General features: G+C 64.7%; 113 protein-coding genes, 1 tRNA gene, 2 pseudogenes and 1 riboswitch (1 of these 117 cut by a window edge). Of the genes and pseudogenes, 42 read left to right on the top strand and 74 right to left on the bottom strand.

What is annotated here, in order from left to right; all coding sequences use genetic code 11:
* The 3 genes in view from E3T35_RS04535 to E3T35_RS04525 are tightly spaced (each overlapping or abutting the next) and all read left to right on the top strand, a layout consistent with a single transcriptional unit that may run on beyond the window.
* Positions 1-776 carry the final stretch of a hypothetical protein gene (locus tag E3T35_RS04535; RefSeq protein ID WP_241988730.1) on the top strand. The gene continues 799 nt to the left of window position 1, outside the view, so the window shows 776 of its 1,575 coding nt (coding positions 800-1,575); its start codon lies beyond the left edge, outside the window; its stop codon occupies positions 774-776.
* Positions 733-1,464, top strand: a complete 732-nt coding sequence (locus tag E3T35_RS04530; RefSeq protein WP_134345113.1) for an ABC transporter ATP-binding protein — start codon at positions 733-735, stop codon at positions 1,462-1,464. The genes E3T35_RS04535 and E3T35_RS04530 overlap by 44 nt, the downstream gene beginning before the upstream one ends.
* Positions 1,464-2,804: an ABC transporter permease gene (locus E3T35_RS04525; protein WP_370449140.1), complete on the top strand. Its 1,341-nt coding sequence runs from the start codon at positions 1,464-1,466 to the stop codon at positions 2,802-2,804. Before E3T35_RS04530 ends, E3T35_RS04525 begins: the two co-directional genes overlap by 1 nt.
* Before the next feature lie 54 nt (positions 2,805-2,858).
* Here the strand turns inward: E3T35_RS04525 and E3T35_RS04520 are convergent, their stop codons facing one another.
* On the bottom strand, positions 2,859-4,181 hold the full coding sequence (locus E3T35_RS04520) for a class I SAM-dependent methyltransferase (protein ID WP_134345112.1): 1,323 nt from the start codon (positions 4,179-4,181) through the stop codon (positions 2,859-2,861).
* Complete coding sequence (locus E3T35_RS04515; protein ID WP_241988729.1) at positions 4,178-5,503, bottom strand: FAD-binding oxidoreductase; 1,326 nt, start codon at positions 5,501-5,503, stop codon at positions 4,178-4,180. The genes E3T35_RS04520 and E3T35_RS04515 overlap by 4 nt, the downstream gene beginning before the upstream one ends.
* 9 nt (positions 5,504-5,512) lie before the next feature.
* On the opposite strand from E3T35_RS04515, the gene E3T35_RS19145 reads away from it, so the two are divergent.
* Entirely contained in the window at positions 5,513-5,653 is a 141-nt protein-coding gene (locus E3T35_RS19145) for a hypothetical protein (protein WP_166789821.1), read from the top strand.
* 19 nt (positions 5,654-5,672) lie between these two features.
* Here the strand turns inward: E3T35_RS19145 and E3T35_RS04510 are convergent, their stop codons facing one another.
* A complete protein-coding gene (locus tag E3T35_RS04510) occupies positions 5,673-6,188 on the bottom strand; it encodes a bifunctional nuclease family protein (RefSeq protein ID WP_134345110.1) in 516 nt (171 codons plus the stop codon).
* A 117-nt stretch (positions 6,189-6,305) separates the two neighbouring features.
* On the opposite strand from E3T35_RS04510, the gene E3T35_RS04505 reads away from it, so the two are divergent.
* Both E3T35_RS04505 and E3T35_RS04500 read left to right on the top strand, forming a co-directional pair.
* A complete protein-coding gene (locus tag E3T35_RS04505) occupies positions 6,306-6,806 on the top strand; it encodes a helix-turn-helix domain-containing protein (RefSeq protein ID WP_134377974.1) in 501 nt (166 codons plus the stop codon).
* The gene (locus tag E3T35_RS04500) at positions 6,803-7,135 is read left to right on the top strand and encodes a DUF86 domain-containing protein (RefSeq protein WP_134345108.1); all 333 of its coding nucleotides are present in this window, start codon (positions 6,803-6,805) and stop codon (positions 7,133-7,135) included. The genes E3T35_RS04505 and E3T35_RS04500 overlap by 4 nt, the downstream gene beginning before the upstream one ends.
* Before the next feature lie 667 nt (positions 7,136-7,802).
* Here E3T35_RS04500 and nrdF read toward each other — a convergent pair.
* The 13 genes from nrdF to galT all read right to left on the bottom strand — a co-directional run bounded on the left by nrdF (position 7,803) and on the right by galT (position 23,782).
* Complete coding sequence (gene nrdF / locus E3T35_RS04495) at positions 7,803-8,780, bottom strand: class 1b ribonucleoside-diphosphate reductase subunit beta (protein WP_134345107.1); 978 nt, start codon at positions 8,778-8,780, stop codon at positions 7,803-7,805.
* Between the two features lie 37 nt (positions 8,781-8,817).
* Entirely contained in the window at positions 8,818-10,923 is a 2,106-nt protein-coding gene (gene nrdE / locus E3T35_RS04490; protein ID WP_134345165.1) for a class 1b ribonucleoside-diphosphate reductase subunit alpha, read from the bottom strand.
* 29 nt (positions 10,924-10,952) lie between these two features.
* Positions 10,953-11,357 (bottom strand): class Ib ribonucleoside-diphosphate reductase assembly flavoprotein NrdI, encoded by a 405-nt coding sequence (gene nrdI, locus E3T35_RS04485; protein ID WP_092340388.1) that lies wholly within the window; start codon positions 11,355-11,357, stop codon positions 10,953-10,955.
* 56 nt (positions 11,358-11,413) lie between these two features.
* Positions 11,414-11,647 carry a glutaredoxin-like protein NrdH gene (nrdH, locus tag E3T35_RS04480; protein ID WP_134345106.1) on the bottom strand — a complete coding sequence of 78 codons (234 nt, stop codon included), beginning with the start codon at positions 11,645-11,647 and terminating at the stop codon, positions 11,414-11,416.
* A gap of 432 nt (positions 11,648-12,079) precedes the next feature.
* Positions 12,080-13,261: a multiple monosaccharide ABC transporter permease gene (gene mmsB / locus E3T35_RS04475; protein WP_092340389.1), complete on the bottom strand. Its 1,182-nt coding sequence runs from the start codon at positions 13,259-13,261 to the stop codon at positions 12,080-12,082.
* On the bottom strand, positions 13,261-14,799 hold the full coding sequence (mmsA, locus tag E3T35_RS04470) for a multiple monosaccharide ABC transporter ATP-binding protein (RefSeq protein ID WP_092340390.1): 1,539 nt from the start codon (positions 14,797-14,799) through the stop codon (positions 13,261-13,263). The genes mmsB and mmsA overlap by 1 nt, the downstream gene beginning before the upstream one ends.
* A gap of 78 nt (positions 14,800-14,877) precedes the next feature.
* The gene (gene chvE, locus E3T35_RS04465; RefSeq protein WP_134377973.1) at positions 14,878-16,002 is read right to left on the bottom strand and encodes a multiple monosaccharide ABC transporter substrate-binding protein; all 1,125 of its coding nucleotides are present in this window, start codon (positions 16,000-16,002) and stop codon (positions 14,878-14,880) included.
* A gap of 80 nt (positions 16,003-16,082) precedes the next feature.
* Positions 16,083-17,600: an L-arabinose isomerase gene (gene araA / locus E3T35_RS04460; protein WP_092340392.1), complete on the bottom strand. Its 1,518-nt coding sequence runs from the start codon at positions 17,598-17,600 to the stop codon at positions 16,083-16,085.
* Positions 17,600-18,310 (bottom strand): L-ribulose-5-phosphate 4-epimerase, encoded by a 711-nt coding sequence (locus E3T35_RS04455; protein ID WP_092340393.1) that lies wholly within the window; start codon positions 18,308-18,310, stop codon positions 17,600-17,602. The genes araA and E3T35_RS04455 overlap by 1 nt, the downstream gene beginning before the upstream one ends.
* Complete coding sequence (araB, locus tag E3T35_RS04450) at positions 18,307-20,001, bottom strand: ribulokinase (protein WP_198420994.1); 1,695 nt, start codon at positions 19,999-20,001, stop codon at positions 18,307-18,309. The genes E3T35_RS04455 and araB overlap by 4 nt, the downstream gene beginning before the upstream one ends.
* Positions 20,002-20,264: 263 nt before the next feature.
* Positions 20,265-21,290, bottom strand: coding sequence for a LacI family DNA-binding transcriptional regulator (locus E3T35_RS04445; RefSeq protein ID WP_134378068.1), 1,026 nt, complete (start codon positions 21,288-21,290; stop codon positions 20,265-20,267).
* Positions 21,291-21,423: 133 nt separating this feature from the next.
* Positions 21,424-22,584: a galactokinase gene (gene galK / locus E3T35_RS04440; protein ID WP_134377972.1), complete on the bottom strand. Its 1,161-nt coding sequence runs from the start codon at positions 22,582-22,584 to the stop codon at positions 21,424-21,426.
* Positions 22,577-23,782 (bottom strand): galactose-1-phosphate uridylyltransferase, encoded by a 1,206-nt coding sequence (gene galT / locus E3T35_RS04435; protein WP_134377971.1) that lies wholly within the window; start codon positions 23,780-23,782, stop codon positions 22,577-22,579. The genes galK and galT overlap by 8 nt, the downstream gene beginning before the upstream one ends.
* A gap of 86 nt (positions 23,783-23,868) precedes the next feature.
* Between galT and E3T35_RS04430 the strand changes: the two genes are divergently transcribed.
* Together E3T35_RS04430 and E3T35_RS04425 are read left to right on the top strand one after the other, a co-directional pair.
* Positions 23,869-24,735, top strand: a complete 867-nt coding sequence (locus tag E3T35_RS04430) for a DeoR/GlpR family DNA-binding transcription regulator (RefSeq protein ID WP_134377970.1) — start codon at positions 23,869-23,871, stop codon at positions 24,733-24,735.
* Positions 24,736-24,893: 158 nt separating this feature from the next.
* Positions 24,894-25,712, top strand: coding sequence for a shikimate 5-dehydrogenase (locus tag E3T35_RS04425; protein ID WP_134377969.1), 819 nt, complete (start codon positions 24,894-24,896; stop codon positions 25,710-25,712).
* A gap of 48 nt (positions 25,713-25,760) precedes the next feature.
* On the opposite strand, the gene E3T35_RS04420 is transcribed toward E3T35_RS04425, so the two are convergent.
* A complete protein-coding gene (locus E3T35_RS04420) occupies positions 25,761-26,900 on the bottom strand; it encodes a cystathionine gamma-synthase (RefSeq protein WP_134377968.1) in 1,140 nt (379 codons plus the stop codon).
* 20 nt (positions 26,901-26,920) lie between these two features.
* On the bottom strand, positions 26,921-28,285 hold the full coding sequence (locus E3T35_RS04415) for a cystathionine beta-synthase (protein WP_134377967.1): 1,365 nt from the start codon (positions 28,283-28,285) through the stop codon (positions 26,921-26,923).
* Positions 28,286-28,555: 270 nt separating this feature from the next.
* Between E3T35_RS04415 and E3T35_RS04410 the strand changes: the two genes are divergently transcribed.
* Positions 28,556-29,236, top strand: coding sequence for a DUF3105 domain-containing protein (locus E3T35_RS04410; RefSeq protein ID WP_134377966.1), 681 nt, complete (start codon positions 28,556-28,558; stop codon positions 29,234-29,236).
* 13 nt (positions 29,237-29,249) lie between these two features.
* Positions 29,250-29,954 (top strand): DUF305 domain-containing protein, encoded by a 705-nt coding sequence (locus E3T35_RS04405; protein WP_241988728.1) that lies wholly within the window; start codon positions 29,250-29,252, stop codon positions 29,952-29,954.
* Positions 29,955-30,048: 94 nt separating this feature from the next.
* On the opposite strand, the gene E3T35_RS04400 is transcribed toward E3T35_RS04405, so the two are convergent.
* The 4 genes from E3T35_RS04400 to E3T35_RS04385 all read right to left on the bottom strand — a co-directional run bounded on the left by E3T35_RS04400 (position 30,049) and on the right by E3T35_RS04385 (position 35,625).
* Positions 30,049-31,956: an ABC transporter ATP-binding protein gene (locus E3T35_RS04400; RefSeq protein ID WP_370449137.1), complete on the bottom strand. Its 1,908-nt coding sequence runs from the start codon at positions 31,954-31,956 to the stop codon at positions 30,049-30,051.
* A 91-nt stretch (positions 31,957-32,047) separates the two neighbouring features.
* Positions 32,048-33,022, bottom strand: coding sequence for a carbohydrate ABC transporter permease (locus tag E3T35_RS04395; RefSeq protein ID WP_092340405.1), 975 nt, complete (start codon positions 33,020-33,022; stop codon positions 32,048-32,050).
* Complete coding sequence (locus E3T35_RS04390; protein ID WP_134377965.1) at positions 33,019-34,152, bottom strand: carbohydrate ABC transporter permease; 1,134 nt, start codon at positions 34,150-34,152, stop codon at positions 33,019-33,021. The genes E3T35_RS04395 and E3T35_RS04390 overlap by 4 nt, the downstream gene beginning before the upstream one ends.
* A gap of 153 nt (positions 34,153-34,305) precedes the next feature.
* Positions 34,306-35,625 carry an ABC transporter substrate-binding protein gene (locus E3T35_RS04385; protein WP_134377964.1) on the bottom strand — a complete coding sequence of 440 codons (1,320 nt, stop codon included), beginning with the start codon at positions 35,623-35,625 and terminating at the stop codon, positions 34,306-34,308.
* Positions 35,626-35,949: 324 nt separating this feature from the next.
* Between E3T35_RS04385 and E3T35_RS04380 the strand changes: the two genes are divergently transcribed.
* Positions 35,950-37,032: a LacI family DNA-binding transcriptional regulator gene (locus E3T35_RS04380; protein WP_134377963.1), complete on the top strand. Its 1,083-nt coding sequence runs from the start codon at positions 35,950-35,952 to the stop codon at positions 37,030-37,032.
* 33 nt (positions 37,033-37,065) lie between these two features.
* Here E3T35_RS04380 and E3T35_RS04375 read toward each other — a convergent pair whose 3' ends face one another.
* From E3T35_RS04375 to rplJ, 5 genes are all read right to left on the bottom strand, one after another.
* Entirely contained in the window at positions 37,066-37,926 is an 861-nt protein-coding gene (locus E3T35_RS04375) for a carbohydrate ABC transporter permease (RefSeq protein ID WP_276326798.1), read from the bottom strand.
* Between the two features lie 17 nt (positions 37,927-37,943).
* Positions 37,944-39,305 carry an ABC transporter permease subunit gene (locus tag E3T35_RS04370; protein ID WP_134378066.1) on the bottom strand — a complete coding sequence of 454 codons (1,362 nt, stop codon included), beginning with the start codon at positions 39,303-39,305 and terminating at the stop codon, positions 37,944-37,946.
* Positions 39,306-39,346: 41 nt separating this feature from the next.
* Positions 39,347-40,654, bottom strand: coding sequence for an ABC transporter substrate-binding protein (locus tag E3T35_RS04365; protein WP_134345093.1), 1,308 nt, complete (start codon positions 40,652-40,654; stop codon positions 39,347-39,349).
* 276 nt (positions 40,655-40,930) lie between these two features.
* Entirely contained in the window at positions 40,931-41,314 is a 384-nt protein-coding gene (gene rplL / locus E3T35_RS04360; protein ID WP_092340409.1) for a 50S ribosomal protein L7/L12, read from the bottom strand.
* Positions 41,315-41,366: 52 nt separating this feature from the next.
* Positions 41,367-41,882: a 50S ribosomal protein L10 gene (gene rplJ / locus E3T35_RS04355; RefSeq protein WP_092340410.1), complete on the bottom strand. Its 516-nt coding sequence runs from the start codon at positions 41,880-41,882 to the stop codon at positions 41,367-41,369.
* 330 nt (positions 41,883-42,212) lie between these two features.
* Between rplJ and E3T35_RS04350 the strand changes: the two genes are divergently transcribed.
* Positions 42,213-43,949 carry an MDR family MFS transporter gene (locus E3T35_RS04350; RefSeq protein WP_233197468.1) on the top strand — a complete coding sequence of 579 codons (1,737 nt, stop codon included), beginning with the start codon at positions 42,213-42,215 and terminating at the stop codon, positions 43,947-43,949.
* Positions 43,942-44,403 (top strand): MarR family winged helix-turn-helix transcriptional regulator, encoded by a 462-nt coding sequence (locus tag E3T35_RS04345; protein ID WP_104088964.1) that lies wholly within the window; start codon positions 43,942-43,944, stop codon positions 44,401-44,403. The genes E3T35_RS04350 and E3T35_RS04345 overlap by 8 nt, the downstream gene beginning before the upstream one ends.
* Before the next feature lie 181 nt (positions 44,404-44,584).
* On the opposite strand, the gene E3T35_RS04340 is transcribed toward E3T35_RS04345, so the two are convergent.
* From E3T35_RS04340 to E3T35_RS04330, 3 genes are all read right to left on the bottom strand, one after another.
* A complete protein-coding gene (locus E3T35_RS04340) occupies positions 44,585-46,117 on the bottom strand; it encodes a HAMP domain-containing sensor histidine kinase (RefSeq protein WP_241988727.1) in 1,533 nt (510 codons plus the stop codon).
* A complete protein-coding gene (locus E3T35_RS04335) occupies positions 46,117-46,863 on the bottom strand; it encodes a response regulator transcription factor (RefSeq protein WP_092340412.1) in 747 nt (248 codons plus the stop codon). The genes E3T35_RS04340 and E3T35_RS04335 overlap by 1 nt, the downstream gene beginning before the upstream one ends.
* Before the next feature lie 68 nt (positions 46,864-46,931).
* A complete protein-coding gene (locus E3T35_RS04330) occupies positions 46,932-48,044 on the bottom strand; it encodes a hypothetical protein (RefSeq protein WP_134377962.1) in 1,113 nt (370 codons plus the stop codon).
* Between the two features lie 178 nt (positions 48,045-48,222).
* Between E3T35_RS04330 and E3T35_RS04325 the strand changes: the two genes are divergently transcribed.
* A complete protein-coding gene (locus E3T35_RS04325; protein ID WP_369831310.1) occupies positions 48,223-48,879 on the top strand; it encodes a YqaJ viral recombinase family protein in 657 nt (218 codons plus the stop codon).
* Positions 48,880-48,954: 75 nt separating this feature from the next.
* A complete protein-coding gene (locus E3T35_RS04320) occupies positions 48,955-49,932 on the top strand; it encodes an NADP-dependent oxidoreductase (protein ID WP_241988726.1) in 978 nt (325 codons plus the stop codon).
* 42 nt (positions 49,933-49,974) lie between these two features.
* Here E3T35_RS04320 and E3T35_RS04315 read toward each other — a convergent pair whose 3' ends face one another.
* From E3T35_RS04315 to E3T35_RS04295, 5 genes are all read right to left on the bottom strand, one after another.
* Positions 49,975-50,784: an LPXTG cell wall anchor domain-containing protein gene (locus E3T35_RS04315; RefSeq protein WP_134377961.1), complete on the bottom strand. Its 810-nt coding sequence runs from the start codon at positions 50,782-50,784 to the stop codon at positions 49,975-49,977.
* A 3-nt stretch (positions 50,785-50,787) separates the two neighbouring features.
* Positions 50,788-51,366 (bottom strand): signal peptidase I, encoded by a 579-nt coding sequence (locus E3T35_RS04310; RefSeq protein ID WP_134377960.1) that lies wholly within the window; start codon positions 51,364-51,366, stop codon positions 50,788-50,790.
* Positions 51,366-52,667 carry an RICIN domain-containing protein gene (locus tag E3T35_RS04305; protein WP_134345088.1) on the bottom strand — a complete coding sequence of 434 codons (1,302 nt, stop codon included), beginning with the start codon at positions 52,665-52,667 and terminating at the stop codon, positions 51,366-51,368. The genes E3T35_RS04310 and E3T35_RS04305 overlap by 1 nt, the downstream gene beginning before the upstream one ends.
* A 3-nt stretch (positions 52,668-52,670) precedes the next feature.
* Positions 52,671-53,279 carry a hypothetical protein gene (locus tag E3T35_RS04300; RefSeq protein WP_134377959.1) on the bottom strand — a complete coding sequence of 203 codons (609 nt, stop codon included), beginning with the start codon at positions 53,277-53,279 and terminating at the stop codon, positions 52,671-52,673.
* Between the two features lie 113 nt (positions 53,280-53,392).
* On the bottom strand, positions 53,393-53,965 hold the full coding sequence (locus E3T35_RS04295) for an alternate-type signal peptide domain-containing protein (protein WP_134377958.1): 573 nt from the start codon (positions 53,963-53,965) through the stop codon (positions 53,393-53,395).
* Between the two features lie 306 nt (positions 53,966-54,271).
* Here E3T35_RS04295 and E3T35_RS04290 point away from each other — a divergent pair, with 306 nt between their 5' ends.
* Positions 54,272-55,693: a deoxyribodipyrimidine photo-lyase gene (locus E3T35_RS04290; protein WP_134377957.1), complete on the top strand. Its 1,422-nt coding sequence runs from the start codon at positions 54,272-54,274 to the stop codon at positions 55,691-55,693.
* Here the strand turns inward: E3T35_RS04290 and E3T35_RS04285 are convergent.
* The 3 genes from E3T35_RS04285 to aceB form a co-directional block, all read right to left on the bottom strand.
* Positions 55,690-56,199 (bottom strand): signal peptidase I, encoded by a 510-nt coding sequence (locus tag E3T35_RS04285; protein WP_134377956.1) that lies wholly within the window; start codon positions 56,197-56,199, stop codon positions 55,690-55,692. The two genes, E3T35_RS04290 and E3T35_RS04285, sit on opposite strands and share 4 nt — an antisense overlap.
* A gap of 84 nt (positions 56,200-56,283) precedes the next feature.
* Positions 56,284-56,964: a hypothetical protein gene (locus E3T35_RS04280; RefSeq protein WP_134345083.1), complete on the bottom strand. Its 681-nt coding sequence runs from the start codon at positions 56,962-56,964 to the stop codon at positions 56,284-56,286.
* Between the two features lie 260 nt (positions 56,965-57,224).
* Positions 57,225-58,898 carry a malate synthase A gene (gene aceB / locus E3T35_RS04275; protein WP_134377955.1) on the bottom strand — a complete coding sequence of 558 codons (1,674 nt, stop codon included), beginning with the start codon at positions 58,896-58,898 and terminating at the stop codon, positions 57,225-57,227.
* 266 nt (positions 58,899-59,164) lie between these two features.
* On the opposite strand from aceB, the gene E3T35_RS04270 reads away from it, so the two are divergent.
* From E3T35_RS04270 to E3T35_RS04245, 6 genes are all read left to right on the top strand, one after another.
* Positions 59,165-60,646 carry a helix-turn-helix transcriptional regulator gene (locus E3T35_RS04270; protein WP_134377954.1) on the top strand — a complete coding sequence of 494 codons (1,482 nt, stop codon included), beginning with the start codon at positions 59,165-59,167 and terminating at the stop codon, positions 60,644-60,646.
* Between the two features lie 286 nt (positions 60,647-60,932).
* The gene (locus tag E3T35_RS04265) at positions 60,933-61,817 is read left to right on the top strand and encodes an ATP-binding cassette domain-containing protein (protein ID WP_166789829.1); all 885 of its coding nucleotides are present in this window, start codon (positions 60,933-60,935) and stop codon (positions 61,815-61,817) included.
* A gap of 9 nt (positions 61,818-61,826) precedes the next feature.
* The gene (locus tag E3T35_RS04260; RefSeq protein WP_134345080.1) at positions 61,827-62,585 is read left to right on the top strand and encodes a FadR/GntR family transcriptional regulator; all 759 of its coding nucleotides are present in this window, start codon (positions 61,827-61,829) and stop codon (positions 62,583-62,585) included.
* Positions 62,578-63,318, top strand: a complete 741-nt coding sequence (locus tag E3T35_RS04255) for a cache domain-containing protein (protein WP_134345079.1) — start codon at positions 62,578-62,580, stop codon at positions 63,316-63,318. Before E3T35_RS04260 ends, E3T35_RS04255 begins: the two co-directional genes overlap by 8 nt.
* Positions 63,319-63,401: 83 nt before the next feature.
* A complete protein-coding gene (locus E3T35_RS04250) occupies positions 63,402-64,766 on the top strand; it encodes an NAD-dependent succinate-semialdehyde dehydrogenase (RefSeq protein WP_134345078.1) in 1,365 nt (454 codons plus the stop codon).
* Between the two features lie 230 nt (positions 64,767-64,996).
* Positions 64,997-66,499 (top strand): APC family permease, encoded by a 1,503-nt coding sequence (locus E3T35_RS04245; protein WP_134377953.1) that lies wholly within the window; start codon positions 64,997-64,999, stop codon positions 66,497-66,499.
* A gap of 139 nt (positions 66,500-66,638) precedes the next feature.
* Here E3T35_RS04245 and rplA read toward each other — a convergent pair whose 3' ends face one another.
* From rplA to E3T35_RS04210, 7 genes are all read right to left on the bottom strand, one after another.
* Positions 66,639-67,328 (bottom strand): 50S ribosomal protein L1, encoded by a 690-nt coding sequence (gene rplA / locus E3T35_RS04240; RefSeq protein ID WP_092106323.1) that lies wholly within the window; start codon positions 67,326-67,328, stop codon positions 66,639-66,641.
* A 107-nt stretch (positions 67,329-67,435) separates the two neighbouring features.
* Positions 67,436-67,867: a 50S ribosomal protein L11 gene (gene rplK / locus E3T35_RS04235; RefSeq protein ID WP_092106326.1), complete on the bottom strand. Its 432-nt coding sequence runs from the start codon at positions 67,865-67,867 to the stop codon at positions 67,436-67,438.
* Positions 67,868-67,989: 122 nt separating this feature from the next.
* The gene (gene nusG, locus E3T35_RS04230) at positions 67,990-68,955 is read right to left on the bottom strand and encodes a transcription termination/antitermination protein NusG (RefSeq protein ID WP_134377952.1); all 966 of its coding nucleotides are present in this window, start codon (positions 68,953-68,955) and stop codon (positions 67,990-67,992) included.
* A gap of 100 nt (positions 68,956-69,055) precedes the next feature.
* Positions 69,056-69,328, bottom strand: a complete 273-nt coding sequence (gene secE, locus E3T35_RS04225) for a preprotein translocase subunit SecE (RefSeq protein ID WP_092340430.1) — start codon at positions 69,326-69,328, stop codon at positions 69,056-69,058.
* Between the two features lie 40 nt (positions 69,329-69,368).
* Positions 69,369-69,441: transfer RNA gene (locus tag E3T35_RS04220), tRNA-Trp, on the bottom strand.
* A gap of 216 nt (positions 69,442-69,657) precedes the next feature.
* Positions 69,658-71,112, bottom strand: coding sequence for an NAD(P)/FAD-dependent oxidoreductase (locus E3T35_RS04215; protein ID WP_134377951.1), 1,455 nt, complete (start codon positions 71,110-71,112; stop codon positions 69,658-69,660).
* Entirely contained in the window at positions 71,109-71,951 is an 843-nt protein-coding gene (locus E3T35_RS04210; RefSeq protein ID WP_104088940.1) for a UbiA family prenyltransferase, read from the bottom strand. Before E3T35_RS04210 ends, E3T35_RS04215 begins: the two co-directional genes overlap by 4 nt.
* A gap of 175 nt (positions 71,952-72,126) precedes the next feature.
* On the opposite strand from E3T35_RS04210, the gene E3T35_RS04205 reads away from it, so the two are divergent.
* The 5 genes from E3T35_RS04205 to E3T35_RS04185 all read left to right on the top strand — a co-directional run bounded on the left by E3T35_RS04205 (position 72,127) and on the right by E3T35_RS04185 (position 77,093).
* Entirely contained in the window at positions 72,127-73,329 is a 1,203-nt protein-coding gene (locus E3T35_RS04205; RefSeq protein ID WP_134377950.1) for a pyridoxal phosphate-dependent aminotransferase, read from the top strand.
* Between the two features lie 114 nt (positions 73,330-73,443).
* Positions 73,444-74,367 carry an ABC transporter ATP-binding protein gene (locus E3T35_RS04200; protein WP_134377949.1) on the top strand — a complete coding sequence of 308 codons (924 nt, stop codon included), beginning with the start codon at positions 73,444-73,446 and terminating at the stop codon, positions 74,365-74,367.
* The gene (locus tag E3T35_RS04195; protein ID WP_134377948.1) at positions 74,364-75,218 is read left to right on the top strand and encodes an ABC transporter permease; all 855 of its coding nucleotides are present in this window, start codon (positions 74,364-74,366) and stop codon (positions 75,216-75,218) included. The genes E3T35_RS04200 and E3T35_RS04195 overlap by 4 nt, the downstream gene beginning before the upstream one ends.
* A gap of 37 nt (positions 75,219-75,255) precedes the next feature.
* The gene (locus E3T35_RS04190; RefSeq protein WP_134377947.1) at positions 75,256-76,479 is read left to right on the top strand and encodes a sensor histidine kinase; all 1,224 of its coding nucleotides are present in this window, start codon (positions 75,256-75,258) and stop codon (positions 76,477-76,479) included.
* Positions 76,476-77,093: a response regulator transcription factor gene (locus E3T35_RS04185; protein WP_134377946.1), complete on the top strand. Its 618-nt coding sequence runs from the start codon at positions 76,476-76,478 to the stop codon at positions 77,091-77,093. Before E3T35_RS04190 ends, E3T35_RS04185 begins: the two co-directional genes overlap by 4 nt.
* 19 nt (positions 77,094-77,112) lie before the next feature.
* Here E3T35_RS04185 and E3T35_RS04180 read toward each other — a convergent pair whose 3' ends face one another.
* Together E3T35_RS04180 and E3T35_RS04175 are read right to left on the bottom strand one after the other, a co-directional pair.
* Positions 77,113-77,817 (bottom strand): response regulator transcription factor, encoded by a 705-nt coding sequence (locus E3T35_RS04180; RefSeq protein WP_134377945.1) that lies wholly within the window; start codon positions 77,815-77,817, stop codon positions 77,113-77,115.
* Positions 77,814-79,181, bottom strand: coding sequence for an ATP-binding protein (locus E3T35_RS04175; protein WP_134377944.1), 1,368 nt, complete (start codon positions 79,179-79,181; stop codon positions 77,814-77,816). Before E3T35_RS04175 ends, E3T35_RS04180 begins: the two co-directional genes overlap by 4 nt.
* Before the next feature lie 113 nt (positions 79,182-79,294).
* On the opposite strand from E3T35_RS04175, the gene E3T35_RS04170 reads away from it, so the two are divergent.
* Positions 79,295-80,806, top strand: coding sequence for a PspC domain-containing protein (locus E3T35_RS04170; RefSeq protein ID WP_166789828.1), 1,512 nt, complete (start codon positions 79,295-79,297; stop codon positions 80,804-80,806).
* A gap of 9 nt (positions 80,807-80,815) precedes the next feature.
* On the top strand, positions 80,816-81,223 hold the full coding sequence (locus E3T35_RS04165) for a hypothetical protein (RefSeq protein ID WP_134377942.1): 408 nt from the start codon (positions 80,816-80,818) through the stop codon (positions 81,221-81,223).
* Positions 81,224-81,242: 19 nt separating this feature from the next.
* Here the strand turns inward: E3T35_RS04165 and E3T35_RS04160 are convergent, their stop codons facing one another.
* From E3T35_RS04160 to E3T35_RS04150, 3 genes are read right to left on the bottom strand one after another with little or no spacing between them, the layout of a single operon-like run.
* Complete coding sequence (locus E3T35_RS04160; protein WP_134377941.1) at positions 81,243-82,436, bottom strand: UDP-N-acetylmuramate dehydrogenase; 1,194 nt, start codon at positions 82,434-82,436, stop codon at positions 81,243-81,245.
* A 2-nt stretch (positions 82,437-82,438) separates the two neighbouring features.
* A complete protein-coding gene (locus tag E3T35_RS04155; RefSeq protein WP_134377940.1) occupies positions 82,439-82,876 on the bottom strand; it encodes a MaoC family dehydratase in 438 nt (145 codons plus the stop codon).
* Positions 82,873-83,319, bottom strand: a complete 447-nt coding sequence (locus E3T35_RS04150) for a MaoC family dehydratase N-terminal domain-containing protein (protein WP_092340442.1) — start codon at positions 83,317-83,319, stop codon at positions 82,873-82,875. The genes E3T35_RS04155 and E3T35_RS04150 overlap by 4 nt, the downstream gene beginning before the upstream one ends.
* 59 nt (positions 83,320-83,378) lie before the next feature.
* Here E3T35_RS04150 and E3T35_RS04145 point away from each other — a divergent pair, with 59 nt between their 5' ends.
* Positions 83,379-83,825 carry a GNAT family N-acetyltransferase gene (locus tag E3T35_RS04145; protein WP_166789827.1) on the top strand — a complete coding sequence of 149 codons (447 nt, stop codon included), beginning with the start codon at positions 83,379-83,381 and terminating at the stop codon, positions 83,823-83,825.
* A gap of 167 nt (positions 83,826-83,992) precedes the next feature.
* Entirely contained in the window at positions 83,993-84,616 is a 624-nt protein-coding gene (locus E3T35_RS04140; protein ID WP_092340443.1) for a HEAT repeat domain-containing protein, read from the top strand.
* An 18-nt stretch (positions 84,617-84,634) separates the two neighbouring features.
* Here E3T35_RS04140 and E3T35_RS04135 read toward each other — a convergent pair whose 3' ends face one another.
* Positions 84,635-85,531 carry a carbohydrate kinase family protein gene (locus E3T35_RS04135; protein WP_134377938.1) on the bottom strand — a complete coding sequence of 299 codons (897 nt, stop codon included), beginning with the start codon at positions 85,529-85,531 and terminating at the stop codon, positions 84,635-84,637.
* A gap of 179 nt (positions 85,532-85,710) precedes the next feature.
* Positions 85,711-85,875: a DUF2207 domain-containing protein gene (locus E3T35_RS19140; RefSeq protein ID WP_139165815.1), complete on the bottom strand. Its 165-nt coding sequence runs from the start codon at positions 85,873-85,875 to the stop codon at positions 85,711-85,713.
* 220 nt (positions 85,876-86,095) lie between these two features.
* On the opposite strand from E3T35_RS19140, the gene E3T35_RS04130 reads away from it, so the two are divergent.
* The 4 genes from E3T35_RS04130 (at position 86,096) to E3T35_RS04115 (ending at position 91,458) form a co-directional block, all read left to right on the top strand.
* The gene (locus E3T35_RS04130; RefSeq protein WP_134345064.1) at positions 86,096-87,010 is read left to right on the top strand and encodes a LysR family transcriptional regulator; all 915 of its coding nucleotides are present in this window, start codon (positions 86,096-86,098) and stop codon (positions 87,008-87,010) included.
* A gap of 292 nt (positions 87,011-87,302) precedes the next feature.
* Positions 87,303-88,634, top strand: a complete 1,332-nt coding sequence (locus E3T35_RS04125; protein ID WP_134345063.1) for an MFS transporter — start codon at positions 87,303-87,305, stop codon at positions 88,632-88,634.
* Between the two features lie 50 nt (positions 88,635-88,684).
* Positions 88,685-89,974, top strand: coding sequence for a M20 family metallo-hydrolase (locus tag E3T35_RS04120; protein ID WP_134345062.1), 1,290 nt, complete (start codon positions 88,685-88,687; stop codon positions 89,972-89,974).
* Between the two features lie 11 nt (positions 89,975-89,985).
* On the top strand, positions 89,986-91,458 hold the full coding sequence (locus E3T35_RS04115; protein WP_370449300.1) for an amidase: 1,473 nt from the start codon (positions 89,986-89,988) through the stop codon (positions 91,456-91,458).
* Between the two features lie 83 nt (positions 91,459-91,541).
* Here the strand turns inward: E3T35_RS04115 and moeB are convergent, their stop codons facing one another.
* Genes moeB through thiO form a run of 4 tightly spaced genes read right to left on the bottom strand, consistent with a single transcriptional unit; the run spans position 91,542 to position 94,922 of the window.
* Positions 91,542-92,690, bottom strand: coding sequence for a molybdopterin-synthase adenylyltransferase MoeB (gene moeB / locus E3T35_RS04110; RefSeq protein ID WP_134377937.1), 1,149 nt, complete (start codon positions 92,688-92,690; stop codon positions 91,542-91,544).
* Entirely contained in the window at positions 92,687-93,466 is a 780-nt protein-coding gene (locus E3T35_RS04105; protein ID WP_370449299.1) for a thiazole synthase, read from the bottom strand. Before E3T35_RS04105 ends, moeB begins: the two co-directional genes overlap by 4 nt.
* A gap of 2 nt (positions 93,467-93,468) precedes the next feature.
* Complete coding sequence (gene thiS, locus E3T35_RS04100; protein ID WP_134377935.1) at positions 93,469-93,711, bottom strand: sulfur carrier protein ThiS; 243 nt, start codon at positions 93,709-93,711, stop codon at positions 93,469-93,471.
* A complete protein-coding gene (thiO, locus tag E3T35_RS04095; protein WP_134345059.1) occupies positions 93,708-94,922 on the bottom strand; it encodes a glycine oxidase ThiO in 1,215 nt (404 codons plus the stop codon). Before thiO ends, thiS begins: the two co-directional genes overlap by 4 nt.
* 43 nt (positions 94,923-94,965) lie before the next feature.
* On the opposite strand from thiO, the gene thiE reads away from it, so the two are divergent.
* Entirely contained in the window at positions 94,966-95,610 is a 645-nt protein-coding gene (gene thiE, locus E3T35_RS04090; RefSeq protein WP_194088291.1) for a thiamine phosphate synthase, read from the top strand.
* A gap of 65 nt (positions 95,611-95,675) precedes the next feature.
* On the opposite strand, the pseudogene thiD reads toward thiE, so the two are convergent.
* The 11 genes and pseudogenes from thiD to E3T35_RS04025 all read right to left on the bottom strand — a co-directional run.
* Positions 95,676-96,518, bottom strand: a pseudogene (thiD, locus tag E3T35_RS04085) (bifunctional hydroxymethylpyrimidine kinase/phosphomethylpyrimidine kinase); the annotation flags it as partial.
* Positions 96,501-96,600, bottom strand: a riboswitch (TPP riboswitch). Its footprint overlaps the pseudogene before it by 18 nt.
* Positions 96,601-96,675: 75 nt before the next feature.
* Positions 96,676-96,924 (bottom strand): ABC transporter permease, encoded by a 249-nt coding sequence (locus E3T35_RS04080; RefSeq protein ID WP_134377933.1) that lies wholly within the window; start codon positions 96,922-96,924, stop codon positions 96,676-96,678.
* A gap of 107 nt (positions 96,925-97,031) precedes the next feature.
* The gene (locus tag E3T35_RS19450; protein WP_174777077.1) at positions 97,032-97,196 is read right to left on the bottom strand and encodes a hypothetical protein; all 165 of its coding nucleotides are present in this window, start codon (positions 97,194-97,196) and stop codon (positions 97,032-97,034) included.
* A gap of 153 nt (positions 97,197-97,349) precedes the next feature.
* Positions 97,350-97,643, bottom strand: a complete 294-nt coding sequence (locus E3T35_RS19445) for a hypothetical protein (protein ID WP_174777076.1) — start codon at positions 97,641-97,643, stop codon at positions 97,350-97,352.
* 74 nt (positions 97,644-97,717) lie between these two features.
* Entirely contained in the window at positions 97,718-98,044 is a 327-nt protein-coding gene (locus tag E3T35_RS04060; protein WP_166789825.1) for a transcriptional regulator, read from the bottom strand.
* The gene (locus E3T35_RS04055) at positions 98,034-98,285 is read right to left on the bottom strand and encodes a hypothetical protein (RefSeq protein WP_134345054.1); all 252 of its coding nucleotides are present in this window, start codon (positions 98,283-98,285) and stop codon (positions 98,034-98,036) included. The genes E3T35_RS04060 and E3T35_RS04055 overlap by 11 nt, the downstream gene beginning before the upstream one ends.
* A 67-nt stretch (positions 98,286-98,352) precedes the next feature.
* Positions 98,353-98,709, bottom strand: coding sequence for a DUF2834 domain-containing protein (locus E3T35_RS04050; RefSeq protein ID WP_134345053.1), 357 nt, complete (start codon positions 98,707-98,709; stop codon positions 98,353-98,355).
* A 172-nt stretch (positions 98,710-98,881) separates the two neighbouring features.
* Positions 98,882-99,865 carry a hypothetical protein gene (locus E3T35_RS04045; RefSeq protein ID WP_134345052.1) on the bottom strand — a complete coding sequence of 328 codons (984 nt, stop codon included), beginning with the start codon at positions 99,863-99,865 and terminating at the stop codon, positions 98,882-98,884.
* On the bottom strand, positions 99,862-100,218 hold the full coding sequence (locus E3T35_RS04040) for a GntR family transcriptional regulator (RefSeq protein ID WP_134377932.1): 357 nt from the start codon (positions 100,216-100,218) through the stop codon (positions 99,862-99,864). The genes E3T35_RS04045 and E3T35_RS04040 overlap by 4 nt, the downstream gene beginning before the upstream one ends.
* A 77-nt stretch (positions 100,219-100,295) precedes the next feature.
* Entirely contained in the window at positions 100,296-100,562 is a 267-nt protein-coding gene (locus tag E3T35_RS04035; RefSeq protein ID WP_134345050.1) for a type II toxin-antitoxin system RelE/ParE family toxin, read from the bottom strand.
* Positions 100,563-100,944: 382 nt separating this feature from the next.
* Positions 100,945-102,492 (bottom strand): esterase family protein, encoded by a 1,548-nt coding sequence (locus E3T35_RS04025; protein WP_241988725.1) that lies wholly within the window; start codon positions 102,490-102,492, stop codon positions 100,945-100,947.
* 401 nt (positions 102,493-102,893) lie between these two features.
* Between E3T35_RS04025 and E3T35_RS04020 the strand changes: the two genes are divergently transcribed.
* Positions 102,894-103,379: a site-specific integrase gene (locus E3T35_RS04020; RefSeq protein ID WP_166789824.1), complete on the top strand. Its 486-nt coding sequence runs from the start codon at positions 102,894-102,896 to the stop codon at positions 103,377-103,379.
* A 275-nt stretch (positions 103,380-103,654) separates the two neighbouring features.
* On the opposite strand, the gene E3T35_RS20005 is transcribed toward E3T35_RS04020, so the two are convergent.
* Both E3T35_RS20005 and E3T35_RS04015 read right to left on the bottom strand, forming a co-directional pair.
* Complete coding sequence (locus E3T35_RS20005) at positions 103,655-103,783, bottom strand: hypothetical protein (protein WP_255575151.1); 129 nt, start codon at positions 103,781-103,783, stop codon at positions 103,655-103,657.
* A gap of 36 nt (positions 103,784-103,819) precedes the next feature.
* Positions 103,820-104,596, bottom strand: a pseudogene (locus E3T35_RS04015) (Abi family protein); the annotation flags it as partial.
* 437 nt (positions 104,597-105,033) lie between these two features.
* On the opposite strand from E3T35_RS04015, the gene E3T35_RS20000 reads away from it, so the two are divergent.
* Positions 105,034-105,162, top strand: a complete 129-nt coding sequence (locus E3T35_RS20000) for a hypothetical protein (RefSeq protein ID WP_255575149.1) — start codon at positions 105,034-105,036, stop codon at positions 105,160-105,162.
* A gap of 68 nt (positions 105,163-105,230) precedes the next feature.
* On the opposite strand, the gene E3T35_RS04010 is transcribed toward E3T35_RS20000, so the two are convergent.
* Together E3T35_RS04010 and E3T35_RS04005 are read right to left on the bottom strand one after the other, a co-directional pair.
* The gene (locus E3T35_RS04010; RefSeq protein ID WP_134345048.1) at positions 105,231-106,133 is read right to left on the bottom strand and encodes a hypothetical protein; all 903 of its coding nucleotides are present in this window, start codon (positions 106,131-106,133) and stop codon (positions 105,231-105,233) included.
* Positions 106,134-106,447: 314 nt separating this feature from the next.
* On the bottom strand, positions 106,448-106,915 hold the full coding sequence (locus E3T35_RS04005) for a VOC family protein (RefSeq protein WP_134377930.1): 468 nt from the start codon (positions 106,913-106,915) through the stop codon (positions 106,448-106,450).
* Here E3T35_RS04005 and E3T35_RS04000 point away from each other — a divergent pair.
* Entirely contained in the window at positions 106,836-107,318 is a 483-nt protein-coding gene (locus tag E3T35_RS04000) for a MerR family transcriptional regulator (RefSeq protein ID WP_370449135.1), read from the top strand. The two genes, E3T35_RS04005 and E3T35_RS04000, sit on opposite strands and share 80 nt — an antisense overlap.
* A 96-nt stretch (positions 107,319-107,414) precedes the next feature.
* On the opposite strand, the gene E3T35_RS19135 is transcribed toward E3T35_RS04000, so the two are convergent.
* On the bottom strand, positions 107,415-107,558 hold the full coding sequence (locus tag E3T35_RS19135; protein ID WP_166789823.1) for a hypothetical protein: 144 nt from the start codon (positions 107,556-107,558) through the stop codon (positions 107,415-107,417).
* Positions 107,559-107,804: 246 nt separating this feature from the next.
* Here E3T35_RS19135 and E3T35_RS03995 point away from each other — a divergent pair, with 246 nt between their 5' ends.
* Together E3T35_RS03995 and E3T35_RS03990 are read left to right on the top strand one after the other, a co-directional pair.
* On the top strand, positions 107,805-109,598 hold the full coding sequence (locus tag E3T35_RS03995; RefSeq protein ID WP_166789822.1) for a histidine kinase: 1,794 nt from the start codon (positions 107,805-107,807) through the stop codon (positions 109,596-109,598).
* A gap of 56 nt (positions 109,599-109,654) precedes the next feature.
* Positions 109,655-110,305, top strand: a complete 651-nt coding sequence (locus tag E3T35_RS03990; RefSeq protein WP_241987712.1) for a response regulator transcription factor — start codon at positions 109,655-109,657, stop codon at positions 110,303-110,305.
* A gap of 161 nt (positions 110,306-110,466) precedes the next feature.
* Here the strand turns inward: E3T35_RS03990 and E3T35_RS03985 are convergent, their stop codons facing one another.
* Together E3T35_RS03985 and E3T35_RS03980 are read right to left on the bottom strand one after the other, a co-directional pair.
* Positions 110,467-111,054, bottom strand: coding sequence for a Type 1 glutamine amidotransferase-like domain-containing protein (locus E3T35_RS03985; protein WP_255575146.1), 588 nt, complete (start codon positions 111,052-111,054; stop codon positions 110,467-110,469).
* Between the two features lie 433 nt (positions 111,055-111,487).
* Positions 111,488-111,931 (bottom strand): rhodanese-like domain-containing protein, encoded by a 444-nt coding sequence (locus E3T35_RS03980; RefSeq protein WP_174777075.1) that lies wholly within the window; start codon positions 111,929-111,931, stop codon positions 111,488-111,490.
* A gap of 94 nt (positions 111,932-112,025) precedes the next feature.
* On the opposite strand from E3T35_RS03980, the gene E3T35_RS03975 reads away from it, so the two are divergent.
* Complete coding sequence (locus E3T35_RS03975) at positions 112,026-112,502, top strand: Lrp/AsnC family transcriptional regulator (RefSeq protein WP_104129425.1); 477 nt, start codon at positions 112,026-112,028, stop codon at positions 112,500-112,502.
* The last annotated feature ends 197 nt before the right edge of the window (positions 112,503-112,699 follow it).

Here is a 112,699-nt window from a genome sequence, read left to right as displayed (position 1 = left end):
CTCAGCGCGCCCTCGCCGACCTGCAGGCCGCGGGCACTCCGACCCAGATAGCGGATGCCGAGGACGCCGTCACCCTGGCCCTCGCACGGCAGGCCCAAGCCCTCGCTCCCCGCGACGCGAGCGCCGAGAAGGCCGCCGTCACCGCGGCCAAGGCCGACTTGACCCGCGCCGGCGAAACCCTGAGCGACGCCCGTGACGGCGCGCTCGCCTACCTGCCGGCCGGCGAAGTGCTCTACCTGCCCGGCCTGCCCCGCCGCGTCGACGAGATCAGCGTGAAACGCGGATCGAGCATCACCGGACCGGTCATGCGCGTCTCCGGCGCGACCCTGGTCATCTCCGGCTCGGCCACGGCGAGCGACGCCGCACTGCTCGAAGTCGGCGCCCCGGCCATGCTTGCCATGCCCGACGGCGACCAGCCCGCCACGATCAGCTCGATCCTGCCGGCCGAACCGGCCAGCGGCGAGACGGCTAGCGGCCGGTTCACCGTGCTGTTCGCACCCGACGCGCTCACCGACGAACAGATCCAAGCCGTGCAGGGCAGCAACGTGCGCGTGCGCATCCCGGTCAGCTCGACCGAGGGCGAAGTGCTCGCTGTTCCACTCGCCGCGCTGACCGCCGGGCCTGGCGGCGAATCCCGGGTCGAGTTCGACCCCGGCGACAACGCCGAGACCGTGCTGGTCGAGGTGACGACCGGGCTCGCCGCCGAAGGGTTCGTCGAGATCACCGCCGTCGATGGCTCACTCACGGCCGGCGACCTCGTCGTGGTGGGCCGGTGATGGGCCGGTGCTGACAGCCCCGGTCGTCGAACTGGTCAACGTCACGCGGTCGTTCCCCGGTCCGCCCGAGGTGCAGGCGCTCAAATCGGTCAACCTGCGGGTGGAGCGCGGCGACTACCTGTCGATCGTCGGCCCCAGCGGCTCGGGTAAGTCGACCATGCTCAACCTGCTCGGCCTGCTCGACCGGCCGAGCGTGGGCGAATACCACCTCGACGGCCGGGACACGAGCCTGCTCGACGAGAAGCAGCGCGCCATCGTGCGCGGCGGCACCATCGGCTTCGTCTTTCAGGCCTTTCACCTGCTGCCGCACCGCACCGTGCTCGACAACGTGCTGCTCGCCACCCTGTACAGCGGCGTGCCGCGCGCCGAACGCGAGGACCGCGCCCGTGCCGCCCTTGACCGGGTGAAGCTCAACCACCGCCTCGACTTTCTGCCCGGCACCCTCTCCGGCGGTGAACGCCAGCGCGTGGCGGTGGCCCGCGCCGTCGTCGCCTCGCCCGAGCTGCTGCTCGCCGACGAACCCACCGGAAATCTCGACGAGACCACCGGCGGCGAGGTCATGGATCTCTTCGAGGAACTGCACGCCGACGGCCTCACCCTCATCGTCATCACCCACGACCAGGCGGTGAGCGATCGGGCCGGGCGGCGCGTGCGCATCACCGACGGTCGCCTGAGCGAGTTGTCGTGATGTTTTCCTTCAAGCGGATGCTGCGCCGCCGTTCCCGCGTCGCCGCCGTTCCCGAGACTGTCTCGGGGGTGGAGCTGGCGGCATCCGCTGACCTGGCCAGCATCGATCCAGTCATTCGCCGTGCCGACCGGTTCTCGGTTCAGGACCTGCTGGTGGAGGCGAGCTACGGCGTCGGGGCACGTCCCAGCCGACTCATCATGACAACCCTCGGAACCGTGCTCGGCATCGCCTCGCTCGTCGTCACGATCGGGTTCGCGCAAACCGCCGCCGGGCAGATTTCCAGCCAGTTCGACGCCGTTTCGGCGACCCAGGTCATGATCGAACCGGCCACGACCCGCAACTCGAGCGGCGCCGAGCAGGCCACCAGTCGGCTGCCGTGGGATGCCCCGGAGCGGCTCGATCGCCTGGCTGGGGTGGAACGCGCGGGTCTGGTGGCCGATATCGACGTGGCCGGCCAGCTCATCACGTCTGTTCCGGTGAACGATCCCTCGGCCGCGCAGACTCTGAGTCCCGCCGTCATCGCCACCTCGCCGGGCCTGCTCGCGGCAGTGCGCGGCAACATCGTCACCGGGCGCTACTTCGATGCCGGCCATGACGAGCGTGCCGATCGGGTGGTCGTGCTCGGCGCGCGGGCCGCCGAGACGCTTGGCATAAACCGGGTCGACTCGCAGCCGTCGATCTTCATCGGCGACGTTCCGTACACCGTCATCGGTATCATCGACGGCGTCGAACGCCGCGCCAACCTGCTCGACGCTGTGATTCTGCCGATGGGCACCGCCCGCGCCGACTTCGCCCTGACCGCTCCGGCCGAACTGCACGTGCAAATCGCTGTCGGCGCCGGCACACTCGTAGCGCGGCAGGCACCGATCGCGCTCGACCCGAATGCTCCCGAGAACTTCACGGTGCAGGCGCCAGCTACCGCCTCGTCACTGCAAGACAACATTCAGTCCGACATCAACGTGGTCTTTCTCACGCTCGGCGTTCTCGCCCTGCTCGCTGGCGGTCTCGGCATCGCCAACGTCACCCTGCTCTCGGTGATGGAACGGGTCGGCGAGATCGGCCTGCGGCGGGCCTTGGGTGCCACCAAGCGAGACATCGCCCGGCAGTTCATCGTGGAGTCGGCGGTGATCGGGCTGCTCGGCGGCCTGATCGGCTCGGCTCTCGGGGTGTTCGCGGTGGTCGTCGTGTCGCTGCTGCAGGGTTGGACGCCCATCCTCGATCCCGTCGTCGCCATCGGCGCGGCCCTGCTCGGAACCGTCGTCGGCCTGGCCGCCGGCGCCTACCCGGCGGTGCGCGCCTCCAACATCGAGCCGATCACGGCCCTGCGCGGCGGCACCTGAGGGGCTCTCCGGCCGCCGCGCGTTGAACCGTTTTCTCACCGAGCCGGGCTACGGTTACGGCGTCCACCACGACCGCAACGGCAGTTCGCCGACACCGCCACGTTCGTCGGGCCTGGTCATCAGCACCTGGTGCAGTTGGATCCCATTGCTCTCGAACCCGAGCCTCGAGCCCGCCATGTACAGCCCCCACACCTTTGCGGTGGGCAGCCCGACCTCCTCGACCGCCTCGTCCCAATGCTCGACCAGGTTGGCGCACCAATCGCGCAGCGTCAGCGCGTAGTGCTGACGCAGGTTCTCCTCGTGCAGCACCTCCAGACCCACATCCTGCGCCTCGCTGATGATCCGGCCCGAGCCGGTGAGCTCTCCGTCGGGAAAGACATAGCGTTCGATGAAGCCGCGGGTCGCCGGCTCGGTGCGGTTTTCCGGACGGGTGATGCAGTGATTGAGCAACAAGCCTCCGGGGCGCAGCCTGGCCTGCAGAAAGCCGAAGTACGACGGATAGTTGCGCACACCGATGTGCTCGAGCAGCCCGATGGATGACACGGCGTCAAAGCCGGTTTCGGTGATGTCGCGGTAGTCACCGAATCGAACCTCCGCCAGATCGCTCAGGCCCTCGTCGGCGATGGCCCGCTGCGCCCACTCAGCCTGCTCTCTCGACAACGTCACACCGGTGGAGCGGATGCCGCGGCGTGCGGCGTAGCGCACCATGCCGCCCCAGCCGCAGCCGACATCGAGCAAGCGGTCGCTGGGGTTCAACCGCAACTTCTCGAACACGAGCCGGTACTTGTTCTCCTGTGCTTGGTCGAGGGGGGCGTCGCTGTCTGGGTAGCAGGCGCAGGTGTACGTCATCGATGGCCCGAGCACCCACTCGTAAAACCGGTTCGACACGTCGTAGTGGTGGTGGATCGCTTCGGCGTCACGTGTCTTGCTGTGCCGCAGCCCGCTGGCGACGCGGCGCCATCGAGCCTGCGCTTCTTCCGGCGGCGGACTGATCGGGCGCAACTGCCTCACACCGATAGAGCGGATGATGTCCACCATCATCCGCGCGGGTGGCCGGGTGAACTCGAGGCTGATGGCGAGCGCCTTGAGCAGCTCATAGGGGTCACCGGGGTGCACACCGTGGATGTCGAGGTCGCCGGCGATATAGGCGCGGGCCAGTCCGAGGTCGCCGCGGCCGGTAGCGAGGTAGGTCGTGCCGCGCGGGGCCAGAAGGTCCAGCCCGAACGGCGCATCCGGCGGTCCCGCCGTGCTCCCGTCGTAAGCGGTGAAGCTCACCGGGAGGCGACCGCCGGCCAGAATCTCCAGAACCTGCGCGAGGGTGAACTTGCCGGCCGGGGCATCCGTCGTCTGTGTCGCCTGATCCTTGAACGTGGTCATTGTCGTTGCACCGCCTTCGCATAGAGGTCGAGGAGACGGGAATCGGGGTCGTACCGCTCCTTCGCGGCCCGATAGGCATCTCCGCCGTAGAGTTCGTCGAACTCCTCCCGTGAGTAATAGGAGTCAGAGTAGAGCGATTTGTGCCCGTGAAGGTCGCCGATCTTTCGTTCGATCAGCCGGTTCGTCTCCCCCTCGGCGCGCCCAACCGGCACCGTCGACCAGAACCCGACGTTCACGTAACTCTGTCGCGGTCGAATCGGGTAGAGCGGCCAGCGGTCGTCGGCTCTCAAGCGCAGCGGGCACAGCCAAATCGGAGCGATCGGTACGGTCTCGAGGAACCAATCCAGAAATTCCGTGCACCGCTCCAGGGGCAGCTCAACGTCTTGCACGACTCGCTCGCGGGGCGGCTTGCCGTGCAATTTCTCAAGTCGATCGCCAAGGTGGAATCGCTGTTCGATCCGCATCAGCGTGGCGTAGAAGCTGCTGCGGCGGTAGCGCGCGGGCCAGAACCGGCGAAGCAGCGGATGCTGCGCGCCAAACGCCTCAGAGCACCAGAACCAGTCCGTGTCCCAGCGCCACAGGTAGTCGTAGATCGTGAGGCGATCATGGGTCTTGTGCCGGATGGAGCGGTAGTAGATCTGTTGGCCGGTGTAGTCGCTGACCGGGCCGGGCGCGCCAGTCTGTCTACCCACGCAGAGGTAGCTTTCGTCGGCGCTGAACACCACGCCGTCGAGATAGTCAACGGCGACGCCGTCGAGGCTGCCGGTGGCCATGATGCCGTCTATAGCGGCGACCAGATCGACGAGCGAGTGGAACCGCACGTGCGCGAGAGCGACGAAGGGTTTGACGGGTTCGAGTTCGATGCGCAGGCGCACCGCGTAGCCCAGAGTTCCGTAGGAGTTGGGGAATGCGCGGTACAGCACGATGTTCTCGCTCGATGATACGGTGAGCACTTCTCCGGCGCCGGTGAGGACGTCCAGTTCGAGCACCGACTCGTGGGGCAGGCCGTTGCGGAACGAGGTGGACTCAATGCCGAGGCCGGTGACCGCGCCGCCGAGGGTGATGGTTTTCAACTGTGGCACGACGAGCGGCGCCAGTCCGAAGCGCAGCGTCTCGGCGACCAGGTCTTCGTAGGTGCACATGCCGGCCACGTCGGCCGTTCGCGCCGCCACATCGACCGCGATGACGGCCGTCAACCCCGACGTGTCGAGGCCTGAAGCACGGGTCTTCGTTCGGGTTCGGAACAGATTCGAGGTGCGCTTGGCCAGTCGAATCGGAGCCGTGACCGGGACGGCCAGGTAGCTCTCCAGAAGGCGCTGCACGCCGGCGGCGTGAGCGCTTCGGGCGTCAACCACAGCAGCGGGCACGCCCTCACGTTAGTCCCGGTCGGAGCCATCGCACCAGTGCTCTTTGTCACCGCCATCGTGCGCGCGTTCTGGCAGACTCAGGCCATGACCACGACGATCGGCTGAGCGTGCGGGCGCCGCGGCGTCAGCTCTGAAAGTCCTCCGGGTCGACGTGCTCCAGAAAATCCTTGAATTCGTCGAGCGACTGCTCCCGGACAGGCGCCTCCTCCACGTTGCGTCCAGATTCAACCATCGCGGCGGGAATGCCCTCGGCCTGCAAGACGTCCTCGGCGACGAAGATCGGTGCTCCGGCGCGCAGAGCGAGTGCGACGGAATCCGAGGGCCGGGCATCGAGCACGAATGAGCCGGTCGCAATGCGAAGAGTGATCTCGGCGTAGAAGATTCCCTGGTCGATGCGGGTGACGTCGACTCGCTCGAAGTGGGCGCCGACGGTGTCGATCAGCGTCTTCATCAGATCGTGTGACAACGGTCGTGGCGGCTCCTCACCGCTGAGGGCGATCAGCGTCGAAGTCGCCTCCGCTTCCCCGACCACAATCGCCAGCACGGTTCCAACGGCCTGCGGCTCTCCGACCGGTTTCAGGAGGATGATGTGCTGGCCCTCGCTGTCGATCGCAACCCCGAGAACGCGTACCTCTACCATGGCGACCCTCTCGAATCATCGTGCCTGACACCGCCATCGTACGTCCGCTCTCCGGTCATCGACCGTCGAATCCGCCCGGCTATTCCGTTGATATCGACAAAACGCTATACTTTGCCCATGTCGACATCCGCTGCATCCATTCTGATGCAGGCCCGACGACGGGCCGGTCTTACGCAAGCTCAGTTGGGTGCAAGCGCCGGAGTCACGCAGAGCGTAATCAGTGCATACGAGGCCGGCAAGCGAGAACCCGCCCTGGCCACCCTCCAACGTCTCGTACGGGCCAGCGGGTTCCAGCTCGATCTGGCACTCACCCCCTTTGCACCCACGTCGCCGCACCAGCGATTGCTCGCCAGCCACCGCGATGAACTGGTGGCCCGACTCGAAGAGCTTGGAGCCAGCAACGTTCGCATGTTCGGTAGCGTCGCCCGCGGCGATGACACTGCCTCCAGCGACGTCGACCTGCTCGTCGACCTCGACGCAGGCGTCGGGCTGTTCGGCCTGGCCCGGCTCCAAAGCGAGTCCGAGCGCATCTTGGGCGTGCCGGTCGACATCGTCCCGGCGGATAGCCTCAAGCCCCGCATGGCGCAGAGAGTGCTTACCGAGTCGAGACCCTTGTGAGTCGTTCCGATCGAGAACGCGTCGATGACATCCGCGCGGCCTGCCTGGCAATCGCGGACTATCTGAGCCGCGCGGATGCCGCCGAGGACCTGATCTTCGATGCCATTCGCATGCGGCTGATCGAGATCGGGGAGGCGACGAAGGATCTGACCTTTCAAACCCGGGAGCTTGAACCCAGCATCCCCTGGAGCGAGATCGCCCGACTGCGAGATCACCTAGCGCACCGCTACTTCGACACCACGCACTCGATCCTGAGCAACACCGCCAGAAATGACATTCCCGCCCTGCTCGAAGCCACGGAACGCCTCGTAGCTCGGCTGGCATCCTGAGCTATTCGACCGAAGTGCGAGATGTCAGCAGCCTATGTTCTGGCGGGCATTTTCGAAAAATCGCGCAGCAGCACAGGAACCTGTCGCCACACAGTCGGGGTGGCAGCCGGTGATGACGAGGAGCCCAAACTCGGATCTAACTAAATTTGGGTTCCTCGTCAGTTTCTGAATCTACTTTCCGGACTTCTTTTTCGTTTGCGCAAGGGCACTGGCAGCGACAGTTTTGGCTGCAGCGCTGTACCGTGCGTCCTTCATGACTGTGCTTGCCACTCTTGCGACCTTGATGCTTGTCTGTTTGGCGTTTTGGGCCACGGCAGACCTCCAATCGATTGCGTTCGGGATGTGAGTCTTGCGATTGGACCCGAGCCGTCCAAGTACAAGAGTCACACGAAGCACTTAGCGCTTCTTGGGCTGAATACGAATGGTCCGCGTGATGCGAATCCGAACGATGCGTTTTGCCATCATTCTTCCTTTCTGGCCCTGCCAACCCCCTGCAATCGCTGGTCTTGTCAGTACTAGTTTTGACAAGACCAAATACTTTCTCGTAAGCTGAATGGGTTCATGAGGAACAATCCCGCTTGCGGGGGCTCTGCGAGCGCAGTCTTTCTGCGCTCGACAGGGCTATTTTTTGTGCTCTGACCGAATAGTCAGAATTCTTAAGTGGCGTCTAGAAGTCCCAGTCGTCGTCTTCGGTCACGACAGCCTTGCCGATGACATACGACGAACCCGAACCCGAGAAGAAGTCGTGGTTCTCGTCGCCGTTCGGTGAGAGCGCCGAGAGAATCGCCGGGTTCACGTCGCAGACGTCCTTCGGGAAGATCGCCTCGTAGCCGAGGTTCATCAGCGCCTTGTTGGCGTTGTAGTGCAGAAACATCTTCACGTCTTCGGTCAGGCCGACCTCGTCGTACAGGTCCTGCGTGTACTGCACCTCGTTCTCGTACAGCTCGAACACGAGGTTGAAGGCGTAGTCCTTGATCTCGTCGCGACGCTCCTGCGTCTCTTTTTCAAGGCCCTTCTGGAACTTGTAGCCGATGTAGTAGCCGTGCACCGCTTCGTCACGAATGATCAAGCGGATGAGGTCGGCCGTGTTGGTGAGGCGGGCCCGGCTGGAGAAATACATGGGCAGGTAAAAGCCCGAGTAGAACAGGAAGGACTCGAGCAGAACCGAGGCCACCTTGCGCTTCAGCGGGTCGTCGCCCTGGTAGTAGTCCATCACGATCGAGGCCTTGCGCTGCAGGTTCTCGTTCTCGGTCGACCAGCGGAACGCCTCGTCGATGTCCTTGGTGTTGCTCAGGGTCGAGAAGATCGACGAGTAGCTTTTGGCATGCACGGATTCCATGAACGCGATGTTCGTGTACACGGCTTCCTCGTGCGGCGTGATCGCATCGGGGATGAGCGAGACGGCGCCGACGGTGCCCTGGATCGTGTCGAGCAGGGTCAGCCCGGTGAACACGCGCAGGGTGAGCTGCTGCTCCACCGGGGTGAGCTGGTTCCACGACTGGATGTCGTTGCTCAGCGGGATCTTCTCGGGCAGCCAGAAGTTGTTGGTGAGGCGGTTCCACACCTCGACATCTTTCTCATCTTCGATCTTGTTCCAGTTGATCGCATCAACATGCGACACCAACTTGACCTTGGGGCTACTCATGATTCGTCCTTCATAGACATTCCGGTGTTCAGAAAAGTTACAGCGCGCACGAGACGCAACCCTCAACCTCAGTGCCCTCAAGGGCCATCTGACGCAGACGGATGTAGTAGATGGTCTTGATGCCCTTTTTCCACGCGTAGATCTGGGCGCGGTTGATGTCGCGGGTGGTGGCGGTGTCCTTGAAGAACAGCGTCAGCGAGAGGCCCTGGTCCACGTGCTGCGTCGCCGCCGCGTACACGTCGATGACCTTCTCGTAGCCGATCTCGTAGGCGTCCTGGTAGTAGTCCAGGTTGTCGTTCGTCATGAACGGCGCCGGGTAGTACACGCGGCCCAGCTTGCCTTCCTTGCGGATCTCGATCTTCGCTGCGATCGGGTGGATCGACGCGGTGGAGTTGTTGATGTACGAGATCGACCCGGTGGGCGGCACGGCCTGCAGGTTCTGGTTGTAGATACCGTGCTTCACAACGGATGCCTTGAGCTCGGCCCAATCCGCCTGCGTGGGAATCGACACCCCGGCCTGGCTGAACAGCTCGGCGCCGCGGGCGGTGGTCGGCTCCCAGACCTGGTCGGTGTACTTGTCGAAGAACGAACCGGAGGCGTAGGTGGAGTTCTCGAAGCCCTCGAAGGTGCCACCGCGCTCGATGGCGATGGCGTTGGAGGCCGTCAACGCGTGGAACAACACCGTGTAGAAGTAGATGTTGGTGAAGTCGATGCTCTCTTCGCTGCCATAGTAGATGCGCTCGCGGGCCAGGTAGCCGTGCAGGTTCATCTGGCCAAGGCCGATGGCGTGCGAACGGTCGTTACCGTCTTCGATGGAGCGAACCGAGCTGATGTGGCTCTGCTCGGACACCGCGTTCAGGCCACGGATGGCCGCGTTCACGGTGCGACCGAGGTTGCCGGAGTCCATCGCCAGGGCGATGTTCATCGAGCCGAGGTTGCAGGAGATGTCCTTGCCGATCTCGTTGTACGAGAGGTCCTCGTTGTACGTGGTCGGGGTGTTCACCTGCAGAATCTCGGAGCAGAGGTTCGACATGTTGATACGACCCTCGATCGGGTTCGCCTTGTTGACGGTGTCCTCGAACATGATGTACGGGTAGCCCGACTCGAACTGGATCTCCGCGAGGGTCTGGAAGAACTCGCGCGCCTTCATCTTGGACTTCTTGATGCGGGGGTTGTCGACCATCTCGTGATATTTCTCGGTCACGGAGATGTCGGCGAAGGGCACGCCATAGACCTTTTCCACGTCGTACGGCGAGAAGAGGTACATCCACTCGTCGTTCTTGGCGAGCTCGAAGGTGATGTCGGGAATGACGACGCCGAGCGAGAGGGTCTTGATGCGAATCTTCTCATCAGCGTTCTCCCGCTTGGTGTCGAGAAAACGCATGATGTCGGGGTGGTGCGCCTGCAGGTACACCGCGCCCGCGCCCTGGCGGGCGCCGAGCTGGTTGGCGTAGCTGAAGGAGTCTTCGAGCAGCTTCATCACGGGAATGATGCCGCTGGACTGGTTCTCGATCTGCTTGATCGGCGCGCCGGCCTCACGAATGTTGCTCAGCAGCAGCGCCACGCCGCCGCCACGCTTGGAGAGCTGCAACGAGGAGTTGATGCCGCGGGAGATCGACTCCATGTTGTCTTCGATGCGCAGCAGGAAGCACGAGACGAGCTCGCCGCGCTGAGCCTTGCCAGAGTTCAAAAAGGTGGGGGTCGCGGGCTGGAAGCGTCCGGCGATGATCTCTTCGACCAGGGCGACGGCGAGCTTCTCATCACCGGAGGCGAGACCCAGCGCGGTCATGACGACGCGGTCTTCGAAACGCTCGAGGTAACGCTTGCCATCGAAGGTCTTCAGCGTGTACGAGGTGTAGTACTTGAAGGCACCGAGGAAGCTCTGAAAACGGAACTTCTTGGAGTACGCGAGGTCGTTCAGGCTCGTGATGAACTCGAACGAGTACTGGTCGAGTACGGCCTGCTCGTAGTATTCCTTCTCGACCAGGTAGTCGAGGCGCTCGCGCAGCGAGTGAAAGAACACCGTGTTCTGGTTGACGTGCTGCAGGAAGAACTCACGGGCCGCCTCGCGGTCCTTGTCGAACTGGATCTCCCCGTTCGGGCCGTACAGGTTGAGCATCGCGTTGAGCGAGTGGTAGTCCATGCCCGAGGGTGCATCGATGGGCGTGATCTTCACGGCTGTTGTTTCCAAAATTCTTCCAATCCGTCGTGAACGATGCGCACATCATCCGGTGTTCCAAATACTTCGAAGCGATAGAGGTGGGGCACCTTGCACTTGGCGGCGATGATGTCGCCAGCCAGGCAGTATGCCGTACCGAAATTCATGTTGCCGGCGCCGATGACGCCGCGAATCAACGACCGATTGGTCTCGTTGTTCAAAAACTTGATGACCTGCTTGGGCACCGCCCCGCCCACACTGCCGCCACCATAGGTGGGCACGCAGAGCACGAACGGCTCCTGGGCAACGAGCGGCTCCTCACGCGCATGAAGCGGGATTCGCGCTGCCGTTCGACCGAGTTTCTCGACAAACCGGGCAGTGTTGCCCGAGGTGCTCGAGAAGTACACGATGTCAGTCATCTAGTGTGGCGATTCTGATCGGGCGGCGCGTTGAGACGGGGGTGTGCTGGTGGTGGCTACGCGAGGCGAGCGGCAAGTGCGTTGATCTTGTCTGGACGAAAGCCCGACCAGTGCTCTTCGTCGGTGATCACGACGGGCGCCTGCAGGTAGCCCAATGCCTTGACAGCTTCGAGGGCGTTTTCGTCGACCGAGAGGTCGAGCACCTCATACTCGAGACCCTTGTTGTCGAGGGCCCGGTAGGTGGCCGTGCACTGCACACAGGAGGGCTTCGTGTAAACGGTGATTGCCATGGTTATGGCCTTTCTTCTTGGCTGGTGAAGTCTAAAACTGTTCGACATACTTCGCAAGTATGTTCGATGAAACTCTTCGATTTCCGGCGAGTATTCGTCAGAAATCGTCGTTCAAAGTGAGCAAGTGTACTGTCGGGCTGTAGTGCCTGACTAGAGTTTCAATACTACATCTAGTGATCGCTACGCTCAATAGCCACTACATGCAGTAATTACATTTGTGTAGTTATCCACCGACATTCCACACGTTGCCCACAGTCCCCCGGCGCAAAACCGCCGAGATTCCGCGGAACTGCACCAAGTTATCCACAGTCACCGCCCGGAACATTATTTTGCCTGTGGAATCTCGGGCGGCGTGTCGTATCGGCCGGCCCCAGGCACACGAAAGCCCCGACGTCCAAAGACAGTCGGGGCTCTATCGTGAGTCGAATTCGGTCAGTGACTGCCGGAACGACGCTTGTTGTAGACGTCGAAAGCCACGGCGCCCAACAGCACGAGCCCCTTGATGAGCTGTTGGAACTCTGTTCCCACACCGAGAATCGACATACCGTTGTTCAGGATCCCAATGATCAGGCCACCGATGATGGCACCGGTCACCGTGCCGATACCGCCCGTAACCGCCGCGCCACCGATGAATACGGCCGCAATTGCATCAAGTTCGAAGCCATCACCGGCCTTGGGATTGGCGAGGTTCAGCTGTGCGGTGAAGACCAGGCCGGCGAGGGCCGCGATAACGCCCATGTTAACGAAGAGCAAGAACGTGACCCGCTTGGTCTTTACACCCGAGAGGGCCGCCGCGAGCCTGTTCCCGCCAAGCGCGTACACATGTCGCCCGAAGACGCTTCGAGACATCACTGCGGAATATCCCACAGTGAGAATGCCGAGCACGACGAGCACGATCGGAGTGCCACGGTAGCTGGCGAGCAGGAACGTTATCAATAGGATCAGTCCAGCGGTGAACACGAGCTTGACCAGGAACCACGCTAGCGGTTCATCTTCCACGTCGTACTTCCTGCGCGCCATGCGAGATCTCACGCCCTGAGCCACCAGCAGGACGGTTGCGAGTAATCCCAGCCCCACTGTCAGCGGTTCAAGCAGACTCGTTCCGCCCCCGAGGTCCGGCAGGAACCCACTGCCAAGCGCACGGAACTCGTCGGGGAACGGCGAGATTTGCTGGTTTTGCAGAGCAATCTGAGTGAGACCACGGAATGTGAGCATGCCGGCCAAGGTGACGATGAAGGCCGGTATGCCAAAGTAGGCGATCCAGAACCCCTGCCACATTCCCACGAGCGCACCCAGGATCAGGCAGAGAATGATGGCCCCCCACCACGGAATATGCCATTGGGTGATCATGACCCCCGACATCGCGCCAACGAAGGCCACAACCGAGCCCACCGACAAATCGATATGGCCCGCGATGATCACCATGACCATACCGACCGCGAGGATAAGGATGTAGCTGTTCTGCACGATCAGGTTCGACACGTTGATCGGCTTCAGCGTAATTCCTGAAGTCGCCACTTGGAAGAAAATGATGATGGCAATCAGAGCGATGAACAGGCCAATCTGGCGGAGTTGTCCGGCGAGATAGTCGAGTGAGGATCTGAAGACAGTCATCAGCTTTCCTTGTCCCTTTCCTGGGTCATTCGTTGCATGAGATATTCGGCTGTGGCCTGGCTGCGTGGCACATCCGCGGTGATACGCCCCTCCGCCAGAGTGTAAATACGATCGCAGATACCGAGTAGCTCCGGCAGCTCGGAAGAAATGACGATGACCCCCTTCCCCTCATCGGCGAGCCGATTGATGATTCCATAGATTTCGTACTTGGCACCCACATCGATACCACGGGTGGGCTCGTCCAGGATGAGCACGTCGGGGTCTGAGAACATCCACTTCGAGAGCACGACCTTTTGCTGATTCCCGCCAGAGAGCTTGCCGGTAATTGCTTCCACGCTCGGTGCCTTGATGTTCATGCTTTTGAGAAAGCCTTCCGCGACGGTGGACTCGCGGTTCGCATCGACCCAACCGCTCCGTGCCAGCTTCTGCAGCGCGGCCAGCGAGATATTGCGCTGGATATTTTCGATCAGGTTGAGACCGAAGTGTTTGCGGTCCTCAGTGGCATAGGCAAGGCCGTGGCCGATGGCCGCCGAGACCGTGTTGGTCTTGATCAGCACCCCATTCTTGAACACTCGCCCCGAGATTTTGGCCCCGTAACTGTGGCCGAAGACGCTCATCGCCAGCTCGGTGCGCCCGGCCCCCATGAGGCCAGCGATGCCTACAATCTCGCCCGCTTTCACGTGGATATTGGCGTCCTTGACGACCATACGATCATGGTGCAGTGGATGGTAGACAGTCCAGTCCTCTACGCGCAGGATCTCTTCGCCGATGTGCGGCGTGTGGTCCGGATACCGACTCCCCAGGTCTCGGCCAACCATCCCCTTGATGATGCGCTCCTCCGAAATCTCATCCTTGTGCATGTCGAGGGTCTCAATGGTCTTGCCATCTCGGATGATCGTGACCTTGTCGGCGATTGCCTTAATCTCATTCAGCTTGTGGCTGATCATGATCGAGGTGATCCCTTGGCCTTTCAGGTGCTTGATCAGATCAAGCAGGTGCGCTGAGTCCTCGTCATTGAGAGCGGCGGTCGGCTCATCCAGGATGAGCAGCTTCACCTCCTTGGAGAGCGCCTTCGCGATCTCCACGAGTTGCTGCTTGCCGACGCCGATGTCGGTTACTTTCGTGATGGGGTTGTCTTTCAGCCCCACTCTGGCGAGGAGTTTGGCCGCCTCGCGGTTGGTCTTATTCCAGTCGATCCAGCCATTCGTCTGCTGCTCGTTGCCGAGGTAGATGTTCTCGGCGATCGACAGGTAGGGACTCAGCGCGAGCTCCTGGTGGATGATAACGATGCCCGTGGCCTCGGACTCGTTGATGGTCTTGAACTCGACGGTCTCGTTCTCGAAAACGATCTCGCCGTCGTAACTGCCGTGCGCGTAAACGCCACTCAGCACCTTCATCAAGGTGGACTTTCCCGCACCGTTCTCACCACAAATAGCATGAATCTGGCCGCGTTCGACCGCGAGGGAGACATCCTGGAGCGCCTTGACACCTGGGAAGGTCTTCGTGATGCCGCGCATCTCGAGAATGTTGGTTGTCACCGTTGCTCCTTCTTTCATGCCTGAGGGGTAGTCGTGGCGGCGGTTCCCCACCGCCACGACCTGTTGGGGAGGGGGGACTTACTTCAGGTCGGCTTCGGTGTAGTACCCGCTATCGACGAGAACCTCCTTGTAGTTGTCGATGGTGACCACGGTGGGCTGGAACAGGAAGGTCGGGACGTCCTTGACCTTGTTGTTATAACTCTTCGTGTCGTTGACCTCCGGGGTCTTGCCGTTCAGGATGTCATCGGCCATCTTCACGGCTTCCTTGCCCAGTTGGCGAGTGTCCTTGTAGATCGTTGAATACTGCTGGCCCGAGATGATCGACTTGACCGACGCAGCTTCAGCGTCCTGGCCGGTGATGACCGGCAGGGCGTCCGCGGAGTAACCCGAGCTAGTCAGCGCCGAGATGATGCCGATGGAGAGGCCGTCATACGGGGACAGCACACCGTCAACCTTGCTGCCGTCCGAGTATGTGCTGGCGATGAGGTTCTGCATCCGTTTCTGTGCTGTCGAGGGGTCCCAACGCAACGTGGCGACCTGCGTGAAACCAGTCTGGCCACTCTTGACGTTGAGAACGCCCTTGTCGATGTAAGGCTGCAGGGTCTCCATCGCGCCGTTGAAGAAGAACGTCGCGTTGTTGTCGTCGGGGCTTCCGGCGAACAGCTCAACATTGAACGGGCCGGCCTCGCTGGTGTCCTTACCGGAAGCATCGAGGATGCCCAGGCCGGTGAGCAGGCTGGATGCCTGGTCGACACCAACCTTGAAGTTGTCGAACGTGGTGTAGTAGTCGACGTTTTTGTTGCCGTTAATCAGGCGGTCGTATGCGATGACCTTGACGCCCGACTTGCCGGCCTGGTCAAGCTGGTCGCTCAGCGCTGTTCCGTCGATTGAGGCGATAATGAGGATCTTCGCGCCCTTAGTGAGCATGTTGCTGATCTGCTGCACTTGCGTGGGGATCTTGTCATCCGCGTACTCAAGGTCGACCTTGTAACCGAGCGCCTCCAGGTCGGCTTTGACGGCGTCGCCGTCTTTGATCCACCGCTCGGAGGTCTTGGTTGGCATGGCCACCCCGACGAGCGCACCCTTGTTGGCTCCCGCAGCGTCAGTCGTGGTGGTCGAACCACCACGGGTTCCCGAGCAGGCCGCGAGCGTGAGTGCGAGTCCAATGGCAGCAATGCCGATAAGGACCTTTCGTGTCTTCACTGTGTTTCCCTTCGAATTTCTATATTTTCGACGATGATGTCAAGGCGGTGATTGAGATAGTGCTGGTAATGTTGGTCCCGCTACAGGCCTTGCGCCAGTCGGTAGTAGGCCTGGTTCCAACGCACCTCACGCGTGAAATCCCGCTGGGTGGTGGTCTTATCGATCACAAGAAGCTCGGTTCGAGCTATCTCGGCGAAATCGTGGAAAACCTCGATGCCGACGGCGGTCGACATCACGGTGTGGTGGGCGGCGCCGGCGGTGAGCCAGGCAGCGGCCGAGGTGGCGAAGTCGGGTTCGGGGCGCCAGACGGCGCGTCCCACCGGCAGGTTCGGCAGCGCGGCTGTCGGCTCGACAACCTCGACCACATTCGCCACCAGGCGGAATCGATCGCGCATGTCGCTCATCGCCACAACCACGGCGGGGCCGGGGTCGGTGTTGAAGACCAGGCGCACGGGGTCTTCGCGGCCGCCGATACCGAGCGGATGGATCTCGAGCGTCGGCCGTTCGCTGGTGAGCGAGGGGCTCACCTCGAGCATGTGAGCACCGAGAATCAACTCGGCGCCGGGGGTGAGGTCGTAGGTGTAGTCCTCCATCAGGCTCGCGCCGCCCGGAAGGCCGGAACCCATCACATTGGCAACACGCACCAAAACGGATGTCTTCCAGTCGCCCTCTGCGCCGAAGCCGTAGCCCTGGGCCATCAGGCGCTGAACGGCAAGGCCGGGCAGTTGGCGCAGGGCGCCTAAGTCTTCGAAGCTCGTGGTGAACGCGGCGAAGTCGCCGGCCTCGAGGAAGCTCTTCAGCCCCAGCTCGATCGCGGCGCCGTAGCGCAGCGACTCGTGCCGTTCGCCCCCCTTGCGCAGTTCGGGAACCACGTCGTACAGGTCGTCATATTCGGCGACCAAGACGTCGATGGCGGCATCCGTTGCGGAGTGCACGGCCTCGGCCAACTCGTTCACAGGCCAGGTGTTGACCTGCACGCCGAAGCGCAGTTCGGCCTCGGTTTTGTCGCCCTCGGTCACGGCCACGTAGCGCATGTTGTCTCCGAAGCGGGCGAGCTTCATGCTGCGGCTGGCTGCCCAGCCAGCCGCGGCGCGGGTCCAAGAGCCGATGCTGCCGGACACGGCCGGGTTGGACACGTGGCCGACCACGGTCTTGCGGGTCACGCCGAGACGAGTCTGGATGTAGCCGAACTCACGGTCGCCGTGCGCGGCCTGGTTGAGGTTCATGAAATCAAAATCGATCTCGGCCCAGGGCAACTCGACATTCGCCTGCGTGTGCAGGTGCAGCAGGGGCTTGGTGAGCGCGTCGAGGCCGGCGATCCACATCTTGGCCGGGGAAAACGTATGCATCCAGGCGATCAGGCCGATAACGCGGTCGTCGGCATTGGCATCAAGGGCTGCACGGCGGATGGACTCGGAGTCTTTTAGCACCGGCTTCCAGACCACATTGACCGGGACGGCGGTCGATGAGTGGAGCGCCCGAGCGATTTGCTGGGATTGCTCGGCCACCTGGCGCAGGGTTTCTTCGCCGTACAGGTTCTGGCTTCCGGTGAGGAACCAAACCTCGTATTGGTCGAGGGTCGTGGTGAGAGATGCCATTACTTCAGTGCTCCCTGCGGTGCTTGTCCGTAGACGTTCTGGTATCGGGCAAATAGGGAATCGATGGAATCCTGCGAAATGGGAACGAGGTCGCCGCCCGCTCGGGCGAGCTGCACCGTGCGGGCCACGTCTTCCACCATCACGGCGGCCTTCACTGCGTCCCGGGCGTCCTTACCAATCGTGAACGGCCCGTGGTTAGCCATCAACACGGCCCGCGAACGGTGGCCGGCGAGGGTCTCGACGATGCCGCGGCCGATCGAATCATCACCGATAATCGCGAACGGTCCCACCGGAATCGGGCCACCGAATTCATCGGCCATGGCCGTGATCACACACGGGATGGCTTCGTTACGGGCGGCCCAGGCCGTGGCGTAAGTGGAATGCGTGTGCACGACGCCCCCAACGTCAGGCATGTTCCGATAGACGTATGCGTGCGCCGCGGTGTCACTCGACGGCGAACGGTCGGCGCCGGGCGTGCCCGGGATGACATTTCCCTGGAGGTCGCAGAGAATCATGTTCTCGGGAGCCAGGTCGGCATAGTCGACTCCGCTGGGCTTGATCACGAAGAGCTCCGCGCCCGGCACACGGCCGGAAACGTTGCCACCGGTCCAGACCACGAGTCCATTGCGGAACAGCTCGGCGTGCAGGCGGGTGATCTCGGCGCGAACGCGGGCGATCGCTACTTCGATCTGGGGTCCGTAGGTACTCATACCGACACCAGCGCTTCCCGTGCGGTGACCGTAGCCCGACGCTTGAGGGCCTTGAGGCGGTGCATAACGTCGTTTTCGCCGCGACCAAAATAATCGTGCAGCCGCGTGTATTCCGCGAATAGCTCGTCATACGCCGCCGAAGACGCCTCGTTGGGCACATAGACGTTTTTGTTGAGCTTGCCCATCTTCTCGCCGGCCGCGCGCACGTCGGGGTATGCGCCGGCAGCAACGGCGGCGTGAATAGCCGCGCCAAGCGCGGGGCCCTGATCGCTCGCGATAGTGCTGATGGGCATGCGGAGAATATCGCTGTAAATCTGCATTAGGAACGCGTTTTTCAACAGGCCGCCGGCCACGATGAACTCGGTCACCGGCACGTGGCTGTCGTTGAATGTTTCCACGATGGCGCGGGTGCCAAAGGCCGTTGCTTCCAGCAGTGCACGGTAAATCTCTTCGGGCCGGGTAGTGAGGGTCATGCCGATGACTAGCCCGGAGAGTTCGTGGTCGACGAGTACTGAGCGGTTACCGCTGTGCCAGTCGAGCGCCACGAGCCCGTGCCCGCCAACGGGCTGGTCTTTGATGAGCTCGGTGAGGTACTCATGCACGCTGCGGCCGAGCGCGCGGGCCTCTTCCACGTATGCCGCCGGTACCTGGTTATTGACGTACCATGCGAAAATGTCGCCAACGCCGGATTGGCCGGCCTCGTAGCCGTAAAGCCCGGAGATGATGCCGCCGTCGACGACGCCGCACATCCCCGGCACCTCGGCGAGACGGTCGGAGTTCATCACTTGGCAGGTGCTGGTACCCATGATGGCCACCATTTGGCCGGGATTCACAGCCTGCGCGGCCGGGGCTGTCACGTGGGCGTCCACGTTGCCGACTGCCACGTGAATGCCTTCGGGGAGCCCCGTCCAGGCTGCGGCCTCGGCCGACAGCGAGCCAGCGGATGCGCCGAGCTGACCGATCTCGTGCGCCACTTTGTCGAGGGCAAAGCGTGAAAAGGCCGGATTGAGCGTGCCGAGGAAGGCCTCGCTCGGGTACTCGCCGTCCTGCAGGATGCCTTTGTATCCAGCAGTGCAGGCATTGCGCAGGTAACGCCCGGTCAGCTGCCAGACGATCCAGTCGGCGGCCTCGACCCAGTGGTCCATACGGTTGTAGAGCTCGGGGTCTTCCTCGAGAAGCTGGAGTCCCTTGGCGAATTCCCATTCGCTCGAGATCAGCCCGCCGTAACGCGGCAGCCAGCTCTCACCGCGCGAGGTCGCGAGGTCATTGATGCGATCGGCCTGGCCCTGTGCCGCGTGGTGGCGCCAGAGTTTCACATACGCGTGCGGGCGGCCCGCGTATTCGGCGAGCTCGTTGAGTGGCGTACCGTCGGCGAGTACGGGAACCATCGTGCATGCAGTGAAGTCGGTCCCGATTCCGATGACGCGAGATGGGTCGATGCCAGCGCTTGCGACGGCGGCCGGAACCGCACTCTGCAACACAGCCACGTAGTCCGCGGGTACTTGAAGTGCCCACTCGGGCGGAAGCGCCTCACCAGTCGCGGCGAGGGTCGTGTCCATGACCGCGTGGGGATAATCCAGGACGGCGGAGCCAAGCTCGACACCATCGGAGACGCGTACGACCACGGCCCGGCCGGAGAGAGTTCCGAAGTCGACGCCGATGACGTAAGACTCGGCGTCAGCCACCGCCACAGCGCTTGCTGCAGGGTCGACCGATTCTCCGGCAGATGGGCGGGGCGCGGTGGTCACGAAATTGACTCCTTTGTCGGTTCTGGTGCGAACGCAAGGCGACGTCCCGTCGCGATGGATTACCACAGGTCATCATCGAAATGTGAACGGTCACATTGATGAGTTCACTTTGGCCCAGACTCGATTCGCCTGTCAATACCCTTTTATCTCGTTTGGATAACGACGCCGAAACGAGGCTGGTTAGCGCAGGGAAGTCCGACTGGCCGCTACCACGCGGGCGGGGCCGTAGACGACCGCACCACGAGCTCGGGGATGAGCGGGCTCGACGAAGCTTCGTTCGCGCCACCGGTGATGTTGGCCAGGAGCAGGGCGATGCAGCGACGTCCGAGCTCGGCGAAGTCCTGGCGCACGGTGGTCAGTGGCGGCCAGAAGTGTGCAGCCTCAGGAATGTCGTCGAATCCAACGATGCTGACGTCGCGCGGAATATCGAGCCCGGCGTCGCGGATGGCGTGCATGAGCCCGAGCGCCATCTGGTCGTTGGACGAGAAAATTGCAGTGAAATCGCGCACCCGGAGCAGCTCGCGCCCGGCATGGTATCCGAAGCCGGCGGTCCAGTCGCCCAGGATTGGCGCGGTAGTTGGGACGTCATTCGCCCCCATTTCCTCGAGGAATCCGCGCATGCGCGCCTCAGCCTCGATCCAGTCCTGCGGTCCAGCGAGGTGATAGATGTTGCGGTGTCCGAGGTCGATGAGATGTCGAGTGGCGAGGCGGGCGCCAGCTATCTGGTCAACAGAGAGGGCGTGCTTGTCTGCAACACCGGTGGACTGCAGCGTCACATACGGCACGGCGATGGACAGCTTTTCGATGGCTTCAATGACCCGTACCTGGGGTGCGATGACGACGATGCCCTCCACCGACTGGTCCATCAGGTGGTCAACGGCAGCCTGGATCGACGAGGGTTCCCCCCGAGAGATATTGGCTGTGTTCACGAAATATCCAGCCTCCCTGGCAGCATCCTGGATCGCCGCAATACTGCTCGCCGGACCGTATTCCGCGCTCATTGCCGACAGCACGCCGATCGTGCGGGACTGCCCCTTGACCAGAGCCCGTGCGGCGCTGTTCGGTCGGTATTGCAGGTCGTCGATGACCTGCTGAACGCGCAGTTTGGTCGATTCCCGGATGCTGGGGTGGGCGTTGAGTACGCGCGACACAGTCTGGTGCGAGACCCCGGCTAGGCGTGCCACGTCGCGAATGCTCGGGGCGCGTCCCGTGGGCAGGTTCTCGGACACCATCACCCCCGTTGGAATGTGCACGGTCACAATTGCGACCCACCCTATTATGCCCCGGCGCACGACAGATGTGACAGTCACATGCTGGCCAGCTGGCGGCCGACGTCTCTATCCGGAAGGTGGCTCGATCCGCCAGCTACTCCACTTTGTGCGCTCCATCCGCTGCCCGAACCACGAACATGACCGGGGCGACGTAGCCCCGCGCGGTGAACGCGGCGCCGACCGCGGCTTCGATGACGGGGCGCAGTCCGCTGGGAATGAGCGCGATCGCGGCCCCGCCAAACCCGCCGCCGGTCATTCGGGCGCCGATCGCACCGGCCGCGCGCGCGGTCTCCACGGCGAGGTCGAGTTCGGGAACCGAGATTTCAAAGTCGTCCCGCATCGACAGGTGCGAGGCATCCAGCAACGCACCGATCGCGGTCGGCCCCTGCTCACGGAGCGTCTGCACTGTTTCCAGAACGCGCTGATTCTCGGTCACGATGTGACGCACCCGGCGAAAGGTCTCGTCATCGAGCAACTCGGCCGCCCTGGCGAGGTCACTGACCCCCAAATCACGAAGGGCCGGCACGCCCATCAGTCGCGCGCCCAGCTCGCAGGATGCTCGGCGTGAGGCATAGCCGCCGGTTGAGTGGGCGTGGCTCACCTGGCTGTCGATGATCAGCAGGTCGAGACCGGCCGGGTCACAACCCAACGGAATGACCTCGGCGTGCAGACTCCGACAGTCCAAAAACACGACGGCGTCGACGCGGCCGAGCAGCGACGCAGACTGGTCCATGATGCCCGTGGGTGCGCCAACTACCTGGTTTTCGGCGAACTGCCCGGCCAGTGCGAGGGTGCGCAGCTCGAGACCGAGCTGCCAGAGGTCATTCAGGGCAACCGCCACGGCACACTCGATCGCGGCGGACGATGACAGGCCGGCACCGACCGGTACGTCGGAGACGATGTACGCGTCGAAGCCGGTCACCGCGCCGAGATCGGCGCCGAATTGCCCGAGCGCCCAGGCGATGCCGAGCGGGTACGCCGACCAGTCGGCCAGATTCTCCGGGATGAGGTCGTCCAGTCCAAGCTCGACGGTCCGTTCAGCGAAGGAACTCGCGACTCGCATCAGCCGGTCGTCGCGCGGAGCGAGAGCAACAATCGTGCGCCGGTCGATCGCAAGAGGCAGCACGAATCCCTCGTTGTAGTCGGTGTGCTCGCCGATCAGGTTGACCCGACCGGGGGCCGACCAGAGTCCATCAGGCGCACGCCCGAACCGGGCTGCAAATCCTGCTCTCGCACTGCTGCACAGGTTAGTCATGGTGGGGCTTCTCCGGGGTCGCTGTGCGGGCGGGCGGAGTAGCGGCAGCGGATGCCGCGGCATCCGCTGCGTCGGCCCGCTCGATCGCCTCGCGAATCGTCATCGCGGCCTGTTCGGGGGTGACGTCGCCGATCCAGGCCCCCATCGCGGCTTCCGACCCGGCGAGGTACTTGAGCTTGTCCTCGGCTCGACGCGGGCTCGTCACCTGCAGCATCAGTCGAATCTCCGAGCGTCGGACGTGCACGGGCGCCTGGTGCCAGGCCCCGATGTACGGGGTCGGCGTCGAGTAGATGGCGTCGATTCCACGCAGGAGGCGCCGGTAGAGCACCGCCAGTTCGTCGCGCTCTGCGAGGGTGGTGGCGGCGAAGTCAGGCACGTGCCGGTTCGGGAGCATATGCACTTCGATCGGCCAACGAGCCGCGAAGGGAACAAAAGCAGTCCAATACGCCCCCTGCAGAACGACACGGTCACCGGCCTGCTCAAGAGTCAGGATATCCGCGAACAACGTCGGCCCATAGACGTCGAGCGACTCGATCAGCTGCCGCGTGCGCGGGGTCACGTAGGGATATGCATAGATCTGGCCGTGCGGATGCCGTAGCGTCACGCCGATCGCCTCGCCGCGATTCTCGAACGGAAAGACCTGCTCGATGCCGGGCAGGCTCGACAGTGCATACGTGCGCTCAGCCCACGCCTCAATCACCGTGCGAGCACGAGTGGCCGAGAGGCTCGCGAACGATCCCTCGTTTTCCGGGCTGAAGCAGACGACCTCACAGCGTCCAACGGACGTGCGGGTGCGCCCCAGACCGATCGTGGCGAGATCCGCGAGACCGGCCGGGGCGTCGGCATCCGTTAGTAGCGGGCCGAAAGACGGGGTCTTGTTCTCGAAGACTGCCACGTCATAGTTGCTCGGCACCTCGGACGGATTGTCCGGGGTTGACGGTGCCAGCGGATCAAGGTGCGCCGGCGGCAGGAACACCCGGTTTTGCCGGGCGGCAGCGATCGACACCCATTCCGCGCTCAGTGGGTCCTGCCGCATGCTGGCAGTGGCGGGGCGCTGATCAAGTTCGCGCACATCGGCGGCCCGATCCGGCGACAGCGTGGTGTCAGGATCGTCGAAGTAGAAGAGGTCTCGACCGTCGGCCAGGGTGTGCTGCTGTCGAGCGATGCCGGCGTCGGCGATGAAGTCTGCGTGTCTCATGGCAGTTTCTACAGTATCTGATTTTACTTTCCGAAACCAGAGACTTTCGAATTGAAAGAAATGACGAAGTAAGTAAAGATGGAGGCATGGCTTCCCTCGACCCCTTGCAGAGCCCGACGACCGCACCGTCGACGTCACCCGACCGCGACGGGCTACCGGGGCCCGTCAGGCGCGAGCAGATCCACAGGCTCATCGACGAACGCGGTTTCGTGCAGGTTCGCGAATTGCGGGAGACCTTTGGCGTGTCCGGTGTCACGGCCAGAGCGGATCTCGATGCGCTCGAAACTGCAGGAGCGGTCCAACGCGTACACGGCGGGGCAGTGCTCGCCCGAGGCTCTTCCGGGCAGCCAATGATCGAGTCCTCCTTCGAACAGGCGCTCGCTTCGTCCGTCATACCCAAACAACAAATTGGCTCGCTCGCGGCCGGCCTCGTCTCAACCGGGCAGAGCGTCATCCTCGACGTTGGCTCGACCACCCTCGCGATCGCCCGTGCCCTCGTGGCCCGCCAAGAATTGACCGACGTAGTGATTATCACGAACGGGCTGAGCATCGCACTCGAGCTGGAGCCAGCCATCCCCCGCTTCACCGTGATCGTGACCGGCGGTTCCTTGCGCCCGCGTCAGCACTCGCTCGTGGAACCACTCGCCTCCTCCGTGCTCAGCCAGGTACACGCCGACCTAGCCTTCATCGGCTGCAACGGTGTAGATGCCGAGCACGGCGTCACGAACATCAACCTGCCCGAGGCGGGCACCAAGAAGCTCATGCTCGCGGCGACGACCCGCTCCATCATCGTGGCCGACGCGTCCAAGCTCGGCCAGGTACACCTCGGCCAGGTCGGGCCACTTCGTTCCTTTGACACCCTGATCACGGATACCGCGGCGGACAGCGCTGCGCTCGCGCCTTTTCGTGAGGCCGGCCTCGCCGTGTTGCAACCGCAACACACACCTTCCTGACGTGGCTGCGCCCAGCGGGGAGTTTTCTCACGGGGCCGGCTTCTGCTGACGCCCGCCCTATAAGTAGTCCCTGAAGCCTGGCGGACAGGCCGTTGGATTGTTGCGACCGGGCAAGGACACCGATCCGGCGCGGTCCGCAAACAGGTCACACTGGAGTCATGCCAATTCTGAACAAGGACATGACCCTATGCATCTCGCTGTCGGCCCGGCCGAGTAACCTGGGCACCCGGTTTCACAACTACCTCTATGAGGAGCTGGGCCTGAACTTCATCTACAAGGCCTTCGCTCCAACCAACCTGGCCGATGCTATCGCTGGTGTGCGGGGGCTCGGCATTCGGGGCTGTGCGGTGTCGATGCCCTACAAGGAAGACGTCATCGCCCTCGTCGACGACATGGATGCCTCGGCGTCAGCCATCGACTCGGTCAACACCATCGTGAACGATGGCGGCCACCTGACCGCATACAACACCGACTATTCCGCCGTGCAGCGGCTGCTGGCCGAGCACGAGGTGCCGCGCGAATACTCCGTCATTCTGCGCGGAAGCGGCGGCATGGCGAAGGCCGTCGCAGCGGCATTGCACGATGCCGGCTTCGACCGGGGAACCATCGTGGCGCGTAACGAGGTCACCGGCCGCGCCCTAGCCGCGCTGTACAGCTATGAGTGGGCATCCGAGGTGGGCGTGCTCACCGCCGACCTGATCGTCAATGTGACGCCGGTCGGCATGGCCGGCGGCGCCGACGCCGATCACACGTCCTTCCCAGCCGCCGCGATCGACGCAGCGAGCGTGGTCTTCGACGTGGTGGCCTCCCCCGCTGAAACGCCACTCATCGTGGGGGCGCGAAAGCTCGGCAAACCGGTCATCACCGGCGCCGAGGTGGTGGCGTTGCAGGCCGAGGAGCAGTTTTACCTGTACACCGGCATCCGCCCCACCCCCGACCAGGTGCGTCGAGCCTCCGCCTTCTCCCGCCAACCCTGACCCCCGTTTTCGGGACGGGCCCGGGCCCCGTCCCAAAAGCAGGCGGGGTCAGGCGCGCGGCAGGGCGGCCTCGAGGTCGGCGATGAGGTCGGCGACGTCCTCGATGCCGACCGAGAGGCGCACGATGTTGTCGGGCACCTCCAGCTCGGTGCCGCGCACCGAGGCGTGCGTCATTTCCGAGGGATAGTTCACGAGGGACTCAACGCCGCCGAGCGATTCGGCCAGCTGGAACAGGTGCATCGACTCGGCGAATAGGCGCGCGGCTGCCGCGCCACCGACGAACGCAACGGAAATCATGCCGCCGAAGCCGGACATCTGCTTCTTGGCCAGCTCGTGACCGGGGTGGCCGGGCAGTCCCGGGTAATAGACGGCAGCGATCGCGGGGTGGCCGTCGAGGTATTCGGCGATGGCCTGGGCGTTCTTGCAGTGCCGTTCCATGCGCACCGAGAGCGTCTTGATGCCGCGCACGGTGAGCCAGGAGTCCAGCGGTGCTGAGACGGGGCCGGCCGCGAACTGCAGAAACTGGGCTTTCGCGTAGAGCTCGTCGTCGTTGATGATGAGGGCGCCGCCGAGCACGTCGGAGTGACCGCCGAGATATTTCGTGGTCGAGTGCACCACCACGTCAGCGCCGAATTCAAGCGGATGCTGCAGCGCCGGTGACGCAAAGGTGTTGTCGACGATCGCGACCACGCCGTGTCGATGCGCGATCTCGGCGAGCGCCGCAATGTCGCTGATCTTCATGAGCGGGTTGCTCGGGGTCTCCACCCAGAGGATCTTCGTTTCGGGGCGGATGGCCGCCTCGACCGCCGCGAGGTCGCTCATCTCGACGGTGGTGTTGAGCACCCCCCAGGCACCGTGCACCTTGCTGATGAGGCGGTGGGTTCCGCCGTAGACGTCATTGCCGAGCACCACGTGGTCGCCAGGTGCCAGGATGGCACGCAGGATGGTGTCTTCGGCGGCGAGTCCGCTGGCAAAGGACAGTCCGTGCTTGCCGCCTTCCAGCGCTGCGAGGAGCGATTCGAGCACGGTGCGCGTGGGGTTGCCGCCGCGGCTGTACTCGTAGCCGCCGCGCAGGTTGCCGATGCCGTCCTGCACGTAGGTGGAGGTCTGGTAGATCGGCGGAATGACGGCGCCGGTGGTCGGGTCGAATTCCTGACCGGCGTGGATGGCGATCGTGTCGAAGTTCATGATTGCTCCCTCTGTAGAAATTAGACGCTCAGGTAGCTGAGCAGGTCGTGCCGGGTGATGACGCCGAGCGGCTTGCCGCCGTCGGTGACGAGCAGCGCATCGTGCTCGGCGAAGGCGGCGCGCGCGGCGGCGACCGGCTCGTTGACGCCGATCAGCGGCAGCGCGTCGCCGACGATGGAGCCAACCCGATCGGTGAGTTTCGCGTCGCCGGAGAAGACCAGGCCCATCAGGGCGCGTTCGTCGACCGCTCCGAGTACCTCGCCCATCACGACGGGCGGCTTGGCGCTCAGCACGAGCAGCTGCGACACACCCTGGCTGGTCATGGTTTCGATCGCATCGTGCACGGTGTCGCTCGGGTGCACATAGACCAGGTCCGGCAGCCTCCCGGTCTTCGATTCGAGCAAATTCGCGACGGTGTGACCGGCGGGGGCGTTGCTGAAACCGTAGCTGCGCATCCACCCGTCGTTGAAGATTTTGCCGAGGTAGCCGCGACCGCCGTCGGGCAGCAGCACCACGATGGTGTCGCCTTGGCCGAGCTTCTCGGCGGCGCGTAGGGCGGCCACGACGGCCATTCCGCTTGAACCGCCGACGAGGATTCCCTCTTCGAGGGCGAGCCTGCGGGTCATGGCGAAGGAGTCGGCGTCGGAGACGGCGATCACCTCGTGCACGACCGTGGGGTCGTAGGCGCCCGGCCAGAAGTCTTCACCGACACCCTCGACCAGGTAGGGGCGGCCGGTGCCGCCGGAGTAAACCGAGCCCTCAGGGTCGGCGCCGATGATGCGTACGGCGTCATTCGACACCTCGCGCAGGTAGCGACCGGTTCCGGTGATGGTGCCGCCGGTGCCGACGCCGGCGACGAAGTGGGTGACCGTGCCGTCGGTGTCACGCCAGATCTCAGGGCCGGTCGTCTCGTAGTGACTGAGCGGGCCGTTCGGGTTGAAGTACTGATTGGGCTTGAACGCGCCCGGAATATCCCGGGCCAGCCGGTCGGAGACGCTGTAGTACGACTCGGGGTCTTCAGGGGCAACGGATGTCGGCGTCACCACGATCTCGGCGCCGTACGCCGTGAGCACGTTGCGTTTGTCCTCGCCGACCTTATCGGGCAGCACGAACACGCACTTGTAGCCGCGCTGCTGAGCCACCAGGGCCAGGCCTACGCCGGTGTTGCCCGAGGTGGGTTCGACGATCGTGCCGCCGGGTTTCAGAAGGCCCTCGCGCTCGGCGGCGTCGATGATGCGCACAGCGATGCGGTCTTTGGCCGAGCCGCCCGGGTTCAGGTATTCGAGTTTCACGAGCACCGTCGCGGTCAGTCCGGCGGTGACCTTGTGGAGTTTAACCAACGGGGTGTCACCGATGAGGTCAAGGACGGTGTCTGCGATTTTCATGGGGAATTCCTTTGGTCAAGCAGCAGGGTCGAGCCGCGCGCGTTCAAACAGGCGCGGCATCAGGGTTGCACACCGAACGGCGGCCGAACGGGTTCGTGGAGGGTCGGCTAGCGACAGCAACAACACGGCGAATGAACGGACACCCACCCAGTCTATCGGGCGCCGAGAGCCGCCGACCAGCCTGAGAAAGAACTGTGAGAGCGGCATCGGGGGAAGCCACAGGGGCGACTGTTACGTTCGAATGGAAGTAGCTCCAACAGAGAGGCCCTCGTGACCCCCCAGCCCGGTTCCCCCGTCAACCAAGCGTCGCTCAAGCAGGAACGCGCCGCAAAGCGCACGAAAAAGCTGGAGGAGTATCACCGCCAGCAAAAGCGCGGCAAGCGTAACCGTCTGATTGGCATCGTCGGCGGCGCGGTGGCCGTGGTCGCGATCATCGCACTCATCGTCACTGCCTTCGTGCTCACCCCGAAGGCCGCCAACTATGCGGGCGGCGGCGCGGGGGACGCGTCGACGATCGACGGCGTCGAGACGTTCAGCAACACGGCCAGCCACGTCGAGACCGCCGTCACCTACGAGCAGACGCCGCCGGCTGGCGGCGAGCACAACCTGGCCTGGCTCAACTGCGGAGTCTACGAGCAGGCCGTTCCCAACGAGAACGCCGTGCACTCACTCGAGCACGGCGCCATTTGGGTCACCTACGACCCGTCGATCTCCGATGCCGAGCTCGCCACGCTGAAGGCCGAACTGCCCTCGACCTACGTCGTGCTCTCTCCCTTCGAAGGAATTCCGGCACCGATCGTGCTCAGCGGCTGGAACGCACAGCTTCAGGTGGACAGCGCCGGCGACCCCCGCATCGGCGAGTTCTTCACCGAATTCTGGAAGAGCGTCAACGTGCCCGAAAACACCGCACCGTGCACGGGCGCGATCGACGCCCCCGGCAAGGTCTCCTAGAACGCACGACCCCGTGACCGCTGACAATCCGCCGTCCGCCAGCACAGCGGATGTTCATCCCTCACGCCGGCGTCGCACACTTTTCATGGTCGTCACGGTGGTCGTCACAGCGCTCGTCGTGGGCGCCGCAGCCTTCTCGGCGGGGCGGCTCAGCACAATCGCGGACGCCACGCCGGACACGACGAGCGCCGAGGCGGGCTTCGCCCGGGACATGCAGGTGCATCACGACCAGGGCGTCGAACTCGCCCTGATCATTCGCGATCGCACCGAGGATGCACCGGTGCGGCTGCTGGCCTACGACATCGCCACGACGCAGGCCAAGCAGAGTGGGCAGATGGCCGGGTGGCTCGCTGTCTGGGGCCTGCCGCAGTTCTCCCCCGAACCCTCGATGACCTGGATGACACGGCCGACCCTGGCTGGGGAGTCGCACGACGGATCCCATACTGCTGGATCCGACGCCGCGCACGTGGCGGGAGAACCGATGCCGGGGCTGGCGACGCCGGCGCAGATTGCGGCGCTCACCGCGGCATCCGGTGTGGAAGCGGAGCGACAGTTTCTGGTCATCATGATCGCCCACCACCGTGGTGCCATCGAGATGGCCGACGCGGTGCTCGACCGAAACACCAACGCGACGGTGCGGGCGTTTGCGACCGCCGTGGTCCTGAGCCAGAAGTCCGAGATCGACCTGATGACCGGCATGCTCGCCGACCGTTCGTAGCCTGTCCGCTGGGCATTTTCGCGCCGGGCCCACCTTATGGCCACGGGCCCAGTTTATAAACTGGGCCAGTGGACGGGGCCCGGGCCCCGTCCGGTTAGAGGACGGGGCTCGACGTGATTTGGCGGGCGTAGAGGGAGGCGTAGACCGCGCCTTGGGCCAGGAGTTCGGCGTGGGTGCCGCGCTCCACGATTCGGCCGGCATCGACGACGAAGATCACGTCGGCATCGACGATGGTCGACAGGCGGTGGGCGATCGCGATGGTCGTGCGGCCGTGGCTGGCCGTGTCGAGGGCAGCCTGCACCACGCTCTCGGAGATGGAGTCGAGCGCGCTCGTGGCCTCGTCGAGGATGAGCACGGGCGGGTCCTTCAGCAGCACCCGGGCAATAGCGATGCGCTGTTTCTCACCGCCGGAGAGTCGATAGCCGCGCTCCCCCACCATGGTGTCGTACTTCTCGGGGAACGAGTCGATCGTGTCGTGGATGTTCGCGGCACGCGCGGCCGCGACCAGCTCGGCATCCGTCGCCTCCGGCTTGGCGTAGCGCAGGTTCTCGGCGATCGTCGCGTGGAACAGGTAGGTCTCCTGGCTCACGATGCCGATGTGCGAGACGAGCGATTGCTGCTGCAGGTCGCGCACGTCGAGGCCGGAGAACAGCACCCGGCCGGCCGACACCTCATAGAAGCGCGGAATCAGGTAGGACACCGTGGTCTTGCCGGCGCCGGACGGTCCGACGAAGGCGGCGAACTGCCCCGGCTCGATCGTGAGGGACACGTCGTCGAGGGTCGGGCGGGCGTCACGACCGGCATCCGGATAGTTGAAGCGCACCCGGTCGAACTCGACCCGCCCGCGCTCAGAACCGACAGACGGCACCAGCGCTGCATCCGGCTTGTCGCTGATCGCCGGCTTCAGGTCGAGGTATTCAAAGATGCGCGCGAACAGCGCCGACGAGGTCTGCAGGTCGAGCGCAACGCGCATCAGGCCGAGTAGCGGAAAAATGAGCCGAGCCTGCACTGTGGTGAACGCCACGATCGTGCCCGGCGTGACGTCCGTCGTGCCGTTGAACATGAGGGCACCGGCCACAAGGTACACGATCGCCGGAATCGCCGACAGGAACACGCTCACCGTGGCGAAGAACCACTGGCCGCTCATCTGCTGGCTCACCTGCAGCCGCACCTGGTTGCGGTTCTCTTCGGCATACCGATCGATCTCGTTCTGCTGCCGGGTGAAACTTTTCGACAGTAGAATGCCCGACACGCTCAGGGTCTCCTGCGTGATGGCGGTCATGTCCGACAGCGATTCCTGCGTCTTGCCGGCGATGCGCGCGCGCACCTGGCCGACGCGGCGCTGGGCGAATACCAGAATCGGCATGAGCACGACGGCCACGATGGTCAGCTGCCAGTTGAGCAGCAGCATCGCCACGAAGGCCGCGATAACCGTGACCGTGTTACCCAGGATGCTGGAAATTGTGTTGGTCAGTACCGTCGCGACACCGCCGACGTCGTTCTGCAGCCGAGACTGAATCACGCCGGTCTTGGTCTTCGTGAAGAAGCTCAGCTCCATCGCCTGCAGGTGCGTGAACAGCCGCACGCGCAGGGCGCCCATGACCTTGTTGCCGACGCTCGCGGTGAGCCAGGTCTGCCAGACGCCAAGCAGCGCATTGACCAGAAAAACACCGAGCATGAGGGCCACGAGAACCCCGAGCACCGACAGGTTGGGGGGGCCGGCGGGCGGAAACAGCCCGTCGTCGAAGGCGCGCTGCGTGAGCAACGGCGGCACGACCGACAGCGCGGCACTGACCAGAACCAGCACGACGGTGACGATGAGCGTGCTGCGGTGCGGGGCGAACAGTGCGCCGATTCGAGCGAGCAGGTGCGGGATGCGCGGGGCGAGCGCGTTCTCTGCGCGCTGCGCCGCAGCATCCGCTCCGCTGACCCGTTTGCGCGGGCGTTCGACGCCCGCCTGCTGCCGCGGGCCGTGGCCAGGGGCGCCGTGCATTCCACTCATGCATTCACTCTAAACGTCGCCGCTGACCCGGCAGAACGGATGCCCGTGGTCGGGCCGGCCACGAGCATCCGTTCTCTCGAAAATCCGCCTGCTAACCCTTCGTAGAACCGGCGAGCAGGCCGCGCACGAAGAAGCGTTGCAGCGAGAAGAACACGATCAGCGGCACCAGAATCGAGAGGAACGCGCCGGCCGTGAGCAGATGCCAGTCCTGCCCGCGGGCACCGGAGAGTTCGGCGAGCAGCTTGGTCATGGGAGCGACCGCGCCGTCGGCGAAGATCAGCGCCACCAGGAGGTCGTTCCAGACCCAGAGAAACTGGAAGATGGCGATCGACGCGATGGCGGGCATGGTCAGCGGCAACACGATGCGAAAGAAGATCTGCCCGTGGCCGGCGCCGTCAACCCTGGCCGCTTCAATGACCTCGCTCGGTATCTCCGAGACGAAGTTGTGCAGCAGGTAGATGGCCAGGGGAAGAGCGAACATGGTGTGCGCGATCCATACCTGCGAATAGCCACTGCCGGGGTTGAGTGCCGCGACGACCGGGAAGCCAAAAACAGTGCCGCCGGAGAAGAATTGCAGCAGCGGCACGAGGGCCATCTGAATCGGCACGATCTGCAACGCAAAAACACCAATGAACATGGCATTCTTGCCCCGAAAGTCAATCCAGGCGAAGGCGTAGGCGGCGAGGCTGGCAATCATCAACGGGATGAGCGTGGCCGGCAGGGTGATCGCGATCGAGTTAATGAATGCCCCGGCCAGGTTCAGCTGGCTGTTGCCCGCGGCCAGAGCCGTCGTGTAGTTGTCGAAGGTGACCCCGGTGTTGGTGAAAATGGTCCACCAACCGGTGGTGCGCACCTGCTGCGCCGGCCGGAAGGACGACACCAGCAGGCCCAGGGTGGGGATCGACCACAGCACCGCGATGATGAGCGCCCCAATGGTCGCTCCGCGGCTGGTCAGCCGTTTCTTGGTGTTGCGGGCGATGGGCGACTCCATCCGGCGAACGCCGCGTCGGAGTCGCCGTGTGGTCTGGGCGTCCACGGGAAGTCTTACGGGCATGACGGAGCTCATCGGATTTCCCTCTGCTTCTTGATCTGGCGGGCGTTGTAGACGACGATCGGCAGTACCAGCAGGAACAGCACCAGGGCGAAGGCGGCTGAGCGGCCCTGCTCGAAATTCTTGAACTGGGTGTACATTTCGTTGGCGACGACGCTGGTCTCGTTGGACCCGGCGGTGGTGGTGCGCACAATGTCGAAGACCTTGAGCGACACGATGGAGATAGTCGTCAGAACGACCACGAGGGCGCTGCGGATGCCGGGGACGGTCACGTTCACGAACTGCTCCCAGGCGTTGGTGCCGTCGAGTTCGGCCGCCTCCATCTGCTCGGTCGGCACACCCTTGATGGCGGCTGAGAGCACGACCATGGCGAATCCGGTCTGCACCCAGATGAGGATCACGATCAAAAACAGGGTATTGAACGGGGAGACGGAGAGAAAGTCCACCGGCTGGCCGCCGAACAGAACGACGAGCTGGTTGAGCAGGCCGATCTGGTCCTGGTCGGCTGGCCGAGCGGTGTAAACGAACCGCCAGATAATGGATGCTCCCACCAGCGAAATAGCCATCGGCATGAAGACCAGAATCTTGAAGTATTTCTCACCGCGACTCTTGTCGATGAACACCGCGTAGGCCAGGCCGGCGATGGTGGAGATGGTCGGAACGATGAGCACCCAGACGATGGTGTTGAGCACGATGCGCACGTTCTCGGGCTGGGTGAAGATCCAGGCGAAGTTGTCGAGGCCCACGAACCGGTCTCCGCGCGCGCTCATGAAGGCCTGCACCGTGGTTTGAATGGTGGGGATGACCAGGCCGATCGCGAGCAGGAGCACGGCCGGGGCGAGAAAGCCGACGAGCTGAAACAGGTAGCCAGCACCCTTGCGCGCGCGGTAGTCGGTGTAGAAGAAGCCGAGGCCGAGCACACCGGCGCCGATGATCGCCCAGGTATACGAGTTGGCAATGAGCAGGATCAGCAATGGTGCGAGCACGCAGACGGCGAGGCGGATGATCGTGTACAGGCGGCCGGAGCGTGGGGCAATCTCGACGAAGAAGAGGATGGCGCCGACCACGACGCCGAAAGCCAGGATGACGATGGGGACTTGCGCCAGTGCGGGTAACTGCGCCAACCAGGAGAAGAAAGCGGACATCTGAAACCTTTCGAGTACGACAGTGGACCCTGGTGTTCGCCCGAGAGGCGGTGAAAAACGTATCGATAACGTACACCGGTAGCGCACGGTGTACCGCCCGTTTCGTGAGTCGGGCGGCACACCGTGGTTATGCCTGGGTACAGACGACTTTCACTAGTTGCTCGGCCAGCCCGCTTCGATGCTCGTGAGCACTTCGTCGGTCGGCGTGCCGTTGATCCAGGCGACCATGCCCTTCCAGAAGGTTCCCGATCCCACAGCACCCGGCATCAGGTCGGAGCCGTCGAAGCGGAACGTGGTGTCCGGGTCCTGGAGGATCTTGATGGCTTGCTGCAGGATGGGGCTCGATGCACTCGCGGGGTCGAGGCCCGTGTTGGCGCTGATCACGCCACCGAGCTTGACCCGGCTGTTGGCCCAGTCCGCGCTGGAGAGGTACTCGAGTACCTTCTGGGTGTCGGCGTCATCGGAGAAGGCTCCGACGATCTCGCCACCACCGACCACCGCTTTGCCGCCGGCTTCGACTGAGGGCGTAACGAAAGCCCAGACGTCGGCGTCCGGGCCGACCGTTCCGCCGGCATCCGTGATGAAACCGTCGAAGAAGGAGGCCTGGTGGGTCAGGGCGCAGGTGCCGTCGGAGATCGGGGTGGCAACATCACCGAACGGGGTGCTGTTGATCGACTTGACGTCACCGAATCCGGCGTTCACGTAGTCCGGGTTGAGCAGGATCTGTCCGAGGGAATCGAAAGCACTCTTGATGGCAGGATCGGTGAAGGGGATCTCGTTGGCCACCCATTTGTCGTAGGTGTCAGCGCCGGCCTGGCGCAACACCAGGTCTTCAATCCAGTCAGTGCCGGGCCAGCCGGTCGCGTCGCCGGAGCCGAAGCCCGCGCACCAGGGCGCCTTGCCGGTCTTCTCCTGAATGGTCTTGGTGAGAGCGAGCAGTTCGTCCCAGGTAGTGGGAACGTCAACGCCCCACTCCTTGAACTTCGCCGGCGAATACCAGACGAAGCCCTTGACGCTCGCCATGAGCGGAGCCCCATAGAGGGTGCCGTCGGACGTGCCGTACGCCTTCCAGTCGGCCGACCAGTTCTTGTCGACGTTGGCCGCAACCGCGTCGGGTGCCGCCTTGAGGAAGTTGCGCGAGGCGAGGTCCTTCATAAGCCCGGGCTGCGGGAAGATTGCGATGTCGGGAGCGTTACCACCCTGCGCGCGAATGGAGATCTGCGATTCGAATTCCTTCGACGATTCGTATTGAATGTCGATCTTATTGTCTTTCTCCCACCCGGCCCAGGACTCTTCGAGCAGCTGGGCTTCTTTGTCGGCGATCGTGCCGTAGACGGTGACGACGCCGTCGCCCTTAGCTCCCGACGTGGAGGCTGTAGTACCGGGACCGCCGGAACAACCGGCCAGGGCTAGACCAGCAATCGCCGCCATGGCGATCGGTGCTGTAAATCGACGGTGCAGGGAAGGCCGCATTTTGTTTCTCCTCATTGAGTGGTGCCGGGTCGTGTGGTGCCGGGTCGTGTGGTGCTAAACGGTGGTGAACTCGGTGGATCAGCTACCCGTAACGTTCCCGTAGCCACAGATCGGGAACCGGTTCCAGACCATAAAGTACGTCACCCGTTTGGGGATAGCAAGCCCGCAAATGTAACGGAATGGCAAAGATATCGAAGCCTCCGTCACCGGGTACGAGATTCTAATGACGAATTGACCACAAAATCAAGAGGCTTCATGGAACCGGTTCCATGTTGCTCCAGAGCAGGCTAGTCTGAACGCATAGTCCCCAAGGATGGAGGCCCCATGAGTGCAATCGGCGATGTCGCGCGCCTCGCCGGCGTGGCCAAAGCCACGGCCAGCCGAGCGCTCAGCGGCCGGGGTTACGTGTCGACCGAGACCCGCGCCAAGGTCGTTGCGGCCGCGCAGGAGATTGGTTACGTCGCTTCACCCAACGCGGCCAGCCTGGTAACCGGCCGCACTCAAAGCGTCGGCGTGATCATCCCCTTCATCAGCCGGTGGTTCTTCGGCGAGGTGCTCGAAAGCGTGGAGCAGGCTCTGCTCGACCAGGGCTACGACATGACGTTGTACAACCTGCCGCCCGAGTCCCTCGAGCGCGACCGAGTATTCGACTTCTTTCTGGCCCGCAAGCGCTTCGATGGCATCATCTCGGTCGGCGTCGCCCTCAGCGAGCACGAGGTTGAGCACCTGCACCGGCTCGGCCGGCCGCTGGTCGGCATCGGCGGGCCGATCCGCGGCACCACCACGATCGAGATCGACGACGTTGCGGCTGCCCGTCTGGCCACCGAACACCTGCTCAGCCTGGGCCACCGTGACATCGTGCACGTGGGCGGCAGCCAGGTCGATGAGATGGACTTTCACGTGCACAGCAATCGCCTGCGCGGATTCCAGGCGGCGATGATGGCCGCCGGGCTATCGGTGAGCGGATGCTTCTACTCGGCCGAGTTCACCATGCCGGGCGGCTACGAGCGCGGCCTGGCCATTCTCGGCGATCCGCGCCGTCGCCCCACCGCGATCTTCGCGGCGAGTGACGAGATTGCCTTCGGGCTCATTCTGGCGGCGCGCGAGTTGGGCATCCGGGTGCCCACCGAGCTCAGCGTCATCGGGATCGACGGCCACCCGTATGCCGAGATGTTCCGCCTGACCACCCTCGCGCAGCATCCGCGCGCCCAGGGTGGACTCGCCGTGCGCACCCTCCTCGCCGAACTCGCCACCAAGGACGGCACGAAACTCCATACCCGCCGAGAGAGCACAGCCCCCGACCAGACTGACACCGACGGTACGAGCGACTCCATCGTTCTGGCGACCAACCTGGTCATTCGATCCAGCACGAGCGCGCCGCGGGCCAGGGTGACGCACGGGTCCTAGGCCGGGCGGCGGCATCCGCCCGGCGGTGGAGTATTACTTTTGCGAGCCGGCCAGAAGGGCCTGCACGAAGAAGCGCTGGAACGCGAAGAACACTATGAGCGGCACGATCATCGATAGAAAGGCTCCGGCCGACAGCACGTCGATGTTCGATCCGAACTGGCGCAATTGACTCTGAATCGCCACGGTCAGAGGTTGCGATCCGGAGTCAGTGAAAATGAGGGCTACGAGCATGTCGTTCCAGGTCCACAGAAACTGGAAGATGGCCAGCGAGGCGATAGCCGGGCCGCCGAGCGGCAGAATGACCTGCACGAAGATTCGCCAGTCACTCGCACCGTCGATGCGAGCGGCTTCGAGCAGTTCGGCCGGAATCTGGGTGAAGAAGTTGCGCAACAGAAAAATGGCGAACGGCAGCCCGAAGGCCACGTGGAACAGGATCACGCCAAAGATAGAACCGAAAATTCCCAGGGTTCCGAACATGCGGGCCAACGGAATCAGCGCGACCTGCAGGGGCACGGCGAGCAGCACGATCACCACGATGAGCAGCCAGTCCCGGCCCGGAAACGTGAGCCAGGCGAAAGCGTAGCCGGCCAGGGCACCGAAGATGACCACGAAGATCGTCGTGGGAACGGCGATCAAAATGGTGTTCCAGAACGACCCGGTGATGGTCGGGTTGGCGAGCAGGTTCGCGTAGTTCTCAATGGTCAGCTGCGCCGGGGTGGTGAATATTGTCCACCAGCCGCTCGACGCGCTGTCGCCGACCGTGCGCAGGCTCGACAGGAACAGGCCGAGGGTCGGCACCAGCCAGAAAATCGCGACGATCACGAGAACAGCGTTGACCACGCCCTTGTCGACGAAGCCGAGGATAGTGCGGGCGAGGGTTTTTTTGCCGCGCACGTGCGTTGCGGCGCCGCTCACGATTTTCTCTCCTGACGGAACTTGCGCACGTTGATGATCATCGAGGGCAGCACGAGGATCAGCAGCAGAATGGCCAGAGCGCTGCCGAGGCCCTGATTACTGCCGCCGCCAAACGACACGGTCCACATCTCCACCGCGATCACGTTCGCCGCGGGCTTCGAGGCGCCGGGCGGAATCACGTAGACCAGGTCGAAGATCTTCAGCACGTTGATGATGAGGGTGACGAACACGACGATCAGCACCGGAGACAACAGGGGCGCCGTGATGCGGGAGAACACCTTCCACTCGTTGGCGCCGTCCATCCGGGCGGCTTCCTGCAGGGAGCGGTCGATCGCGCTCAGACCGGAGGCGATCATGACCATGGCGAAGCCGGCCCAGATCCAGATATAGGAGAGGATGATCACGGCGGTGATCAGGCCCGAGCTCAGCCACGACACCCCCTGGTAGCCCTCGTCGAAGTTCGACGCCGGCAGGGCGATGCGGTAGGTCTCGGTGCCGAGGCCGGCGAGAACGTAGCGACCGGCGGCATCCGTTTCGGTCGTGGCGGCGATCGTACCGGAGGCGTCGACCGCGTCGACACGGATGCCGGGGAGCCCCGTTTTGCCGTCGTCTATCTGCCCGTTCGTACCACCGCCGCCGATGACCACGTCGAGCCAGACCGTGCCGGTGATCTGGTCGGCAGACGCGGTGTCGGCGCTCTCGGCCTGCGCGGCACTGGCCGGAACGTTGTCGGCGCGCACGCCGACGAGGGGGAAGTTCACCTCGGTGCCGGCCCCAACGGCGGCTTCGCTCGCGATGACACCGCCGTCGTTGATCAGACCGACGTCGGTGCGCGGATTCGCTCCCGGATAGGCCGCGTCACCGCCGCCGAACGCGCTGTTCACAGCCACAACGGCCGCGTTCACAACCCCGAGGTTCGGGCTCTCCTGGAACATGCCGCGAAAGATGACGCCCGCGGCGAGCATCGAGATGGCCATGGGCATGAAGATGATGAGCTTGAACGCCGTTGACCACTTGATTTTTTCGAGCAGTACCGCGAACAACAGGCCGAGCACGGTGCAGGCGACCGGGGCCACGAGTACCCAGATGACGTTGTTGCGAATCGCCGTGAAGGTTGAGTCGTTCGTGAACATGGTGACGTAGTTGTCCCAGCCCACGAACGCCCCGCCGTCGGCGCTGAAGAACGAGCGCACCACCGTGTACAGAATGGGGTAGAGCACCAGCCCGGCCAGCAGCACGAGCGCCGGCGCGAGAAAACCGAGGGCGATCAGGAACATGCGTCGGCGGCTCGCACCCATCCGGGGACGGCGACTCCCGGATGGTGCGTTACGGCGTGCGGGTACGGCCTTGGAACTCATGGTGCTGGTCACGGTGACGGTGGTGATTCGACTTATTGGGGTTAGTCGACGTAGGCCGCGGCGGCGGCGTCCTCGAGGGCCTGCTGGGTACCGGCGACGTCGCTCGGGTCCTGCAGGAATTGGATCATGATCTGCCAGAAGCCCTGGCCGGGAGTGCCGCCGAATGCACTCGGGGTGAGGTCGGACATGTCGAAGCGGAACGTTTCAGCACCGGTGAGGGCTTCGGCGATCTGACGGCTGGTCTCGTCGGGATAGAGCGCGGTGTCGACGTTGTTGTTCGGCGATGTGAGGCCGCCCTCTGGCACCCAAACCTCGGCCGCTTCGGGCGAGGCGAGGAACTGCATGAGAGCGTCGGTGGCGGCGTCATCGGTGAAGGAGACGGCCACGTCGCCGCCGCCGACGACGGCGGGTGCCGAGCCGTTCACGGAGGGGAAGTCGAAGAACAAGGCGTTCTCGCCGACGACCGAGTTGCCGTCATCGGTGATGTTGCCGGCTACGAAGTCACCCTCGTAGATGGTGGCGGCCTGCGGGGCGGCACCGAAGACCTCGGTGACCGACTCCGGGAAGGTGCGCTGCGCGGCTCCGGACTGCACGAGTGCGTCGTTGCCCCACAGGGTCGCGAGGGCGTCCAGCGCCACTGTGACGGAGGGGTCGGTCCAGGGAATTTCGTGGTTGGTGAGCTGGTCGTACATCTCGCCGCCGGCGGTCTGCAGGTAGACGTTCTCGAACCAGTCGGTCAACGGCCAGCCGACATCCGCTCCGATGGAGATTCCGGCATAGCCGGAGTCGGCCACGAGCTGCAGTTGCACCAGAAAGTCGTCCCAGTCTGCGGGAGCGGCCGCTCCGGCGGAGTCATAGAGATCGGCGTTGTACCACATGGTCGATTTGTTCGAGGCCTTGAACCAGACGCCGTACTGGGTGCCGTCGCTCGTGCCGAGGTCGACCCAGCTCTGGGAGTAGTTCTCGGCGACGGCGGCACTGGCCGCCTCGGACAGCGGCTGCAGGTTGCCATCGGCGGCGAGCTGGTCCATCAGGGCGGGCTGCGCGAGCATCGCGACGTTGGGCGGGCTGCCACCCTCGATCTGGGTGCCGAGCGTGGTCGCGGCATTGTCGCCGAAGCTGGTGTAGTTCACCGTGGCACCGGACTGCTCCTCGAAGGCGGCCAGGACGGCCTCGAAGTTGGCCTGCTCGGCGCCGGACCAGGCAGCGGAGACCTCAAGGGTGTCGCCGGTGAATTCGCCGGAACCGGCGGCATCCGTTGTGCCTGACGAGCACCCGGCGAGGGTCAGAGCCAGGATTCCGGCGCCGGCCAGCGGCGTGAACAGTCTGTGGTGTGTGGTGGAGCGCAAGAGAGCCTCTTCGTCGAGTCAGGGGTCGCGCTCCCGAAAAATCGGCCGGTTAAGTGGTCTGGGTCAGCACTTCCTCTTTCAAACCTAGAGTCGCTCTTCGTTCACACCAAATTCACGACAAAGCTTCAGCTTTGCGAAGACCCCAGTACTGGGGTTGTACACGTGCGGGCACGACAATAGGGGCGCCGTCTCCTTACGGAAACGACGCCCCTTGCGCAGGATGAGTTTGAAAACCGCATCGGCTACGCCTCAATCAGATCCCCTTGCGGGGAGAGACTACTTGAGGGTAACGGTTGCGCCGGCCTCTTCGAGGGAAGCCTTGGCCTTCTCGGCAGCGTCCTTGGCAACGCCCTCGAGGACGGCCTTCGGCGCGCCATCGACAACGGCCTTGGCCTCGCCGAGGCCCAGGCTGGTGAGCTCGCGCACGACCTTGATGACCTGGATCTTCTTGTCGCCAACGGCGTCAAGGATGACGTCGAACGCGGTCTGCTCTTCGACCTCTTCAGCAGCAGCGGCGGGGCCAGCGGCTCCGGCAGCGGCGACGGGAGCGGCTGCGGTGACCTCGAAGGTCTCCTCGAACGCCTTGACGAACTCGGAGAGCTCGATGAGGGTCAGGCCCTTGAACTGCTCAAGCAGGTCTTCAGTGGAAAGCTTTGCCATGATGTACTCCTATAGTTTCTAAAAAATCGTGAACCGTGAATCAGGCAGGTGCCTAGTTCGCGGACTCCTGCTTCTCACGCAGCGCGTCGATGGTGCGAACAGCCTTCGACAGCGGTGCCTGGAAGAGATAAGCGGCTCCGAACAGCGATGCCTTGAAGGCGCCGGCCAGCTTGGCCAGCAGCACCTCGCGGGACTCGAGGTCGGCAAGCTTGCCAACCTCCGCTGCGGTGAGCGGGTTACCGTCAAAGTAACCGCCCTTTACCACCAGGAGAGGGTTTGCCTTGGTAAAGGCACGCAGGGTCTTCGCGACGGCGACGGGGTCTCCGTGCACGAAGGCGATAGCGGACGGACCGACAAGTTCCTCGTCGAACGAGGTGATGCCGGCCTTGTTGGCCGCAATCTTGGTGAGCGTGTTCTTTACCACGGCGTACGTGGCGTCCTCACTGATGGACTTACGCAGGCTCTTGAGCTGCGCAACAGTGAGACCGCGGTACTCGGTGAGCAGAACGGCGGTCGAGCTTTCGAATTTCTCCGTAAGCTCGGCGACCGTTGCTTCCTTGTTCGCCATGGTGCTCCTCATTAATAATCATGTGCCGGGTAGCCCGGGGCGCAGACATGAAAAAAGCTCCAGCGCAGGGCGCCGGAGCTTGGGGAACAATCCAAAAGACTGTAACAAAACTACGAACACCTGCGCGGGCCGTTCACGTGAATGAACCTTCGTCTGCACTTCTGTCTATCGACATAGCGCAGCAACCGGCGGTCTGTGGCTGAAATTTACTGTACGGCACGATTCGGGCGCGTGCAAATCGGCGGCGGAGCGACATCCGCTGATCGAGATGGTTGACATCCGTCAACTACCCACCTATCGTTGATAGCTGTCAATCACTTAGGGAGTCGCATGGGCCGCGCCAGCCGCACCGTTTCCGAACCGGTCACCGAGGGTTCAATGAGCCACCGCCAGGTACTCGAAGCGCTGTCGGGACTACTGCTGGGCATGTTCGTGTCGATCCTGGCCAACACCGTGGTGAGCACGTCGCTGCCACTCATTCTCAGCGACCTCAAGGGCTCGCAATCGGCCTACACCTGGGTGGTCACGGCCACACTGCTGGCGACCACGGTGAGTACGCCGATCTGGGGCAAATTCGCCGACCTGTTCAATCGCAAACTGCTCATTCAGCTCGCCCTGGCCGTGTTCGTGATCGGCAGCGCGCTCGCCGGGTTCTCGCAGGACGCGGGAACGCTCATCGCCTTCCGGGTGCTGCAGGGCCTCGGCGCCGGCGGCCTGGTCGCCCTCAGCCAGATCATCATGGCCGACATCATCAGCCCGCGTGAGCGCGGCCGCTACGCCGGCCTGTTCGGCGCGGTCATGGCCCTCGGCACGATCGGCGGCCCGCTGCTCGGCGGTGTCGTGACGGATGCCTTCGGCTGGCGCTGGAATTTCTTCATCGCGCTTCCGGTGGCAATCGTGGCCATCGTGCTGCTGCAGCGCACCCTGCACCTGCCGGCACGGGTGAAGCGGGTCGTGCGCATCGACTACCTCGGGGCCGCGCTGATCACGTGCGGCGTCTCGCTGCTGCTGATCTGGGTAACCCTGGCCGGCACCCAGTTCGAGTGGCTGTCACTGACCTCGTGGGCCATGGTGATAGGTGCCGTCGTTTTGCTGGCTCTGGCGATCATCGTGGAATTTCGCGCCGCCGAACCGATAATTCCGCTCAGCCTGTTTCGCAACCGCACCTTCGGCCTCGGGGCGATTGCGAGCCTCGCGGTGGGTGTCTCCCTGTTTGGCACCTCGGTCTTTCTCAGCCAGTACATGCAGCTCGCCCGCGGCGCCACGCCCACCCAGTCGGGCCTGCTGACCATCCCGATGATGGGCGGCCTGCTCATCTCGTCGACCCTGTTCGGAACAGTAATCAGCCGGCGCGGCACGTGGAAGTCCATCATGGTCTCCGGCTCCGTGCTCATGCTCGTCGGCACCACACTGCTCGGTACCCTCGATGTGCACACGAGCCTCGTCTTCGTCGGCGTCTACATGTTCATCCTCGGCGCCGGCGTGGGCATGGTCATGCAGAACCTCGTTCTGGTCGTGCAGAACACCGTTGAGGTGCGGCACCTCGGCGTCGCCACGAGCTCGGTGACCTTCTTCCGCAGCCTCGGCGGCGCGGTCGGGGTCTCGGTGATGGGGTCCATCCTGGGCAGTGTTGTCGCGGCCCAAATCACCACCGGCGTGGGCGGGCTCAGCCCGACCAATCAAGCGGATGCCGGCCGCCTGCTCGGTGACGGCGTCATTCCGCAGGTCAACCAACTGCCCGACGTGCTGCGCATCATCGTCGAAGCCGCCTACGGTTCCGGTGTCGGCACGATCTTTCTGATCAGCGCGCCGCTGGCCCTTGTGACCCTGCTCACGGTGTCGCTGCTGCCGAATCATCCGCTCGGCACGGAGACCGGAATCGACCGGGCCCGCGATACGGCCCTGGTGCCGGCAGCTGTGCCGGCTATCGTTGCGGCAGACTTGGCCTTTCACCGGGAGGGGGACGACGTGCAGGAGATTCTCGTGGAGGTGAGTGCGGCATCCGCTGGCCTGCCGCCGGCCGGGCTGGCCCAAACACCCGCAACCCGCGGACCTCGTGATGAATGAGCTGGTCGAACGACCCAGCGTGGATGGCGACACCCTCGAGCTCGCCCGCGTCGAGGCGCAGATGGCCATGCTGGCCGCCAATATTCGAGCCAGCACACGGTCGACCGCGGCCGTGATCGATCCGACCCTCGAACCGTTCGGACTCGCGCTCTTGCGCGTACTCGCGCGGCGGGGCGAATCCCATGCCAGCGTTGTCGCGGATGTGCTCGCGGTGGACCGCAGCATGATCAGCCGCCAGGCCAAGCTGCTCTGCTCGCTTGGGCTCGTGGAGACCCGGGTTGACCCGCTCGATGGGAGGGCACGATTTCTGGCCCTGACGCCTCTCGCCACGGAGAAACTGGCCGAGGTGCGCCGCAACCGCACGGCCCTGGTGCATCGGCGACTCAGCCGGTGGACTCCCGCCGAACTCGACCAGTTCGCCACCCTGCTGGAACGGCTGAACGAGCCCGACTAGGTCTACCGCTTCTGACCCCGCGCCGAGCCGCGAGTTTCGTCCCCGGCTCATCGTCGTGCCGTGAGTTTCACCCCCATTTTCACCCTGGTACGAGTCGAGACTCACAGCTCGGCGAACAGAAATCACGGCTCGATGGATGAGGGGGCGCGAGGTCGATCCGGCGCCGCCCTGGCCGATACGTCTAGTCCGTGGCGAGGGGCAGTTCGACCCGAAACTGGGTGCGGCCGGGGACGCTCTCGACCGACACAGCGCCGTGGTGCGCGGCGACGACCGCGGCCACGATCGCCAGCCCCAGGCCGGTGCTGCCGGTTCCGCGAAAGCGTGAGCTGTCGCCGCGGGCGAACCGTTCGAACAGGGTGCTGGTGAGGTCTTCCGGGACGCCCGGACCGTTGTCGGTGACGGTGATGACGGCCCGGTCGCCGACGGCGGCGAGGGCGACGACCACCGTGGTGCCGGCATCCGTGTGCAGTCGCGCGTTGGCGAGCAGGTTGGTGATGACCTGGCGCAGACGCGGTTCGTCGCCGATCGCCTCGATCGGTTCCTCGGGCAGGTCGAGGTCCCAAATATGATCACGGCCAGCCGCGTGGGCGTCACTCACGGCGTCGACGAGCAGCATGGTGAGGTCGACCGGTTCCATTTCGAGTTCGCGGCCCTCGTCGAGACGGGCGAGCAGCAGCAGGTCTTCCACCAGTCCGGTCATGCGCACGGACTCGCTTTCAATGCGGCCAAGCGCGTGGATGGCGTCGGGCGGCAGCTGCTGGCCGCTGCGCCGGGTGAGTTCGGAGTAGCCCCGGATGGACGCGAGCGGCGTGCGCAGTTCGTGGCTCGCGTCGGCGACGAACTGGCGCACCTTGCGTTCGCTTTGCTGTCGCGCTTCGAGGGCGAGGTCGACGTGGTCGAGCATGCGGTTGAGCGCCGCACCGACGCGGCCTACCTCGGTGCGCGGGTCGGCATCCCCGGTCGGAACCCGATCGTCGAGGGAGACTTCGCCCTGGTCGAGGGGAAGTTGCGCAACCCGGGTGGCGGTCGCGGTCACGCGTTGCAGCGGGCGCAGGGCGAGGCGAACTACCCAGGCCGCGATAATGGCCACCACAATGAGCCCGGCGAGTGAGACGAACGTGATGATCAGGGCCAGCTGAGCCGCCGTGGCCTCGACGCCCGACAGCGGCAATCCGACCAGATACAGGGTGCCACTGCCAGACGTTTCGGCTTGCACTCGGTATTCGCCGAGTTCGCCACCGAGGTTTACCGTGACGGCGGCCGACTGGTTGACGTGGTCGGCGAGCTGCTGCACCTGCTGCGCGGAGAGTTCTTCGATGGCGCCGCTCTGGTCGTCGGTATAGCCGGTGGTGATGCTCGATCCGTCATAGACCAGGGCGAGCAGCCCGGGTGGTTGGGCCGGGCCGCTGAGAATGCTGTTGGCGGTGGGGGTGCCGAAATAGGTGCTGCCGGGGGTATCGCCGAGGCGGTCCCCGTCGTTGTCTCCGCCGCCGCCGAGCACGGCGCCGGAGCGGTCGGCGGCGGATGCGAGTTGCACGTCCAGGCGATCGAGCAGCGAGGCGCGTAGGATGACCACGCTCACCACGCCGATCGTGATGCTGACGAGGGCGAGAAGCCCGACCACGGTGAGCACGAGGCGCCGCTGCAGGGTCCAGGGCGAGCGGGGTCGGCCGCGGCGGCGCGGCATCCGTTCGCGCTTCTTGAGATGCGCCATCAGGCAGTTTTCAGCATGTAGCCGGCGCCGCGCACCGTGTGAATCATAGGCTCCCGGCCAGCGTCGATCTTCTTGCGCAGGTAGGAGATGTAGATCTCGACAACGCTCGACTTGCCGCCGAAGTCGTAGCTCCAGACCCGGTCGAGGATCTGCGCTTTGCTGAGCACGCGGCGCGGGTTGCGCATGAGAAAGCGCAGCAGCTCGAACTCGGTGGCGGTCAGTTCGATGGCCGTTCCGTCGCGGAAGACCTCGTAGCTGTCTTCGTCGAGGGTGAGGTCTCCCACTGTGATGCGCGGGTCGATCGAGTCGGCCACGGCGAGGGTGGAGCGGCGGATAAGGCCGCGGAGGCGCGCGACGACCTCCTCGAGGCTGAACGGCTTGGTGACGTAGTCGTCGCCGCCCGCGGTGAGCCCGGCGATGCGGTCGTCCAGCGAGTCCTTGGCGGTGAGAAAGAGCACGGGTGTCTCGTAGCCGTCGGCGCGCACCCGCTGCAACACCTGCAGGCCGTCGATGTCGGGCAGCATGATGTCGAGCACGATGGCGTCCGGCCGAAATTCGCGGGCGATGGTGAGCGCCTGGCGGCCTTCACCGGCGGTGCGCACCTCCCAGCCCTCGTAGCGCAGGGCCATGGAGAGCAGATCGGTGAGGGTGGGTTCGTCGTCGACGACCAGAACCCTAATGGCGCTGCCGTCGGCCTTGGTCAGGCGCGGGCCATGGCCGGTGCGGGTGCTCTCACGTGTGCTCATTCTGATGAGTATCCGGCAGTTGTCTATGAACGCCCTATGAGTGCGCCCTCGGATGCCTGTGGCCGGCCTTAGCCGATCAGGGCAGCCAGTAGGGCCGGCGCGGGCACGAGCGGGTTGCTGGCCGGAACGAAGAGTCGCTGGCAGCCGTTCAGTTCGACCTGGATCGGGGTGTCGAGCCCGGTGCCAGCCCGCTCGGGCCAGAGCACCGCGAACCGGGTGGGCTCAATCGCGCACGCGGGCGCTTGCAGAGCGGATGCTGCGGAGGGCAGCAGCGCTGCGGCATCCGCTTCAAGGGTGGTCGCGCTGGTGAAGGTGCCCGACCTGAGGGTCAGCATCGAGCCGAGCATGTCGTCGTCGAAACCCTCGATGGATTCGAGTTCGCTGAGGTCGGGTTCGGTGACCGGGTCAACCGTGTAGATACAGACGCTCGCGCCGTCGACGCCGGCGTAGGAGGGGATTTCGGCGGGCGGCACCGGAATCGGTTCAGGGTCCTGCCCGATCTGGGTGGTGTAGGTCTGCAGGCCGGTCGTGCCGAACAGCAGCGACTGTTCGGGGGTTCCGGTGCTCATGGCGCAGCCGGCGTCGAGAGCGGGGCGGGCGATCTGCAGCACGAGCGGCAGTTTCACTGTGTCGGTCAGCTCAAGCTTCTCGAGCGCTTTGCTCGTGGCCGGCTTGGTTTTACCGCAGGAGGTGCGCGGCCAGGCTGCCCGCATGGCTTCGCCTGCGGCGTTTTCGAGCCAGAGTTCGGGCACGATCTCCATGTCGGCGGTGCAGGCCTGGTTGAGCCCGGCTTGGTCGTTGGGCTGGGCGAGCGCAGCGAGCAGGGCGCTGAAGTCGCCCTCGCGGGTCTCGATCGTCACGGCCGACCAGCGGCCCTCGTCGTCGTCGATGCTGCCGGAGAAGGTACAGAGGGAGGCGACGACGGGTTCGAAGCCGTCGGGGACCATGCCAGGCGCCGGGGCGTCCGGGTGGGTTGCGGTCAGATCCGTTTGGGCCGGGACGCCGTCCTGAACAGGGATCCAGTTGTTGAGGTTGGGCGCCTGGCAGTCGACACCGGCGACGAGCTGTGCCACCGGCGTGTCGGTGGCGGCCGGGTAGCCGGGTAGGCCGGCGCATCCGCTGAGCAGCAGGGCCAGCGTGGCGGCCCCGGCGAGCGCGAATCGAGCTGGGTACTGCATCATGCGTTCCCCCGATTGGTTGACGTTCCTTCAGGCTAGCGAAGCCAGGTCTCTTCGCGATAACGATTCTCACAGCGAGCGGATGCGCGACCTCGGCCCGGCAGGCGAGTGGCGGCCTCCAATCCCGCGGCTTCCCGTGGCGGTGGCGCGCCGACCGGGCGCGCGGGCACACAATAGAGGAGTGCCGAATTCCACGCTGTCCCTCTTCGATCTGGACCAGCCTTCGGCGCACCCCGCGGCATCCGCTCTGGTACCGCCGCCCGCACCGCACACGCTGCGCATCGTCGCCGACTCGAACGACCGCGTCGCGTGGCTGCGGGCCCGCAACCAGGGCATCACCGCAACGGATGTCGCCAAACTGTCGACCCCCAAGTCGATCCTGAACGCGGCGCACGACAAAATGCACGGCACGAGCTTCTCCGGCAACAGCTACACCGACCATGGACGGGCCCGGGAACCGGTCATTGCCGCGTGGGTGCTGGAGAACTACGGCATCGAACCGAGCACGAACTTGTTTCGGTCGCTCGGGCATCCGCGGCATCTGGCCACGCCCGACGGGGTGGGCGTGATCGGTGCAGATTTGCACCTGGCCGAGATCAAGACCACGAGCAAGCCGTGGCGCAGCGTTCCGCGCAGCTACCTGCGGCAGGTGTGGTGGCAGCAGTACGTGCTCGGCGCCGATCGCACGCTGCTGGTCTGGGAAGAGCACCTCGATTTCGTGCCGGTCGCCGCGGTGCCCGAATGTCGCTGGATCGAACGTGACGAAGACCAGATCGCGATTCTGGTGGGCCTGGCCAATGCCCTGATCGACAATCTCGACCAGCAGGCCCGCCGCTAGCCTGCTCTCGCTTCGTGGACGGGGCCCAGGCCCCGTCCGCAATGCACCGAGGCGGGATGCAGCAGAATGAGGGGCATGGCTCCTGACTTCGAACTTCCGCTGACCATGCGCGCCCTCGTCATCGACCAGACCGGCGACCCCGACGTCTTGCACCTGGCCGAGAGGCCACTACCACGCCAGATTTCCGACGAGGTTCTCGTGAAGGTCGTCGCCGCCGGGCTGAACCCGATCGACGCCAAGACGCGCTCCGGCAAGGGCGTCGCCGCCGCGATCGAAAGCTACCCGGCCATTCTCGGCAACGATTTCAGCGGCATGGTTGTGCGCGCGGCGTTCGAGGCCTCTCCGCTGCAGCCCGGGGATGCTGTCTACGGCATGGGCCGCGTGCCGCGCACCGGCGGCAGCTTCGCCGAGTACGTCTCGGTGTCGAGCATGAGCGTCGCGCACAAGCCGGCCAAGCTCAGCCATGCCGAGGCTGCCGCAGTGCCGGTCGCCGCCCTCACCGCGTGGGGAATGGTCAAGCTCGCCGGGGCGGCCCCCGGGCAGCGGATGCTCGTGCACGCCGCCAGCGGCGGCGTCGGTCACTTCGCGGTACAGTTCGCCCGCGTTCTGGGCGCCCACGTCATCGCCACCGGATCCACCCGCAACCTCGACTTTCTGCGCGAGCTTGGTGCCGACGAGGTCATCGACTACACGACCACGCGCTTCGAAGACGAGGCCCACGACCTCGACTCGGTCATCGACCTCATCGGCAATGTGCACGATGACACCGGCACCCGTTCCCTCGCCGCGCTGCGCCCAGGCGGCCTGCTCGTGAACGCGCCGACCGGCAGCTGGCCCTCCATGGCAGCGGATGCCGCTGCCGCCGGCCGCCGCGCGACCGGTTTCAAGGTGTCCCCCGACGCCCGAGCCCTCGACGAGATTTCGAAGCTCCTCGACGCGGGTACCGTGCGCGTGCACGTCGACGCCGTGTTCGAACTCGCCGACGGTGCTGCGGCACACCGAGCGATCGAAGAGGGTCACACTCGCGGCAAGATCGTGCTGCGCGTCTCGTAGCGGGCATCGGCATCCGCTGCCCGCCGGCAGTGCCGGTGGGATCTAGTTCTCGTTCCGTTCGCGGCGACGGCGGAACGTCAACAGCACGCCCAGTCCCAGCAGAAGAACGCCCCCGACGATGGCGGGAACGGGCAGGTCAACCCCGGTGCGGGATAGGGCGGCCGGCCGCGCCGCCGCTGACGAAGCCCCCAGAACTGCGACGAACACACCCGTGTCGGCGCAGGCCGACGACGAAACCGGCCCAGCGACCGCGTCGCGCAGGGACACCACGAGGCCCAGATTCGCCGTCTCGTTCTGCCCGGTCAGCCCGGTCACGTTCCTCATGTCGATCCTGACCTCGGCTCTCAGCGTCGCGCCGGCGGCGAGCGGCTGAACCGGCGCAAGCACCGCACAATCCGCATCGCCCGCGAACGTCACGGTGGGCGCGGTGGGGTCGGCAGGGGTCGTGACGCCCAGGGTGAGGTACTGATTCAGCCCAGCGGATGCCCCCTCCGCACTACGCAGACTCACCCGCACGACCGCGGGCTGGTCGCTCGGGTTGTGGATCCACAGGGACGCCCGCATCGACCCATTCGGAATCAACGTCCCATACGCGTCGAACAAATCGGTCGGCAGACTGCTCGCGAAGTGCACACCGTCCAAGCTGACCTGCACGTCGCCGAGCCGGGCGTTGCTGGCCTGGGCAGCACTGGACAGAGATTTGGGCGCCGCAGCCGATGCCGGCCCGGCCGCACCGGCAAGTATCGGGAGCGCCAGCAACAGCGCCGAGGCCACGGCACCGAGCAGGCGCCCGCGACGAAAGGCACGTGCGCGGAATTCGCAAATAGGGGGCTGGGTATAACGCGGCTGCATCGATCAGACCACCGGGTGGCTATGGGCGCCGCGAGGACGACGGCGGCCGGCACGGACTCCAGCGACGAGCATCACAGCCGAGTATCCGAGCAGGGCCACGGCCACTGCCGGAATGATCAGCGCTCGGCTCGCCCCGTTGACGAAATTATTGGCATAGCCGATCAGCGGAACGGAATACCACAGTCGCCCCTGAATCTGGGCGGAGAGCACGAGGTCGGGATCGGGAAGACTGTTGTTGTCTCCCTGAAACTGAAAACTCCGGGTACCGTCCGTGGAGGAGCTGATCGCGGTGATGCGGTGGGTGATCACTGCCGGCTCGCCCGAGTGAATCTGATAGGTGGCGATATCCCCGATTACGAGGTCGTCGGTGTTGACCGGGCCGACCACGATCAGGGTGCCGGGCGGCAGGTGTGGCTCCATCGAGCTGGTCAGCACCGTCAGGGGGGTCGCGCCCGTGATCTTGGGCACGATGACCAGCAGAGCGAACAGCATGAGCACCAGCAGGAGCAACGCACCGCTGATGGCCAGGCCCAGGGCGTGCAGCAGTCCAGCCGGCCTGGCCCCCTTCGAACCGTGCCCCATCAGTTCGCCGCCGTCAATGTGAACTGCTGGGCGCTGCCGGCGCTGCAGCTTTGCGTCTGCAGCGCGGTTCCGGCTGTGTAACTCGGCACCGTGATGCATTCCGTTTTGTTCCTGTTCACTTGCATGACGAACTGGTACAAACCGTTTCCCGACAGTGTGCCGCCCCACTGCTGGCTGGAGTCACTCACGTTGCGTGTCGCCATCACCACAGCTGCCGTGGTGGTGCGCTGCCAGGCCAGCCCGGCCGCTGCCTGCGAGGTGATGAGGTAGTTGCTCGGATTGACTAAGTCATAACGCCACAGCTGTGTGGTCAGCGACTCGTTGCATACCTGCACTGTCACGGGTCCGTTCGCGTTGGTGGAACCCGTGACGCACAGGCCCCCACTCTTGACTCGGTACCAGCTGGTCGACGACGGTGACTGGCTGGTGGTCGCAGTGACGGCCGACGACATGGCCGAAGAGTTGCCTGCCGCGTCGAGCGCGTCGACGGTGTAGCTGTAGGTCGTGCCGACATTGAGGCCGGTGTCAGTAAAGGTCGTGCCGGCGACGACAGAACGGACCAGTACGGTGTCGCGATAGACGCGGTACGAGGCGATGCCGACGTTGTCGGTCGCCGCCGTCCACGCGAGTGTGGTGGCGGCATCCGTTGTCGATGACGACGTCAGGCCGGTCGGTGCGGTCGGAGCAGTCGTGTCGGGCACGGTCTGGGCCACGGCAACCGTGACGGGGGCGGCCTTCCAGTTGGTGCCGACCGCGGCGGTCAGGTCGAGCCGGGCGGCAACGTGGCCACCGCCGTAGGCAGCCGGAATGGGTGATGAGATCGAGGTGCGCACGCAGTACACAACGGACGAATCTGCGGCGACCGAACCAGTCAGTGTGGTTCCGCTCGTCCAGGTTCGCACCGTCTCGCTTCCGGGCAAGGTCGTCGACGAGGTGCAGTGGGCGGTGGAGGCGACCGGCCAGGTCGTCACGGTGATCGCTCCGGCGAGGCCCGCCGTCGCCGACGTGCCGGCGAGTGTGAGTGCGTACGTCGACGGCACCGCGCCGTTACTCACGGTGACGGGTTTCGTTGTCACCAGACTGCTCGCCGAGTAGTCGAAGTTGAGCTGATCGAAGCCCGATTGTGCGATGCTGATACTGCCCGAGGTCACGGATCCGGTGGCTGGGGATGCCGCGGTGGTCCAGGCGGCATGGGCGGCGCCGGAGGCCGCGAGCACGAGAAAGAGCACGGTGCCGAGCAGGGCGGCGGTGTGGCGCTGCCGGCGAGGTCGAGCGACAGCCTGGCGGCGTGAACGGGTCATGGTTTAGGCCTGCACTCCGATGAGAACGACGGAAAAGTTGGCAGCAGACGACGACTGGCTCACACTCGGGGCGCCCGCGGGCAGCGCGATCAGCACGCAGACTGTTCGGGACTGGGCCTTAGCGAGCGTCAGGCCCACCGCCGTCGACGGCGCACTGGCAAATGTTCCGCTGGTGCTGGGGATGACCGCGCTCGTGCACGCAGCCGAGCTGTCGACGACGGCGAGACCGATGGTGAGCGAATCGGACAGGGTCGAAGTAACGGCCGGCGCGAGGAGCGAGGAGCGGGTCACGGCCAGTGGCACGTCACCGGTGTTCGTGACGGTGACCGGGGCGGCAATAACCAGTCCCGGGTACAGGGGCACGGCGGGAAGGGCGAGGGCCGAGACCGTCATCGTGGCCGTTCCCGACGCTATCGTGGCCGAGGAGGTGGCGGCACTCGAGTTCAGGAGGGCGTAGGTGCCGCCGGCAGCGGTCGTGGCCAGCACGACTGCCAGAAGAGTGGATGCTGCGGCCAAGACCAGGGCCCGCGCGCGTAGCCGCACGGTCGGCACAGCACGGTGGCGACGACGCTCGGCAGGCGAAGCGGTGTGGCGGCCACGGGTTGTTTTCATGTGATCACCGCGCTTTCTGGTCGAACGGAGGAGCTGGAGGGAGAATCGCACCGCCCGGGGTGCCCATCGTCGGGTGATGGGCACGCCAGGGACGGTGCAGGAGGTGGTGAAGACTAGGTGGTCTGCGTCAGGGTCACGGCGAGGGCGCCGAGGTTGACCGAGCCGAGCATGGCGTCGTTCTCGGCTCCTGCACTGCTGCTCTTGGGGAACGTCAGGATGACGGTGACCACGGCAGCGCGAGAGATAACGCCGGTCCCGGTCGGTGTGATCGTGTAGGTCGGGCCTGCACCGCTGATGCCTACGCCACTGATCGACACCTGGGCGCTCTTCGTGATGTAGCCCGCGAGCTTCCCATCAGGTGCGTTGGTTGCGCTCGTGGCGGTGATGCTCGCTGAAGCAACGGCCAGAGTCGCGACCATGTTGTCGCCGGTCGCCGTGATGTCAACCTTCTTCGTGTAGGTGAGGACGTCACCGGGCACGATCTTGTACGTGCTCAGGATGATTTCGGTGGCACCGCTCTTCCAAACACCGGCGGCGGCATTGTCGACCACTGTCAGGGCGCCGGCGGTGATCGTTCCGCCGGCAATCGATGTACTCGAATTCCAGAGCGCGAACGTTCCCGCGCCGCCGAGCAGCAGGGTCAGTCCGGCGGCACCGGCGATAGCGCTAACGAGAAGCTTGTTCATAGTGGAGACCTTTCGGAAGATCGACTCAGGGGCGAGTGATACACACACTATGTGGGACAGACAGATTTGTCTGTCCGTCGGTAACCCCCAGAATAGGGTTTAGGATAAAAGTCCATTCGGTACTGAATTAGTTGAAATCGACAGACAAATCAAAGTATTTCGTGATCAATCAGGAGGAAAGCAACGAAAAAGCGACATACGGGCGGGGAGACGAGTTCGTTGTCGATCAGACGGGACAGACCGTTCTACTTCCGAATTGGTCTGGCCCGTCGCATGGTCCAGACTGGAGTTTCACGAGGAGACCGCATGACTTCAGATCAGATAGCCGACCACGTCGGGCCCGTCATAGTGTGGTTTCGCGACGATCTGCGGGTTGCCGACCATCCAGCCCTGCACGCGGCGATCAAGCAGGGGCAGCCGATTGTGGCCCTCTACCTGCTCGATGAGCAATCCGACGGAGTCCGCCCGCTCGGCGGCGCGGCCCGTTGGTGGCTGCACCAGAGTCTGCGATCCCTCGCCGGCTCCATCGCCGCCCTCGGTGGCCGGTTGATTCTGCGCCGCGGTGCGGCCGGCCCGATCATCGCCCGTCTGGTGCACGAGACGGATGCCTCCGCCGTGTTCTGGAACCGCCGCTACGGCCTCGCCGAACGCACGATCGACACCGCGATCAAGAGCGACCTGCGTGAGCGCGGAATCGACGCCCATAGTTTCGCAGCTTCGCTTCTGTTCGAACCCTGGACGATTCAGACCGGGCAGGGCGGCTCCTACTCCGTCTTCACCCCGTTCTGGCGGGCCTGCACCGCGGGTGCGCCGCCCCGCGTGCCCTATCCCGCACCCTCCGCTATTCCCGGCTGGGCGGGCGACCCCACCACGGCAGCCCTCGTCTCCGACGACCTCGACGACTGGGGACTCGAACCGTCGAGCCCCGATTGGGCGGGCGGGCTGCGCGCCGCGTGGACGCCGGGCGAAGCATCCGCTCACGCCCTGCTCAACACCTTTCTGGCCGAGTCACTCGCCCTCTACGCCACCGAACGCGACGAACCGGCCCAGAACGCGACGTCGCGCCTGTCTCCGCACCTGCGCTGGGGCGAGATCAGCCCCCACCAGGTGTGGGCGGCGACAAACAATGCCCAGCGCGGGCTCAGTGGTAGCGAGTCGGCCAGCGCGACCCGTTTTCTGACCGAGGTCGGCTGGCGGGAGTTCGCGTACCACGTGCTCTATCATGCGCCAGATATCGCGACCGCGAACCTGCGCCCCGCCTTCGACGCTTTTCCGTGGCCGCCACTCGATCGGGATGCCCTGGCGGCCTGGCAGCAGGGCCGCACTGGCTTTGCCCTGGTCGACGCCGGCATGCGTGAACTGTGGCGCACCGGAAGCATGCACAATCGGGTACGCATGGTGACGGCATCATTCCTGATCAAGAATATGTTGGTAGATTGGCGCGAGGGCGAACGCTGGTTCTGGGACACCCTGGTGGACGCCGACGCGGCGAGCAACCCGTTCGGCTGGCAATGGGTGGCCGGTTCCGGAGCGGATGCCGCACCGTATTTTCGTATTTTCAATCCCGACCTGCAGGCAGCCAAGTTCGACCCGCACCAGCAATACATTCGGCAAAACGTTCCCGAATACGGCACGGATGCCTATCCGGCGCCGCTCGTCGACCTCGGCGAGACGCGTCGCGCCGCCCTGGCCGCCTACGAAAGGGTCAAGGCCCAACCGGCAGGCTAGGCAGCGCGAACGGAGATTCGGGTCTTTCCCGCTGACTCTTTCGTCGACTTCGCACCGGGCCCGGCTTCGGACGACCCGGCGTACCAGATGCTCAGTACGCACATGATGAGGGAGCCTACGGCGAGCGGGTTTTGCAAGTACACAACGAGATAGCCAAGGTTGGGCACGAAGGCGGTCACGCCGCCAATAACATCCGCGCGTGGCACCGTGAACGGATCGCTCGTGTCGTTCGCGTCACCCTTGGTCGTTAGCGTTGCATCGTCATTGACGGCCATGAGGCGGTGGGTGGTGCGATCGCCGGCACGCCGAAAAGTGATGACTTGCCCGACCTCGTATTGGTCAGTCTCAACGATCACGACGCTCGCCGGCGGGATAGCGGGGAACATCGACCCGGTACGCACGACGTAAGCCCCGTAGGGCAGGACACCCGTCGCCATGATGGCGATCGGGGTGAGCACGGACGCCAGAATGAGTAGCAGAATGACCATGCCTTTGAATCTCTTCACGGTGCGCCTCTCAGCTCGGAAAAAATTGGGGAATGGCTCGGACGTCGCTCACCAGCAGCGACGTCCGAGCCATCTCATCGAGCTCTACAGGCCCGGCGTCTGGCCGACCTGTGTGGCCACAATTTGGTAGGGGAGACCGTTACCAACGATGACCGGGTTCGGGGCCTGAACAGTCTTCACCGGGTAGGAGTTCCAGACTCCGCCGCCAAGCTCCGACTGGCCGGACATCTTTGCCGCATAACCGAAGCTGAACGAAACCGACCCGACAGCTGTCGGTGCCAGGTTCGATGCCAGCTTGATCATCTTCGGAACGGGCCAGCATCCGGTCGGCGCGAGGGTCCCGCAGCTCAGGTGCGCAGTGTCGTCCTGATCATCGCTGAGATTCGCGGAGTCGAAAAGAGCCGTGCCGTTGGCAGCCACATGGAACTCGCCGTAGGTGCCGAGGTCGTTCAAAGCGTGCAGGGCGTCCTTATTGTTGAACACAACCCAGACGTCCTGAGCGTTCAGACCCGTGTTGACGTAGCGGGACGAGACGGTCTGGGTCGTTCCCGGCAGCAGGTTCGAGAAGGCCAGGTTGAGAGAATCGGTGCCGGTTCCGTCAGCGCCAGCGATCTTGATCGAGCCGATCGTTCCGCTCACTGCGCCCTGTGCCGTGTCGCTGAAGTACGCGCCGGTCGGCCCCAAGGCAGCGAGGGCCATCGTCAATGCGACCGCAACGCCTCCTGCCCCGATGATCATTTTCTTGCGGTTTAACATAAGTTTCACGTCAGTCTCATCTCAAATTGTCAGTTCCGAAGTGAGATAATGAAATTCTTTCATTATCTATATTCAAAACAGTAGAGATGACATCCGCTCACGTATGCCCCCCATCGGGCACTGCTGTGCCCCCAATATGGGGGATGGAACGGCGGCAGAACACGAATAACGAAGAAACGGGCAAACAGTTGCCGCCCCTGTGATGATGCCGGGGCCAGACAACCATTTGCCCGCTTTCGCGGACTCGCAGCGCTAGCTGCGAAAACTAGTTAGAAGAATCGAGCGTAGGCACCAACCGTAAGGAAGGTGGGGAACTCCGGCTCGAGTGCCGAGGTGCGCAGCACGGTGAGGGCGTCATCGAAGCGGTCGGTGGGGGTGCGCTCGAGGCCGTCCACGACCTCGTCCAGCACCTCTTCAACCCAGTCGGAGTCGATCCGGCGGCCCTCGGCGGTGACCGAGTTCTCGTGAATCCACTGCCAGAGCTGCGAGCGGGAGATTTCCGCGGTCGCGGCGTCTTCCATCAGGTTGTCGATCGCCGCTGCTCCCACGCCGCGCAGCCAGGACTCGATGTAGCGGAGCGCTATGAGCACGTTGCCGCGCACGCCGGCCTCGGTGATCTGGCCGCCGACCGAAGCAACGTCGAGAAGCTGGGCGGCCGTCACGTTCACCTCGGGGCGGGTGCGCTCGAGCTGGTTCGGGCGGTCCCCGAGCACCTTGTCGAATTCGGCCTGAGCGGTCGGGATCAGGTCGGGGTGCGCAACCCAGGAACCGTCGAACCCGTCGGTGGCTTCACGCTTCTTGTCCGCGGCGACCTGGGAGAGAGCCTGCTCGGTGACGGCCGGGTCGCGACGGTTCGGAATGAAGGCGCTCATGCCGCCGATGGCGAAGGCTCCACGACGGTGGCAGGTGGCGACGAGCAGTTCGGTGTATGCGCGCATGAACGGCACCGTCATGGTGATCTGCTTGCGGTCGGGAAAGACGAAGCGGCTGCCGCGGGCACGGAACGTCTTGATGATGCTGAAGATGTAGTCCCAGCGTCCGGCGTTGAGGCCGGCGCAGTGGTCGCGCAGTTCGTAGAGGATTTCTTCCATCTCGAAGCCGGCCTGGATGGTCTCGATCAGTACCGTGGCGCGAATGGTGCCGTAGTCGATACCCAGGCGCTCTTCGGCGTAGGTGAAGATGTCGTTCCACAAGCGCGCTTCCTTGTGGCTTTCGAGCTTGGCCAGATAGAAATACGGGCCGGTACCGTTCTCAATGAGCTTCTTCGCGTTGTGAAAGAAGTACAAACCGAAGTCGATGAGGCTGCCAGAGGACTTCATGCGGCGGTTGGCACGGTCGATGAAGGTGATGTGCTTTTCAACGAGGTGCCAGCCGCGCGGACGCATCACGATGGTCGGCGTCGACTCGTTCGTGATCTCGTACTTCTTGCCCTCGGGGCTCGTGAAGCTGAGCTGGCCGCGCACCTGGTCGAACAGGGTCAGCTGGCCCTCGATCACGTTGGTCCAGGTCGGGCTCGTGGCGTCTTCCTGGTCGGCAAGCCAGACCTTGGCGCTGGAGTTGAGCGCGTTGATGGCCATCTTGCGGTCGGTCGGTCCCGTGATCTCCACACGGCGGTCTTCGAGGCCGGGTCCGGCTCCCGCAACGCTCCAGGTGGGATCGAGACGGATGCTCTCGGTAACGCTGAGAAACTTGGGGTCGCGACCGTTGGCGGCATCCACTCGGGTCTGCAGCCGGGCCGCCAGCAGGTCGTGCCGGGTGCCGGCGAAACGCTCGTGCAGTTCGGCGAGAAATTCGAGGGCCTCTGGAGTGAGGATCTCGTCATACCGATCGCCGAGCGGGCCGGTGACCTCGAGGTGCGGGCGAATGGTGGCGAAGCTGCCGGTGGTCGTTTTCACCGTCTCGGAGTTGACCGTCTGATCGAGGGTCGGTTTGGAGGTGTTCATGGTCTGGCTCCTTGCGAAAGTAGGTGATACCGACAGGGGGCGAGCCGCAGCTGCGCGGTTCGCCCGATCTCAGGCGGAGGATGGTGGAGCGGTTCTGCTTCGGTCGAATCGGTGAGCGCGAGGGGTGAGCGGTCGCAATTCGAAAGTCGGTGCTTGCCTGTGCCTCCACTCTGCCGGGTCTAGGCACGGCCAAACCACAATCCATGCACAGAAGAAACCCTGTTTTTCTGATTGTGGAAACTTTTGTGATCTGCGACACTAAGGCCATGGTCCCCGCAGAAGCCCTCGCCGCACTGTCTTCGCTCAGCCTCGATGAGCCGGAGCTTGACGCGCTCACCCTCGGCCGCCGTATCCGGGAACTGCGCACCAACCGCCGCATGACGCTCGACGCCCTCGCCGCCGCGATCGACCGCGCCCCCTCCCAGGTGTCGATGATGGAGAACGGCAAACGCGAGCCACGCCTCTCCATGCTGCGCGCGATCGCCCTGGCGCTCGGCACTACCGTCGAAGAGCTGATGCGAACGGATGCCCCCTCGGAGCGTGCCGCCCTGGAAATCTCGGTGGAACGTGCCCAGCGCGGGCCGGTGTTCCAGGCCCTCGGACTCCCCCGCATCCGGGTGAGCAAAGGCCAGAGCGACGACACCCTGCAGACCATCCTCAGCCTGCACAATGAAATCGACCGGCTCAACCGGGAGCGCGCAGCGACTCCGGAGGAGGCCCGTCGGGCCAACTCCGCGCTGCGCCAGATCATGCGGCAGCAGGACAACTATTTTCCCGAGCTGGAGGCGCAGGCCCTCGAGTTGCTCACCGCGGTCGGTCACTCCGGTGGCCCGGTGTCGCAGCAGCTCGTCGCCGACATGGCCACCCACCTGGGGTTTTCGCTGCACTATGTGAATGACCTGCCGCACTCCACCCGGTCGGTCACGGACAAGCGCAACGGGCGTATCTATCTGCCGACCGAGCGTTCGGCCTCGCGGGATTCCCGCTCGCCGATCGTGCAGGCCTTCGCGAGCCATCTGTGCGCGCACGAAGAGCCGAAAAATTATGCCGAATTTCTGCGCCAGCGGGTGGAAACCAACTATCTCACCGCGGCGATCCTGCTGCCGGAGCGAGATGCAGTGCGCATGCTGACCGAGGCGAAGACCCTGCGGCGCATCTCGATGGAAGATCTGCGGGACGCCTTCGCGGTCTCCTATGAGACGGCCGCGCACCGATTCACCAACCTCGCTACCGCCCGCCTGGACATTCCGGTGCACTTCATGAAGGTGCACGAGTCCGGCACGATTATCAAAGCCTACGAAAACGACAATGTTCGCTTTCCGAGCGACGCTCTCGGTGCGGTCGAGGGCACCACGGTCTGCCGCAGCTGGACTGCCCGCACCGTGTTCGACGTCGAAGACCGCTTCAGCGCCTGGTACCAGTACACGGATATGCCGGCCGGCAGCTTCTGGTGCACCTCCCGCATTGAAAAGGCCAAGGAAGGCGAGTACTCGGTGAGCGTTGGGGTGCCGTTCGCACACGTGAAGTGGTTCCGCGGCCGCGAGACGGCAAACCGCGCCGTCTCCAAGTGCCCCGACGAGTCCTGCTGCCGCCGGGCTCCCGACAACCTCGCCGGGCGCTGGGCCGGGCAGTCCTGGCCTGCCGCACGAACCCCGACGAGCCTGCTCGCGGCGCTGCCCACCGGAACCTTTCCCGGCGTCGACCAGACCGAGGTGTACGAGTTTCTCGAAGCCCACTCGCCGCGCTAGCGCTGAGGGGCGCGCGCGGGAGAGGGATGGATGCGCATCCGCTCTGAAACAAACAAACCGATACGTTGTAGGCAATACTTTTAGCTAACATTGTGATGACGTGAAAATGCTGGAGCAAGTGGCTTTTTGCGGTACCACGCACCAGAGATTGTCGGTTGGGCTTGTCCCACGCGTCGCCGCTCGTCTCGACCTACTGAAATGCGAGCCGACGATGTGTGACGCTCGTAGTGTGATACGTCGTCTCAATCGTGCCGTGCGGGCGGGACTTCCCTCGGCGGCACCGCCCATGAACGAGCTGCACGATCAGGTCGCTACTCCGTCACCGGCTGAAACGACCGCGCCCATGCCGTCACACTGGTTTCGCTCCGCGGCACTGCTCGATGTGCGCGGGCTTCAGGTCGCAGCGGCGGCGCACTCCGACGCACCGCGTGTGGTGCAGGGCATCTCGCTCTCCATCACCTGCGGCGAGGTCGTCGGGCTGGTCGGCGATGCGTCTTCCGGTGCTCTCGAGGTCGCCCAGTGCATAGCTGGCGTACTTCCGGCGCCGGCGACCATCCGATCCGGGTCGATTCTGTTCAACGGCGTCGAACTGGTCGGGCTGCCGCCACGATCGTTCTCCCGGCTGCACGACGCCCAGGTGGCCTACCTGCCGCGGAGCCCACTCGACGGCCTCGACCCGAACCTGACCGTGGGAACCCAGCTGGCCACACCGCTGCGTTCCGGCGGCGGCCTGTCGAAACCGGCCGCCTACGAACGGTCACTGGATCTGCTGGGCCAGGCCGGCGTGGAGAATCCGGAACACACCTTCACCGCGTACCCGCGCGACGTGTCGGCGACCTTGGCGCAGCGCGTGCATATCGCCAATGCGTTGGCCGGTAGCCCGAATCTGCTCGTGGCCGACGACCCGACCGACACCCTGAACGCGTCGGACAGTTCCGACATTCTTGAGCTGCTGAGCAGATTGCAGCGCGAACGCAAACTGACCATGATCTTCGTGACGCGCTCGGTACGCGTCGCGGCACTGATCTGCAATCGTGTTGCCGTGGTTCGCACCGGTGCGATCGTCGAATACGCGTCGGTCGCCGACCTGTTGGGTTCCCCTAAGCATCCGTACACCCGCGAGCTGCTCTACGCGGCCGAGAATGAGCCGCTGGGGAGCCGGGGCTTGTAGATTAGGCGCATGGAGGCACACAACCGGCCGGGCGCACGCGAAGCGATTTTCGCTCAGCTCGTCGATGCCGGCCGCACGGAGCAGGTAACCATTCGCCTCACCGACGCCATCATTCTGGGCGTTCTTGCCCCCGATGAACGCCTGCCGAGCGAATCGGATCTGGCGCGCCGCTTCGGCGTGGCCCTAATCACGGTGCGTGAGGGCCTTGCGGTGCTGCGCGATGCCGGCCTGGTCGAGACTCGGCGCGGTCGCGGCGGCGGCAGTTTCGTGATGAAAGCGGATGCCCCGCACAGCACGCTCGTGCAGGCCCGGCTCCACGGTCTGGCGCAGGTCGACCTCTCTGACATGGCCGTCCATTTCGCGACGATTGTCGAGGGGGGCGCCCAACGGGCTGCGCTGCGCGCCTCAGAACCCGACTCCGACCGCCTCGATCTGTGGCTGCGCGGCGCTGACTTCGCAACGGTCGCCGGGGCCCGCACCAACGCCGGCGGGTTCTACCTGGAGTTGGCCGTGCTCAGCCAGTCCGCCCGACTGGTGCGGGAGCTGATCCGGCTGCAGGCCGAATTCGGGCCTCTGCTGCTTCTAGGCATGACGGATGCCCGCGCCCGCCGGTCGCTGCTTGCGAGCAACCAGGCCATTGCCGGCGCCGTGCGCGCCAACGACGCAGCCGCCGCCCGGCAGTTCGCGACCGAGCAGGTGCGGAGCCTGGCCGAATGGCTGTTGAACGCGAAAGCCAGAGTCGAACGAGGCGGAGCCTGGGATGCCTGAGATTTCTCAGCTGCCGGAAGTGACGATCTCCGATTGCGCCGCCGCGGTGACTGCCTCCTTCGCGGACGCCTTCGCCGAGCTAGATGGGTGGCGAAACGAACTCGCTGACGGCGAAACCTCGGTGCGGCCGACAGACCTCGATGCCCACGTGGAGGGGCTCGTGATTCCGGCCCTCACCGGTGCCAGCCCGCTCTTCGTCGGCGCGGGATTCATTGCCGCGCCCGGCTACGTGCACGGCCGGGACATCCACTTTGCCTGGTGGCTGGGCCCGCAGGCCGGCAACCCGCTGCTCGGCAGCAGCAGCGCGGCCACCCGTCTCGACCTCGCCACCCGCGCATACACCGACTACGTGCGCGATTTTCGCACGCTGGAGTGGTACCAGGTGCCGCAGTCCACCAACCAGACGCACGTCACCGGGCCCTACGTCGACCGCCTCTGCACCTGCGAGTACATTTTCACCCTGACCATGCCGGTGCGCATCGGCGAAGGCACCCCGATGCTCGGCGTGGTCGGAGCGGACATCTCCGTGCGCCGTCTCGAGAGCATTGTGCTTCCGCTGTTTCTCGCGGCCGACCGGCCACTCGCCCTCGTCAACGCTGTTGACCGGGTGGTGATCTCCACGGACCCGACCGTACAGGTCGGTCAGCTCGCCTCGCATTCCGGTGACTCTGTGGCCTGCTCCGGCCTGCCGTTTCGAGTTCTCGTTGGTCCGGACCGGCTGCCTCGTTTTTAATCATCCGTTGCTATATCTTTGACAAACCAGAGTTTGCATCGGCGCCGGTTTTTGAGGTGCCCGACCAGTGAAGGATAAAGCCTATGACCAGCTACGCAGTCATCAACCCGGCCACCGGGGAGACAGTCAAGACCTACGACACAATCTCGGATGCCGACCTCACCGCCGCCATCACCGCGGCAGACGACGCCCACACCTGGTCGCGCTCCATCAGCGTCGAAGAGCGCGCGGCCCTCGTGCGCCGCGTGGCCGAACTGCACGTCGAACGCCGCCAGGAGCTTGCCGACATCATCGTGCGCGAAATGGGTAAGCCCGTGGAGCAGGCCCTCGGCGAGGTCGACTTCAGCGCCGACATCTACGCCTACTACGCCGACAACGCGGTGGAGCTTCTGAAGGACGAAACCATCAGCCTGCTCGCCGGCGAGGGCTCGGCGCTTATCCGCCGCAGCTCGCTTGGTGTGCTTCTCGGCATCATGCCGTGGAACTTCCCGTACTACCAGGTTGCCCGTTTCGCCGGACCAAACCTAATCATCGGCAACACCATCCTGCTCAAGCACGCCGAGCAGTGCCCCGAATCGGCCGCCGCGATCGCGCAGATCATGCTCGACGCCGGTTTTCCGGTGGGGGCCTACACGAACCTCTACGCTTCCCATGATCAGATATCCACGGTCATCGCCGACAAGCGCGTGCAGGGTGTCTCGCTCACCGGCTCGGAGCGCGCCGGAGCGGCGATTGCGGAGATCGCCGGACGCAACTTGAAGAAGGTCGTGCTCGAGCTCGGCGGCTCAGACCCGTTCATCCTGCTATCCACCGACGACCTCGATGAGACCGTCGGCGCCGCCGTGGCTGCTCGCCTCGACAACAACGGCCAGGCCTGCAACGCGGCCAAGCGCTTCATCGTCATCGAGGAGCTGTACCAGCCTTTCTTGGATAAGTTCACGGCCGCAATCAATGCCGTCGAGCTGGGCGACCCGACCAAGGACGGCACCGGACTCGGGCCACTTTCCTCGAAAAAGGCCACCGAAACTCTCACCGAGCAGGTTGCGCGCGCTGTGGCTCAGGGTGCCACCCTCGTCACGGGCGGAACCTCTGAGGGCAACTTCTACGCCGGAACCGTGCTCACCGACGTATCGCCCGGCTCCGATGCCTTCCACGAAGAGTTCTTCGGCCCGGTTGCACAGATCTTCAGCGTTCCCGACGAGGCCGCCGCAGTCGCACTGGCCAACAACACCCCGTTCGGCCTGGGTTCCTACGTCTTCACCACCAACCCGGAGCAGGCACTGCGCGTGGCCGACGGCATTGAGGCTGGCATGGTGTTCATCAATTTGGTCGGTGCCGACGGTGCCGAGCTGCCCTTCGGTGGCGTCAAGAGAAGCGGCTCGGGGCGCGAACTGGGCCGTTTCGGCGCTGACGAGTTCGTCAACAAGAAGATGATCCGCATCGGCTGACATGAAAGCTCCCGACACAAGCGGTGGCGGCGGGTTGCTTGCGGGGTGACGCGTTCAAGGTTTGAGCTGAGGAGCAAGTGACCCGCTGCCACTGCGACGCACAAACTGGTCATTCGGAAAATCAATCATCCGGTTCTATAGCTTTGGGGGCAGGCATCCGTTATGTTAAGGCTCACACATTGACGTGTACCGCCGGGTGGGAGGCGTTTCGGCTGGATTGAAAGGGCATCATGTCCGTAGAGGCTTCCTCCAAGAAGGGCATCGGCGACGGCGACCACCTGAAGGTGCTCGGGTACGACGATTCGTTCCACCGGTCCATGTCGTTGTGGGCGAATTTTGCGCTCGGATTCACCTACCTGTCACCGCTCGTGGGTGTCTACTCGCTGTTCGCGCTGGCCATGAGCACGGGTGGCCCGCCTTCGCTGTTCTGGCTCTTCATCGTGGGCACCGGGCAGTTGCTCGTGGCGCTGGTGTTCGGCGAGGTCGTCTCGCAGTATCCGATCGCGGGCGGTATCTACCCCTGGACGCGACGCCTCTGGGGCAAGCGCTACGCCTGGATGGCGGCCTGGGTCTACATCTGGGCGATGCTCGTGACCATCACGGCCGTCGCCGAATTCGGCACCGGGTTTCTGGCCAGCCTGATCAATGCCCCGGCGACCAAGGAAGTCACCCTCGGCCTCTCGATCGCTTTCCTGGTCGTGGCATTCGGCCTGAACTTTTCCGGCACGAAGACACTGGCCCGCGTGGCCCGGATCGGGCTTGCTGCTGAACTCATCGGCGTCGTCGCCGTGGGACTGTATCTGCTCATCTTTCAGCGCCATCAGGAATTCAGCGTGTTCTTCGACTCCATGGGCGTGCAGGGCAACGGCAGTTACGCCACGGCATTTCTCGGCGCGGCACTGACCGGACTATTCCTCTTCTACGGTTTTGAGGCGTGCGGCGATGTCGCCGAAGAAGTCGAGAACCCGGCCCGCGGCATCCCCCGCGCCATGATTCTGACGATCTTCGTCGGCGGGATATCGGCCCTGCTCTCCTTCGGCGGGTATGTGATGGCCGCACCAAATTTGCAGGACGTTGTCGACGGTGTCGATCAAGACCCGATTCCGGCGATTCTGGATGCCGCGCTCGGCCCGATCGGCGCCAAGATCTTTCTCGTCGTCGCCCTCACCGCTTTTCTGTCGTGCGTGCTGAGCTTGCAGGCCGCGGCAAGCCGACTGCTGTTCTCGTTCGCTCGCGACGGAATGGTTCCGGGGCACAAATGGCTGGCCACAGTGTCGCCGCGCACCGCGGTGCCGACCAATGCGTTGATTGTGGCGTGCTCGATTCCGGTGGTGCTGTGCCTGATCATCTACGTTGGCAGCGATCAGGTCCTGACCCAGATCACCTCGTTCGCCGTCATCGGCATCTACGTGGCATTCCAATCCGTGGTGCTCGCTGCGTTGCGCCAGCGCATCAAGGGCTGGAAGCCGGCCGGTCCGTTCAGCCTGGGCCGGGCCGGTTTCGTGGTCAACGTGCTCGCCCTCGCCTACGGCATCTTTGCCATGGTACTGCTCGCGGTGCCGGGCTCGAGCGGTGAGTTCTTCAGCGACTACATCGTGCTCATCGGTCTGTTTGTCGTCATGGGAAGCGGCCTCATCTACCTGGCTGTGGCTCGGCCCGACCGCAAATCGCTGGCACCAGAGGGAGACGCCATTGAAGTCGCAACGCTCCTGCGGGCGCACCCCGACCACTAGACCCCGCACGAGCTGGTGATCACCCAGCGGATGCGTGCGCCCGATGCACCCATCCACAGGGACTCGGCGCAGGCGCGGGCATCCGCTTAATGCAAGCAGGGCCCGTCCGAGGACGGGCCCTGCTTGGTGAAGCTGTTGCTTAGATGCTGTTGACGTCGAGCTGGATGCCAGGACCGAAGGTGGTCGAGACGACACCCTTCGTGATGTAGCGGCCCTTGGACGAGCTCGGCTTGAGGCGGTTGATCTCCTCAAGCGCAGCGGAGATGTTCTCGTTCAGCTGGTCGGCCGAGAAGGAGGCCTTGCCGACGACGAAGTGCACGTTGGAGTGCTTGTCGACGCGGAATTCGATCTTTCCGCCCTTGATGTCGGACACGGCCTTGGCGACGTCGGGCGTCACGGTTCCGGTCTTCGGGTTGGGCATGAGGCCACGCGGGCCGAGCACCTTTCCGAGACGACCGACCTTACCCATGAGCTCGGGGGTCGAGACGGCTGAGTCGAACGAGGTGTAACCAGCGGCTACCTTCTCGATGAGCTCGTCGCCACCGACCTCGTCGGCGCCGGCTGCGATAGCGGCTTCGGCGGCGGGGCCGGTTGCGAAGACGATGACGCGGGCGGTGCGGCCGGTGCCGTGCGGGAGGATGACGGTTCCACGAACCATCTGGTCGGCCTTGCGGGGGTCGACTCCGAGGCGGAGGGCGACCTCAACCGTGGAGTTGAACTTCGCGGAGCCGGTTTCCTTGGCGAGGGCTACGGCCTCGGCCGGGGTGAAGACGTTGTCTTCGCCGATTTTGGCGGCGGAGGCGCGGTACGCCTTTGACTTGGTTGCCATGTTGAATCTCCTGTATGTACTTCAGAGTGTGGTGCGAACCTGGCAGGCTCTTCCACTAAATGCTGAGGGTGCTTCCGGCGCCGTGTGGCGCCGATGCGGGGGTGGGCTTAGGCGCTGACCGTGATGCCCATAGAGCGGGCGGTTCCGGCGATGATCTTCGCGGCGGCGTCGATGTCGTTGGCGTTGAGGTCAACCATCTTCGCTTCGGCGATCTCGCGGACCTGGGCCTGGGTGAGGTTGGCAACCTTGACGGTGTGCGGGGTTCCGCTGCCCTTGGCGACGCCGGCGGCCTTCTTGATGAGCTCCGCTGCGGGCGGGGTCTTCAGGATGAACGTGAACGAACGGTCGTCGTAGACGGTGATCTCAACGGGGATGACGTTGCCGCGCTGGGCTTCGGTCGCTGCGTTGTAGGCCTTGCAGAATTCCATGATGTTAACGCCGTGCTGACCCAGTGCCGGCCCGATGGGCGGTGCGGGGTTGGCTGCGCCGGCCTTGATCTGAAGTTTGATCAGACCTGTAACCTTCTTCTTCGGTGCCATTGTGTTGTCCTTCGTATTGATGTGCGAGCAGCCCGGGGGCTGCTCTCCCGGTGGCCCGGATGGGCCCCGGTGGTTTAGGGGAACCAGCGTGGATTGCCCTGGTCGGGCATCCGCTGTGCTGGTTAGAGCTTGGTGACCTGATCGAAGCTGAGCTCAACCGGAGTCTCACGCTCGAAGAGCGAGACGAGCACGATGAGCTTGCCGCTCTCCGGCTTGATCTCGCTGATCGAACCGGGCAGGCCCGCGAACGAACCTTCCTTGATCGTGATGGTCTCGCCGATCTCGTAGTCGACCTCGGCAGCGATGACGCGCTGCGCCGACTTTCCGGGAGCACCGCCAGCCTTGGTCGGGGCTTCGACGATCTCGACGAGTCCCTTGAGCATGCCGAAGGCTTCTTCGAAACGCAGCGGGGTGGGGTTGTGGGCGTTGCCAACGAAGCCGGTGACTCCCGGGGTGTGGCGAACAACCGACCAGCTGTCCTCGTCGAGGTCCATACGAACGAGCACGTATCCGGGGATGCGCACGCGGGTGACCATCTTGCGCTGGCCGTTTTTGATCTCGACGACATCTTCCATCGGAACTTCGCACTGGTAGATGAAGTCTTCCATCGCCATGGACTGCTTGCGGTTCTCAATGTTCGACTTCACGCGACGCTCGAAACCGGCGTAGGAGTGAATGACGTACCACTTGCCTGGCAGAAAGCGCAGTTCCTTGCGGAACGCCTCGTACGGGTCGACCTCTTCATCGGAAGGCTCGGTCTCGCCTGCAGTTTCGGCGGTGACGGCCTCGTCTTCGTCTTCGACGGCTTCGACGGACGCGTCGGCTTCTTGCGCCGAATCGATGTCGAGTGCGTCGTCGACGATGGCGTCGGCTTCGGGATCGGATGACTCGGCGAGGGCGTCGAGTGCAGCGTCGAGGTTGACCTCCACGTCGTCGTTCTCGTCGATGACGTGCAGGGCGACCTGCTCGGCCGCCTCTGCGGAAGTCTCGTCGGCGGCGAGGATGTTGCCTTCCTGCGCCTCGTCTTCCTCGGAGGACTGCTCGGCGGCAGTGGCCCAGTCGACATCGTCGTGCTTCGTCTCAGTCACTAAATCTCAATCCCTAATTTTTGTACGTGTGCAAGTTGTCTGGGCACGTTGCGCGCCGGTGGTGTGGGCGTTCCGCCGGAGCGGATGCCTTCGCTGCGGATTAGCCCGGCGTGCCGAACACATAGAGAACCGCGAGGCCGAAGACCCAGTCCATGGCCGAGACGATGCCCATCATGATGATCACGAAGACCAGCACGACGCCGGTGTAGCTCAGCAGCTCTTTACGAGTCGGCGTGACGACCTTGCGCAGTTCCGCGAAAACCTGCTTGATGAACAGGGACAGCCGAGCGAAAGGACCGCGATTGGACTCGCGGGCAATTCGTGCGTTCGCGACGACTTCCTCACTAGGTTCGTCGACAACTTTTCGGGCCACCTGTTACACCTCTCATGGTCGGCAGACTTCTACCGATGTGCAGGGCGGACAGGACTCGAACCTGCAACCTGCGGTTTTGGAGACCGCTGCTCTACCAATTGAGCCACCACCCTATGGAAGCAAACCCGCCATGCAGAAGCCACTTTCGACCGGGCGTTAACACTCGGAAAAAGGCGCAAAAAAGCATGGCAGAATTCAACTACCTGAACCAGTCTAGATCACGGACCGGCCACTGTAAAGCTGAGACGAGTTCGCGCAAAAGCGCGCTCCCTGTTCCAGTGCCAGCTTGCCACACTATCGCGGCAGACGGGATTGCGACCGTCGACTGGTCAGCGACCGTCCAGTCGCCCGATCAGCTTCTGCATCGCGGTCATGGCTCCTCCGAGCACGGCCGGGATCCCGCCGCCGGGGTGTACCGACGCGCCCACCCGCCACAGCCACGGACGCGCCAGGCTGGTGTAGCCCGGCCGGTGGAACGGGCCGCTCTGCCAGAGTGGGTTGGTCGCGCCGTACAGCGCACCTCCCGCGGAGCCCCAGCCTGCGAAGTAGTGCGGGTCGAGCACGACATGATCGCGGAACAGCTCGGTGATGGGCCGGCTCAATCCCACGGCCGCGCTGACCCGGTCGATCTCGTGGGCGACCCAGGGAGTGTCGAGATCGTAGTGTCGGCCATCGGCAGGCGCCGTGAGGAGAACGGCCACCGTCGCTCGATCGTTGGGATAGATTTCGTGTGGCCGGTAGTAGTTCAGGAATGCCATGGTCTGGTCCGGCGCAACGACCGTGTCCAGACTGCGGTGGAGGGCGGCCGGGTCGTCGGGCAGTACCACCGAGTGTGTAGCCGTTCCACGGGGCAACGGCGTATCCAGGGACGCGTAGATGGCCACTCCGGAGCAGGACAGTGGCCGCTGCCGTGCGCGCGGTGCGCCCAGGAGCTCGTCGAGAACGCCGCTGTCGAGACCGCTCACGATCACATCAGCTTGGTAGGTCGCCGACGTGGTGGTCACACTCCCCTGTTTGACCGATTTGACGGGCTCACCCAGGTGCAGATTCGCGCCGGCGTGCACGGCGAGCCGGTAGAGCGCCATCGGCACCTCGTTCACACCTCCCTCGGGCACCCATACGCCGTCCGTGGCCATAATTGCCGGCATGCTCGCATACAGCGCGAGGGTCCGTCGGGGCGAGACACCCGCGTTGAGGGTGTGTATGGCGATGATTTCCCGCAGGCCGTCGGGCATCCAGGTCAAGCCATCGAGAAAGCCACGCGTGGTCAGCCGTCTGCCGTAGAGACGGAAGACCCGGCGCACGGCCGGCAGCGAAGCTGGGCTGGCTGGGTCGGTTGTAAGCATGCTCGTGACTTCGGGGCCCAGCCCACCGTGTTCACGTTCGAATCGGGTCCAGGCCGAATGCCACGGATGCCCCTGCGGAACCGGCAAGGTGACGCTGTCCCCCGCAAAGAAATACCGACCGACTTCGGGCAGTCTCTTCAGGGTCAGCGCGGCGACCGCCGCAGCCTCGGCGGGAGCGGACCGGCGGGCGCCGAGGGCGTCGTAACGAGCGAGTAATTCTTCCCAGACCGGCGGGAAAGTGACTAGCGCGGGCCCGGTATCCACCCGCTGCCCGTCGATCTCGAGGCGCCTGCTCTTGCCCCCGATCCAGTCGGATCCCTCCAGCACGGTCACCGCATGCCCGGCGCGGGCCAGCAGCGCGGCGGCGGTCAGCCCGCCGATGCCGGCGCCGAGCACGACGATGCGCAGGGGAGTCGTTGCCGTGCCGGATCGCTTCATGGGTATGTTCCTAACAGAATGGCGGCCACGACCTGGGCGCCGGCGACGGAACCGGCGACGTAAGGGAACACGATCGAGTACCGATAGAGCCGGCGGGCCGTGGCGGGTATCGGGTCGCGCCCCAACGACATCACGAGCCAGCCGGCGATGAGCAGGTTGACCAGCGCTACCGGCCAGCTGATGAGGGCGAACCCTACGGTGGACAGGGCCCACCAGATGGCGCTCCACACCGTTGCGCCGCGCGCGCCGAGATGGACCGCGGTGGTGCGAATACGCGCCGCGCGATCCTCATCGATATCCTGGACCGCGTCATAGGTGTGTTTGGCGACACTCCATGCCATCAGCCCGATCGCCGCCGACCAGATCGGCCGCTCACCGACCGCAAGCGGCACGAACACCAGCGGGAAGGCATAGGCAGCGTTACTGAGCGAATCCACGTACCGCCGGGCTTTGAAGCGCAACGGCGGCGCGGAGTAGAAGACGAAGATGAGGGCATAGGCCATGATCCAGGCAAGCGCGGCTGGCGGCAGCGTGAGCAGGAAGTAGGCCACGAAGGGCACGTTGGTCAGCAGTACCCCGATAACGATGGGGCGCACTTCGGAGCCAAGGATGCGTGCCCCCTCAAGGCCACCCTTTCGGGTGTTCTGGGCATCCGTTGCCTGGTCGAAGATGTCGTTCACACCGTAGATCAGCAGGTTGAAGGGCAGCGTCACCCAGAGGAGCAGAGGAAACACATCCCAGCGCCACAGGTCTCCCATCAGCCACATGGCGATGACGGTGGTGCCGATTGTGTTCACCCAGAGCACCGGACGGGAGATATGAATCAGGCGGGTGAGCATTTTCTCACTCTAGCTAGCCTGGCGAGAAATCTCGCCGCTTGAGATCTCGCGCCGGGCGATCAGCAGCCTGGCTATCTCCGCAATTGCGCCCCGAAGACCCTCTAAACCGGCCCGCGCGCCGGCCCGACGAGTGCAGCGCTGGTTCACTCGCGGGTGCACTGGCTAAGCTCAAGCTGTGGCTCATGAACTCAAGCGAATTTCTACTCGGATCGGCTCTATCGCGGAGTCGGCGACCCTCAAGGTCGACGGAAAAGCCAAGGCCCTGCAGGCGGCCGGGCGGCCGGTGATCAGCTTCGCCGCCGGGGAACCCGACTTCCAGACACCAGAACATATCGTGGAAGCGGCCTTGGCCGCCGTGCGCGATCCGAAGAACTACCGCTATACCCCGGCAGCGGGTCTTCCCGAGCTGCGCGAGGCGATTGCCGCCAAGACACTGCGCGACAGTGGACTCGTGGTTTCGCCCAGCCAGGTCGTCGTCACGAACGGCGGCAAGCAGGCGGTCTACCAGGCGTTCGCCACCCTGCTCGATCCGGGCGACGAGGTCATTGTGCCGACCCCGTACTGGACCACCTACCCCGAGGCGATCCGGCTGGCCGGTGGCGTGCAGGTCGATGTCTTCGCCGGCAGCGACCAGGGCTACCTCGTGACGGTCGAGCAGCTCGAAGCCGCGCGCACCCCGCGCAGCAAGGTGCTGCTCTTCGTCTCACCCTCGAACCCCACCGGGGCGGTCTACTCGCCTGAGCAGACGCGGGCCATCGGCCAGTGGGCCGAAGACAACGGCCTCTGGGTCATCTCCGACGAGATCTACCAGAACCTCACCTACGACGGCGTGCGAGCAGTCTCCATCGTCGAGGCCGTTCCAGCGCTGGCCGACCGCACGATCCTGGTGAACGGTGTCGCCAAGACCTACGCCATGACCGGCTGGCGCCTCGGCTGGATGGTCGGCCCCGCCGACGCCATCAAGGCGGCGGCGAACCTGCAGTCGCACCTTTCCTCGAACGTGTCAAACATCTCGCAGCGCGCCGGAATCGCCGCGCTCAACGGCCCGCAGGACGCCGCTGAGGCCATGCGGGTGGCCTTCGATCGCCGCCGCAAGCTCATCGTCGCCGAGTTGAACAAGATCCCCGGCGTCGTGACCCCCATCCCGCAGGGAGCCTTCTACGTCTACCCCGATGTGACCGGGCTGCTGGGTCGTTCGTGGGGCGGCGTCACCCCGACGACCTCACTCGAACTGGCCGACCTCATTCTCGACCAGGCCGAGGTGGCCGCCGTTCCCGGCGAGGCCTTTGGTCCTAGCGGATTCCTGCGCATGTCCTACGCGCTCGGCGACGATGCCCTGCTCGAGGGTGTGCAGCGCCTGCAGCGGCTGTTCGCCTAGCGCCCGCGGCATTCTGGCGCCCGGGCGCTCCCCCGAGGGATCCGTCGACCGGTGGATGCCGGAATAGGTCCACTGGCGGTGGTGCCCGTGGCGCGGGAGTGGGATTCTGGTCACATGACATCCACTCCCCCGGTCGTGCAGGTGCGCGACCTGCAGAAATCGTATGGCAACGTCGAGGCGGTGCGCGGCGTGAGCTTCTCCATTGCCGCCGGTGAGACCTTCGCGCTGCTCGGCCCCAACGGTGCCGGCAAGAGCACGACCATCGAGATTCTCGAGGGGTACCGCGACCGAACCGGCGGTGAGGTGAGCGTGCTCGGCATCGACCCCCGCCGCGGCAGCCTCGACTGGAAGGCTCGCCTCGGCATCGTGCTGCAGACCAGTGCGGAAAGCGGCAATGTCACCGTCACGGAACAGCTTCGCCACTTCGCCGGGCTCTACCCGAATCCCCGCGATGTGGACGAAGTCATCGACGCGACCGGGCTGCGCGAGAAGGCGAAGACGCGCATCGGCAAACTATCGGGAGGTCAGCGCCGCCGAGTGGATGTCGCGCTCGGCATCATCGGCCGCCCCGAATTATTGTTCCTCGACGAACCGACCACCGGCTTCGATCCCGAGGCACGGCACCAATTCTGGAGCCTCATCCGTGGGCTTAAGGCGGAAGGCACCACCATCCTGCTGACGACGCACTATCTCGAAGAAGCCGCGCAACTCGGCGACCGCGCCGGCATCATTGCCGGCGGTCGACTCATCGATATCGGATCCATCGCCGACCTTGGCGGAGCGGATGCCCGCATTCCGCTCGTGCGCTGGCGTGACGAAAACGGGCGGTTACTCGAGGAACGCACGAACCGTCCGGCACGGGTCGTGGCCGAGCTCACCGCGCGGTTGAACGGTGCCGAGCCCGACGACCTCGAGATCATCCGGCCCAGCCTCGAAGACGTCTATCTCGCCCTCGTAAGGGAAGACGAGGCCGAGGCTGCCGGTCGCGCCGCCACCCCTTCCGGCAGCCAACTGATCGACCAGGATGTGCGAGCATGAGCGCCACGATCATCGTTACCCGCCCGCAGACGAAGGCTCCGGGCGTACTCGCCCTCGGCCTGGCCCGCATCGGCTACGAGACGAGGCTGTACTTTCGCTCCCCCGACACACTGCTCTTCACCTTCTTCTTTCCGTTCATCATGCTCGGCATCTTCACCGCCGCGTTCAGCTCCTCCGGCAACATCGGTGCGAACCCGGACGGAACCGGCGGGGTCAGCGTGGGCGCGTATTACCTGCCCGGCATGCTCGCCGCGGGCATGCTGCTCTCCGGCGTGCAGAACCTGGCGGTCGACATTGCCGGTGAGCGAAGCGACGGCACCCTGAAACGGCTCGGCGGCACGCCGCTGTCCCCATTGAGCTACTTCGTGGGCAAAATCGGGCAGGTCTTCGTGACCGCGATCCTGCAGGCCGCGCTGCTGATGCTGGTGGCGCGGTTCGCCTTCGACATCTCGCTGCCCAGTGAGCCCGAGAAGTGGGGCACGTTCGCCTGGGTATTCCTGTTCGGCGTGATCACGAGCGCCTTCCTCGGCATAGCACTCTCGGCGCTTCCGCGTTCGGGACGCAGCGCTACTGCTGTGGTGGCTCCGGTCGTGCTCGTGCTGCAGTTCATCTCGGGTGTCTACCTGCAGTTCAACGCGCTGCCCGACTGGATGCAGAATCTCGCGAGCATCTTTCCGCTCAAATGGATGGCCCAGGGTATGCGTTCGGTGTTCCTGCCTGACAGCTTCGCGGCCGCCGAGCAGACCGGATCCTGGGACCTGGTCTGGGTCGCCACCGCCCTCGGGGTCTGGCTCGTGGTCGGGCTCGTGCTCAGCCGGGTGACATTTCGGTGGATTCGCCGCGACGCGTGAGCGCCCGGCCATGCCGAACGGATGGGATGCTTGAGCCATGACGACTGCGCGCTGGTGGGACGTGGCTTTCGGCGGGGCCCTCGCCGTTATGGCGATTACGGTAACCCTGTATCCCGCCGATGGGAGCCTGGGCGGAGCGTTGGCCACCCTCGCCGCGCTCGGCTTGGCCTATCTGGGGTTCGGGCGGCGCGGCATCCGTCTTGCTGGCACCGGCCGGACGGCGTCCAGTCTGGCCTTTCTGGCGACGGTGGTTCTCGGCTGCGGAGTGGGCGCTGCGTTCACGCCGAACCTCTCAACCTTGCAAGCCATTGGGTTTCCGGTGGTCTGGGTTCTCGCCGGCTCTTACCTTCGTGCGGTCTTGGTGAGCGGCATCCTCGCTGTGTCGGTCGGTCTCGGCCTCACAGTGAGCCTTGGCGGCACCGTGGCAGCCATGGCCGAAGCCGGTGGAATCGAAGCGATCTCATTCATCTTCGCTCTCGCCCTCGGAACCTGGATGACCCGCATCATCTGCGCCAGTGACCGGCATCGCCGTCTGCTCGACGAGCTCACCCGCACGCAGGGCGAGCTCAACGCCCTGCACCGTGCGGCGGGAAGTTCCGCCGAGCGGGAACGGCTTGCCCGCGAGATTCACGACACCATCGCCCAGACCCTGACCGGGCTGGTCATGCTCGCCCAACGCACCCGCGGTGAGCTCACAACAACACCGGCCCGGGTGATGGCCGCGCAGACCAGCATCGATCTGATCGAAACCAACGCCCGTGAAGCCCTCACCGAGACGCGCGCCCTGGTCGCCACCCTCTCGCCGGTGCGTGAACCCGGGTTGGGGTTGGCCGGCACGATTCTGCGGTTGGCCGATCGCTTCACCCAGGAAACAGGCATCCAGACGGATGCCACGGTGCAGGTCGGCGACATAGACCGCGAGGTCGAGGTGGTTCTGCTCCGCTGTGTACAGGAGGGGCTCGCAAACGTGCGGCAGCATTCGGGGGCGGAGGCGGCATCCGTTTTCATCGAAGGTGCAGGGGCCGCGGTGGTGCTCACGGTCAGCGACGACGGGCGCGGTCTGGGAGTTCCGCGCGTCGATCCCAACACCGGCTTCGGCCTGGCCGGGATGCGCGACCGGGTACTGCTCGTGCACGGTGAATTGGAGCTGGGCACCCGGCCAACCGGCGGAACGCTGCTGCGGGTGACCGTGCCGTTGCCCGCTCCCCTCGCTCTGGCGGCCCCGGCAGCCCCACTCTCCCGCATCAAGGCCGACGCATGATTCGCGTGCTGGTTGCCGATGACCATCCCATTGTGCGCGGCGGTATCGTGAGCCTGCTGGCCCAGGCCGACGATATCTCCGTTGTCGGGGAGGCCGCTGACGGCACCGAGGCGGTGCGACTGGCCTTGGAACTGCGGCCCGATCTGGTGCTCATGGACCTGCGCATGCCCGGTCAGAGCGGCGCGGCGGCGACCGCGCAGATTGTGGCAGCGACTGCGGGTATCCGGGTGCTGATTCTGACGACCTATGAGAGCGACGACCAGATTCTGGGCGCCATCGAAGCCGGCGCGAGCGGCTATTTGCTCAAAGCTGCGCCGCAGGAGGAGATCATCGCCGGTGTGCGGTCGGTCGCAGCCGGCCAGACCGTGCTCGCTCCATCTATTGCGGCGACGCTCGTGCAGCGGGTTCGTGGGCAATCGGCGGCACGACTGTCGCCGCGCGAACTAGACGTGCTGAGGCTCGTCGGTTCGGGCGAGAGCAACCCTGAGATCGCACGATCGTTGTTCATCGGCGAGGCGACCGTTAAAACCCATCTGCTGCACGTTTTTGAGAAACTGGCGGTGAAGGATCGCACCCGCGCGGTGACCCGCGCCATGGAACTCGGCCTGCTGTGAGGGCCTGCTGTAACGAGGGCTAGAGCAGCTTGCGCTCGAGCGCCCAGGCGGTCAGCTCGTGCCGACTCGACAGCTGAAGTTTACGCAGCACGGCCGAGACGTGCGTTTCGACGGTCTTGGCCGCGATGAACAGGGTACTGGCGACCTCTTTGTAGCTGTAGCCGCGGGCGATAAGGCGCATCACCTCGGTCTCGCGGGCGGAAAGCCGGTCGAGTTCCTCCGTGGTTTCGGCGGTCTCGCCGGCGACGGCGCCGAAGGCGTCGAGCACGAACCCGGCCAGACGCGGCGAGAACACGGCGTCCCCCTCGGAGACCCGACGTGCCGCCTCGGAGACTTCAGCCCCGGAGGCGCTCTTGGTGATGTAGCCGCGGGCGCCGGCCCGAATGACGCTCACGACGTCGTCGGCGGCGTCGGAGACGCTGAGCGCCAGGAACAGTGTGTTCGGTGCGCGCGGCGCCGCCTCCCGAATGACCTCGGCGCCGCCCCCACCGTGCCCGCCGGGCAGGTGCACATCGAGCAGCACGACCCGCGGCTGCAGGTCGATCACCCGCGCGATCGCCTCGTCAACTGTCGCCGCCTCGCCCAGCACTGTGATGTCGGCGTCGAGTTCGGCGCGCAGCCCCGACCGAAAGATGGAGTGGTCGTCGACGATGAGAACCCGCAGTCCAGCGGATGCCGCGCTCGGTTCGACGGCCGCCCGGTCGCTCGGATTCTGGTCGGTCATCGCACGCTCGATTCGGTGTGGTGTTCATCGGTGGCGGGCGCGGGCGCCGCCGGCAGGGTCAGCAGGATCTCGGTTCCGGCGCCGCCCGGACCTGGCCGCACGGCGGCGGTTCCGCCCGCCCGACGCATGCGCCCGAGAATGGATTCGCGCACGCCGAGGCGGTCTTCGGGGATCTGGTCGAGCCGAAAGCCCGGGCCCCGGTCGGTGACGCTCAGTTCGATGCCGTGAGCCCCCGTCTCGAGGTAGACCGACACCGCGCCGCCGGCATGCCGAGCCGCGTTGAGCATGGCCTCGCGAGCGGCGGCGACGAGTGATTCCGGGGCATCCGTGCTGCTGGAATCGGTGCTGGCGGCCGAGCGCACGCCGACACCCGCCCCGACCGTCACCACCTCGAAGTGCACCGCAAAGTCTGCTTCGATCTCCCCGGCGATGCGACGCAGCGCGGCGGCCAGATCGGTCGCCGGTTCGGCGCCCGCGGCGCGACTCCCGGTGAACAGCCACTCGCGCAGTTCGCGCTCCTGCGCGCGGGCCAGCCGCGCTGCGTCGCTGTGCGGCCCGGCCTTCTGCTGAATGAGTGCGAGGGTCTGCAAGACCGAATCGTGCAGGTGCGCGGCGATGTCGGCCCGTTCCGCTTCGCGGGCGCGCGCGGCGCGCTCGTCGGCGAGGTCACTCCACAGGCGCAGCAGCCACGGAGCGGTCACCACCGCAACGCCGAGCAGAACGGATGCCGCCGCCAGAATAACCGTCCACGCGTTCGGATTCGTGCCGGTCACGAAAAACAACAGAATTCCGACCGCGACCAACACCAGCGCCCCCAGAATGCGCACGAGCAAGGCTGAGGATTGCTGGGCCGCACCGCTGCGAATGTCGGCGAACTGGCGCCAGGCGAGCGCGGTTCCGGCGAGTACGACAATGGCGGGCACCACCACGGCGAGTGGAATGTCGGCGCCAAGGCGGCTCGCCACGAGGGCGCTACCGGCAGCCAGCAGGGCCAGGCCGAGCAGAATCTCGGTGACGGGCGCGGCCCGGGCGGAGTCGCCATCCGCTCGGGCGAACCCGCTCCGGCCGTTTGTGGCGTCGGAACCCGGTAGTGCCGCAGCGGCCTGAACCGGCTCAGCGGAAGCGGGGGGAGCGACCGGCGACCGGGCGAGGCTCGACTTGGGCAGCGGGTCGACTGCGGCCGCTCCAGAAGGAACTGTCACCCACAGCCAGGCATAGAGCAAGGCGCCGAAGCCTCCGCAGAAGTTGAGCAGCACCGTGACCAGGCGCACCGTGGAGAGGGGGACCCCGGTGTGCTCGGCGAAACCCGCACACACTCCGCCGACGAGGCGGAGCCGGGGCCGGGTCATCCGTTCGGTTCTCACGTGTTTATCCAAGCACGCCCCACCGACAGGGCGGAACCTGGCAGGAATCAATCAGGGTTCAATCAGGGTCATCCCCCATGGCAGCGGTCTCAGCGCGCTGTCAGACTCGGATCATGACCGACACACCGAGGGCCCAAACACCTCGTCCTGACCAAATCACCCGCTTCTTCGACTGGATTCGCGGAAGCGGACTACACCGTGACGGCGACCGCTGGATCGCCGGAGTCTGCGGCGGCATTGCCGCCCGCACCGGGCTCGACCCCCTGATTGTGCGCGGCATTGCCGTTGTGATCGCCATCCTCGGCGGCCCCGTCGTCTTCGCCTACGCCGTCGGCTGGGCGCTGATGCCCCGCGACGCCGGCCGCATCTACGCCGAAGACGCCATTCGCGGGCGGTTCCAACCGGCCATGATCGCCATCGGAGCGCTGCTCCTGTTCACCGTCGTGCCCCTGTTCCGCGGTTTCTGGTGGAACGGCCCGGCCGGTTTCTGGGCCCTCCCCGACTGGCTCTCCGGCATCTTCTCGTTCGGGTGGGGGCTGGCAATCACGGCCGGTATCGTCTGGCTGATCGTGTATCTGGTGCGCCGCAGCAAGAGGTCTCCCGATTCGAGGCCCGGTTTCGGACCATTCGCTCCCCCGGCCGGCCCCACTGGACCAACGGGCCCGTTCGGTCCGGGCAGCGTCTACGACCCGCGACCGGATTCCGCCCCCGACGCGGTCGTGCACGCCCAAACGGATGCTCCGGCCCCGGCGCCGGATTCCGCCCCGACGAGCACGTCAGCGGCGACCGCCACCGACACAGCCGCCCCGAGCCTGGCTTTCGCGGCCACGAGCACGGCCACGGCCACCCCCTATGCCCCGACCAATCCGTACGCGACCGATTCGGCCAGGAGCATCCGCTCGGAACAGAACCGAGCATGGCAGGAACAGAACCGCGCCCGCCAGCAAGCCCACCGCGCCCGGGTGCGCGCCCGCCGTCCCGGTGCCGGCTACAGCGCCATTGTGCTCGGTCTGGCTTTGGCCACCGGCGCCGTGGCAGCCTGGGTGAATTCGAGCGGCGTCTGGTCGCCGGACGCAGTGATTCTCGGCCTCGCCTTTGCACTCGGAGTGTTGGCACTCGGCATCGTGGTCGCCGGCATTCGCGGTCGCACCGACGGCGCCATGGGCGGTTTCGCCTTTCTGGCGGCGGCGACCCTGGTCGTGCTCGGCGTGTTTCCGCAGGGCACGCAGTTCTCCGCCGTCGGCAACACCGTCTGGGTGCTCAGCGCCAATTCGGCCATAGCGAACCCCGACACCAGCTACGCCATGATCGTGGGGCAGTCCACCCTCGACCTGAGCGATTTCGACAACCCCGGTCTCGACGAGGACGCCGTCATCGACGTCTGGCTGCTCGCCGGCGCCACCGACATCCAACTGCCGGTGGATGCACCGGTGCGCGTCGCATCGCACGCCCTGGTCGGCGGCGTGGAGTATTCCGGCCGCGCTGTGGCCGCTGAAAACGGCGAGCACACCGGCGTGTTCGCCGTCGATGCGCGCACCTTCAATGCGAACAGCCGCAGTGACGGGCCGCTCGTGCGCATCTGGACCCTCGCCGGCGTCGTCACGCTCGATTCCTCCAACAACTAGGACCCCATCATGACTACTCCGCTGTCCTCCAAAAACCCCGACGCCGATCAAAGCGGCGCCAACGCCCCCACCGAGGATTTCTCCGTGAACCCGGCCGGCGACGCATCGGCAACCGCGAAGCTGTCGGACAATCCAACCGTTCCCTACCCGGAATCGAGCCGTGCCCCGCGGGAGAACGACTTCTTCGCCCCAAACACCGACCTGCCGACCGCTGCCACAGCCACACCCCGGCTGCGCCCCCGCTTCGGCACGATTCTCTGGGGCATCCTGCTCCTGGCATTCGCCACCTACATGGTGGTCTTCACGCTGCTTCCGGCACCGCCGGATCCCACGCTCTGGCTGCTCGGCGGTGTGATCGCGGTCGGGCTCGGCCTGGTCGTGGCCGGCATCGCCGCCGCCGCTCGCCGCGCAGACTGACCAACACGCCGCCTGTCGATTAGAGCGTCAGCCCCACGAGCACCGGTTCGGGCTGCAGGTTCACGCCAAACTCGGCCTGCACCCGGCCGAGCACGTACCGGGCCAGTTCGGCAACTTCCTCGGCGGTGGCCCCGCCGGTGTTCGTCAAGGCGAGGGTGTGCTTGCTCGACACGGCTGCCTTCGATCCCGGCAGACGAAACCCCCGGCCGACCCCGGAATGCTCGATCAGCCAGGCCGCACTGAGCTTGACCAGGCGCACGGGTTCCTCGCCGGGAATGGGTCCGACACCCATATATTCCTCGACGGGAATAACTCGGTCGGCCGGCTCCGCCTTGAGCTGCCAGCGCGGCGCATCCATTGGCAGGGAGCGCGCAAAGGTCTCGGTGACGATCGGGTTGGTGAAGAAAGACCCCGCGCTGTAGGTGTCAGGATCGTTCGGGTCGAGCACCATGCCCTTGCCGGCCCGCAGACCGAGAACGGTCGCTCGCACCATCTGAAGCGGCACCCGGTCACCGAGCTGCACGCCGAGCGCCCCGGCCAGTTGGGCATACTTCAGCGGCTGACCGAGGGTGCTCCCCAAAACGGATGCCTCGGCTGCGGTATCGTGCAGCTCCAGTTCGATTGCGAGCACCACGCCGCGCAGGCCCTGCTTGAGCGCCGAGGTGCGGTAGCCCAGCGCCAGGTCTGCGCGTTCGAGCCGATCAACCTCACCGGTCTCGTAAGAGAGAAAGTCGATCGCGATCAGGCTGTCGGAGAGCTCCTGACCGTAGGCGCCAATGTTCTGCACCGGGGCGGCGCCGCACGATCCGGGAATGCCCGAGAGCGCCTCGATGCCGGCCCAGCCGTGATCGACGGCGTAAGCCACGAGGTCGTCCCAGGGTTCGCCGGCCTGTACGCGCAGCCGTACCCGGGCGCCGACGTCGGCGCCGGCTTCAGAGACGGCCGCATTTGCGGCATCCGCTTCGCTGCTCTCAGGTGCAGCGGCGAGTACCTCGATGCCGCGGGTCACCACGTTAATCACGATGCCGTCGAAGCCCTCATCGGCGACGACGGTGTTGGAGCCGCCACCCAGCAGGAGCCAGTTTTCGTCCATGCCCCAAACGACGAGGGTCTCGTTTATGAGGTCCTGCTCGGTGACCGGGGCCACCCTGGCGGCTGGCGGGCCGCCGACCCGAAACGTGGTGAGCGTGCTCAGTGCAACTGATTCAATCATGATCAGCCAAGGTTGACGCGCGCCTGCGCCTTGCCAAGAACGGTCGCGCCGTTGAAGGTCACCGTGAGGTCGATGCGCGCCAGCCCTTCTTCGAGATCGAGCGCGCCGACCTTGGCGACCACGGTGACGGTTGCGCCATCCGTTGCGTCAACGAAGACCGGGCGGGTGAATCGCACCTGGTAATCGATGACCCGGGCGGGGTCGCCGGCCCAGTCGACGACGGGTTGCACGGCCAGGCCCATGGTGAGCATGCCGTGGGCGAGCACGCCGGACAGCCCCACCGACTGCGCGATATCGTCGCGATAGTGAATGGGATTGAAATCACCGGATGCTCCGGCGTAGTGCACGAGGGAATCGCGCGTCAAGGCGAAACTCGCCTCGGCGACGATGTCGCCGACCGTGAGATCGGTCACTGATCTGATAGGCGCGGCGGGGGTCATTCGTCTCCCCTGACGACGAGGGTGGAGACCGCGGTCACGACGTGTGCGCCGCTCGCATCAACGATGGTGGACTCGGCGGTGACCATGGAGTGGCCGCCGAGGCTCTTGATGCTCGTCACCGCGAGGGTCGCCGTGAGTTCGTCACCGGCGACAATCGGGCGGGTATAGCTGAAGCGCTGGTCGCCGTGCACGACGCGGGTGAAGTCGATTCCGCCATCGGGTTCGGCCAGAAGTTGGGCCAGGGTGGCCTCCTGCACGACCACGGCGAACGTGGGCGGAGCGACGACGTCGGTGTGGCCGGCCGCGCGGGCCGCCTCGGGATCGTGGTTGATCGGGCTGGTCGCGAACACGGCGCGGGAAAATTCGCGCACCTTTTCACGGCCGACAAGATACGGTGCGACCGGCGGAAAGACCCGCCCCTGCAACTCTGGGTTCACTGACACCCGTCGAGTCTACTAAGCGCGGTCACGAGCACCCGGCAACAGGGCGCACACTATTAACCGTGAATTGTGTATCCGTGCGCCTCGGTGACCCCGAGGTCGCCCCTCTTCTGCTTGACCTGCACCGCGAATACGAAACGCGCTACGGCGACGGCGATTCCGTGCACGACGTCGACGGGGCCGAGTTCGATCCGCCCAGCGGCGGCTTTCTCGTGCTCGTCGACGGCGACGTGACCGTGGCCGGCGGTGGCCTGCGCCAGTTCAACGCCACGACCGCCGAGGTCAAGCGCATGTGGACCAACCCGAACTACCGCCGCCAGGGTCACGCGAAAACGATTCTGCGCGAGCTTGAAGCCCTCGCCCGAATCCTCGGCTACGAGCGGATGCGCCTGGAAACCGGCTACGCCCAGCCCGAAGCGCTCGCCCTGTACCGCAGCCTCGGTTTCACCGACATCGGCAACTACGGCATCTACGAGCGCGCCTCCGGCTTCGAACTAGACCTCAGCTGACAGGTGCAGTGGGCGCCCGGCCTGGTCGAGGCGCGGTGCCCATTCACCGTAACGGCTCCAGTCTTCTGGCGACCGCGAGCTTCCGCAAATCACGGCCACGTCTATTGCACACTGTTACCTCGTTTCGCGGGTGGGAAAGGGCGCCGGGGAGGTAGCGTTAGAGGGCTATGCAAAACAAATTGACTCCGCACCCCGACCTTCCGATCGACCTTCCGACCGAGGAACGCATCCGCGCCGCCGTCGCGCACTACGGCGAGTCCGTCGTCATCGACAATTCCGTGGCACTGTTGCGCGCCAAGAATGCCGGAAAGGACTTTCTGCTCTACGCCGGCGGGCGCCACGCCCTCGGCATCCTCGAGGGCGCCCCAGCCCTGTACTGGCCCGAGCTGTGGGGCGCTCGCGCGCTGCTGCACGTGTGGGGAGAGTCGGCTGCACCGTACATCGTCGTCGGGCTGAACAACCAGGCTTGGCGGGTGCGCGAAATGTGCGCCAAGGTCGTGCTGCTGCGCGGCCTGCAGGTCGTCCCCAAGCTCGTGCGCCTCACCACCGATGAGCACCCCCGGGTGCGCGCGGCGGCCCTGCACGCCCTCGCCGACCAGGGATCCACCGCCAACATCGCCACGATCGAGGTGCGCCTGCGCGACCCCGACAAGGAGGTGCGCCGAGCCGCCCAGCAGGCGCGCGATGCAATTCGCACCCGGCTCAAGTTCACCGACGCGGTTCCCGAGACCATCGCGTCTGAAACAACAGCGCCCGAAACGAACGCGCGTGCAACGGACGCCGAGGCCTAAGCGAGCCGACCGACCTGCCTACGGCCGCCGGAGCAGCGCTCCCTCGTGCCGACAGGTCGCCGCTGCGGTCAGCATGGCGTCGGCCAGCAGCGACTGCCAGCTGGCGGCATCCTGCGGTACGCCGTCGTGAACGATCGTGCAAACGGATGCTGCCAGCGTCGCATCCCCGGCACCCATCGTGTCGATGACCGGGCCATCGAGCATGGCGATGGGCACGCTGATCTGGCCTTTATCGGCGAAGGACACCGAGGCGCCGAGGCGCCCGGCTGTTGCCAGCACCGTGTGTGCGCCGCTCGCAACGAGTCGCTCTCGCAGCTGCTCGAGCGTGCTGTCGTAGAGAAGGTCAGCGTCTTCGTCGCCGACCTTCACGAGCAGGCTGCGCGCGGCGAGTGCCTCGAAGTTGCGCACGAATCGGGGGCCGTCGTGCAGCATGCCGGCCCGCGGATTGGGGTCGATGACGAGGCGTCGTTCCGGGTCACTCACGCAGGCCGCGAATGCCTCGGTCTGCGCGGTGTCGTCGAACGGAAAGCAGCTCACGACGACCAGCTCGGCGCTCTCGAGGGCCGCGCGCTCCGCCGCACCGAACTCGATGCGGCGTGCCTTCGCTGCCGGGTTGAAGAAATAGCGCGGCTCGCCGTCGGTGCGGTCGGACACTGCCCGCGACGACCCGAGCGGGCCGGTGGTTGCGATCAGCTGCACGCCGTATTTCTCGAGAAATTCGCGAATCACCGCGCCGTCAGCATCGTCGCCGACCATCGCGATCAGGGTCGTCGGCAGGCCGAGCACCGCCAGTCCGACCGCGACGTTGAGGGCGGCTCCGCCGGCGAATTCCCGGCTCGCCTCCGAATCACGCAGCACGTCGATCAGAGCATCGCCGACGACAACGACGCGGGTTGGAGCGTTCTGTTCAGGCATGGGGTCCAATCTCTGCGAAAGGCGCGAACGATGAGCTCGGTCGGTGCACTCTAGGCTAGGCCCAGCTCACGGCACGCGCGGCCCCGACCAAGCGGTGCCCGCACAGCAGGTATGGGCACAGCAACGGCCGGCAGCAGGAGTCCAGTCTCCTACTGCCGGCCGTCAGCGGTTATGCCGGGTTAGACGCTCTTGCGCCCCGACATCGATCGCATGAGGAACATGATGACGGCAATGACGGCGAGCACAATACCGACCCAGAGTAGAAACTGAAGCGACTCCACCAGGCCGCCAGTAATGAGCAGCACGACCGCAATAATGGCCACAATGATGAGCAGCGGATTCATGGTCCAACCTTTCATTCACGCGCGGGAAAATCCCGATTGCCCAGATACTACCCCCTCACGGGGGCCGCAAGCAGATCCCGCGGGCGGCATCCGCTTCGTGTCGCGTGGTCCCACCACGACCAAAAGCAGCCACCCGATTACTCTCGTCGTTACCATTGAGCAATCCGCACGCTCGGGGCTGGATGCTTTCGCTCCCGGCTGCCGCCCTGTCTGGAGCCCGATGCGACACTTCACCCTCACCCAGTTGCGGTACTTCGCCGTCGTGGCCGAGCTGCAGAGCATGACCCAGGCCGCCGCCCGATTACTGGTGAGCCAGTCCGCCGTCTCCACGGCGATGGCGCAGCTGGAGCGCACCCTCGGCGCCCAACTGTTCCTGCGCAACCCGTCGACGGGGCTCAGGCTCACCCCGACCGGGCGCAAGTTCGCGCTCGACCTGAAGGGGTTCCTCGACCACGCCGATTCCCTGTTTGAATCGGCCTACGGAGCGGCCGAAACGCTCATCGGCGAGCTGACCGTCGGGGTGTTCTCGCCGCTGGCTTCGTTTCGGCTGCCGGCCATTCTCAAGGCGTTCGAGGCCACCCATCCCGGCGTCGACGTGACCTTTCTGGAGGCCGACCTCGCCTCGCTGCAGACGGCGCTCCGCGAGGGGCGATGCGACCTCGCATTGATGTACGGGCACGGACTCGGCGCCGGGTTTTCCAGCCAGGTGCTCGAACGTGTTCCTCCGCACGTTATTGTTCCCGCGGGCCACTGGGCCGCGAATATCCCCGGCCAGGAGGTTGCCCTGCGCGACCTTGCCGGAGAGCCGCTCATACTGCTCGACCTGCCGCACAGCCGGGAGTACTACGAGAGTCTGTTCGCCCTGGCCGGGGTGGCACCCAACGTGCGCCACCGGTTCGCCGGCTATGAAACTGTGCGGTCGTTCGTGGCCCAGGGCCACGGCTATGCCCTGCTCAACCAGCGGGTCTACAACGACGTGCCGTATTCTGGCGGTCGGGTCGTCCCCCTGCGCCTGGTTGACGAATTTCCGCCGAGCGAGGTCATGCTCGTGCGGCTGAGCACCGCGCTACCGACCCGCCGAGCGCTGGCCTTCGAAGATATCTGCCGACGCTTGTATGGGGCGGCGCGTCCCTGACCCATCACCAAAATCGATGCGCTCGGCCATGAGAATCAATTGGACACGGGTGTTTCGCAGCGCGCAAGCTTGACCACAATCGGCCGCGCACTCCCGGCAGCGCTCGTCTTTGACCGGGATCCCGGCTGCAGTGATCAAGGAGGATCAGTGTTCGAGCAGATAATTCACGTGTCGTCCCGGTTACAGACCAGCGGATGCGCGGCAATATGACCGACACACGGCTCGCCAAGAGTTCACCGGCCAGAAACGCAGCGGCGAGCGCCGGAATCATCGCGATCGTACGGTGGGTGTCATGACCACGACCGCAGCCATCGCCCCGATCAGTCCGCCAGCCGAGACCACTCCCCCGAAGAAGTTGACCGGCCTGCAGAAACGCGTCCTACTCGGCGGCAGCATCGGCCAATTCATCGAGTTCTACGACTTCACCCTGTACGGATTGACGGCCGTGATCTTCTCCCAGCTGTTCTTTCCCAGCACGGACCCGATCCTCGCCCTGCTGGCCACCTTCGCCACCTTCGGTGTCGCGTTTGTCGTGCGCCCGCTCGGCGGCTTGTTCTTCGGCTCCCTCGGCGACAAGATCGGGCGGCGCAAGGTGCTCGCCATCACCCTGCTCGCCATCGGCACCGCGACCGCCTGCATGGGGTTGCTCCCCACTTTTCACCAGATCGGCTTCTGGGCCCCCGCGCTCCTGCTGCTCCTGCGCCTCGTGCAGGGCTTCTCGGCCGGCGGCGAATCGGTCGGTGCTCCCTCCTTCGTGTTCGAACACGCCCCGATCGGCCGCCGCGGTCTCTGGCTGAACATCACCATCGCGGCGACCGCGCTGCCGTCGGTGTTCGCCGGCACGATGATCCTCATCCTCAGCCAGAGTATGTCCGACGACTCGTTCACCGCCTGGGGTTGGCGCCTGCCGTTCCTGATCGCCCTGCCCCTGGCCCTGTTCGGCGTCTGGATTCGCAGCAAGACCAGCGAGAGCAAGTCGTTCACCGACGCCCAGGCAACAAAGACCAAGGAGTTCAGCCCGGTCAAGGAGACCTTCCGAGAGAACAAGCTGCGCATGGTGCAGGTCATCTTCGTAATGGGCCTGACCGCGATGGGTTTCTACTTTCTCTCGGCCTACTTCGTGGCATACGTCCAGACCACCGGAAACCTCAGCCGCGAACAGTCCCTGCTGGCCAACGCGGCCGCCCTCGCCCTGTACGCCGTGCTGCTGCCAATCGGCGGGCACATTGGCGACAAGGTCGGGCGTAAGCCGATGCTCATCGCCGGGTCGGCCGCGATCGCGGTGCTGGCCATCCCGAGCTTCATGCTCGTCACGAGCGGCAGCCTGCCGCTCGCTCTGCTCGGCCAGATGCTGTTCGTGATCCCCCTGTGCATCTACGGCGGCGGCTGCTACACCTTCTTCGTCGAGATCTTCACGACCAGAACCCGCTTCACGAGCGCTGCCGTGAGCTACAACCTCGGCTACGCCATCTTCGGCGGCACCGCGCCGCTCGTCGGCACCGCCCTCGTCGCCAGCTCGGGCGTTTCGTTCGCCCCGGGCTTCTACATGGCCGGCGCGGCCGCGATCGTGCTCCTGCTTGTGACCCTCACCAAGGTGCCCGAGACGCGGGGGCGTCTGGGCTGAGCGTTTGCAGCATCCGTTCACGCATTACTCGCCTAATAGAAGGAGTCCATATGTCATCTGCTGACTTTCTGACCGACTTTCACCACGTTGCCACCATCGGGGCCACGCCCCGCAACGGCGTCGACCGTCAGGCGGCCACCGCCGAAGACGCACAGAGCCGCGCCTGGTTTTCGAATTGGATCACCGACGCCGGCTACACCCTGCACGTTGACGGCATCGGCAACATGTTCGGGCTGATCGAGTGGACGCCAGGCGCCCCCTACGTGCTCGTCGGTTCACACCTCGACAGCCAGCCGCTCGGCGGGCGCTTCGATGGCGCTTACGGCGTGCTCGCCGCATTGCACGCGGCCCGCAACGTCGACGAGCTGGTGCAGGCGAGCGGTACCGTGCCGCCGTTCAACCTCGCCGTCGTGAACTGGTTCAACGAAGAGGGCGGCCGTTTCGCTCCGAGCGTCATGGGCAGCAGCGTCTTTGTCGGCCTGTTCGACCAGGAGCAGATGCTCGACGTGACCGACCTGGCCGGCGTGACCGCCCGCGCCGCCCTGGCCGAAATCGGCTATCTCGGCACCGACCCGCGCCCGGTCACGGTGAGCTACGCCGAGATCCACATCGAGCAGGGTCGCATCCTGGAACGCGAGCAGATCGCGATCGGCGTCGTCGACCGCAGCTGGTACACCCAGAAACTCGACATCGAGGTGCTCGGAGAGCAGTCCCACACCGGGGCGACCGCCATGGCCGACCGGCACGACGCCCTCGTCGCCGCCGCGAAGATCATTCTCATGGTGCGCGAGGTCACCAGCGACTTCGCCGACGAGGCCATCGTGTCGTCCGTCGGGCAGCTAACCCTCGAACCCAACTCCCCCATCGTGGTCGCCCGCCGGGTACGCCTGGTCGCCGACCTGCGGAGCGGCGACCCACAGATCGTGCAGGCGGCCCGCGCCACCCTGCTCGAGAAGATCGCGGCGCTCGCGATCGAGCACGAGATCAAGATCAACGTGACCGACTTCGATGTTCGTCCGATCAGGTATTTTCCTGAAGGAGGCCTCCAGCTGGCCGAAGCGGCCGCCGCGCGCGCCGGGCTGTCCACCCGCCGAATCCAGACCATGGCCGGCCACGACTCGGTCGCGATGAACACCATTGTGCCCTCGATCATGCTGTTCATTCCGAGCGTCGACGGTGTCTCGCACTGCGAACGTGAATTCACCACGGATGCCGACATGGTCGCCGGGCTCGCGCTGCTCACCGAGGTGACCACGGCTCTGGTCAGCGGGGCACTGGTCGACGGGGCTTTGGTCGATCCGGCCGAGGCTCCCGCACTGGCCTCTACGGCCCGGGCGTAGTCGGGCCGGGCGTGATCAGCCGCACCGAACCCGCTCCCACCCAGTCGAGCGCCACCACCACCAGCATGACCGACCTGGCCTATCTGGGCGCAACCGAGGCGCTCGGCCTGTTCCGGTCGCGCGACCTGTCACCGGTGGAGCTGCTCGAGGCCGTGCTGCAGCGTATCGACGCGGTCAACCCGCGCGTCAACGCGCTCACCGAACAGCTGACCGATGAGGCCCGAATCGCGGCCCGCGACGCCGAGCGGCAGTACCGGTCCGGCCGTCAGCTCGCCCCGCTGCTCGGGCTGCCGGTCGCGGCGAAGGAGAAGCATTCCCTCGCCGGGCACGTGCTGAGCAACGGGCTCGTCGCCCAGCGTGACGTGGTTGCGAGCGCGAATCATCCGGTGATCAGCCGCATACGCTCGGCCGGCGGCATCGTGCATGCGCGCACCACGACGCCTGAATTCTGCTGCGCCACGGTGACACACTCCCCGCTCTGGGGGGTCACGCGCAATCCGTTCAACCGCGATCTCTCTCCCGGCGGCTCCTCGGGCGGATCCGGCGTCGCCCTCGCGGCAGGGTTTGCGCCGCTCGCCACCGCCTCGGACATCGCCGGATCGACCCGGCTGCCAGCGGCCTTCACCGGCACCGTCGGGTTCAAAGCACCCTTCGGTCGCATTCCGGGCGTCGCGCCGCTGTCGGCTGACCACTATCGCGGCGACGGGCCGATGGCCCGCACGGTAGCGGATGCCGCCCTGCTCGCCAACGTGATGGCCGGCCAGCACCCCGGTGACCATGTCTCGCTCGCCGCCGCTGCGCCGCTGCCGGGGATGTGGCCCGCGGTCGCGGGCCTGCGCATCGCCCTGTGCATTCGTCTCGGCGACTACCTGGTCGATCCCGACGTGGAGGCCAACACCCGCGCCGTGGCTGCGGCCTTGCAGAGCGCCGGCGCGATCGTCGACGAGGTCGAACTGCCCTGGACCACGGCCGAAATTCACCGAGTATCATTCACCCACTTCGGGCATATTCTGGGCCCAGCGATGGAGGACGAGACCCGTGGCGCCGATAGAGCTCTCGCCGCCTACACGGTGCAGTTCATGACGGATGCCCGGGCTGCGGCCGCCGATACCCGCTTTCTTGACGGTCTCTCCGCTGAAACCCGCATGCAGGGCGAACTCGCCGCGGCGATGACCGGGTTCGACGCCCTGATCTGCCCGACCTCGGCCGTCGCCGCGCTCACGGCCGAGGGTCATTATCTTGACGGCATCACGGCCGGCGGCGAGCGCCTTGAACACTACTGGCAGGGCCACATGACGGTGCCGTTCAATATCGCGAACCGGTGCCCGGTGCTCGCGGTGCCGAGCGGCCTGGCCGACTGCGGCATCCCCACCGGGGTGCAGATCGTCGGGCATCCGTTTGATGACGGCACGGTCTTTCGCGTCGGCGCCGCCGTCGAACAGGTGCGCCCGTGGGCGCATCGCTACGCACTGATCGGCGACTGACGCTCGTGGCACGTATTTGAGAAGACGGCCCCGGTTCAAACCAGTGCCACGTTCTCAAACACGTGCCGCGAGGCCCGGCTCGCTCAGTAGGTCGGCAGCGCGGGCTCGATCTGCTTCACCCAGGCCAGAATGCCACCCTCGACCTGGCGCACATTCTCATAGCCGCGGCGCTGTAGCTCAGCCAGGACAGCAGCAGAACGCGGCCCGGCCTTGCAGTGCACGATGATGTCACGGTCGCGGGCGAGAATGACCTCCCCCGAGAGGATGCCGCCTTGCGGCACGAGCAGCGCGCCATCGATGTGCACGGTGTCGTACTCTTCCGGTTCCCGAACATCGACGAGGTCGAAGTCGAGCTCGCTGCGCGCCCGGGCAGCGAGCAGGGTGGCCAGCTGCTGCACCGAAATCGCATCCGTGGTGGATGTTCCGCAGAACAGGTCATAGTCGATCAGCTCGGTGACCGCTGCGGTGGCCGGGTCGCGTGCGATGCTGATTTCGCGCCAGGTCGCGTCGAGGGCGTTGAAGAGCACGACCCGGCCGAGCAGCGTGCGGCCCACCCCGGTGATCAGTTTCACGGCTTCGGCGACCATCGTGGCGCCGATGGTTCCGCACAGCATTCCGAATACGCCGCCCTCGCTGCAGCTCGGCACCGAGCCGGCCGGCGGGGCTTCCGGATACAGGTCGCGGTAGGTCGGGCCGTGCGTGTTCCAGAACACGCTGACCTGCCCGTCGAAGCGCAGAATGGACCCCCAGACACACGGTTTGTCGAGCAGCGCGGCGGCATCACTCACTAGGTAGCGGGTGGCGAAGGTGTCGGCGCCGTCAATGATCAGGTCGTACTGGGCGAACAGGTCGAGGGCGTTCGCCGCCGACAGCCAGACGTCGTGTTGGTGCACGGTGACGAGCGGATTCAGCTCGGCGACGGCCGCCGCGGCGGACGCCAGTTTCGAGCGGCCGAGCCCCGAAGTGCCGTGGATGATCTGGCGTTGCAGGTTGCTGAGATCCACCGTGTCGTGGTCGACGATGCCGAGCGTGCCGACCCCGGCGGCCGCGAGGTAGAGCAGCACCGGCGAGCCAAGACCGCCGGCGCCGATCACGAGTACGCGCGCATTCTTCAGCCTGCGCTGGTTGAGCGGGCCGATCTCGGGCAGCAGAATGTGGCGCGAGTACCGCTCACGCTCGGCCGCCGTGAGGGCCGCGCCGGGTTCGACGAGTGGCGCGAGAACGAGCGTCACAGGTCGGGCCGCCCGGCCATCGGTGACGACGCCAGGGCCAGCTCACGCCGCGGGATGCGGCCGGCCAAGGAGGCACGACGGCCAGCGATCACAGCGTGCCGGAAGGCGTCAGCCATGAGAACTGGGTTCTGTGCGCGCGTGACCGCGGTGGCCAGCAGCACGGCATCGCAGCCCAGCTCCATCGCGAGGGCCGCGTCAGAGGCGGTGCCGATTCCGGCGTCCAGCACCACCGGAACGCCGGCGCGGGCCACGATCAGCTCGATATTGTGCGGGTTGAGAATGCCGAGGCCTGTGCCGATCGGCGCCCCGAGCGGCATCACGGCCGCAGCGCCCAGGTGTTCGAGCCGCAACGCGAGCACGGGGTCGTCATTCGTGTAGGCGAACACCGTGAAGCCCCGCGCGACGAGCTGTTCGGTGGCCTCGACCAGCTCGACCGCATCCGGCAGCAGGGTCTGCTCGTCGGCGATGACCTCGAGCTTGATCCAGTCGGTCGCAAGCGCCTCCCGCGCCAGCTCGGCGGTGAGCACGGCCTCGCGAGCGGTGAAACAGCCGGCCGTGTTGGGCAGCACGCGGATGGAATTCTCCACCAGCAGCTCGAACAACGAACCGGTGGCGGCCACACTGTGGCGCCGCATTGCGACGGTGGTCAGTTCGGTTCCGGAGGAACGCAGTGCAGCCCCGAGACCATCGACGCTCGGGGCTCCCCCGGTGCCCATGATCAAGCGTGAGGTCAGCTCAACGCCGTCAATGACGAGGCTGTCCGGGATCGTCGGCACGGTCATCCTCCCTGCACCGCGGTCACGATTTCGATCTCATCGCCCGCTGTCACCGCGGTCGACCACCAGAGGCTGCGCGAAACGACCGCGGCGTTGCGGGCCACGGCCACCCCGACGCGGCTTCCGTCGACTGCATGGCCGTCGGTCGCGATGGCCCGGTCGGTGATCTCGGCCACGAGGTCGGTCACGGTGCTGCCCGGTTGAACAGATCGTTGCTGGCCGTTCACGGCGATGGTTACGGTCACGAGTGGCCTCCTTTCAGTGAAACGGATGCGGGAGCGCGGCTCGAAAATCGGTCCGGTCGAAAGGCCCGCCACCGATCGTCGGCGATTCCCTCGATGAGCTGGAGACAGTGCTCGGCGGCGACCGGGGTGAGCAGTACGCCGTGGCGGAAGAATCCGGTGGCGACAATGAGGCCGGAAATGTCACCGTCAGCGCCCCCGACGCGACCGAGGAACGGCGCGTTGTCGGGGGTTCCGGGCCTGGCGCGGGCGGTCGTTTCGATCAGTTCGAGTTCACTGACCGCGGGCAGCAGCACCTGGGCGTCTCGCAGCAGCTGATAGACGCCGCCGGCCGACACCACGCCCGAGCCGTCTTCGCGCTGGGTGGCTCCGATCACGAGCGTTCCATCGGTGCGCGGAACCAGATATACCGGCACACCGTGCACCAGTCCGCGAACGGTGCAGGTGAGCAGGGGTTGCAGGTGCTCGGGCACCCGCAGCCGAAGGATGTCCCCGTAGACCGGGCGAAGCGGCAGGTTGAGGTGTTCGGGCAGCCCGCCCAGTGCTGCCGCTCCGAGCCCGTTGGCCACGACCACCTCGGTGGCTGTGACCGTTGAGCCGTCGAAAAGGGCGACGCCGGTGACGCGGGAGGAGGCATCCGCTGAATTCTCGTGCAGCAACCCGCTGGCCTGCACGCGTATGACGGCGTCCTGGCCGTGGCGCGCGAGCTCCAACTGGATGCACTCGGTGAGCCGGCGCGGGTCGACCTGATGGTCTTGCTCCACCACAAAGGCGCCAGAAATCTGGGGGCTGAGCAACGGTTCGAGCACCCGCGCTGCGCGAACGGTGATGGCCTCGACGCCCAGTCCGTTGACTACCTGCACGCCGTGCAGGTCGGCGAGCGCCTGCCGGTCGGCCGCGTCTGCGCCCACATTCAGGGTTCTCGTACGCTGGTAACCGGTCAGGTAGCTGTCGGGCGCGAGCGAGTCGATGAAGCCGGGATACAGGTTCGAGGAGGCGAGCATGAGCTCGAGCAACGCCTCCTCCTGGTAGTGCAGTTCGCTGACCGCGGCGAGCATTCCGGCCGCAGCAAAAGTGGCACCACCGGCCGGATCCGGGTCGATGACGGCCACCGTGCGGCCGGACTGCGCTACAGCCCAGGCGATGCCGAGCCCGATCACGCCGCCGCCGATGACGGCTACGTCGACCGTACGCTGTGCGCGCCGCTCACTCATCGTGTGCACCGAGGCCGGGCCGAAGCCCTTTAGGGTTGGTCGCATGGACCCGATCACCGCCCGGCTGTATCTCTGCACCGATGCCCGTACGGAGCGCGGCGATTTCGCCGACTTCGTGACGGCCGCGTTCGCCGGCGGGGTCGACATCATCCAACTGCGGGACAAGACCATCGATGCCGCCGAGGAGCTCGACTATCTCGAGATTCTGCGTTCGGTCGCCGACCGACACGCCCGGCTCTGGGCGGTCAACGACCGCGCGGATATCGCCGTTCTCGCTGGAGCGCCGGTTTTTCATGTCGGCCAGACGGACCTGCCGCTGCCCGCCGCCCGCACGCTGCTCGGCGACGCGGCCCGCATCGGCTTGTCGACCCATACCACCGGACAAGTGGATGCCGCTCTCGTAACTGACCGTCTGGATTATTTTTGCGTCGGCCCGGTCTGGGCCACGCCCACCAAACCCGGTCGGGCAGCGGTCGGAACCGGTCTGTTGCGCTATGCGGCCGAGCAGAGCGCATCCGCTGGCAGCCTTCGCCCGTGGTTTGCGATCGGCGGGATCGACCTCGGCACCATCGACCAGGTGGTCGAAGCCGGCGCCACCCGGGTGGTCGTGGTGCGCGCGATCACCGACGCCGATGACCCGACGGATGCCGCCGAGCGGCTTCTCGCCAGCCTCCCGCCGCTCGGCTAGTCGCGCCCACGTCGTCGCCCCGTTCATCTCATGCCCGCAATCAGGGCAGAATTCGCACGGTCGAAAAGTCGATGAAAGTGGTGGATCGGCCCGTTTCCCTGCCCGACCTCGAGCTCGTCGGCGTGGGCCAGGGCGTCGTGGAGCCAGTCTTTCACTTCGGCCAGGGACTTCGCCCAGTTACCGGTTCTGGCCTGCACCGTGGCCATCGCCGAGGAGAGTGAGCATCCGGTGCCGTGGGTGTTTGTGGTGCGGATGCGCGGCAGGGCGACCTCGACCACGCACTGGGCAAGCAGCCCGTGGGTGTTGACCAGGGCATCTGGGCAGCTCGTTTCGTTGAGATGGCCGCCCTTGACCAGTACGGTAGCACCCGTGCTGTCCGACAATCGTTTGCCCTGCGCGAGGGCCTCCACCCAGTTGGCGGCCGGCGGCTCAGCGAGCAGAACGGCCAGCTCGGGAACGTTGGGCGTGACCAGGTCAACGTGGCAAATCAGGTCGCGCAGCGCCTGCTCGGCTGCCGGGTCGAGCAGGCGGTCGCCGCTCGTTGCCACCATCACCGGGTCGAGTACGACCAGCGGCGGACGGCACCGGAAGAGCCAGTCGCGCACCTCCGTGATCACATCGAGCTGCGCAAGCATGCCGATCTTCACGGCGTCGATGGTCACATCGTCACTGACAGCATTCAATTGCTCGCGCAGAAAATCGATCGGCGGGATGTGAACCGAACGCACGCCGCGCGTATTCTGCGCCACCAGCGCACTCACCACAGCCATGCCGTAGCCGCCGTTGGCCGCGATGCTCTTGAGGTCGGCCTGGATGCCGGCACCGCCGGTCGGATCGGTACCCGCGATACTGAGGACTCGGGGAATCTGCCGCAGGGCAGGCTGGGTTCGATCGATCATCCGTGACATTCCTTCGCTAGTACTAACTAGACAGGTTCAACGGGTATTGATCTCAGCACGCACAGTCTGTGCGGCACCCCGTGTCAAGACTCCAGCCTATACGCGCGCCGGCCGTCAGCACACAAGGGGTCGGGCGGTCGCAACCGCCCGCCCTGGTAACACGGATCTAGTGCACCGACTTGCGCTCGTAGAGCGCCCGTGACCAGCCGTAACTGGCGGCCACGATCACAAGGCACCACCCGATGGCGAACACGGGGTTCCAGCCGAGTGGGGTGCCGAGCAGCAGCCCGCGAGTTGTCTCGATGAACGGAGTGAAGGGCTGGTACTGTGCGAACCACTGCAGCCACACCGGCATCGAGTCGGTCGGCACGAAGCCGCTGCCGAAGAGCGGCAGCACGGTGAGAACGAGGGGCATATTGCTCGCCGTTCAGGAGTTTGTCGACCGCCGAAAACTGGCCGGTGCGGCCGATGACGGCGCGCACGCCGTCCTGGTCGCGCACGTCGAATGTTGATATTTTCCCATTAGGTACGGGCCCACACCGTAACGGCCTGCTCCGATGCCTCCGGAGCGCTCTCGCCGACGAGCTCATTGCGCACGTGGCCATCTTTCGACGACAGGTCGAGCCAGGCCGGCACGCCCGGCTTGACGCCGATGGTGACCTGGCCGAATCCGCTCTCGACCTGCACAAAACCGCATGAAACCTCCCGCAGCGGGATGCTCCCGTATACGGTCTTTGCCGAAACGGATGCCTGCGCTCGCGTGATTTCCAGGTCGCCGTAGGACAGTTTCGCGTCGAGGTCACCGCCGACTTCATCGATCTGCGCGCTGCCGTGGGGCGCTTAGAGTACGGCGTCGCCGGAGACCGTTCCGACCCGGATCTGGCCGTGGTCGGCGGTGATGTCGGCCGCACCCTCAATTGTGCGCACCGTGGCGTTGCCGTGTCCGGCACGCAGGGACAAGTCTCCGGTGGTATCGAGATCGACCGGACCCATCGAGGCTTTGAGGCGGGTGGCCCCGAGTCGGCCGACCGTTCGGACCCCGCCCACCGAGACCTCGGCGGTGAGCCGCGACCCGCTCGGCAGCAAGTCGCTCGGCCGCAGCGCGCGTATCTGCGCTGCCGTTGTCGGCGGCATCCGCTAGCTGGTGCTGCAGGTCGTTGACGTACTGTCCGAGTTCCATATCACCATGGTGATACCACGGCGGTTAGTCATAATAATGTCATGCTGGTCGGGGCTTCGGCCGACAGCTCGCGGAGCGCCGCCAGATGGCCGTCGATGGCCGCGCGGCCGCGCCGGGTGAGGGCCACGCTGGTGGTGCGGCGGGCATCCGCTCGTGCTGGCGAGGCTTGTTTCACGGTCACGACGTAGTCGAGCTCGATCAGGTTGCGGATGGTCTTCGAGAGCGTCGCCTCGGTCAGTTCCAATGTGGCGGCGATAGTGGTGAATTCCGCGGCGCCGGTCGCCCGAAGCAGCGCGCACAACCGCAGACGGGTTGGCGCGTGGATTGCGTCGTCGAATCGGGAGTCAGCAGCCACGGAGCAGTTCCCGGGCGTTCGCGAGGTCATAGAGTGCTGAGCTGACGAGGGCCATGACGAAGACGACCGCAGTGGTCAGGACAATCCAGGCGCGCTGGTCAGTGACCTCGAACACGATCGAGAGCACGAATGCTCCGAGCATGACGACGCTCAGCACAATGAGAATCATCAGGCTCAGCGGGCCGGCCGGGCCGGGAATCCGTGGGTGCGCTTTCAGATTCCATGCCGGTAAGTCAATCACTTGCCGTTTCGTTAAGCAAAAATCGGACTGCGGGCTGGCCCGACCAGGGTTCGCGCGGTCGTCTCGTTCAGGTCAAGGGTGGTCGCGCCGCTGGCGTACGCGCCGCCGTCAGGGTGCGCTCGCGCATCGCGAGGAACAGCGGAAAGGTGAAGGCGAAGGCCGTTAGACCCGAGAGAACGACGTAGAGCCAGCCCCGCTTCATGCCGAGGCGTCGCGCCTCAACGATGATCAGGATACTGCCAGCCACCGCGGCGATGAGCAGGTCGACGGTGAGTGACGACACCGCCGGCCCGCTGTTCACCCAGTCGCCAACGAAGTCGCGCAGCTGAATGATCGCGACCACGTTGTAGGTCCAGGTGCCGGCGAGCCCGGCTAGGCCGAGCGCCAGGTAGACGAAAGCGAGCGGGGTCCAGTGTTTGGTCATGCCGACATTATGCTCGCCAATCATTGGCGTCGAAGTCGCCGGCCCACGCAGAATCGGACTAGCGCCGGGTTTGGCTTATCGCTGGGCGAGCCAGGCGGCAACGCGGCCGTTGAACCAGTCGGGGCGTTGCAGCGGGATTCCGTGGCCGCAACCATCGATAATCTCCAAATCGCTACGCCTCTGGCGCCACGGGCTGGCCGTCTCGAAGAGTGGCCAGGAGAGCTGCCGGCGTTTCGGGATCGTCAAGACTGATCGCGAACTGCTTTTCGTTCCTGGTCGTCACAATCAGCCCTGGTCCCTTCCTCAGAATGACAGCGGATCGTCCGGGCATGATTCGGTAGCCCCACCCGCCCCACTCGGCTGGTCGAAGTTCGGCGGCCTCGACAACGTCAATGGCGTCTAAGCGGATGCGTTTCAGCGGAATCCGAAATAGCGCCGAGACCACCCGCAGGCCGCGCCAATCGGCGGTCACGCGCAGACGAACGAACGAGGCAACCAGCACAATGGCTGCAGCCATGACTGCTATGCCGACGATCTGGTCGGAGGCGCGCCCGTCGATGACCGCTGGTGCATAGATCACGGAGCCGAGAACGATCAGTCCAATCGCCACCCAAAGGAACATGTTTCCCGTGATCGTTTGGGACCAGGCGCCCGTCTCACTGGGCGCGAATTCGAATCGCTTCTCGACGTCCGTCGCCTCGATACGCGGCTTGGGCGAGATTGCAAATGGGATGAGCCCATATGCTGCCGCGACGATGGATACGATGACCCACGGCCCGAGTACAACCTCATACGGGTCGCCGACCTGCATAGTCAATCCAGCGGAGAGCAACCACGCGGCGGCGCCCATCCCGCCAAACACTCCTAAAAAGAAGTAGGAACCGCGCCTGGCCCGCCTGCTGATTCCGGGCCAAAAACTTACCGCGAACCCGGCAACGGCTGGCACGCCCGTCATTGCGAGGTTCAGGGCGAGCAAGGCCCCAATGGCCATCGCGTCGTCAGCCGGTCCCGAACCCGACCAATGCGAGGCGAGCTCGGCCGGAAGGGCGTCCCGCCACGCCAGCCACGAGATGATCACCACCAGCACCGGCACGCACAGGGATGCCCCGGCCAGGCTTCTCCGGGTCATCTCACCACTCAAATTCTTGTCACTCATGTCGTTCCACCCCTCTGGATCAATCGCAAAATCTCTGGCTGCGTCAGCCCCAACTTGCGCGCCTCGCGCATCAATTCGGAGGCCAACTCGGTCACCCGAATAAGTCCAGCGCCAGCGTCCTGGCGCACGAACGCCCCGCGCCCCTGACGCATCTCAATCACATCGTCGTCCCGCAGTTGCGCGTAGGCGCGCAATACCGTGTGCATGTTCACTCGCAGAGACTTTGCCAGATCACGTGCAGGCGGCAGCCGGTCGCCGGGTCTTAGCGCACCGTTCACGACCCCGGAACGCACCTGCACGGCGATCTGCGCGGCCAGCGACACCGTCAAAGCCGCATCCACCACGAACAACATGTTTGCAAGGCTACTAGAACAATCGACTCGCGCAGAATTCGATCGGCAGGTCGAGCTCTAGGCGAACTGTGGTTGTCTCAGAGGCCTCGGTAGACCTCGCGCCGGTGGCCGACCTTCACAATCAGCACAGTGAGTTCGTAGTCACGGACGGCATAGTGCAGCCGCCAGTCACCCGTGCGGATCCGGAAGGTGGCAGCTGCTCCGGTTGTCCCCACGAGTTGCTTCGCGGCCGGCGGATGCGGGTTATTGCTGAGCAACTGGGCCGCCTTCACGATGCGCTCCCGTGTCGGCTTGTCGAGCTTTCGCAGGCTGCGGCGCGCGCCGCCCGCGTGAGTGGCGGGCATCCGCTTGGCCGAATCCAGCGTTCAGGCCATTCCCCCGGGTCGGCGGGGGCGATCGGCGGAAGGCAAAGAAAATCGCCCCGGACTTCCGCAGAAGTCCGGGGCGAATTTAGTGAATACCGTGTAGCGGGAGCGGGAATTGAACCCGCGACACCACGATTATCGTGAACCAGGCTCAGCGGGGTCACAGGGGCCTCATACAGTCGTTAATCCCAATAAAACACTGGGTAGGTGATCACACTCTCAACCACGGGCGGATTTCAATCTGCGGGGTTAATGCGGGGTTTCTGCGGGGTTAATGCGGAAATCAAGAAGCGCGGCCGCATTCTCGACTGTGGTGCCCGCACGGTAGCGGTTGAGCACACGGGACCTGGCGCCGCCTTCGTCATTCACCGACGGCTCCGACTCTCGGAACGGATAGGGGTATCCCGTGAGTCGGTAGTAGCCAACGGCCTGGAGGAGCCGGCCGCAGCAACGTTGCGAACCCGGGTCCCGTGGTTGCGAACGTGGGTCCCGTGTGATTTCTCTGTCTGGAACGGGTGCCGAGGATTGATTCTCCGGCCGCGTCTACAGTGGTCCTTGTGCATGTGCCCGAGCTGCCGGTCGCCCCCCGTGGCCAACCGATTTTCGGTGCGAGTTTGAGCCGTGGATAAAGCACGACGAAGGCCTCGTCGAGGCCGTCGGTGAGAGCCGGAAGGACGTGCCCGCCGTTAGGTGATTCCCAGTAGGTGACCGTCATGCCGGCGGCCGTCGCTGCTGCAGCCATCCGCTTCTGTCCGGGGATGAATCCGGTGTCGTTGGATCCGACGGTGAAAACAGCAACCGTGTCGGTGAATTTTCTCGCGGCAAGCAGGTTGAGGGGCTTGATCGCGTCGTAGGCGGCTTGGTCGCCGTGGAAGACGTCGGCGAGGGTCGCCGCCTGAATCTCGGAGCCGGCGAATTCCTCACCGGAGATGTCGACGACGTTGGAGAACAGGTCTGGGTGTTTGGCGGCGAGGGAGATGGCGCACTGTCCGCCGTTGGAATATCCTGCGATGGTCCAGTACCTCGGGTCGTTGATGATGTTCAGGTTTGCCCGCGCCCAATTCACGACGTCCTGGGTGATGAAGGTTTCAGCATTGCCGTAGTTCGGTGTATCCAGGCACAGCGGGTCGCTGGCCGGGTCGCCAAGCTGGTCGGCGACGATGACGATCGGTGCGAGACCAGCGTGGGCGGCTGCATCCCGGTCCAGGGTCGCCGCGATGAACGACGGATCGGGGTTGCCCGGTTGCCCCATGAGCAAAATGACCAGCGGCAAGGCCGGCGCGTTGGCGACAAGCGCTGCCGGCGGCAGGTAGATCCCGGCGGGTCGTGAGGTGAATCCCGAAATCGTGTTGGGGATGACCTGGCTGCCGGTCGTGCCCTGCGCCGGGAGATCCGTCGGAGCCACCCAGTTCTGGTAGAGCGGGCCTGGCTTCGTGGCCGTGCTGGTGGTCGGTAGCGCGATCGCCGCTTCCGTCGTCACACCGAACAACGAGCCCAGCGTGCGGTTGATACCGAAACTCGCGTTGATCGCCAACGACCCCGAAAGCAGAAAGACCACAACGGATGCAGCGGCCACGATTTTGCGACGACGACGCGACCTCCACAGATTTGCCAGCGCCAGAGCAACGGCCGAGCACGTGGCGGCAAACCAGAGAAAAGCCACCAGCCCAGGCGACATACCGAACGCATCGACGACTGTCACGACCACGAACCAGATGACGCCGGCGGCCCCGGCCCCGGCGGCCCCGGCAAGGACGACGGTCAGAATCCAGGCCCTGGTCGGCGCGCGAAACAGCAGGTACAGCACCTGAACCCCAGCAAGACCGAACACGACATACAGAAGCGGTCCAGTAACGATGTTGATGCGGAGCAGGGATGTACTGAGGTCGTTGATGAGTGTCCCGTCCACGCGTTCGTGTATCAGCTCGGCTCTGCGGCTGTCGTTCGGTGGCGAGAGCTCGCCGGAACTCTACCCCCGTGGGCTGCTCGTGCGCGATCGATGGACGACTCTGAGAGGAAGCCGCCCGTTTACTCACAGGAAGTTGGTCGGCAGATTCCGCACGTTCAAGGACAGGTCACCGTGCCGTCTGCTGTCGGCACGGTGGGCAGTGAATCGTCGGTGGCCGGTCCGCGCGTGCGCCCCGGCCGTGCTGCGGCGAGAAGGGTTAGTCCTTTGTGCCGTCTTCGACGGCGACACCGTTGATATCGTCGCTCGTGTACTCGGTGCCTGCGCGACTGCGTGGCCATACTTCCAAGCTAGGCAGCGGCACGTGCGATGAGCGTGAGAGCCTGTGCGGCTCTGCCCGATTAGTGCTGGCCCTTCGTTGGTCCGCGCTCGACCTCGTCGCCGGAACTGTAGCTATCAACGCCAACGTGATCCGTGCGCGCGGTCAAGGTGTTCTCCTGCAGGATCACACCAAGACGAAGGCCGGCGTCCGGACGATCGCGATTCCGAAGAATCTCGTCGACCTTCTCCGCCAGCGGCAGTCGAACTTCAAAATTCAAAACGATGATGACTTGGCCTTCCCGACCCTGCGTGGCAATATTCGAGATCCTCGCAATACCTCCCGCGACTGGCGGATGGCGCGAGAGCGGACCGGATATCCGACGGTCACGACTCACAGCTTCCGCAAGACGGTGGCCACCGCTTTGGACCAGTCCGGACTCAGCGCTCGGGAAATTGCGGAATACCTCGGCCACGCGAACCCGTCTCTGACCCAGGACGTCTCCATGGCCAAGAACACGGGCGGCATCCGTGCCGCTGAAACGATGAATTCCTTGCTGCCGACACAGTGAATGTGCGGGGTTAATGCGGGGTTTCTGCGGGGTTTCAGAAATGAACAGTCTGTCGGCGATCTCTGTCGGTATTTAACGCAACCGCGGCGTCGCGGCTCGATCACGCATCGACCACCGAATTCCGCAGTGAGTGGCGCGATTACGCGATGGCAGTTATGAGCCAAGGCGTCGGCCGGCATCCTCGCCGTTCTCGGCAGTGAAGGCCTTCCTCTCGTGGCGGTACCGAATCAACGTGACGGCCCCAAATACAACCCAGCCAGCCCCGATTACCAAGTTCAAAACGCACCCGAGATCACCACCTGCATGAGCGCGACCAGGACCCAGATGCCGCCGAGCGACAGCCAGAAGACTGCGGCGGTGCGAATGCGCTCAATCGCCAGTCGTCGCTGGATGAGTGAGGGCATGGCGAGACTGTACACCGGCCCGCACTCCGTGCAGGATCAGCCGGCGTCGTGTTCGGTCCGCCAGAGCTCCAACGCTGCCCATCCTTCCGGCACTCCCATTGACTCAGCCGTCAGAAAATCAGATTTGGGAAAGGCGTTGATGAGGTCAACAACGCGAGGCGTCCATCCACTATCTGGATCGATGGTCCGGAGCAGATATGCCATTACCGCCAGGGCGTTGCAGACGCCGAATACCTGCTTCGACGTGACCTCGTCTTTGAGGTGGCCGAGGAGGGGAACTTGCCCTGTGCTGGGGCGCGCTGGCGCACTGACGAGTTTTCGATTGAAGAGCCGAGCGTGATGCGCGGAAACATTCCGCACATAGTTCAGGCTGGAGATCCAGCTGCCCATCACTTTCTTTGACGGAGCCCCGTACGCGGCGGCGATCTGCGTTGCGAGTGCGTTGTTCAATCCGGAGTAGAGCCGGCCCAAGTGCCCAAATTCCAAGATTTCCGTCAGTGCCCAGATCGGCATCCTATCGTCGTACTTGTTGCGGAAGTGAGCGACGAAGGCTTCGTCTGACTCCGCCTTCCGCGCTTCCACGCGTGCAAGCCATTGCTCGTGTTTGCTCGGCAACGTTTCACCTGTCAGCTCGTCGAAGGACGCCGTAGTGAACGAAGCTACAAAGTTGGCAGGGTCGCTGTGGGCGAAAGCCGACTGCCGGCCCAGGACATATCCGACCTGCATGCGGAAGGAGACTTCGATTCTTTCAATGCCCTCAAGCACGAGCATTCGCAGGCGGCGATCAAAATCAAGAAGCGCGGCCGCATTGTCGGCTGTGGTGCCCGCACGTTAGCGATTAAGGACACGGGACTTGGTGCCGCCTTCGTCATTGGCCGATGGCTCCGAGTCTCGAAACGGATAGAGGTATCCCGTGAGTCGGTAGTAGCCAACGGCCTGGAGGAGTCGGCCGCAGCTCTCCGGGTCTTGAACCTCGACACCGCGTGACTGAAGTTTCTCCGTCTGCTTACCAACGGACAACCACTTCTTGGTGTACTCGGCCACGAGTCTCCTAGTTAAAGAAAATCAGCCCGAGCCGTGAGGCGAGCGGGCTGATCGTGATGGATTAAGGTTACCACACTCCTTCCTCGTAGGTCTGAAGCAGCTTCATCGCTGTCATCAGCGCGCCTAAAAATGAAGACCGGCCCTGGACCTACAAGTAGGCGGAACCGGTCGTGATGACCCGACCATAGCAAATATCTCTGACATTCGTGGCGCGATTTCTTAAGGACCTCCTGCGTGCCGCGGCTGCCGCCCCCGAGAAGGACATGACCCACCCGCCAGTCGTGCTTGGCGTCCAAGGAGCCGACTGGATCGGCAACTCCGACGCCGTCCCGTAGGACCAACGCTGACCGGGACGCCGATCCGCCCCAAACGAATCATGATCCGTCCCCGTCGATGAACCTTTTCAGTTCGCGCGCGGCGACGTGGGGACGGAGGACGCGTTCGGATCGAGATTCGGGTCCCACGGCTGGGGCATGCCGATCGGGTTCGGAAATGGAAAGACCGTTTGGCACGCTCTTGCGATGGGCGCAAGCGTTCGGGCGACATCCGCGATCTCGTCGTCGGTCACTCCGCTCCACGGACGGACGGCCAATCGGTTGGTCACCTGCTCGGCGCGATCGAGTGCCGCTGTGCCCTTCTCGGTGATCTGGCCCTGGCCGGCCAGTAGCCCGCGGGCCGAGAGCTCGTCGACTTCGGTTGCCCACTGTTCCTCCGTCCAGCCACGCGCCTTTCGCACGCTCGTCGCGTCGATGTCCACCGCGCTGCGCAACACGATGGTGCTGATGCCCGCGATCCCTCCCTCGACCAGTGCGATCACATGACCGTCTCCGCGATGCTCGCGAAGAGTGGCCGCGGCTTGCCAGAGACGGCGATACGGATCCGACTCCACCGGCAGAGCGCTGTTCGCCGCCGCGAGTGGTCGGCCTATGGTGTCGACACGAGCCGCAGCCTGGGTAAGTACATCAGCCGCTTCGGTGACAGATCGCTCGTCGGGCACGAAGTTTCGCAACGTCTCCGCTGCACCCCGAGACCGCGCGTCAAGGACCCGGTCCACCGTCACCATCGACCACACAGCCGGCAGCACCCGTTCGACCAAGAACGGAGCGAACCCACTGAAGATCGCCACCACCGGCTCGGCGGTCACGGCCCCGAGCGGGGCGGCGCGACCGGCGAAGTATCCGTCCCAGTAACGGGTGAGTCCGATATGTGCGAACGCCTCCCTCGCCTCCGGCGAGAAATACGTCACCGCGTGGATCGGCTCGAACAACGTCCACAGCGCCCGAACCCGATGCTCCAGCTCGTTCATTCGTCTCCTTCGTCGCAGCGTCTTCCCGATTCTATTGCGCGGGGCAACACCGACCTCAAAGCCTCGGCCCACCGATGGCATGTTGCGGACCTAGGCGTCGAGAACAGGATTTCGTGCTGACGTCGATGTTTCAGAGCGGGACCGGCCAGCGCGGCACATTTGGGCCCAGTACAACCAACAACCGAGCACGCCGATTCTGTGTCAGTCGGGAACCCGGAACGGGACAGCGACCTCATCCGGACACACAACGGACATCCACCTCGTGGCAACGATCTCTCATCTCGGCGGATTGGTAGTGACTCAACTCTTCGCCGTTATCGCGCGTCGGCTGTTCCGAATCCGGTTCGTTGTGCCCGGTCGTGCACCTTCTCCAGCTCCTCGAACACGGTTATCTGAAGCCCGGCGGGAGCACCGAGTCGGGAATTGAGCGATCGCCACGGCGTCTCGCGTGGTTCACCAATAATGGTCGCCCCGGCCGCAGCCAGTCTTTTGGTGACGCCGCGGCCGTCGGTTATCTCGAATGCGAGTCGAATGCCGGATCCTTGGCATTTCCCGGTCTCGACCTGGTCAATCATCCGCTTCTGCGCTGGGTTCGAGATTTCCAGGGTCGCCCGACCGGCATCCAGAATTGAGACGCGCGCGTCACCCTCTCCCTCGAACGCGATTTCTTCGGGCAGTCCCAGAGCGTCGCGGTAGAAGGCGATGGCAGCGTCGAAGTCCTCCGCTTCCACAATGACGCGAAGCTGGAGGACGTGGTCAGAACCATTCGTGTGTGTAGTCATGATCGCTAGACTAAAACCTGACATCAATGTGAGGGGCAAGCGGCTAGTGAGAATTGGTGAATTGGCCCGAGTAACCGGCGCAAGCCCGCGATCACTCCGATACTACGAAGAGCAGCACCTACTTTCGTCGAACCGCTCGACCAGTGGTCAACGGCTCTATACAGATGCGGCGCGAGAGCGCGTTCTTCTCATTCAACGTCTCTATCAAGCCGGCCTGTGTAGCTCCACAATCGCAGAACTTCTTCCCTGCATCACGGACCCTGCGGCACGAACACCGCTACTGCGCGATCGACTCATTAGCGAACGGGCACGAATCTCGGCACAAGTCGATTCCCTGGGCGAGACGCTGGTCTCTCTGGACGCCGTCGTGGGCGCACTGGGAACTGGCGACTCTTCCGACTAATTCTCTCACCTTGCCTGTAAGGGGAACCGTGAGCGGTACCTATATGCGTATCGCGTGCGAAGTCCGCACAGGAGAAGAGGCAAAGGTCTGCTCGGCTCAGGCAACGGTGACTGGCAACATGTCCGGTACCGCGATATCCGAGCGTGTCATTGCCGTCAGATCGATGGCATAGGTGCCGATGAGTGCGATGGCCGCGGGGTCGATGGCGCCACCGACTGGCGCGGTATTTACATTGTTCATGCTCCCAGTCAAACGCGCTGGTCTGGCGCTGTCGTCAGCCGCCGGGTTAGATCCACTCATCCTTTGGGAGGAATTTGCACTAATTTGCCACTCATGCAACATAGCGGGTTCTAGCGTGGGGATATGCACCCTACTTCTGGTAATCATCGCTGGCTCGTCGAGCCTCTAGTCAGCATCGCGCTCGTGTTGATCTGGTTTGTCGGGTTCAGCACACGCCTGGTAAGCTTCGTACCTATACGCGGAGAAATGATCGCATATACAACCCCTTATGCGTTCGTGATCGTGGTCGGCTTCGCGGCTGCCATCGCGCTCTCCCGGGTTGCAACCGGCGCTTCGCTTGTCCTGGTCGGTGTGCTTCTTGCGGCTCAGCTGCTCTTCTGGCCTGCTCGGTTCAATGCGCTCAGTTGGTCGGCATACCTTATGTTGTTGGTGTTCGCCACCCTCGTCGGGTTCCATGCAGCCAGGAGGATGCGCACGGTCGCGCCGTTCGTTTTGGTCCTCTACGCGGCGGGGGTGTCAGCACTGCTGGTCCTTCCCCGCTTTAGTGCAACTAGCATCGATGGGTTGATCAACGGAAAGCATCTGTCGTCGGTTGCACTGATTCCGGATCTCCTCGTTTGTGGCAGCGTGGCCGCGCTGATCACCTTCGGCTTCTGGTACCTCGGGGTTCAGCTCCGCCTGGAAAGCCCCGCGCTGCGGACGGTCTGGGAAGACACCGCATCGCCGATTGTGAGCAGCGCCCAACGGATGCTGCTCCCGCTACGCCCTGCGCTGGAGCCCGCCACCGCCGTCGCCTTCTACGTGCTGTGGATCATCGCGGAATCCGGTCGTTCCGGCAGTTCGCCATGGCCGTCGTTTCCCTTCACACTTGGCCTTTTCGCTGCGTCGATCGCCGTCGCCCGGAACTATCCCCGCGTCGCGATCGCGCTGCCTGGCGTCGTGCTCGCGATTCAACTCTTCGGAATTCCAACCCGGTTCAGTTCGACGAGCTGGCCCGTGTACTTCGCCGTTCTCCTCACCTGCTTGATCGTGAGCGCAACGGCAGAAGGGCGCATCCGCTGGCTGTCCCTGCCGATCGCGTCCGTGTATGTCGCCGTGATTACGACACTTATGACCGTTCCCACGCTGTCCAATGGGTACGGCTGGACGTCCTGGGTCGGCGGTGGAAATTCCTCCGACGACATCATCAAAAGCTTCGCCGGTGTCTTCGTCGTCGGTCTACTCCTCACAGCAGCGGCCTGGTTCATCGGTTTCGGCCTTCGCGCATCGCAGCTGAAGCGAGCCGCCGACACGAAGCTCGGCGCAACCGTCGACGAACTCCGCTCGGCCGAGATCGACCTGATCGTCGCGAGCGAGCGCGACCGCATCGCCCAGGACGTCCACGACATCATGGCGCACTCACTGGCCGTAATCATCGCTCAAGCCGACGGCGCCCGTTTCATCGGCCCGCAACGGCCCGATGCGATCAGTGAATCTCTGGGACGAATCGCTGCATCCGCCCGCACGTCGCTGGCCGAGGTACGAATGCTGATCGAATCACTCGTCGAAGACCCTGACGGCCACTCGAATCCCACCCTCGACAACATAGACGAACTCGTACAGCGGATGCGCGGCGCCGGCCTCACCATCACCACCAACCGCTTCGGCGACCCCACTCTGCTTACTTCGGGACAGCAACTGGCGGTGTACCGCATCGTACAGGAGAGCCTGACGAACGCACTCAAACACGCAGGAGCCCAGCCGACTGCTCGGCTTACGCTCGACTGGCGCGGACCGGGACTTGCCTTGACGGTCGCCTCCACCGGGGCGCCCCGACAACACCCAGCCTCAAACGTGCGCGAGCACGGGCACTGCCGCGGGCTCTATGGGATGCGCGAACGCGCCCGGCTGGCAGGCGGCTGGCTGACCGCGGACGTGGACGATGAAGCACCGGGCGGCTATCTGGTCACCGCATTCGTGCCGACGGCGTGCGTTGTTGAGCAGGAAACCGAGGCGCCAGCGGAAGCCGCCTTGGTGGCAGCAGAAGCCGGCTCGCGGTGAGAGCCATCCGAGTTGCGATTGCCGATGACCAGCAACTGTTCTGTTCTGGGATCCAGATGCTGATCGAGTCACAGCCCGACCTACAGTTCGTCGGTGCCGCCTACGACGGAGAAGCTGCTATCGCTCTCGCTCACCACGCACGCCCAGACGTCATGTTGATGGACATCCGGATGCCGCTGCTCGACGGCATTGAGGCGACTGCGCGCATTTTGGACGCCACCGACAAACCCGACAGGGACAGCAGGGAACAAAGCCCCGACGGCTGTGCCAAAATTTTCGGCACGCAGCCCAAGGTAATCATGCTCACGACGTTCCAGCGCGATGAAGCTGTAATTCGCGCAATCCATGCGGGCGCGGACGGATTCATAATGAAGGACACCACACCCGAGTTCGTCCTCGCCTCGATCCGCACGGTCTACGCGGGGCACTCCGTGATCGCGCCCAGCGACACAGCCGACATCATCCGAGCGCAAACTTCCAAGCAACACAGGGAGCCAGCCGCCGAATCAATTTCAGCGCTCTCTGCACGCGAGAAGGAGGTCTTCCTGCTCGCAGCCCGCGGCCTCAGCAACGCGGACATCGCCCAGACCGCTTATATCAGCGAGGCAACGGTCAAGAGCCACATACGCAGCATCCTGGCCAAACTATCAATCACCTCCCGCGTGCAGATCGTCGCGCACGCCTACGAGAACGGGCTACTGCGCTGAGTCGCGGCTAGTCGAGGGACGGCGCATCATCGCCTAAGCCCATGGTGGTTGTTCGCTTCGTGGCGGCGTTCTGTGATCGCTTTGTGACGGCGCCGGTGACTCAGAAGGGGAACCCTTACGGGCGCGGAACCCGTCGGAAAAGGTACCGCCAATGGACGAGATTAATTCGCCCTCCGAATCGAACTTGTGACTTGCCCATCAGATGCTTCGAACGTCCACGCATTGCCGCCCCCGACGATCCTGATGCTGGCAGGGTCGTGGAGCGTTGTGACAACCGCCGTGTTCTCGTCAATGGCAACGACCCGATCAGCGAGACCATTGACGACTACGGAGAGTGCCCGACCGAGGGTTCCGGCCTGGGCTGCGTGAACGTCGACCGTGAATGGGACCACGCCAAGGCCAGCCTTCAGCGTTATCTCCGCGAGCCCTTCCGCCCATTCTTCGGTGCAGACTTCTGTTCCATTCATCGTGTACCCCCCAATCAAGGCCACCTTCGGTGCGATCATCGCGCCCGCCGAAAACCCGATGTAGGACGCTCCTTGTACGATCGCCCTCGCGATCGCGTCGATCGATGTCTGGAGAGCATTCAAATAGGCGGGTGTCGGGCCGCCTGCGACAAGGAAGATACTCATGGCTGCCAACTTATCGGTGGCGACAGATGCTGCGACGCAAACGAGGAACGCGCGACGGCTAGCTCGTCGTAGGTGAGGAATTCGACCGGAGTCAGCGACCTGAATCGGCTTGGTCACTGCCCGTAAGCCGAACCCTCTACGGGACCTGCTACGTCCCGGTGATTGACTCGCTGGTTGTCGTCAGTCGCGGTGAAGCCATGAGGTGCTGCCTCACCTTTGATCACGGCCATGGAGAGTTTGCCGAGCCCGTGCCCACGCGCATGGTCTCGTATGAACAGGCAATCCATGTTCAGAAACTCGCTTGCCTGCCAGGTCGAGAGCTCCGCGGTGACGGTCGAATACCCCACGAGAGCTCCGGCGTGCGAGGCGCCAACGAAGCGTCGCAGACGTGATGGCGGGGTGCCAAAGAGAAGGGGCGCAAGTCGAATTGCAAGGTCGGAGGGAAGCGACCCTCCGTTTTCGTATGCTGCGTTTTCGTAGATCATCGGCACGATTTCGTCCAGATCCTCCGGCTCTGCGGGACGATGTCAGACGAATGGCGCTGCGGGTTTCAGCACTCACAGCTGATCTCGTTCAGCGGTGCCGTAAGGGCGTCTTTCGCCCGAACTATCGGACCGTGATCGTTTTCGGTGGGGTACCCCTCTCGTGCCCAGTACTCGTATCCGCCGATCATCTCTTTGACTTGGTAGCCGAGGGTGGCGAAGGCGAGAGCTGCCCGGGTCGAGCCGTTACATCCGGGGCCCCAGCAATACACAACGACTGGGGTGCTGATGGGGATGCTGGCTAACGCTTGGGTGGCGATGCTGCCAGTGGGTATGTGGAGCGCACCAGTGATGCGGCCTTGCCGCCAGCTTGCATCCCCACGGGAATCGATCAGCACGAACGAGGTTCCGTTGACGAAATCAGCATGCACATCGGAGGGGTCGGTTTCGAAGGAGAGTTTGCCGGCGAAGTGAACGATGGCCGGGTCCATCAAAACGGGAGTTGTTGTCATGAAAGATGAAGATACGGGGTAATAACCACTATCTAAAGAGATCAATCACGGCATTGTGGCCTCGCATCGGTAATTGTGCAGGCAGTATTGCCAGATGACCGCAATATCTTCTTTCGGGCTCGACAAGGTCGATACCGATATCCTTTCCGCTCTCCAGGCGGACGGACGACAGACCATCGCCCAGCTCAGCCGTGTTCTCAACATGTCCAACAGTGCGGTTGCCGAGCGGGTGAGACGCTTGGAAGAAAGCGGCGTGATCAGCGGCTACAGCGCCGTGGTGGATGCGTCCAGGCTCGGGTTTACGATCATGGCCTACCTTCGTTTGCGCTACCCGAGCAGCATCTACGAACCGCTCCACACCTTGCTGGCCGAAATCCCAGAGGTCATCGAGGCCCATCATGTGACCGGCGAGGACTGTTTCATCATGAAGGTTGTCGCCACATCCATGCAGCACCTCGAACAAGTCAGCGGCCGCATCGGAACCCTCGGCAGCGTGACCACCAGCGTGGTCTACTCCAGCCCCCTACAACCGCGACCGCTGCTGCCACCTACGAGCAAACCGACCAAGTAAGGGAAGGAGCCGCCCGCAAGACGGACGCCCACCGGAACACCGGCTCGAGCGATGAGATTCAGTCTCAGTGCCCTAGTTCTGGCCTTGCCCCCGTTGCGTGGACACCTCACAAGAGAGAATGTTCACATGGGAAAGACACGCAGGGAGTTCACTCCTGAGTACAAAGACGAGGCCGTAAAGCTCGTGATCAACACCGG

The sequence above is a fragment of the Cryobacterium sp. TMT1-2-2 genome (genome assembly GCF_004403505.1).
Lineage (GTDB): Bacteria > Actinomycetota > Actinomycetes > Actinomycetales > Microbacteriaceae > Cryobacterium > Cryobacterium flavum.
This window is presented reverse-complemented; position numbering and strand designations above follow the sequence as displayed.

Bases quoted from the DNA above. Each gene is read 5' to 3' on its own strand.
- E3T35_RS04290 (WP_134377957.1), top strand. From the start codon at position 54,272: ATGACTTCAGATCAGATAGCCGACCACGTCGGGCCCGTCATAGTGTGG.
- E3T35_RS04455 (WP_092340393.1), bottom strand. From the start codon at position 18,310: ATGAGTACCTACGGACCCCAGATCGAAGTAGCGATCGCCCGCGTTCGC.
- E3T35_RS04255 (WP_134345079.1), top strand. From the start codon at position 62,578: ATGCCTGAGATTTCTCAGCTGCCGGAAGTGACGATCTCCGATTGCGCC.
- E3T35_RS04350 (WP_233197468.1), top strand. From the start codon at position 42,213: ATGGGCCGCGCCAGCCGCACCGTTTCCGAACCGGTCACCGAGGGTTCA.
- E3T35_RS04385 (WP_134377964.1), bottom strand. From the start codon at position 35,625: ATGCGGCCTTCCCTGCACCGTCGATTTACAGCACCGATCGCCATGGCG.
- E3T35_RS04505 (WP_134377974.1), top strand. From the start codon at position 6,306: ATGTCGACATCCGCTGCATCCATTCTGATGCAGGCCCGACGACGGGCC.
- E3T35_RS04130 (WP_134345064.1), top strand. From the start codon at position 86,096: ATGCGACACTTCACCCTCACCCAGTTGCGGTACTTCGCCGTCGTGGCC.
- E3T35_RS04135 (WP_134377938.1), bottom strand. From the start codon at position 85,531: ATGCCTGAACAGAACGCTCCAACCCGCGTCGTTGTCGTCGGCGATGCT.
- E3T35_RS04170 (WP_166789828.1), top strand. From the start codon at position 79,295: ATGACCGACACACCGAGGGCCCAAACACCTCGTCCTGACCAAATCACC.
- E3T35_RS04245 (WP_134377953.1), top strand. From the start codon at position 64,997: ATGTCCGTAGAGGCTTCCTCCAAGAAGGGCATCGGCGACGGCGACCAC.
- E3T35_RS04125 (WP_134345063.1), top strand. From the start codon at position 87,303: ATGACCACGACCGCAGCCATCGCCCCGATCAGTCCGCCAGCCGAGACC.
- E3T35_RS04200 (WP_134377949.1), top strand. From the start codon at position 73,444: ATGACATCCACTCCCCCGGTCGTGCAGGTGCGCGACCTGCAGAAATCG.
- E3T35_RS04040 (WP_134377932.1), bottom strand. From the start codon at position 100,218: ATGTTGTTCGTGGTGGATGCGGCTTTGACGGTGTCGCTGGCCGCGCAG.
- E3T35_RS04320 (WP_241988726.1), top strand. From the start codon at position 48,955: ATGGCTCCTGACTTCGAACTTCCGCTGACCATGCGCGCCCTCGTCATC.
- E3T35_RS04185 (WP_134377946.1), top strand. From the start codon at position 76,476: ATGATTCGCGTGCTGGTTGCCGATGACCATCCCATTGTGCGCGGCGGT.
- E3T35_RS19140 (WP_139165815.1), bottom strand. From the start codon at position 85,875: ATGAATCCGCTGCTCATCATTGTGGCCATTATTGCGGTCGTGCTGCTC.
- E3T35_RS04215 (WP_134377951.1), bottom strand. From the start codon at position 71,112: ATGAAGCGATCCGGCACGGCAACGACTCCCCTGCGCATCGTCGTGCTC.
- E3T35_RS03980 (WP_174777075.1), bottom strand. From the start codon at position 111,931: ATGACAACAACTCCCGTTTTGATGGACCCGGCCATCGTTCACTTCGCC.
- rplL (WP_092340409.1), bottom strand. From the start codon at position 41,314: ATGGCAAAGCTTTCCACTGAAGACCTGCTTGAGCAGTTCAAGGGCCTG.
- E3T35_RS04400 (WP_370449137.1), bottom strand. From the start codon at position 31,956: ATGAGTGGAATGCACGGCGCCCCTGGCCACGGCCCGCGGCAGCAGGCG.
- E3T35_RS04080 (WP_134377933.1), bottom strand. From the start codon at position 96,924: ATGCCCCTCGTTCTCACCGTGCTGCCGCTCTTCGGCAGCGGCTTCGTG.
- E3T35_RS04370 (WP_134378066.1), bottom strand. From the start codon at position 39,305: ATGAGTTCCAAGGCCGTACCCGCACGCCGTAACGCACCATCCGGGAGT.
- E3T35_RS19135 (WP_166789823.1), bottom strand. From the start codon at position 107,558: ATGAACAATGTAAATACCGCGCCAGTCGGTGGCGCCATCGACCCCGCG.
- araA (WP_092340392.1), bottom strand. From the start codon at position 17,600: ATGGCATCTCTCACCACGACCCTCGACCAATACGAGGTTTGGTTCCTC.
- E3T35_RS04305 (WP_134345088.1), bottom strand. From the start codon at position 52,667: ATGACCCGTTCACGCCGCCAGGCTGTCGCTCGACCTCGCCGGCAGCGC.
- E3T35_RS04510 (WP_134345110.1), bottom strand. From the start codon at position 6,188: ATGGTAGAGGTACGCGTTCTCGGGGTTGCGATCGACAGCGAGGGCCAG.
- E3T35_RS19445 (WP_174777076.1), bottom strand. From the start codon at position 97,643: ATGCCGCCGACAACGGCAGCGCAGATACGCGCGCTGCGGCCGAGCGAC.
- aceB (WP_134377955.1), bottom strand. From the start codon at position 58,898: ATGAACACCTCCAAACCGACCCTCGATCAGACGGTCAACTCCGAGACG.
- E3T35_RS04445 (WP_134378068.1), bottom strand. From the start codon at position 21,290: ATGGTGTCCGAGAACCTGCCCACGGGACGCGCCCCGAGCATTCGCGAC.
- E3T35_RS04180 (WP_134377945.1), bottom strand. From the start codon at position 77,817: ATGACCGACCAGAATCCGAGCGACCGGGCGGCCGTCGAACCGAGCGCG.
- E3T35_RS04210 (WP_104088940.1), bottom strand. From the start codon at position 71,951: ATGCTCACCCGCCTGATTCATATCTCCCGTCCGGTGCTCTGGGTGAAC.
- E3T35_RS04525 (WP_370449140.1), top strand. From the start codon at position 1,464: ATGTTTTCCTTCAAGCGGATGCTGCGCCGCCGTTCCCGCGTCGCCGCC.
- nrdE (WP_134345165.1), bottom strand. From the start codon at position 10,923: ATGGACTACCACTCGCTCAACGCGATGCTCAACCTGTACGGCCCGAAC.
- E3T35_RS04120 (WP_134345062.1), top strand. From the start codon at position 88,685: ATGTCATCTGCTGACTTTCTGACCGACTTTCACCACGTTGCCACCATC.
- E3T35_RS04425 (WP_134377969.1), top strand. From the start codon at position 24,894: ATGCCAATTCTGAACAAGGACATGACCCTATGCATCTCGCTGTCGGCC.
- E3T35_RS04310 (WP_134377960.1), bottom strand. From the start codon at position 51,366: ATGGGGCACGGTTCGAAGGGGGCCAGGCCGGCTGGACTGCTGCACGCC.
- E3T35_RS04010 (WP_134345048.1), bottom strand. From the start codon at position 106,133: ATGAACGAGCTGGAGCATCGGGTTCGGGCGCTGTGGACGTTGTTCGAG.
- rplK (WP_092106326.1), bottom strand. From the start codon at position 67,867: ATGGCACCGAAGAAGAAGGTTACAGGTCTGATCAAACTTCAGATCAAG.
- E3T35_RS04380 (WP_134377963.1), top strand. From the start codon at position 35,950: ATGAGTGCAATCGGCGATGTCGCGCGCCTCGCCGGCGTGGCCAAAGCC.
- E3T35_RS04300 (WP_134377959.1), bottom strand. From the start codon at position 53,279: ATGAAAACAACCCGTGGCCGCCACACCGCTTCGCCTGCCGAGCGTCGT.
- E3T35_RS03975 (WP_104129425.1), top strand. From the start codon at position 112,026: ATGACCGCAATATCTTCTTTCGGGCTCGACAAGGTCGATACCGATATC.
- E3T35_RS04315 (WP_134377961.1), bottom strand. From the start codon at position 50,784: ATGCAGCCGCGTTATACCCAGCCCCCTATTTGCGAATTCCGCGCACGT.
- nrdH (WP_134345106.1), bottom strand. From the start codon at position 11,647: ATGGCAATCACCGTTTACACGAAGCCCTCCTGTGTGCAGTGCACGGCC.
- E3T35_RS04390 (WP_134377965.1), bottom strand. From the start codon at position 34,152: ATGTCCGCTTTCTTCTCCTGGTTGGCGCAGTTACCCGCACTGGCGCAA.
- E3T35_RS04160 (WP_134377941.1), bottom strand. From the start codon at position 82,436: ATGATTGAATCAGTTGCACTGAGCACGCTCACCACGTTTCGGGTCGGC.
- E3T35_RS04050 (WP_134345053.1), bottom strand. From the start codon at position 98,709: ATGACCAAACACTGGACCCCGCTCGCTTTCGTCTACCTGGCGCTCGGC.
- E3T35_RS04195 (WP_134377948.1), top strand. From the start codon at position 74,364: ATGAGCGCCACGATCATCGTTACCCGCCCGCAGACGAAGGCTCCGGGC.
- E3T35_RS04530 (WP_134345113.1), top strand. From the start codon at position 733: ATGGCTCACTCACGGCCGGCGACCTCGTCGTGGTGGGCCGGTGATGGG.
- rplA (WP_092106323.1), bottom strand. From the start codon at position 67,328: ATGGCAACCAAGTCAAAGGCGTACCGCGCCTCCGCCGCCAAAATCGGC.
- E3T35_RS20005 (WP_255575151.1), bottom strand. From the start codon at position 103,783: ATGCCCTCACTCATCCAGCGACGACTGGCGATTGAGCGCATTCGCACC.
- E3T35_RS04190 (WP_134377947.1), top strand. From the start codon at position 75,256: ATGACGACTGCGCGCTGGTGGGACGTGGCTTTCGGCGGGGCCCTCGCC.
- E3T35_RS04045 (WP_134345052.1), bottom strand. From the start codon at position 99,865: ATGAGTGACAAGAATTTGAGTGGTGAGATGACCCGGAGAAGCCTGGCC.
- E3T35_RS04335 (WP_092340412.1), bottom strand. From the start codon at position 46,863: ATGAGCACACGTGAGAGCACCCGCACCGGCCATGGCCCGCGCCTGACC.
- rplJ (WP_092340410.1), bottom strand. From the start codon at position 41,882: ATGGCGAACAAGGAAGCAACGGTCGCCGAGCTTACGGAGAAATTCGAA.
- nrdI (WP_092340388.1), bottom strand. From the start codon at position 11,357: ATGACTGACATCGTGTACTTCTCGAGCACCTCGGGCAACACTGCCCGG.
- E3T35_RS04420 (WP_134377968.1), bottom strand. From the start codon at position 26,900: ATGAACTTCGACACGATCGCCATCCACGCCGGTCAGGAATTCGACCCG.
- E3T35_RS04260 (WP_134345080.1), top strand. From the start codon at position 61,827: ATGGAGGCACACAACCGGCCGGGCGCACGCGAAGCGATTTTCGCTCAG.
- E3T35_RS04520 (WP_134345112.1), bottom strand. From the start codon at position 4,181: ATGACCACGTTCAAGGATCAGGCGACACAGACGACGGATGCCCCGGCC.
- E3T35_RS04430 (WP_134377970.1), top strand. From the start codon at position 23,869: ATGGCTTCCCTCGACCCCTTGCAGAGCCCGACGACCGCACCGTCGACG.
- E3T35_RS04330 (WP_134377962.1), bottom strand. From the start codon at position 48,044: ATGATGCAGTACCCAGCTCGATTCGCGCTCGCCGGGGCCGCCACGCTG.
- E3T35_RS04005 (WP_134377930.1), bottom strand. From the start codon at position 106,915: ATGACTACACACACGAATGGTTCTGACCACGTCCTCCAGCTTCGCGTC.
- mmsB (WP_092340389.1), bottom strand. From the start codon at position 13,261: ATGACTGTCTTCAGATCCTCACTCGACTATCTCGCCGGACAACTCCGC.
- E3T35_RS04250 (WP_134345078.1), top strand. From the start codon at position 63,402: ATGACCAGCTACGCAGTCATCAACCCGGCCACCGGGGAGACAGTCAAG.
- thiO (WP_134345059.1), bottom strand. From the start codon at position 94,922: ATGAGTGAGCGGCGCGCACAGCGTACGGTCGACGTAGCCGTCATCGGC.
- E3T35_RS04395 (WP_092340405.1), bottom strand. From the start codon at position 33,022: ATGAGCTCCGTCATGCCCGTAAGACTTCCCGTGGACGCCCAGACCACA.
- E3T35_RS04155 (WP_134377940.1), bottom strand. From the start codon at position 82,876: ATGACCCCCGCCGCGCCTATCAGATCAGTGACCGATCTCACGGTCGGC.
- E3T35_RS04165 (WP_134377942.1), top strand. From the start codon at position 80,816: ATGACTACTCCGCTGTCCTCCAAAAACCCCGACGCCGATCAAAGCGGC.
- E3T35_RS04295 (WP_134377958.1), bottom strand. From the start codon at position 53,965: ATGAACAAGCTTCTCGTTAGCGCTATCGCCGGTGCCGCCGGACTGACC.
- E3T35_RS03995 (WP_166789822.1), top strand. From the start codon at position 107,805: ATGATCGCATATACAACCCCTTATGCGTTCGTGATCGTGGTCGGCTTC.
- E3T35_RS04140 (WP_092340443.1), top strand. From the start codon at position 83,993: ATGCAAAACAAATTGACTCCGCACCCCGACCTTCCGATCGACCTTCCG.
- E3T35_RS04415 (WP_134377967.1), bottom strand. From the start codon at position 28,285: ATGAAAATCGCAGACACCGTCCTTGACCTCATCGGTGACACCCCGTTG.
- galK (WP_134377972.1), bottom strand. From the start codon at position 22,584: ATGACTAACCTGTGCAGCAGTGCGAGAGCAGGATTTGCAGCCCGGTTC.
- E3T35_RS04345 (WP_104088964.1), top strand. From the start codon at position 43,942: ATGAATGAGCTGGTCGAACGACCCAGCGTGGATGGCGACACCCTCGAG.
- E3T35_RS04270 (WP_134377954.1), top strand. From the start codon at position 59,165: ATGGTCCCCGCAGAAGCCCTCGCCGCACTGTCTTCGCTCAGCCTCGAT.
- nrdF (WP_134345107.1), bottom strand. From the start codon at position 8,780: ATGAGTAGCCCCAAGGTCAAGTTGGTGTCGCATGTTGATGCGATCAAC.
- E3T35_RS04000 (WP_370449135.1), top strand. From the start codon at position 106,836: ATGGCAGCGTCGAAGTCCTCCGCTTCCACAATGACGCGAAGCTGGAGG.
- E3T35_RS04340 (WP_241988727.1), bottom strand. From the start codon at position 46,117: ATGGCGCATCTCAAGAAGCGCGAACGGATGCCGCGCCGCCGCGGCCGA.
- galT (WP_134377971.1), bottom strand. From the start codon at position 23,782: ATGAGACACGCAGACTTCATCGCCGACGCCGGCATCGCTCGACAGCAG.
- E3T35_RS04265 (WP_166789829.1), top strand. From the start codon at position 60,933: ATGAACGAGCTGCACGATCAGGTCGCTACTCCGTCACCGGCTGAAACG.
- thiE (WP_194088291.1), top strand. From the start codon at position 94,966: ATGGACCCGATCACCGCCCGGCTGTATCTCTGCACCGATGCCCGTACG.
- E3T35_RS04035 (WP_134345050.1), bottom strand. From the start codon at position 100,562: ATGCCCGCCACTCACGCGGGCGGCGCGCGCCGCAGCCTGCGAAAGCTC.
- E3T35_RS03990 (WP_241987712.1), top strand. From the start codon at position 109,655: ATGCTGATCGAGTCACAGCCCGACCTACAGTTCGTCGGTGCCGCCTAC.